This window comes from Adhaeribacter rhizoryzae, from assembly GCF_008629685.1.
Lineage (GTDB): Bacteria > Bacteroidota > Bacteroidia > Cytophagales > Hymenobacteraceae > Adhaeribacter > Adhaeribacter rhizoryzae.
In genome coordinates this window covers 1-113,090 of the sequence record NZ_VWSF01000021.1, presented here as the reverse complement: position 1 = coordinate 113,090, position 113,090 = coordinate 1, and the positions used below count along the sequence as shown (strand labels likewise).

Below are 113,090 nucleotides of genomic sequence, written 5' to 3'. Positions count from 1 at the left end.
CTATCCGAATGTTGCTAAATATTGCATCTGCCATTTACCCCCAACAGCTCCCCGCTCCATTTTGTGTCCTAATCGTAGCCCTAATTTAGGGAAGGTGCCCGGAGGGCGGAAGGGTTAAGCTACTCCAGTAGAAAAGCCGCGCTACACAAGCTAGAAAGGCCGCAGAAGTACCACTTAATACCAAAGAGCCCTGAATAGACAACAAAGAACTTATACTTTAAAATAATGCCTGTTCAGCCTTCCTAGAGAATAATATTATATGAATTGGTATAAGTTTCCAATAGTGACTGTAAATGAATCAGTCAAATAAATTCTTGCTGAATGACAGGTGGAAATTAAAATCTTCTAAAATCAATATCTGGTGATTAGGCTGTATTATTGATAATCAACAGAAAATAATAATCTTTTTAAGCTACTAAAGTCAGGGTTTTGGGAGTGGCGGCGGTTGCCAGCCGTTTGCGTATGCGGGAGAGCGAAACCGGGGTAATGCCCAGGTAATTGGCTACGTAATGCTGTGGTACACGCTGCAATAAATCGGGTTGTTTTTGCAGGAGTTCGCAGTAGCGTTCTTCGGGGCTTTGGGTAACAAAAGAAACTACTCTTTCTTCGTAGCAGCAAATCAGGTATTCGGCCACCAATCGCCCAAAACGTTCCATTTTAAGCGTCATGATGGGGTTTTGCACCAATGCTTGCAGCGATGTGTACGAAAAGCAAATGAGCGAAGCATCTTCCATGGCTTCGATGGTGGGGAAACTCGGGGCTTGTTTCAGAAAGCTTTGGTACGCGCTAATTAACTCGCCGGAGAAACAGAAATAATTACTAATTTCTACCCCGTTTTTTACGAAGAAAAAGCGGAATGAACCAGATAAAATAAAGCCAATCTCGTGGCAAACCTGACCTTGGGTTATTAACGCTTCCCGCTTCCGAATATTCCGCCGGTACAGGTGCTCCGCAAAAATATTCCATTCGGCATCGGTAAATATTACAAAGGCTTTCAGGCGCTGCCGGTAATGCGTTAGTTCTGCTGAAGTTAATGCTGCCATACCACAAACAAAATAATTAAACAGGCTTGAATATACCTTTTTTAGCGCGCTTATGCTTTAAATATTTTTACGGTGCCTTAATATTTAAACAGGCTGCTTCATTCCGCAATAGATATTCCGGATGCTGCAAGAAAAATATAACCAACTAGCGTAAGAATAGAAGATAGTTAAAACCGGAAACCCGAGGCAACCAGCTAAAAGTTAATAAACAAAACAACTGCGCGTTAGTTATTCTTTTTAATGAAGCTGTTTCGCATTTAGATAATTGGAGAAAACCGCTGCCCGTGCTGTGGAAGCACCAGCAAGAATTTTGGCAGTAGCTCAAGTATGGGCGGTGATAACACCACCCATGGCGCTAATGGCAGCTTATCCTGTTCCAAACAGAAATATTAAACAGCTTCTATGTAAAACCCTAAACAACAATTAATTTAAACTATGAAATTTATAAAGAAACAAGATGCCGCAACCGGCGAAGAAATACAGTTAGCCTATGCCGATTATGGGAAAGGACGCCCGGTAGTATTAATTCATGGCTGGCCGCTGAGTAAAGAAATGTGGGAATACCAGGTTAATGATTTGGTTAGCGCGGGTTTACGTGTAATTAAATACGACCGGCGGGGCTTTGGCCACTCGGCTAAACCCTGGGATTATTATGATTACGACACGCTTACCGATGATTTACATATCATACTGGAGCAACTGGATTTGCGGGATGCCGTTTTAGTGGGATTCTCGATGGGCGGGGGCGAAGCAGTCCGGTACTTGAGCCGATATGGCAATGACCGGGTTTCTAAGCTGGTTTTAATTAGTGCAGTTACCCCTTTTCTGGCTAAAACTCCCGACAACCCCGAGGGCGTAGACCAAAGTTTATTCGAAGAAATATTAGCTAACTTAAAAAAAGACCGGATCAGTTTTCTGGATGATTTTGGCAAAAAGTTCTTCGGAGTAAACTTAATCAGCCACCCGGTAAGTACGCCTTTACTCGAATATTACCGGATGCTGGCCTCAGTAGCTTCACCGCGCGCCACCGAACAATGTGCCATTGCTTTTGCCCAAACCGACTTCCGGAACGATGTGCAACAAATCAACGTGCCCACTTTAATTATTCACGGCGATGCCGACCAAACCGTACCCATTAAGGCCAGCGGCGACCGGACGGCTCAACTAATTTCGAATAGCCAATATTTGGTGTATGATGGGGCACCGCACGGGCTATTTTATACCCACAAAGAAAAACTGAACCAGGATTTAATTCAGTTTATTACCGCCTGAATATTCTGAAGTTAGAATTTGCACAATTATTGGATATACGATTAAATAAAATATTAAATTATTAAACCTTAGCCTTTTAGGTTCGTATAATAGGGTTGTAAGCTAACACAAAAACGTGGTAGCAAATAAAGAGAGGTTAGACTTAAAATGTTTAGCCTCTCTTTTTTGTGTCTGGCCTGATTAATATAGCGCAAGTAAATGCAGCCCCTTACAGGGGAGTAGGTGCTACCATAAGCTTTAGAGACTTGCAATGTAAATTGCCATGAAGGGGCATTATTTTCATGAAAGTTAAATTTTTTGTGGCTCTATTGCTATAATTAGTCTTAATGTTCCTGAATCTACTGCGTCATAATAGAAATGAGGATTGTTTAATGATGTTGTAATTACAGTTCTAATAACCTTTTTTCGAATTGATGTCATACATACAAATGATATGGGAATAACCACAAAAGGTAACCACCATATAGTAAAAAAAAGTAGGATGATAGATAATGGAATTGCTAATATTGATAACCAAGTTACTAAATCAAGTACAAGGTGCCATCCACTCATTGTTGAGTGAATTTTTAAAAGTGCATCAGCTTTTCTATAGTCTACTAAGGGTTTTATAAATTTATTATTGTAATATTTGACAAAATCTTCCCAGTTATGTTGTACAAAGTCCATTTAATATTTTCTGCTTTAATGATGTTAATAGATTTGTGGATATAAGAAGTAACTGCTTAATATATTTATTTTAAATTTTGTTCAATAGGAGTATTTTTGAATTCTTCTTTTAATGAGTTTGCTGATAGCAAATGGGACTGAATTGATATATTCCATTGTTTAGGTCTATTGATAAAATGCCCACAAACAACACAATCCCATGCTTCTTCTTTATCTTCTTTAGAGTGTATTGCGCACATTGAATGAAATGTACATTTCGGGCAAATTTTAGTTAGCCCATTAAATTTAGAATGAAACTCGGCAATCCATTTAATATCAGATTCGTAGTTACAAAAAATACATTTGACAGTGTTATTGTTTTTAAGAATAAATGCATCTTGCAGGCAATTATTACACTCAGAAAAGTAAAAGGTCTTTGGTTTATTAAATGTTTTATATTTTTCCTTTAATGTAAGAAGTCTGGTACTTACGTATTCTTTTACATATTTAAGTCTATTATCAATATCTTTTGTTCTGTCTTGATCTTCACAAAATGAAGAAAGAATATAGGTTCGGTAGAATTCAATAAAAATGTCAAGTCCAACAGATATTAAAGATACAAGTTCTTTTTTTTCTATATTTGAATGAAAATGGATTATTTTATTTCTTATTTTTCTTATTATTTCAATATCTCTTTTATGGCTAGGCTTAATGGGTGAAATGCTTTCAATTACTGCTAAACATTTTTCGAAGTTTAAACTCTTAAAATCTCCATTTAGCAATTTATTTGTATCAGCTTTGGAAGGTTCATAAAATAGTTTCTTCCAGTCAATAGAAGCAATTTTACTCTTTAACAATAATTCCACACTAGTTGTAATTGTAATAAGAGCAGCTTTTAATTCTTTATCATCAGCAATAATATACAAAGGATCTTCATTCCTTTTTAGAATTTCGATTGTTGGATGTAGAAGGTCAAACGCATTATCAAGTATATTCGCAGAAGTTTTAAAGTTTATTTCACAATTATCCATTTATATTTTAATTATTAAACTTGTACATAGCCCAAGTAGGTACCTCATTTCATTTAATTATATAGCCACGTACCTCCATTATATAAAATAATGCTAATATTTTATTGGGATTAATATAATTGTATTTGTTGGAATATCAAAATTATGAATAAATATTATACAATAGGTTGGTTGCATTCTTCGAGAAGGAACTATGGCACTTAAGGTGGTGGTAAATTATTCAACTAGCCATATTGGAGTTAATCTTCCTGGTTGCTATTATTCGCACCCAGCAACTCATCCACTATTCCCTGATAAAGATCTTCGTAAATAAGTTCGCCTTTTAGTAAGAATTTATGTGTATCCAGCAGTACCTCGTAAATGGGTAGGTTTATGTGTTTGGGTATTTTGTAAATGCGCGCGTCGCGCTTATCAAAGGGGGTGGGTACTTTGGAATTGAAGAAGTAAGGAATTAATATTTTAGAACAACTCAGGGCAATGCGGTGCACCTGGTGCTGGGCAAAATATTCCTGCAGGCGTTCGTTAATATTCTCGAAAAACTCTACGGTTTCGCCGAGCCGTACCCGGGAGCCGGCCCGGGATTTGCCTTTGGTTTTTAAGTGTTTTATCTGGCTTTTGCCTTGTTTCATGCGCACCATGTAGGCCCGGAGAACCTTGTGGTTTAAATTTACACCATTCTCGAAATAACCTACAGCACAACTCCCGGATTGAATAAGCAGAATAATATAATTTACTTTGGTTTGCGAGCCGGATAATAGCAGGTCGGGCGGCGGCATGGTAATGGGCAGCCGGAAATAAATTAATTCGTTTTGGTTTTGGTCCAGAATAATTAGCCGGTGCTTTTCGTAATCATATACCTGCGGGTAAGAACTTTGCAGTATGCGCTGTACTAACCCCAAAGAAGCTTCGCGCGAAAGAAAACGGTTCATTCGGTTTCCTCCTTTTCATTGCCCAGAATGTAGCCGTAGGGATGCAGTTGGGGTATTTCGTCGAAAATAACTTTTAAAATGGCAAATAAAGGCACAAACAATATCATGCCGGGTACGCCCCAAATTAAGTTACCCAATAATATTACCATAATGGTGGCCAAGGGGTTAAGCTTTACACGGGAGCCGGTAATGTAAGGCGTTAGCAGGTTAGCTTCCAGCAATTGGGTAACCATAAAAAATAATAAAATTACAACGGGGTACCACAACGAATCTTTTAACAAAAAAGCAAAAACAATAGGTAAAGCAATGCCCAAGAAAGAACCAAAATATGGTATTACACGCAGCAGCGCCGTAATTAAGGCAAAAAGTATGGCGTGTTCCAGGCCAATGGCCCAGAAACCCAGGGCATACACCACGGCCAGAATAGAAATAACCGTAAATGTGCCTTTAAGATAATCGTGCACAATGCGGGTAATCCGGAAAAGCACTTGTTTAGATTCTTTATAATCGTGAAACCAGTTTACTTTAATAAAGAAATTGCGGATGCGGTGCCGGTATACGAGCATGAAAAACGTGTAGGTGAGTATTATGAATATTACCAGCAGCAGGTAAAGGCTATCGATTAAAAAGTTTTTCAGGGCTTTGCCAATGGCTTTAAAAATATCGGGCTTTTTTTGTTCCAAAATAGCATTCTGCTCATATTCCGAAATATCGGTGGTTTCGTACAATAGCCATTGCAGCCGCGCTGTTTTTTCTTTTATTTTCAGCTCCATTTCGGGTAAATCGGTCCGGAGATATTCTATCCGGTTATAAACCACCAGGCTTACCAGCGCTAACACCACCAGCAATAGCAAAATAGCTGCCATGGCCGCCGTTGATTTTTTTAGTCCGTAATGTTGCAGCTTTTTGGCGAGCGGGTACAACAGCATGGCAAAAAAAATGGCCACGGCCACCGGAATCAGAAACAGCCGCCCCAGGTAAAGCATAAGCAATACCAGAAATATTGAAAGCAGAAATTTGTTAAGCTGGTTTAAATCTATCCGTTTGGTATTCATCTGTAAACAAAACTTAACGGAAAATACAAAGGGATGTTTTTACCGGAAAGCCCGGGAAAGAAATATTTGAAGCGGTAAAAAATTGCTTTAGCGCCTAGCAAACTGGTTTTACTGCTTTTTGCCGGGTAAAGTAGGCTTTTGCCGGATCTTCGAAGCGGCAGAACAAATAACCAATAGTCAGGCAAATAAGCAGGTTTAGCAGCAGGTAATCTTTTTGGTTAATTAAGCCAAAATATACAATCTGCACCAGAAAAATATGGTAAGACGATTTGCCCATTGCGGCCAGAAATTTCAGAAACCAGTTTTCGGAACGGTTAGGCAAGGCTTTAAACAACAAGAACGTCATAAAAGCGGCGTAGCTAAAAGTTAACACATTCTGGGTTTTCCATTCTTCTTTTATCTGCGGAATATCGAGGTAGCCGTACGTAATCTCCAGCAGGTAAACGCAGCTTATAAAGGCGGCACTGGTAATTAGTATTATTTTGGTGGCCCTGAATGGCCGGATAACTACCTTAGACAAAACCAAACCAAACGCAATAGCCGAAAAATAACGCGGAAAGGCCGCGCTGTACAAATAATTATTACGGGTAAATAAATGCAGATTAACACTAATGAGCAGAAATATTACCTCTAGCACCACCAGTAAAATTAACACGGTAAGCGGATGCCACTTAAACAAATATTTAAATAACGGCAGCAGCAGGATAGACTGGAAAGTAAGCGTAATAAAATAATTGCCCGGACCGGCTACCGGTAATATTCCCATTAAATTAGAAGCCCGGAACTCTATTTTGTATTGTCCGGTAAACCAATACCATACGTACCCCAGCACAATCGATAATACAAAAATGACCAGAAACGGAATGCCAATGCGCTCGAATTTCTTTTTAAAATACGTTTTGGTGTATAAATCGGCAAGCTGGGGTTGTTTATTGCCTATCGACATGCCGGCATTCAGGCCCATGATAATAATAAACAAAGGCACCGCCTGCCAAATGTGCAAAATAGAGTAAGTATCTAGCAGTACTTCTTCGTTTACCGAATGCAGAATTATTACCGCAATAATGGCAAAGCCTTTAATTACATCTATCTGCTGGTATTCTTTACGCATGGTGCTTAGGGGCGGTAATATTTACAGGCGTTGGCTAATTAAGGTTTTTAGGGTTTATTAGAAAAATGATATTGCTCAAATAAGGATAGTTTTGCTATTTTATGGTTATAATATTATTAGCCTTTTCCTTCTTTCCGGATACCGGATCGGCCTTAAGTTTTGATTTTATGGCGTTAAACAAGGTTTTTGGTTATTATTTAACTATAACCAGCAGCTAGCGTTTTTGTTGTTCGTTCAGCCACAATAGGGTAGGGTTATACACCAAATCGTGCACACCTTCGAACAACACCAGTTTTACGTTACCCGATTCTCGCACCAAATGCACTTTCGGATCAGCGGGACCAAAATAAGTTTCGGCGTTAGAACTTTTCAGGCTGGGCGGCACCGCTTGATTTTTTAAGATATAATTTATTTGTTCTTCGGTAAACCGATCGTCTTCGTTGGCCAGCAGGTTAAAAGCCCGTAAAGCATGGTCGGGGGGAACTAGAATATCTTTAATGCCGTGCGCAATGTAAATAGGTACGTTTATCTTTTGGCTTAAATGGGCAATTGGGCTGCGTTTTTTGGTTTCTTCCGCAGCTTTTTCGCTTTGGGTTGGGTCGCCGCCTGCCGCCGCTACAATTTGTTTGCGGTATTTTCGGCTCGGGAATTTAGCATTATATTTATACCAATCCAGAATATCCACCACGGGCACCCAAGCAGCTACGCCAGCCCAAATTTCGGGATGGTGACTGACCGCCAGCAACGAACCCATGCCGCCGCCCGAGGCCCCGGTAACATAAACCCGGCTGGCATCTACGTTGGCATTTTTCTTGGCATAATTTACCGCATCCACAATATCCTGAATAGCCAGTTCAGAGCCCATGGCTTCGGGGGTTTGGAATATGCCCCGGTAATTAGGTTGAATAAAGACCCAATCGTATTTTTTAGCCCATAAGCAAAACGGAATACTGGCTTGCTGTAAATATTCGTCGCTCCAGCTATGCAGCACTACCAGCAGCGGCTTCTTCTCGGCACTGCCCGAATTAAAAAACAAAGCGGGTTCCTGTTTGCCGTCTTTGGTAGAAGTAACCTTAATATTTTGGATTTCGGGTATTGCTTTTTGCCAGGCTTGCAAACTTTGGGCCGAGAAGGACACGTATTTGCGGGAAGTGGTATATTCCGGCATCCGGGCTACTTCTTTTCTGGCCGGACTAACCGTTTCGGTTGCGGTGGCGCTATCGGGAGCGGCCGTACCGGGCTTTCCCGGTTTTTCTTCGATTGTAGCAGAAGTCTCCGCCGCATTTTGTTCGGGTTTGTGCTCGTTGGAGCACGCGGCCCCCAAAAAAGTAAAAAAAGCACTTAAGCAAATTAAATATAATCGTGGCATACGAGCGGTCTTCTGTTTCATAGGTAACCAATGCTTGGTTTAATCTTTTGCCTCAAGTACGACTTAATCAATGTTTTAGATTTGGGTTTGGTTGCAATAAAATTTACTTTTAGAAAGGTTATGAGTTAAAATTAGACAAGGTTGTTTAGATTATTGTTCTGAAAATAATATCAAACCACCTCTGCCCCTCTTTAGCCAAGGAGTTGCGGCTAATGCAAAACTTAGGCCTATCAAAGCATTAGCCGCAACTCTTTCCCTAATTTAAGAAAGGTGCCCGGAGGGCGGAAGGGTTAATATTTTACAGAAGGAAAGTAAGCTTTACTGGTTAGGCAAAAGCTGGTTTTAAGAAAAGACTTTTAATTATTCCTGATAGCCGGGGCCGTATAGGAGACCGCCATTGCGAGCGCCGGTATGCTTGCCTTCGGCCAGGGTTAGTTGCCCGTTTACCAGTACATATTCTACGCCTTTGGTGTATGCGTGCGGTTTTTCGAAAGTACTTAAGTCTTTTATGGTATTGGGATCAAACACCACAATGTCGGCAATCAGGCCTTTCCGGAGCAAACCCCGCTCGGTTAAGCCAAACTTTTGTGCAGGCAACGAAGTCATTCGCCGGATGGCATCTTCCAGCATAATAATTTTGCGGTCGCGGACATAGTGGCTCAGTACCCGGGCGTTGGTGCCGTAACTGCGCGGGTGCGGTACGCCTACGCCAAATTCCCGCAAGCCCCCATCAGAAGTTACCATGGTAAAAGGATATTGCAGAATATATTCCACGTCGGCTTCGTTCATGCTGTGAAATACCATTTGGGCGCTTTCTTTTTCGGCTAAATCCAGGATGGTTTCAATCTCCGCCGGAATAGTTTTGGGCCGTTTCAGCAATTGGTTTATCTGCGAAATATTTTTGCCATTGTAAGCCGGGTTGGCTTTATAGCTGGCTACTACAGCATAACTAAAATCGGGGCGCTGGCGCCGTTTCATGTCGCCCACCATTTCGGCAATAATTTTTTTGCGGATAGCCGGTTTACGAAAATTGGAGCTAATATTATTTTGTCCGCCGGCTAAAGCCCACGACGGAATTAAGGTATAAATAGTAGTGCTGCTGGCGGTGTACGGGTATTGGTCGATGGTTACTTCCAGGCCTTCTTCCCGTGCTTTTTTTATCATGGCCAAGGTTTCATTCGAGCGGTTCCAGTTGGGTTTGCCTATTTTAAAGTGCGATACTTGCACGGGCATACCGGTTTTACGGCCAATATTCAGGGCTTCGTCGATGGCTTCGAATATTTTATTGGTTTCGTTGCGGATGTGCGAAGTGTAAACGCCCTGGTATTTGGCAGCAGCTTTGGCTAAAGCAACAACTTCGGGGGTGCCGGCATACGTGCCGGGTGTGTAAATCAGGCCGGTAGAAAAGCCCATAGCTCCATCCTGCATGGCTTTTTCCACCAGTAGTTCCATCTGGTTTAATTCTGTTGGAGTAGGTTGGCGGTTATCCATTTTCATTACGGCTTTCCGCACATCGTTGTGCCCAATAAAGCTACCAATGTTAATGGAAAGTTTGAGGCTATCTAAATACCGGTAATATTTACCAATATCGGTGTTGGAAATACCGCAGTTACCGGTAATAATAGAAGTTACGCCATCGTAAACAAAATTTTCCGCTTGGGGAGCGGCTTTTTCATCGCCTTCAATGTGGGTATGCACATCTATAAATCCGGGCGCGATGACCTTTTTATTTACATCAATAATTTTTTTGGCCGGAATATTCAAGGAGGTGCCAATGGCAATAATGCGGTCGCCTTGCACAGCTACATCGCCGTAATACCACGAGTTACCGGTGCCATCAATAATTTTGCCGTTCTTCAGCAATAGGTCGGACTCCGCTACCTGAATTTTGGGTTCAGGCGCATCCTGAACATCCTGAACAGTAAATAATGCCAGCAGGGCTGTAAAAAATAAATACAGTATGAACATCATCTTAGGGCTTACTACCAAACTATTATTTTTAGATAAAAGTTTGCGTGATTACCAGCACGAAGAACTATACCTCCGGGTATTACCTATTTTACTAAAAGTAAAACGGTTCTACGGCTATTACCTTAATAAGATATAATGTAAATACTTAATACAAATTGCAGCTTACCGGCTTTACTTTAAGTCAATAAGAATATACAGCCGCTGCTTAAACCCATCATCAGGAAAGAAGCTTAATTAGCGCATCTCAGAATCGGCATTTAGTAAAGCTTTGGCTTCTTTGGTGCGTTTGCTAATTTTTAATGTTCTTTTTACTTCCTGCAGGTCTTGGGTAATATCTATCAGGGAGCGCATCAGGCCTATCTGAATATTCTGCCGAAAATCTGGGTTAGAACACAACCGAATAGCACTTTCGGGACAAATGTCTAATTTATATTGGATAGTACCGGTTAACTCGCTTAGGTAAGGCAGCAAGGTTAAGTTACAGTAAGTAACTTTTTCTTCGTTTTCAAATAAAATACCAACGGCGTTCCGGTGGTTATGCTGCAAAATAAAATACTTGAACTGGCTAAGGGAAATGGTAGTGGTGTTTTTCATACCCTTAAAGTACTGGTAAAATTTTAATTGCAAATAATTTAACAAATATTCGATAATATTGAAATATTGGTAATTATATTGAAAATTATTAAATGTATTATTAGTATAAATTGATTTATTGTCTTTTTTTGAATGTATAGGGTTTTTATCTGAATTAATTTCAAAATTATCCAGTAATTATTATAGCGTATTAGCTATTCTGCTGTAGGTTAGCGCATAAAATTTAGATTACTTGCTGCTTTTAATGAGCCGTTAGTTAGCAGAGAACTAAGTAATTTCTTGAAAATTGAAGAGAGGATTTGTAAAAAAAGTCGTTAACCTGGTTAGAAACTAAAACAGAAATTAATGTACCAGCTTTTATTTGCTGTTAAATATTCAGGTTGCATACCAACTAACCTGAATACCATGACTACACCCGGTTTTTAGATTTTCCCAATCACGTTTTGAAATATTAATTACCTAAAACCTACTTGTGCCCGGTTAAGAAAAGCTACAACTGACTAATTCAATGGCTCAAAAAAATCAAATGCAGTGGGTACTTAACAAAAGCATAACATACATCTGGTTATCTTAACCTATTCATAATACCGGCTTAATTTTCAGGTAAAGTAGGGGTTCTAGTTTTGCACCGAGACTAAAACAGAACCTTTAATGAAATCTATTTTACTTTTACTCACCATCTTAACAGGTGCCATTTCTTCGTTTGCCCAGCAGGGTACCATTGCTGGCAAAGTAAAAGACAAAACCACAAACGAACCCATTATTGGCGCTACAGTGGCTATCACCAGCACTTCTCAGGGAGCAACCACCGATTTTGCCGGTAATTATACTATTTCGCTGGCCCCTGGTACCTATAAGGTGTCGGTTACTTATGTTTCTTACAAGCCCCAGGTTTTTGAAAATGTACAGGTAACTGCCGGTAACACCACCTCCCTAAATATTACCCTGGAAGAATCGGCCACCGCCTTAGAAGCCGTTACGGTTACGGCCGCGAGGCAAACCAATACTGAGGTAGCATTAATTAATGAGCTCAAAAGCAGCAACGTGGTGGTAAGTGGCATGTCGGCGGAGCAGATTGTGCGGGCCCAGGACCGAGATGCGGCCGAAGTAGTAAAACGCATACCCGGCATTACCATTATGGATAACCGCTTTATTGTGGTGCGCGGCTTAAGCGAGCGGTATAATTCCGTTATGCTGAACGATGCTTTAACGCCAAGTTCTGAGGTAGATGTGCGGGCATTTTCGTTCGATATTTTACCCACCAGCGTTATAGACCGGGTGTTAATTTATAAATCGCCGGCCCCGGAATTACCCGGTGATTTTGCAGGCGGCGCGATAAAAATATATACCAAAAATACGGTTAACGAAAATGCCGCATCGTTTGGTTTTTCTACATCTTACCGGGGTGGCACTACCTTCGAAAACTTTAACACCTATGCCGGCAGCAAAACAGATTTTCTAGGCTTTGATAACGGTACCCGAAAATTACCAGGCAATTTCCCTGCTACTTCGGCTTTTCAGGGAGATTTAACAAATGCGCAAAAGGCTGAATATGGTAAATTATTACCCAATATCTGGAAGTTTAACACCGCCACGGCCGCGCCAGATTTACGCTTAAATTTTGGTTTAAACCGCCAGTTTACTATTGGCGGTAAAAAACTAAGCAGCATTACGGCCCTTTCTTATACCAGCGCCCGCCAGCATTTATTTATTACGCGTAACAATTATACCCGCTACGTGCCCGAACGCGGTAAAGAATTAAACTGGTCGTACCAGGATGATTTATCGAGCCAGACTACCCGCGTGGGCTTGTTGCAGAACTTTTCGTTAAGCCTGAATCCTAAAAACAAGCTGGAATTCCGTAACCTGTTTAACCAGATTGGGATTGATGAGGCTACCGTACGGGAAGGCAGACAGCGCGATTATTTTGATGAAGAAGAAAAAAATTATTTTCTACGCTACGAAAGCCGCAGCATTTTTACGAGCCAGTTACAAGGCTCGCATACCTCTGGCAACGATAAAAATATATTTACCTGGAACGCCGGTTACAACTATATTGGCCGCCAGGAACCAGATTTACGGCGCGTAAGAACTACCCGCCAGGTTAGCAGCGAAGGCCCTTACGAGCCGGTTATTCCTACTGCTTCCAGCTCTGCCGCCAATGCCGGCCGCTTTTACTCCAACTTAACCGAGAAAGGATTTATTGCCGGCGGCCAGCTAGAGCATATTTTTGGCGCGCCTGATTCAACAGATGCCGAAAAGAATCTGCGCCTGAAAGTTGGGTTTTACACCGAAAGAAAAGACCGGCAGTTCGATAGCCGTTATTTTGGGTATATTTTCCCGTTTGGCAGTACCGCCGACCGCGATGCCATTACCCGCCAGCCCCTCGAAAATACTTTTGCTCCTGAAAACCTGGACGCTACCAACGGCATTATGCTGGATGAACTTACCCGCATAAACGACCGTTACAGCGCTTCGAATACCTTAAGAGCTGGTTACCTTTCCTTGGCCAAAACCCTAAATAAATTTACGTTGTACGGCGGCGTACGCGGCGAATACAATTACCGAAAATTAATTGCCGAAGATTTTTCGGGCAATGCCAACGTAGATGATCCGCAGTTTTACCTGTTGCCTTCGATTAACACCAGCTACAATTTTAACCAGCGCTCGTTGCTGCGCCTGGCCTACGGCATGACCATTAACCGCCCCGAATTCAGGGAACAGGCCAGCTTTAGTTACTACGATTTTATCGAGAACGCTTCTATTAGGGGAAACAGCGCTTTAAAAACGGCCACCGTACACAACCTGGATATGCGCTACGAGTTTTACCCCAGCCCTGCGGAATTATTATCGGTAGGCGTATTCTACAAAAAGTTCTTTAACCCCATCGAAACCATTATTCAGTCGGGTTCCGGTTCTACGCCCATCTACAACTTTGCCAATGCCAATAAAGCAACCAATGTGGGCGTAGAGGCCGAGGTAAGAAAATCGTTGCGCGATATTTCCCAATCCACGCTAATTCAAAATCATTCCCTGGTACTGAATGCTTCTTACATACATAGCCGCGTAGATTTGGGTACCAACGCCGATGTGGCCGTGCAGGATCGGGAAAGAGCCTTAATGGGGCAGTCGCCTTACATTATAAACGGCGGCTTGTATTACCAGAACGATGAAAAAGGCTGGCAGTACGCTTTACTCTACAACGTATTAGGCAAGCGCATTTACCGCGTAGGTTCCGCCGATACCAACCCCACCGTTTACGAAATGCCGCGCCAGGTAATGGATGTAAGTGTTACTAAAAACTTCAAGAACGGCATCCAGTTAAAAGCCGGCGTGCAGGATATTTTTAACCAAAGCTTCCGGTTTATTCAGGACACCGACCTAAACGGCAAAATAACCAGTTTCGATGATGCTATCCGCAACTATAACAAAGGAACTTATACCACTTTGGGCATTAATTATAATTTCTAAAACAACACCAAACAAACCTTTCTATTGAAAAACTAATTATGAAAAACTTATCTAAATTATTATTTGGGTTCCTGGCGATTATAGCTTTTAGCTGCGACGACGATAAAACGGAACCACAACCGGTAACCAAAACAGAGCAAGAACTAAAAGGCTCTATTACAACCAATACTACCTTAAAAGCCAGTACTGTTTATACCCTGAGCGGTTTTGTTTATGTAGAAGACGGCGCTACTTTAACCATTGAGCCCGGCACTATTATTAAAGGCGGACCGAAAGCCAGTAAAGGCACTCTCATTATTAAAAGAGGCGCCAAAATAATGGCCGAGGGCACGAAAGAAAAACCCATTGTTTTCACTTCTTCTCAGCCAAAAGGCAGCCGCGCCCCCGGCGATTGGGGTGGTTTGGTAATTACGGGTAAAGCCCGTCACAATCAAGCCTCCGATCCGGTTATTGAAGGTGGCCCGGATGCCCGCTACGGCGGTACCAACGACGATGATAATTCTGGAGTGTTAAAATACGTGCGCATTGAATTTGCCGGTGTGGCTTTAGAACAAGACAAAGAACTTAATGGCCTCACCATGGGTTCGGTGGGTTCCGGTACCCAAATAGATTACGTGCAGGTTTCTTACGGCGGCGATGATGCTTTTGAATGGTTTGGCGGTACCGTTAGCCCGAAACATTTAATTGCCTACAAAACCACCGATGATATGTTCGATACCGATTTCGGCTTTACCGGCAAGGTGCAATATGCCCTGGGTATTAGTGACCCGAATTTATCGGATTTGGCTGGTGCGTCTAACGGTTTTGAATCTGATAACGATGCGGCCGGTTCTACGAACCAACCTTTAACCACGGCCGCTTTCTCTAATGTTACCTTGGTAGGCCCCATTAATCCAGTGGCAGGGCAGAAATTTGGCCAAGGCGCACACCTGAAAAAAGGAACCAGCTTATCGATTTATAATGCTGTTATTACCGGCTGGGCCAAAGCTATTACCATTGATGGCGTTTCTTCGGAAGGCTATGCTAAAAGCGGCAGTTTAAATATTAAAAATACCGTGGTAGTTGGCACCGTTAGTAAAACCGGTACCTCTGAGTTCGACGCCAATGCCTGGTTTACCACGGCTGCTTTTAATAACCAAACTAAAACCCAAACGGAGTTAAGCTTAGGAACGGCCGCACCTTTTCTGCCGGCTAGCGGTTCAATGTTGTTAACCGGCGGTGCCAATGTGCCGGGCTTCGAAAATACCAACTTCCGGGGTGCTTTTGGTGGTACCAACTGGACAGAAGGCTGGGCAAACTGGGACCCGCAAAACACCGACTATTAATATTGACGATAATAAATTGCGCATCTGAAGGGTGAGAATAGGATGCTGCAATAACACAGCTTAGCAGCTTAGTCTCCTGCTTGGTCTGTGGAGCCTGCCAGTTTCTGGCAGGCTTTTGTTTTTTATACCATCAGTATTCTTGTGTAGTAATTTATCTCTGTTGGCCTGGTTGAATTTGAGTTTCCATAATTATGCCGGGAGGGTAAAGCGGGTATATTTTGGGACTTGCCTGAATTTTAGCCAACTATGAATTAGCGGGTACGTATTTATATTAAGCTAAGAATATATTCAATTCCTGTATTCACAATAAAAAGATAAAGTTATGGGCAAAGGAAAGAAAAAGAAAAATAAGAAAAACAAGAATAAATCTTTTTACAAATCGGTGAAACCATTTATTAAGGATAACCGGGTACTGTATTCTATTTTGGGGGCAGTAGGTGTTGGCGTGGCCTTGGCTTCTGCTTTTGGCACCGAAAAAGGCCGGTCTGTGGTCGATAAACTTACTTCGGCCGTAAAAGATTTAGTACCCGAGCAACTAACCGCCGATAATGCCGAACCGGAAGTTACCGTTCCGGAAAGAAAAATTAAATCAACCAAGCAGCAGTTTGCAGCCGAGTAAAAGGTTCGGCACTGAACGCTAATATATACGGCTATTATAAAACGAAACTTACGCTTAGGTGTTTACTACTGGGTCATCCTGAGCTTGTCGAAGGATCTATAACAGCATTATAAATTTTATTTAGATCCTTCGACAAGCTCAGGATGACCACGATAATGTAAGTGCAATACCCAAATAATACTGGTATAATATTTACGACTAGCTATAAAAGAATATTTCTGAATTTATCAGAAATAAAAAACCACTGCTCTGACTAGAGAGCAGTGGTTTTTTATTGGAAGCCTGTATTCTTAATTATTTTCCTGCAACGTAGCCAGGAAACTTACAACATCCCGGATTTCGCGCTTGGTAAGCAAATATTGCATATTGGGCATGCTCGATGGGGCATTGGTGCGTTTGGCTACCTGATCTTTCCGGACTACGGTGTTGGGCTGGTCGCCTACTTTTACGGTTAGTTCTGTATCGGTTTCGCCTTGCAATACCCCACTCACGGTTTTGCCATTTTTCAGCGTTAAATTAACCATACCAAAGCCGGGGGCTAACCGGGCACTGGGGTTTATCAGGGCTTCCAGTAATTGCTCGCGGCTTAGGCGGCTGGCTACGCCGTTTAACCGCGGACCGGCATTGCCGCCCAAATCGTCGTAAGAATGGCAGCGAATACATTGGGCAGTCTGGTGCCGGAAAAATATTCTGCGGCCTAAATCTGCTTCGCCGCCAAATAAAGTACCTTTAAAAGAAGCCGCCGAAGCATCCGGCGATAATTTAGCGGTAATGGCTTTATGCCGGGCGATTAATTGTGGGGAGCGCGTGCTGTCAATGGCTTCGGCTAACTCCAGATGTATTTCGGGGGCTAGTTTGCCGGTTTCCATTTGCTGCAATAATCCGGTAAAGACTTTCTGGGTGTTTGTAACCGGCAGTTTACCCAAGGTTACCAAAGCAGCTTGCTTTTCTTCGGCGGTGCGGGTATTTATAACATCGGTAAGCAAGCTAACCATTAAATCCTTCGACATGTTGGTTTTGGCTAACAAGTCTAAAGCCGCAACGCGCACACTTTTCTCCTGGTCCGATAAGGCTTGTTCAATGGCTTTGCCAATTTGTTTGTCTTCTAAAGCAGCCAGAGCCCGCAACGCTTCTACCCGTACTTTAGGGTCTTTATCTTCTTTCAACCGCGAGAATAAAGCCGTAGAAGCTTGTTCCAGACGCAGCTTGCTAATGGCTTTAATCGCGCTCATGCGTAAGGACTGTTGCTGGTGCGCTGCTAAGGTAATAAATGGTTCGGTAGTGGCTTTCCGCACGGCTTGCGCGTCGCGCTGAATTTCTCCGCGGTAGCGGCCATCTACCCGGTCTAATACCGATGGCTTGGCCCAGGTGCTTAGTGCGTCTATTGCTTCGGCGCGCATGGCAACCGGACTGCCTTCTTTCCGGGCGTAATTAATCAGGTTTTGCATGGCTTCGGGGGTACCTACGCGCAGGTTAGCGTTAATAGCCCGCCGCAGCAATGCTTCGTTCGTAAATTTCGTTTGCTGTAACACGTTGCCTAAAGCCGGTAAGGCTTCTTTAATCGATAAGTCGTCGTTAATGGCGCGGGCTGTTTCGGTTACAATATATTCATCCTGGTCCGAGAGGAAGTTGGCTACACCGGGGTGGCTCATCCGGCGCAGTGCCACCACGGCGGCAAGGCGCAAAGCCCGTGATGGATGATTGGATAACGCCACGATTGGTTCGGCTTTGTTAATACGGGCCAAGGCCAAACTACCCGCGTGCCGGATATAAGTATCTTCGTCGTTGTTGGCAATCAGCAGTTGAATGAGCGGGTTAATGGCTGGCTCGTAGGCTATGCGGCCTAAAGCCTCGGCAGCAAAGAAACAGGCCCGGCTATTATTGTCTTTTAATACCGGTAGTAAGGCTTTACCCGCCTCCGCGTAACGCACATCGCCAATCCACTTAGCAGCTTGCGCCCGAATTTCCGGATCTTTGTCTTTTAACAACGGCAGCAAAGTTTTGGCATAGCTTTTATCCTGGCGGGCCAATTGGCTGATACCCCAGATGCCGTGCACGCGGGCCAACTGGTTTTTCGTTTGTTTAATATTTTTCCGGAAAATAGCGGCTCCTTTGGAACCCCGCTTGGCAAGTTCAAACTGGGCTTTTTGCCGTACCCGCATGTCGGCGTTTGCCAGTAAATTGCTTAAATAATTCTCGTTCTGCTTGGTAAAATCTTCGGCCAGTAATTTTTTGGTTTGCTGCCGTTCGGCCCAGTTTTCGCCGGCTTTATCGTCGAGTTTCCAGATGCGGCCGTATTCTTTGGTGTCCCAGCCATCGATCCAGTCGGCCACGTACATAGCGCCATCCGGCCCAAAATCCATACCGGTAGCCAGCACGCCGCCCATTATTTTTTTCGTTTCGCCTAATTCAAAAGTAGCGCCTTTGGGCTTAAGCTTAAACGCATGAATACCCGAGCGCGCCGGGCTACCCACGAACTCGGCCACAAAAAAGGTGTTTTTATATTTAGGGCTAAGAGCCGTACCCGGATTATACAAAAAGCCGGAAGGGCCGCTCACGTAGTTGGTAATAGGTGGGGTAATATAAGCGGCTTGTCCTTCAAAACGAGGTTTAAACAACTGCTCGTCCATCCAGACTTTATAAATATTATTATTTGGGTCGCGGTATTTGCCGTACTGCCAGTTGCTGCGCCAGCCGGTATCGGAGCCGTTTACAATGTAAACCAGCCGCTCTTTTTCGCCGGGGTGGTCGCCGTCGTTGTCTTCGCTAATTAAGTTGCCGTATTCGTCGAAAGCAAACTCGTGGGTATTGCGTACGCCGTGCGCAAACACTTCAAAATCGCTGCCATCGGGGTTAGAACGCACAATAACGCCGCTGTTGGGGTATTCCCATTTCTGACCGTCGGGTCCTTTGCCGTTAAAACCAATATCGCCAATTTGCCAATAAATTTTGCCATCAGGCCCCATTTCTAGCCCCGACATGCCGTGGCCCCCAAAACCTACGTGAATGCCGTAACCGTGCGAAATAGAAGTTTTTTCATCGGCAATGCCGTCGCCGTTTTTATCTCTTAAGCGCCATAAATCCGGGGCAACTGCCACAAAAATATCGCCGTTGTAGGTCATTACGGAGCCCACCACATCGGTTACCTCTTCGTGAAAATCTTCTACTACCAACTGGCTTAAATCGGCCACGCCGTCGTTGTTCGTGTCTTCCAGGCGGTAAATGTGTTCTTTTTCTACGGTCATGTCGCGCCAGTCGTGCGAGCCGTCGCCGTTCAGGTCTTTCAGCCATTGGTTTTTCAGGCTGTTGGCTGGCGATAATACGCTGCGCAGAAAAGCCCGTTTTTCTTCTACGGTTTGCAGTTTTATAGAAGGAATTTCCCAATCCTGATGGCCCCGAATATCGAACTCCGAATTTTTTTGCCGGTTGGTGCGGGTATAATACAAATGGCCCACATCATTCATGTGAATCCCAATCGGGTCGGCCACGAGCGAATCTACGCCCCAAAGTTTCAGGGTAAGGCCTTCGGCGAGTTCGGGTGTAACTAACGCTTCAATAGATTTGGCCAGGGCAACCGCTTCTGCGGGCACCATACGCTTGATGCGCTTGCCTACAGGATCGTCGTTGGTGAAGCCAGCCAGTAAAAGCGCGGGCAACAGCGCCGCTGCCCAGTAACGTTTTTTATTCTTAGTGAAAATGGTTAAACCTTTTTTCATTTTTATGGTGGATATGGTAATTATTGGCTATTGTGGTATTAATTAAATATTAGGGTTATTCAGGAGTAAATATTGGTTATTGGTTAGTTGCACGCCAGAATATTTCTTCAAACTAAAGATTAGATTTTAATTATATCAAAAATAAACGGTTAAATATTTAAAACAATAAGGATTGTTTGCCAATAGTGGTTTGGGTATAATGGTTTAAGGCTGTTAAGTTATTGCTGTTATGTGTTTTATGCTTTTTGAGCTATAAACAGTAGCCAATCGAAAACCAAATTTGTAAATCTAAGTAGCCTTTAAGGTAGGTATTGGGGTCAGAAGTATTAATATTCAGGTAGCGGCCATAGCCTAAACTACTTTGTCCATCCAGCATAAATTTGTTTTTGGTAAAATAAGCAAGTCCTAAAGACCCACCGCTCCGGATAGAATTTGCAGAAAAATTCCTGTCAGGGTAACCTAAAAAACCAGTATTATCTACCTGGCCAGTTGTTTGAATATTTCGCTTTAAATTCCCGACATAAACTGCGGCATAGGAGCTCAGGGCTCCGTAGTCAAGGCCAACGAAATATTTTTTTGCTCTTACCAATAACCCGTGGTATTTGTATTGGTCAGTTAGTAATAAATTATCAAATTGTCCTTGTACAAAAGATACTTCGGTGCTAAAAGTTTTGCTAAAGGCTTTTTCAACAGAAAAGGTGGGGCGCTTAGCGAGTAGGCTTAATAGGTTTGTTTTTACAAATAAGCTTTTGGTTAACGGTTTGGCTGGCTCTTGGGCACTTGCAGCACTTGTTACCAGCATAAACAGGAGTAAAGTAAAGGATTGCTGTAAAATGCGCATAATAGCAGAATAAGCAGCTGAATATTAATAGGTTTCTCTTTACAAGTTAATCATTATTAGCCAATATTTAACTGCAGGAAGAATTTAAAAGCTTCCGGAAATTAATTTTTACAGCGCATCTTACCCGAAAAAGCATTCGCAAACTAAAGCCCGAAACAAACGCTTTATTAAATATTGCCCAGTTTTTAGGATTGAAAAGTGTACTTTCTTTTAAAATGGGTAACGCTTAAAATTCTGGTAAACAAAAATTCCGGTTTCGTCGATTGAATTAGCCGTTCCGTCGATTGAGCTGTTTTTTTTAAGCTTTCCTGGGGTTTTAAAAGGTTTTCGGCACTTGGTTTGAACTAAAGAGCACAACCAGGTTAAGTAACCCGGCTAGCAAAAGAAAAATTAAAACCATAAAACTAAAGAAGATGAAAAAGTACGTAGCCATGATTGCCTTAGGTTTAGCCACCATAGCTGGCACCACTTATGCCCAGAATGCTCCCCAAAGAGAAAACCGGAATAATTACGAAAACCGTAACGACCAGAATAGGGGCGACAGAAAACAAAAAGGGGAGTTCCGCCGGAACGCCGACCGTCGGGCTAATATTTCGCCGGAAGAAAGAGCTAACCGCCGCACCGAAAAATTAAGTCAGCGCCTGGATTTAAGCAAAAAGCAGCAAAAACAATTACAGGCCTTAAACCTGAAACAAGCCCGCGAAATGGAAAGCTTCCGCGGCCAGCGTAACCAGCCGGGTACCCGTAACCAAAATAACCGGGAAGAAATGAAACGCCAGCACGCCAGCTACGAAAAAGAACTGAAAAGCATTCTGAACAAAAAGCAATACGCTAAATACCAGGAAGACCGCAAGCAAATGCAGGCCCAGCGCGAAAACCGCAATAACCTCAACGGCGATAACAACGGCCGGTTCAGAAGACAAAATAACGGTTAAGGCAATATATTAATAAGATTGGGTAGCTCTGGGTTAAGATAGGTAGCATATAGCTTCTTCCCTGAAATAAGAAAAAAGCCGCCCAAACCAAGTAAACATTTATTGCTGTTATGCCGGAAGAATCGGCTGCTTAAATAAGGCAACTGATTCTTTCGGCATAACTTTTTTAATAATATTATTACTGGAAATAATATTTTTGGCAGCCGATTTAGAGCGCAAAGGTGGTTAGCGCCAATAGTAAATTCTTTATTACATTTACTTAACCGAAATATTTTGTAAACCTCTATTCTGCAAAAAGATGAGCACCGATAAGAAATATTACTTTTTAAAGTTAAATCCGCCCCGGGCTAGTTTTGTAAGCGATATGAACGACGAAGAAAGAAATATTATGCAAGCGCACATTGCTTACTGGACACCCTTTGTTAACGACGGGACAGCATTGGTACTTGGGCCAGTGATGGACCCAAAAGGTGCTTACGGGGCAGCGGTGGTCCGGGTAGATAGCGAAGATATGCTGAACGAAATAATTGAGAACGACCCAGCCAACGGACTTAATACTTATGAAGTTCATCCGATGGTGGCGGTAACTAAATATTAATTGCCCAGATTACTTTAAACTAAAAATTAGAAAAAGATTAACCAACTGCTTAACCTAATTCAGGGCCGGCAATAGCATATTGAAAATCCGGATTTCCTGGGTAAAGCAATTGGCCGCGGTACATGCGGAGGAAAGTGCGCTGCGGCGTAAACCCTAATTTTTCCAGTATTGCCAGCCAGGTTTTGTTATGAGTACCTGTATCGAGTATAAAAGACTTACCCGGTGCAGTGCCCAGCGCGGCCAGCAGTAACGAGTGGGCATCTTCGGGATTTTGGGCCACTATAGGACCAAGCTGTTCAAAATAATGGCCGTGCCGACCCAAACAATAGCCGGTAATTTCCTGGCTTTTTTTTGTATACCAGGCATATTCCGGCGCGTTAAGGCTTAAGTAGTTTAAAATGGCCTGGCGGTCAGCTCCAAAAACGGGCGCATCCAGCAAAGCTAAGCGGTTAAGCACAGATGGCGTTACGGGTTCAGGTTTTAACAATGGTAGGGGTATTGGACTTAAGTTTGTTCGTTGCATGCGGATTATTTCCCGTTCGGCTACAAACCCTAGCTTTTCGTACAATTGGCGGCCCTGCGGCGTAGCATCCAACCGGATTGTGCCTTTGTTTTCGGCTTGTTTAATGGCGGCCGTTAGTAAGGCCTGGCCAATTCCCAAACCACGAAATTGGGGATCTACCAGCACCATGCCTATCCAGCTAAACCGTTCCGGGTAAAATAAGGTGGTTAGCGTTCCTGCGTCTTTTCCGCCGTAAGAAGCAGCAAAATTTCCTCCTTCCCCGGATTTGATCAAAAATTCCCAGTCTTTTTCCAGTTGGTTCCAGTGAGCCAGTTCTTTCAGCCGCATTCCCAGGGGAATGTCGGCTAGTGTTAAAGACCGGAGCTTAATTTCAGGGGCGGGCAGTGGCATGAATGAAATATTCTAGGTTATATTAACGACGAACTTTCAGGTGCCCGGTAACTAATTCCGGTAGGCTTATTACCCTCCTGGTGAATATAATTAAAAGGGTCCTGTTTGGTACATAAAGATTTCTCATTGCTCCGGAATAAGAAAACGATACATCTGTCCATAAAAATACTGATTTAATTCAAATGCCCTCAATCAGTTTTCGAGATCGTTCCCGGTAACGATTGCACAAAAAAATCCTGGCATTCAGTTTTTTCCCGGTTAAAAACTATGTACACTTGTTTATTAGACGAGGTGTACCTTGCGGTTTAATTAAAAATGTGGAAGCTTTACAACTTCTTTCATCACCTAAAATTTAAAAATGAATATTCAGGATTTATTTAATCTGAGTGGAAAAATAGCCTTGGTAACCGGGTGCAACAAAGGAATTGGCAAAGGTATGGCGCTGGCTTTAGCCCAGGCCGGGGCCGATATTATTGGGGTTTCGGCTTCTATGCCGGCCACGGGCAGCGAAGTAGAGCAAGCAATAACTGCCTTGGGCCGGAGTTTTCGGGCTTATACCTGCGACTTAAGCAACCGGGCAGCCGTGGAATCTTTTTTAGTACAACTCTTAACTGAAAATCCGCGCATTGATATTTTAATAAATAATGCCGGTATGATTTTAAGAAAACCCGCCGCCGAACACGACGATGAACTCTGGGATAAAGTGCTGGCCGTTAATTTGGATGCACCTTTTATTATTTCCAGGGAAGTAGGCCGCCAAATGATTCAGAATGGTTCGGGTAAAATAATATTTACCGCTTCGCTGCTTACTTTTCAGGGAGGTATTAATGTGCCGGGTTATGCCGCCAGCAAAGGCGCTATTGGTAGTTTGGTAAAAGCCCTTTCTAACGAGTGGGCCGGTAAAGGAATAAATGTAAATGCCATTGCTCCCGGTTATATTGCCACCGACAACACCGAAGCCCTCCGCAACGACCCCGAGCGGAGCAAATCTATTCTGGATCGGATTCCGGCCGGTCGCTGGGGCACCCCCGACGATTTTGCCGGTGCTACCATCTTCCTGGCTTCCCGCGCTTCCGATTACGTGAATGGTACCATCTTAACCGTAGACGGCGGCTGGATGGGCCGTTAAGAATTTAATTATTTATACATTTAATAATTGCCGGTCGTTAAAACTTAAAGTTTAGCCAATATTTAGAATAAATCCTTTATCTAAATACCAACTACTAACCACCAGCAACTAACAACTAACAACTAAATAATGGAACAACGATATCATAACAGCCCCAAAGAAGTAAGCCAGATGAATACCGACGCGTTGCGTACCAATTTCTTGATTGAAAGTGTGATGCAGCCCGGCCAAATTAGTTTAACCTACAGCCACTACGACCGCATTATTATTGGCGGGGTGGTGCCGCAGGGAGCCGCCGTTTCTTTGGGCAACTACGAAAATTTAAAAGCCGAATTTTTTCTGGAAAGACGCGAATTAGGCGTAATTAACGTAGGCGGCGACGGCGAAATTGAAGTAGACGGTAAAAATTATTCACTTTCAAAACTCGATTGCTTGTACGTAGGCCGCAGCAGCCGCACCGTAAACTTTAAATCAGATAACCCCGATCAGCCGGCTCAATTTTATTTATTATCGGCTCCGGCCCACGCCGATTATCCGACCGCTTTAATGAAAAAAGAAGCGGCTACGCCCACCAGCATCGGGGCTTTAGAAACCTCGAACGAGCGCACCATTTACAAATATATTCACAAAGACGGTTTACAAAGCTGCCAACTGGTAATGGGCCTTACCACTTTAAATACCGGCAGCGTCTGGAATACCATGCCCGCCCACACCCACGACCGCCGCATGGAAGCTTACTTTTATTTCGATGTAAACCCCGACCAGGCCGTGGTGCATTTTATGGGACAGCCAAAGGAAACCCGGCATTTATTGGTACATAACCACCAGGCTATTATTTCGCCGCCCTGGTCTATTCACGCTGGTTGCGGTACCCGCAATTATTCGTTTATCTGGGGCATGGGCGGCGAAAACAAAGATTACAGCGACATGGACGCCGTGAAAATTACCGAACTTAGGTAATTAAGTGGTTAGTAATAAGATTATTATGGTGTCAGGACGTATAATAAAATAAACAGAAGAGTGTGATGAATAAAAATTATGCAGGCATCTGGCTGCTGGCTTTAGTTATGTTGGGTTGGGTTAATGCCCAGGCGCAAACCAAGCCCGCTAACCTTTCGGAGCGGATGGCCGCCACCGTTATGACCATCTGGAAAGACTCGCTGGTAATGCAAGCTGGCAAACCCGTAAAATGGGCTTACGACGAAGGCGTAGTGCTGGAAGGGCTTACCAATATTTGGAAGCGGAATGCCGACGGCCGGTATTTTAAGTTCATTCAGAAAAGCATGGACCATTTTGTACAGAAAGATGGCACCATCCGGAAGTACCGGCCCGATGAATATAATATTGATCACATTAAAAATGGCCGTACTCTGCTGACGCTTTATAAAGTAACCGGTCAGGAGAAATATTACAAAGCGGCTACTATGTTGCGCGAACAGTTAAAAACACATCCGCGCACGAAAGAAGGCGGCTTTTGGCACAAAAAAATATACCCTTACCAAATGTGGCTCGATGGCCTGTACATGGGCCAGCCTTTCTACGCCGAGTACGCCACCACCTTTAACGAACCAACTGCTTTCGACGACATAGCCAACCAGTTTATATACATGGAAAAGCACGCCCGCGACTCCAAAACGGGTTTGCTTTACCACGGCTGGGACGAATCGAAACAACAGAAATGGGCCGATAAAAATACTGGTTTATCGCCGCATTTCTGGGGCCGGGCCATGGGCTGGTACGGCATGGGTTTGGTAGATGTGCTGGATAACTTCCCGGAAAACCACCCAAAGCGGGCTGAATTGTTAAAAATATTAAGCCGGTTTGCGGCGGCTGTAGAATCGGTGCAGGATAAAAAGAGCGGGGTTTGGTACCAGATATTAGACAAACCAACTGGCAAAGGCAATTATTTAGAAGCTTCGGCCTCTAACATGTTTGTGTATGCGCTGGCCAAAGGCGCACGCCTGGGTTATTTGCCGGCCAAATACGAGGCGGTGGCCAAAAGAGGGTACGAAGGCATTCAGAAAGAATTTATTAAAGTAGACGAACAGGGCCTAACCAATTTACACGGTACCGTAAGCGTGGCTGGTTTGGGCGGCAACCCGTACCGTGATGGCTCCTACGAATATTACCTGAGCGAGAAAGTTGTGGTAAACGACCCCAAAGGTGTAGGGGCTTTTTTACTTGCTGCCAATGAAATGGAACTGCGCCAGATTCCGCAAATTGGTAAAGGCAAAACTATTTTGCTCGATGGTTATTTCAACAACGAGTTTATGAAAAATGCGGCCGGCCAAACCATTCCATTCCACTATAAATGGGAAGAAATGGATAACAACGGTTTTTCGTTGTTAGGCGAGAACGCCCGCTACATGGGTGCCAAAACCCAGGAACTGAAAGCTGCCCCTACGGCTGCCAACCTGCAAAAAGCCAGCGTTTACATTATCGTAGACCCTGATACCGAAAAAGAAACCGCCAAACCAAATTATGTACAACCGGAACACGTAGCCGCCATTAGCCAGTGGGTTAAAAACGGCGGGGTGCTGCTGCTCATGGCCAACGACCAGAATAATACCGAACTCGATAAATTTAATACTCTGGCCAAAGCCTTTGGTATTGAGTTTAAAAAAGAACTAAAAAATACTGTAACCGGCAACCAGTACGACATGGGTAAAATTATGGTGCCGGCCAATCATCAAATATTCAAAAAAGGCCGCCAGTTGTACCTGAAAGAAATCAGTACTTTAGATGTGAAAGCGCCGGCCAAATCTACCCTCGACCATAAAGGCGATGTGGTAATGGCTACGGCTAAAGTGGGCAAAGGAACGGTGTTTGCCGTGGGCGACCCTTGGTTATACAACGAATATACCGATGGCCGCAAGTTACCCGCCGACTACCAGAATTTTGAAGCCGGCAATGATTTAATTGCGTGGTTACTACAGCAAGCGGCCACCAAATAATAAATTAACGGGCAGGTTACTACAGGATAAAGGTGCCACAAGGCAGTTGTATTTTTGGGTAACAGTTCGGAAATGTTGAAAGTGATTAAATACGTAATTAATTCACTTCTGTCATTCAGGAGGAAACTTGTTAGTGATTTGCCAACAAGTTTCCTCCTGAATGACATGAATGGGTTACTTAAACTTTTAATTCTACTAATTTTCATTAAAAACAGGAGGAGGATTTCATAACCTTCTCTAAATCAAAAAATATTATCCACTACAATTAATTAAAATATTTACAATGATTCTGAACCGGGAAAATTTAGGAAAAATAGAAGCAAGTGTGGCGCTGCAAAAGCCCGAACCGGAAATGCTGCATTTACCCGAAAAAGTATTGCAGTTTGGCACCGGTGTTTTACTGCGCGGCTTACCCGATTATTTTATAGATAAAGCAAACCGGAACGGAATATTTAATGGTCGGGTGGTAGTAGTAAAATCAACCGATAAAGGAGGAACTTCGGAATTCGACGACCAGGATGGGCTGTATACCATTTGTGTGCGGGGCATCGAAGACGGACAGAAAGTAGAAGAAAATATTATTAGTGCTGCCATTAGCCGGGTGCTTACCGCTTCTAAAGATTGGGCAGAAATTTTAAAATTGGCGGCTAACCCCGCAATTGAAATTGTAATTTCCAATACTACCGAAGTAGGCATTCAATTAACCGAAGATAATATTTTGCTGGAGCCGCCGGTTTCGTTTCCGGGTAAATTATTGGCCGTACTGCTGGCCCGTTTCCGGGCTTTCGACGGCGACAAAACAAAAGGTTTAATAATTGTACCCACCGAGCTGATTCCGGATAACGGCACCAAACTGAAAAATATTGTAAAGGAACAGGCAACCCGGCATCATCTGGATGTGGATGCTGAATTTATGCAATGGCTGGAAGAAAGTAATATTTTCTGCAATACCCTGGTCGATCGCATTGTACCGGGCAAGCCCGATGCCCAAACATTAGCCCGCCTGGAGCAGGAACTGGGCTACCACGACGAATTATTAACCATGTCGGAAGTATACCGGTTGTGGGCCATTGAAGGCGATGAGCAGGTAAAACAAGCGCTTTCTTTTGCCGAAGTAGATAATGGTGTGGTTATTACGCCTGATATTAATATTCACCGGGAACTGAAACTGCGCCTGCTGAACGGTACGCATACCTTAAGCTGCGGCGTGGCTGTGCTGGCCGGTATTAAAACAGTAAAAGAAGCCATGGATAACCCCGATATGGCCAATTTTATTTCGGCGCTGATGCAGGACGATATTGCCCCGGCAATTCCGTACCCGGTAGCACCCGAAGCTTCTGCTGATTTTGCCCGCAAAGTACTGGACCGGTTCCGCAACCCCCATATCGAGCACCAGTGGCTAAGCATTACCATGAATTACACCGCCAAGCTTAAGATGCGGGTAATTCCGGTTTTATCCCGATATTACGAAACGGCCAGTCAGGCGCCCGAAAATATTGCTTTTGGTTTTGCGGCTTATTTGTTGTTTATGCGGGCCACCGAAACGCAGAATGGTAAATATTTTGGTACCCTCAACGGCGAACAATACCCGATAAATGATGAATCGGCAGCGTATTTTTACCAGGTTTGGCAACAGCAAGAAGGCGATGAACTGGTAGATGCAGTACTCCGGAACCAGGAACTGTGGGGCATTGATTTAACAGCCTTGCCGGGTTTTGCGGCCGCGGTAAAAAAACAAATGAATAGCATACAAACCCTGGGAATCTCAGCGGTAATAAAAAATTTAGATGTAAAGCAGGTATCTGCTTAAAGTGAAAATGAAACAGAATGTATTAAAAGTACACCCGGCCGATAATGTGCTGGTAGCTTTAACTAATTTAAAAAAAGGCCAGGTAGTAACCTACGAGGGCGAAGAATATACCCTGCTGGACGATGTGCAGGTGAAGCATAAATTTGCCGCTACGTTTATTCCGGTGAACGGCGAAATAATTATGTACGGGGTGCTGGTAGGCAAAGCCCAAACCGATTTGTATACCGGCAATGTATTAACTACCCGCAATATTAAGCATGCTGCCAGCGACTTTGTAACCGGCGAGCGCAAAACAGATTGGCAAAAGCCAGATGTAGCTAAATTCGCGGGCCGTACTTTCAACGGTTTCCACCGGACAGATGGGAGCGTGGGCACCGCTAATTATTGGTTGGTAGTACCCATGGTGTTTTGCGAAAACCGTAACCTGGAAGTATTGCAGGAAGCGTTGGTAGCGCCGCTGGGTTACGGCCGCAAACGGGCTTACCAGAACCAGGCCCATAAATTAATTGATATATATAAATCGGGCGGCGATGTAAATGCCTTGCTGCAAGCCGATATTTTTATCGAAACCAAAGTAGAAAAATCGGAGCAGTTATTCCCAAACGTAGACGGTATTAAATTTTTAACCCACGATGGTGGCTGCGGCGGTACCCGCCAGGATGCCATTGCGCTGTGCGGTTTACTGGCCGGTTATATTACACATCCCAACGTAGCCGGCGCTACCGTATTAAGTTTAGGTTGCCAGAACGCCCAGGTTAGTATTCTGGAAGAAGAAATTCGCAAGCGGATTCCGAATTTTGACAAGCCTTTGTATATTCTGGATCAGCAAAAAGTAGGCACCGAAGCTGATCTACTGGCGCTGGCTATTAAACAAACGTTCGCCGGTTTGGTGCAGGCCAACCAGAACGTACGGCAACCGGCCCCACTAAGTAAAATTTGCATTGGCCTGGAGTGCGGCGGTTCCGATGGTTTTTCCGGTATTTCGGCAAACCCGGCTATTGGCTATACTTCTGATTTATTGGTGGCTATGGGTGGTTCGGTTATTCTGGCCGAGTTTCCGGAGTTGTGCGGTGTAGAACAAAACCTAAGCGACCGCTGCGAGGTGGTAGAACAGGCCGAACGTTTTTCGTCGCTGATGCGCACTTACAACGACCGCGCCATGGCCGTAGGTTCCGGTTTCGATATGAACCCCTCGCCGGGCAATATTAAAGACGGCTTGATAACCGATGCGATCAAATCAGCGGGAGCGGCCAAAAAAGGCGGTACTTCGCCGGTAGTAGAAGTTTTGGATTACCCCGAGAAAGTAACCAAACCCGGTTTAACCTTGCTTTGTACGCCCGGCAACGACGTAGAATCTACGACGGCGGAGGTCGCTTCGGGCGCTAACGTGGTATTATTTACGACTGGTTTGGGTACGCCCACTGGTAACCCGATTGCCCCGGTAGTAAAAATATCGAGCAATACGGCGTTGTTTAATCGCATGAGCGATATTATTGATATTAATACCGGCACCATTATAGAAGGCGAAGAAACCATTGAACAAGCCGGCGAGCGCATTCTGGAATACGTAATTGGCGTAGCCAGCGGCGAAATAGAAGTAAGTGCCGTGCGCCACGGTCAGGACGATTTTATTCCCTGGAAACGCGGCGTTTCTTTATAACCAAATTCACCATAAACCTGAAATCCAAACTTAAACCCAAAACCGGAAAAAATGCTTTTAGATAGCCAGGTAAACGTTAGAAGTGACAAAAAACAATTTCTGGACGAGAACTTTTTATTGCAGTCGTCAACGGCCCAGCAGCTTTACCACGAGTTTGCGAAAGCCATGCCCATTATAGATTACCACAACCATTTGCCGCCCGACCAGATTGCCCAGAACAAGCAATTTGAGAATATTACGCAGGCGTGGTTGTACGGCGATCATTACAAATGGCGGGCCATGCGCACCAACGGGGTAGACGAAGCATTTATTACTGGGGGCAAAAGTGATTACGAGAAGTTTGAGAAATGGGCAGCTACCGTGCCGTATACCATGCGCAACCCCTTGTACCACTGGACGCATTTGGAACTGCAGCGGTATTTCGATGTGAACGAAGTATTGTCGGAGAAAAATGCCCGGGAAGTGTACGAAACCTGCTCGGCTAAACTGCGCACGCCCGAATATACTACCCAGAATTTGTTACGAAAAATGAACGTGGTAACCGTTTGCACCACCGACGACCCGCTCGATACCCTGGAATATCATCAGCAAATAAAAAAAGACGGTTTCGACATAAAAGTATTACCGGCTTTCCGGCCCGATAAAGCCATGAACGCCGACGATATTGAAGCGCTGAATGCTTACATCCAAAGGCTGGAAGAAGTAGCCGGCGTATCCATCGATAATTTTGATACTTATTTAACCGCCCTGAAAAAGCGACACGATTACTTCGCTGAAAATGGCTGTTCCGTTTCGGACCACGGCTTAGAAGAAATATACGCCGAAGATTATACCGACGATGAAATAAAGCAGATTTTTGATAAAATCAGAACCCGGAAATCACTTTCGCCCGAGGAAGCCTTAAAGTTTAAATCGGCGATGCTGTACCAATTTGCTATTTGGGATCACGAAAAAGGCTGGGTGCAGCAATACCATTTGGGTGCGCTGCGCAATAATAATTCCCGGATGTTGCGGCAACTGGGCCCTGATACCGGTTGGGATTCTATCGGCGACTTTAGCCAGGCCCGCGCACTTTCTAAATTTTTGCGCCGCTTGGATAATACCGACCAGTTAACCAAAACCATTATTTACAACCTGAACCCGGCCGATAACGAGTTAATGGCTACGATGGTGGGTAACTTCAACGATGGTTCGGTGGCCGGTAAAATACAGTGGGGCTCCGGTTGGTGGTTCCTAGACCAAAAAGATGGCATGATTAAGCAAATGAACACGCTTTCGAACATGGGCTTGCTGAGCCGGTTTGTAGGCATGCTCACCGATTCGCGCAGCTTTTTGTCGTTCCCGCGCCACGAATATTTCCGCAGAATATTATGCAACATGTTTGGCGAAGATGTAGAAAACGGCGAACTGCCCAACGATATTGGATGGATTGGCAAAGTGGTACAGGATATTTGCTACCACAACGCTAAAAACTATTTTAACTTCTAAGGCATGACGGGTAAAGTTTTATCCTTCGGGGAGTTACTATTACGCATTTGTCCGGACGTAGACGGGCAGTGGCTGGAAGAAAATAATTTGCCGTTTTACGTGGGCGGTGCCGAAGCCAATGTGGCTACCGCGCTGGCCCTCTGGGACGTGCCCACCGGCTATGTTACCGCTTTGCCGGACCATTTTCTGGCCCAACAGTTAGTAGATTATTTAAAAAGCCGCAAAGTACAAACTGATGCGATTTATTACCACGGTGATAGGGTAGGGCTCTATTTTTTGCCAAAAGGCAAAGACCTGAAAAACGCCGGCGTTATTTACGATCGGGCCCACTCTGCCTACGCCGATTTAAAACCTGGTATGATTGATTGGGATGCGGTGTTTGAAGGCGTAAGCTGGTTTCATTTCAGTGCCATTTGCCCGGCCATTAACCAAGCGGTAGCTTATGTTTGTTTGGAGGCGCTGGAAGTTGCTGCCCAAAAGAATATTTTTATTTCGCTGGATTTGAATTACCGGGCCAAGCTCTGGAAATACGGCAAAGAACCCGTAGAAATAATGCCGGCCCTGGCGCATCATTGCAACTTAATTATGGGCAATATTTGGGCGGCCAACAAAATGCTCGGTATTTCTTTAGACGAAGAATTAATTGCCAATTTAAACAAAGAAAGCTTACTTGAACAGGCTACCCTTACCTCGCAGGAAATATTACAAAAGTTTCCGAAGTGTTCAATTGTGGCCAATACCTTCCGGTTCGATTACGAGCAAGGCATCCGGTATTTTACCACTTTGTACAACCAGAACGAATTGTTGGTGTCGCATGAATATTTAGCGCCCAAAATTCTGGATAAGGTTGGCAGCGGCGATTGCTTTATGGCCGGTTTAATCTACGGTTATTATAACGAACTTGATCCATCGGAAACTTTGGAATTTGCCACCGCCGCCGCTTTTAATAAATTATTTATCCCCAGCGATGCCACTACCAGCACGGTAGCCGACATCAGTAAAACTGTAGAAGCCAATGTCTGATAAAGCACAAGTACTCAAGACCATCGTGGACCAGGGCATGTTGCCTTTGTTTTTTTACGAGAGTCCGGAAGTAAGTTTAGAAATAGTAAAAACCCTTTACCGCGCCGGTATCCGCACGTTAGAGTACACCAACCGCGGACCTGCCGCCCTAGCTAATTTTACTTTCCTTAAAAAAGAATTAGCCGCGGAATTTCCGGATATGCAGTTGGGTATCGGCACCATTAAAACACCCGCCGATGCTGAAGCCTTTATTAAAGCCGGGGCCGATTATATTATTGCGCCCATTGTAAATCCGGCCGTAGCGCGGGTTACCAACGAAGCCGGTTTGTTGTGGGTACCGGGCTGCATGACGCCTACCGAAATATTCCTGGCTCAGGAAAACCAGGCTGGTTTAATTAAAATATTCCCGGCCAATATTGTTGGTCCAAATTTTATTTCCTCCATTAAAGAGTTGTTTCCCGGTCAGTTGTTTATGCCAACCGGCGGCGTGGAAATAGACCCGGAAAACCTCCGGAGCTGGTTTAAAGCCGGGGTATGTGCCGTGGGGATGGGTAGCAAACTGATTAGCAAAGATGTTTTGGCTAATCAGCAATACGATGCGCTATATTCCGAAACAGTGCGGGCCCTCGAATTAGTAAAAGCCTCTAAATAATTACTTATGCAACGCGTTACCACCACTCCCCAAACTAACAGGCCCCCCGAAACTCCCCAGGAAAGGATAGGCCGCTACCGCTGGACAATTTGTTCGCTGGTATTTTTTGCCACCACCATTAACTACCTCGACCGGGCGGTAATTTCTTTACTAAAGCCTTACCTGACCGAGGAATTTAACTGGACTTCGGGCGATTACGCCGATATTGAGATAGCCTTTAAAGTGGCGTATGCCTTGGGTATGCTGGGCGTGGGCCGCCTGATTGATAAACTGGGTACCAAAATTGGCTATGCCTTATCTACTTTTTTGTGGAGTTTGGCCGCCGTGGGGCACGCTTTTGTAAACAGTACTTTTGGTTTTGGGGTAGCCCGCGCCTTTTTAGGCGTAACTGAAGCCGGTAACTTCCCGGCCGCCATTAAGGCCACCGCCGAGTGGTTCCCGAAAAAAGAAAGAGCCCTGGCTACCGGTATATTTAACTCCGGGTCTAACGTAGGCGCTATTATTGCCCCTTTAACGGTGCCTTTAATTGCCGAAACCATGGGCTGGAAATGGGCCTTTATTTTAACCGGGGCTATTGGTTTTATCTGGATAATAGCCTGGTTTTATTATTACGAGGTGCCGGCCAAACAAGCACGCCTTACCAAAGCCGAGTTCGATTACATTCACTCCGACGTTGACGATATGGCAGCCGCAGCCATTACCACCGAGCCCAAAGTGCCTTGGCTACGGCTATTAGGCTTCCGGCAAACCTGGGCTTTTGTGTTAGGTAAATTTTTAACCGACCCGGTTTGGTGGTTTTATTTATTCTGGTTACCCGATTTCCTGGATAAACAATACGGCATTCGCGGTTTAGATATTATGTGGCCGGTGGCGCTGGTGTATACCATTTCGAGTGTGGGTAGCGTTGGCGGTGGCTGGGTACCTTTAAAATTTATTCAGAACGGCTGGCCGGTTTTCCGGGCACGTAAAACTTCGATGCTGTTGTATGCTATTGCAGTATTACCCATTGTATTTGCGCAGGTATTGGGCAGTGTAAACATGTGGCTGGCGGTATTGGTAATTGGTTTGGCGGCGGCGGCTCACCAGGCCTGGAGTGCCAATATTTTTACTACCGTATCGGATATGTTTCCCAAAAGAGCCGTGGGTTCGGTTACCGGTATGGGCGGTATGGCCGGCGGTTTAGGCGGTATTTTATTATCGGCTTTGGTGCAAAAACGCATGTTTGTGTATTACGAAAGCATTAACCAACTCGAAACCGCTTATTTTATTATGTTCCTGATTTGCGGCGGCGCTTATTTGCTGGCCTGGCTGATTATGCATGTGCTGGTTCCGCGAATGAAGCCTGTAAATATTTAATATTACTTATAAACCCTTTATGACCCTTACCGATTCAATTTTTGTGGAGGAAAGCCAGATTCCCTCCGAATTTTTGCTGGGCGAAGAAATAAACCAGCAGGAATATTTATCTAACGGCGAGATGAAACCCTGGACTGGCGCCTCCCATCCGGTTTTATCGCCGGTTTATATTAAAACAGCGGCTGGCCTGGAGCGCAAGAAAATTGGATCGTACCCGGTTTGTACTGAGCAGGAAGCCATGGAAGCTTTAGACGCCGCCGTAGTTGCTTACGACAATGGTCGCGGCGAATGGCCCAGCATGAGCATTCAGGAACGGATAGATTGCGTGGAGCAGTTTACCCGCCGCATGATTGACAAGCGCGACGAAGTTGCCAAATTAATTATGTGGGAAATTGGTAAAACCTATGCTGATTCTTTAAAAGAATTTGACCGTACCGTAGAATATATTTACGCCACCATCGATGCCCTGAAAGATTTGGATCGGCAATCGTCCAGGTTCGAAATTGTGCAGGGTATTATTGCCCAAATTCGCCGGTCGCCGCTGGGCGTAGTGTTGTGTATGGGGCCGTTTAACTACCCGCTAAACGAAACCTTTACTACGCTTATTCCGGCCCTGATTATGGGAAACACTATTTTATTTAAACCCCCGAAGCACGGTACGTTACTGCACTACCCATTGCTGGAAGCCTTCAAAGATTGTTTCCCGAAAGGCGTTGTTAATACCATTTACGGTCGCGGCCATGCCATTGTGCCGGCTTTAATGCAATCGGGCAAAATAAACGTGCTTACCTTAATCGGCTCCAGTAAAGTAGCCAACGAACTGAAAAAGCTGCACCCGAAAGTAAACCGCTTACGCGCTGTATTGGGTTTAGATGCGAAAAACGCCGCTATTATTACCGCCAATGCCGATTTAAAAGTAGCCGTGGAAGAAACTGTTTTGGGCGCTTTATCTTTTAACGGCCAGCGCTGCACTGCTATTAAAATTGTGTTTGTGCACCAGGACGTAGTAGATGAGTTTCTGGAATTATTATCGGCTGCCGTGGCAAAATTGAAGTTTGGAATGCCTTGGGAAAAAGGTGTTTCGCTAACCCCGCTGCCAGAGCCGCATAAACCGGCTTACTTAAAAGAGTGCATCGACGAAGCTATTGCGCACGGAGCGCGCGTGGTAAACGAAGGCGGTGGCCAGATAGAAGAATCGTTTGTGTACCCCGCCATTGTGTACCCGGTAAACGAAAAAATGAAGCTTTACCGCGAAGAGCAATTCGGCCCGATTATTCCGGTATTAGCTTTCCAGGATTTAGAAGAACCGATTCAATATTTAATTGAGGCAACGCACGGCCAGCAGGTAAGTTTATTCAGCAACGATACCGACGAAATATCATCGTTAATCGATCCGCTCGTAAACCAGGTAAACCGCGTAAATATTAACTGCCAGTGCCAGCGCGGGCCCGATGTTTTTCCGTTTGGTGGTCGTAAAGACAGCGCCGAAGGTACGTTATCGGTGGTAGATGCCTTGCGTTCTTTCTCAATTCGCTCAACGGTAGCTACCAAAATGAACGAGCGCAACAAAAAGCTGGTAAACGAAATTGTCAGTGAGAATAACTCTGCGTTTTTGAGTACTAAATTTATATTTTAAATTAAGTTTAAGGCAGTTGGGTGTGAATCGTTCGGGTTTATATCCAACTGTAAATTAATAGACTAGATACTATTTCTTCCTAATTAATAAGCTTTGATAGTTGGTTAATAGCAACTGTTATGCAAATGTTTATAAAAGAAGTTTAAGTAACTCACCCGTGTCATTCAGGAGGAACCTATTTAGCAGGCAGCCAAAAAGTTTCCTCCTGAATGACAAGAGTGGACTCCAAAGACTAGTCGAAAGTATATAGTTTAATGTTTCGTAAAACAATTAATCGTTAACCCGAATATTTTTAATTATCCACCCCAAAAATTTAAAACCATCTTCTTATGAAAAGCTTATTACTTGCATGCTTGTTATTTTTAACCGTTACCGTGGCCAGCGTTGCTCAAACCGCCGACGAAAAAGCGGTGGCCGTCGCCGTTACAAAACTTAAAAGTGCCATGCTTGATCCTACTAAAAGTAACCTGAATGCAATTGCCATGGCCGAACTGACCTACGGGCATTCGAATGGGCTGATTGAAGATAAAGCGGCTTTTATGGAAAATTTATTAAGCGGCAAATCGGATTTTGTGAAGATAGACCTGACTGATCAAACTGTGAAAGTAGCTGGCAATTCGGCTTGGGTACGTCACACGCTTTCGGCCGATACCAAAAACAGCGGCGTTCCGGGCACCACCAAACTATCGGTTTTACTGGTTTGGCAAAAAGTGCAAGGCCAGTGGAAATTGCTGGCCCGCCAGGCGGTTAAAGTATAATTTCCCAAACCAGCTCTACTTAGTAGTTTGGTTCTAAGCTCCTGCAAGGGAGCTTAGAACTAATATTTAAATATTTTGTAAAATTTCGTTTAATATAACTATTAAATGATTGCTGTGCTTATAAATTGAACAAAATCATTCCTCTCCAATTTAATAATTCCGAAATATTCTTATCAGCAGCTAGCTGAGGATATTTTTTCACAACGTTTATAATAATTTCTTCTGTTTTGATAAATATTAGTATTTAAGCAAAGTCCGAGTTTTATTTAATAATCTAATAAATTCTTTAAGTAAATAATTGCATCCTTTTCTGGTAAACCACCCCCTTGTACCAGACTAAATTGGATAATCCGCAGCAGGTAAATTCCTTCTACTAATAAAAATACAATACCATGGAGTCTAAATTAGCATTACAGGTGGGTACTACCCTCGACCGGTTTATTATGCGCAAGCAGGAAGATTTTCCGTTTGCCACCGGTGAATTATCACAATTACTACGCGACATAGCTTTGGCCGCCAAAATTGTAAACCGCGAGGTTAATCATGCAGGATTAATCGGGATTGGCGGGGCGTATGGCGCCCAGAATGTGCAGGGCGAAGACCAGCAAAAGTTGGACGTAATCGCAAATATCCGGTTTATTCGGGCTTTGCGCAACGGCGGCGAAGTTTGTACCATTATTTCGGAAGAAGACGACGAAATGATTCAGACGGGCAACTGCAAAGGTAAATATATTGTAGCCATGGACCCGCTCGATGGTTCTTCCAATATTGATGTGAATGTTTCAATTGGTACCATTTTTTCTATTTACCGGCGGCTGTCGGCGTTTGGCGAAGATGGCGTAATGAACGATTGTTTGCAACCGGGTACCCAGCAAGTGGCCGCCGGTTACGTAATATATGGCCCTTCTACCATGATGGTGTATACTACTGGCAACGGCGTAAATGGCTTTACTTACGAAGCTTCTTTGGGTGAATTTTATTTGTCGCACCAGAATATTCGAATTCCGGAAAATGGCAATATTTATTCCTGCAACGACGGCAATTACTGGCAGTTCGACGAAGGCACCCGCGCTTACCTCGATTATTGCCGAAAGGCCAGCATGACGGCCCGCTATACGGGTTCTTTGGTAGGCGATTTTCACCGGAGTTTGTTAAAAGGCGGCATATATTTATACCCCGCTACAGGAAAAGCGCCTAATGGTAAACTACGTTTATTATACGAGTGCAACGCGCTCGCTTTTATTGCCGAGCAGGCCGGCGGCATCGCTACCGATGGCAAAAAAAGGGTGTTAGAAATCCAGCCCACCGAATTACACCAGCGGCTGCCTTTTATTATTGGTTCTAAAAATATGGTCGAGAAAGCTCACACTATTATTCAGGGGCAAGCTGTTGCGGTATAAGTAAAAATATTCAAATTTTAATCAAAAAGGTCAGCCGGTAATTAACATGGCTGACCTTTTTGGTTTAATAACCTGTGCCTTAGTTTTTGAAAACAGCAAAGTGGTTTTTCTATTGTACTGATTGCAAATAGATAAATATTATTTAATATTTTATCAATTGGATTAAGTATTATATGCATAATACAGATAACCATAATAACTCTGTATTACCAGTAATTGACAGTAAGCAAAAATAAAAAAGATGACTTTTTGGAAGAGATTAGGAAAAGAGCCAGGACATAATGACTATCTGAAATTTTTATACGAAAATCCAGATTCATTAATAGAAATTGAGTTTTACAATAGAACAGATAAAGTTAAAACACTTTGGATTGAGCCGAGTTGTGAAGAAATATTTTTAGAATCTCATACCGAATTTAAAATAGTTTCCCATGATAAATTTTTACGGTTCGAGTATGATTCTGATGGCTTTATAATTCTTTACCTTCAATATAGCTTTGGATTTAAGCTGTTTAAAAGAAAACACTCATCAGACTTACAAAATAAAGCTGAATGGGAATTAGTCTTTGATAATACAGATATTAATTAAGTTATTAGTTATTAATAAGAATGCTTTTCGCCAAGGTTCAGTATAAAAATCATGCTTCGGCTAACAACCTCGCAAGTTGTTTATATTAAACATTAGCCATTACCTAAGTCATGAAAAATACATTTCTATTAGTTGTTGGAATACTTCTTATAATATCCTGTGAGCGGCGAAGTATGCTTGAAAAGGAAGCGGTTGCATCAGGTACGAAAATACCGAGAGAGATACTTTTTAAGATTACTGATTTAGATAGAGAAGATTTTGTAATTGCTGAGCGGAACGACTCAACCTACTATCTGCAACAACTGCAGGAAGGGCTTGGAGGAAAGAAAATTCAATTTGACCAGTTGGTTGTATCTGATCTTGTTGCTAAAATTAGATTTGACTTTGGTTTTTTGCAATACACAACTGATGGCAATCCACCAATATTTTTAGGTTATACTAAGCAGAGTAAATGGTCAAACTTGCAGATAAATGATGGCACTATCAGGATTCCAGACTTTTATGGAAACTCAAATTATCTTAAAGTATATGAAGTGTTTGGATTTGAAGATAAAGACCAATTATTAGAGTGGATTGTAAGGGAGGATTTAGAAGAAATTAGAAGAGAGTCTATTCGAGAACAAACAAAATTTTATAAGGCTATTCTTAAAGAAAAAAGTAGATATGAAAGCTGTTGTGCAGAATATATTCAGCAAGCTAAAGCTTTCTTAAACTTACAGGGGAATAACAATAAAACTATAAATGAGTTGGGGCTGGAACTTACTTATAAGTCATTAATCATTGATATAGCAGGCCAGCTTAAAAATGGAGAGAAATTTCATCAAGTAATTGTAGAAAAATAAAAGAGAGGCAAGTGCTAATAAGGTATAGAAGCGTGTGTCTTGTTCGTATTTTATACAAGACGCAATACCGATAATCCTATCTAAAATCTGAAAATTGCCGCAATTGCTTCATTTAAAGGTACATTAATAACCTATTACTAATATTATCATCAACTAAAAATTGAAACTGCAGGTACAACTAACCTATTTTGCTTGCTATGTTACAAGCGTTATAAAACTAACATGATCTCGCGGGCTTTAATTTTTAACCTGAATATTTTCCAGTTCTATCCGCGATAATTCTTTTAATTTACCAGCCTCGAAAAGTTTATCCAAATCCGTTAAGGGTACTTCTTTTTGCAGAGGCTCGAAGTTAATATATTGCTGAAAACGGATACCGCCTACTGTGCTGGGGTTATAGGCCTGCCGGAAACGCATACCGCCACCTTCTGTTTGGTAGCTGTACGCAAAATAATCGACCAGGAACGTTTTCTGATGAATGTAATAAATAAACTCATCTTCATGATCTACGCCGCCACCTTCCGGCGCAAACGTAATTTTTATTTTGTGGTAAGGCTGGTCGCGTAAAGTTACTTCGCCTAAATAGGTTTTCTGCACGGCCGGGTCGTTCAGGCCAAACGGTAGCAAAGCAAAATAAATAACCGAGTTTACCGAATTAGTGAATGCTTGTTTTCTTTCGGCGGGCAAGTATACCGGCTGACCGTTTATTTCGCGCCGGAAGCCTTCGTTGCTTAAAAAATCCTGTACCTGGCCCGTAGAATCGGTAAAGGCGCGGGTATACGTGTAGAGGCCCTCTTTCCGGGTGGCGGTATAATGCCGATTCCGGAAGTCGAAAACCACGTTTAAGTTCTCGAATTTTTTGCCGCCGTGCGCCAGAATGGCTTTATCTACTAATTCCTGCGCTTTAGAATCCGGGGCGGATTGCTGCGAGGTTGTTTTATCGGAGGAACAACCCAGTAACCATAAAGTAATGAAAGAGCAGATATATAAGTAGCGCATTTCCGGAATAATTAGCGCTTAAAGATAGGCAAAAATATTATTGCTCTAATTCGCGAACTGTAACTCCTTAGTATTCTTTCTGAAACAGAAATAGGAAATATGCGGCTTGCAAATTATTGGTATACAGCAGCAGTAGCAAGTTTAGGCAATTGCACCAAAGCAGGTTTAATTAAAGTGCTTGCCAGCATATTTAAGAAAAAAGTAACCTTTAAGTCTGAACGGCAGATTTAAACATTATAAAATTTATACCGGCACCGGAACAGACTGAATTTCTTCTTTTATAAAAACACGCACCGACGATAAATCTACTTCGCCGGTTTGCTTTACCGGATAACAGGTAAATTTCTCTGATTGCTTGGCATTGTCGAAGTCAGCGTTAGTAGCTACCTCAAACACAAAACACTGGTCGTTACTTTTTAAAATTATGGGGCAGTAAGTATTAAAATCTACCCATCCTAACTGAAACATTTATAAATATTTGTTTTTACTTCCGCAGAAAAGGCTAGGCAAAGTTGTATGTACAAACAAATGCCGCCTTTAATAGTGGAGTTATACCCCCAATCGGGCCGAGATGTTATGGTAATAAAAAGGCAAAATATTGGCTGAAAACAACTTGTTTTACCAGCAGTACCCATGCTGTTTAAAGCATTTTTATACTATAAGCCTAATTTATAGCAGGTAAATAAGTTATTAATAGAACTTAAAATTAAGGCAACCAGGAATTAGCAAGAAGATAGGTATACCTAAATACGCTGTTTGGGAACAGTTTTAGTAATTATAAAAGCTATAGGCGAAAAAAATTTTACTCAATGTAATTCAGGTAATAATTTAAATCCAGCAACTCCCGGTCTTCGGCCAGGGCTTCTACATCTTTGTTAAAATTATAATGCAGGTGCCGCACAATATAAGTATGGCTATTATCTTTTAACAGTTGGCAAATTTTTTCTAAATGGTTTAAAAACGGATTGGGTTGCGTTCGGTCTATAGGAATATTAATTATTTTATCTTGCAAGTGCTGCAACTCCGGAAACTTACCTTGGTTTACAATAATGGTTCTTTGCAACTTACCGGCTATATGAATATACCTGGCAATGGTTTCCACACTCTTGGGACGCATAAATAACCTTAAAAGGTTTAAGAATTAGTTTTTGGTAAAATTAAATAATTTACGCCATCATACGTATTTACTTTGCAGGCTTGCCCCTTAATTATTTTTAAATAATATTCATAATCGCGCAGTACCTGGTCCGGAATAAACAACTTTTTAGATTCACGCAAATCCATAACCACAATAAAGGCCCTTGTTTCTACCACCTTTATTACCTGTTTTAAAAACAAGTGCGATGGCTGAATTAAATAATTATATACCTGTTCTTTCGTCTTCATTTCTTATCCAATCTACTACCTAACAGAAAATAATTATTATATCTGATTTTTAGTTAAATATTCATTGCTTTTATTTTATACTTTAAATATAATTTTTGGTTTATGAATCAGTGATTATTATTTATCAATTAATTGTTAATAAGCTTATTATATAATGCTTTATATGTTAATAAAGAATATAATGCAATTTTAACAGTTATAATTTAAATCTGGTTTTCTATATTTTATACCAAATCATAAAAAATAACCAACTTCAGCATAAAATTGCTGCGAGTGCCCGCATATTCCGGAATAGTTTAGCATGTGCGCGTAGCGAATAGCGGTTGATTTTTACCCATACACGGCTGGTATTTAGGTATTTTGTTCAGCGTAAACTATTATAAATTAATGAAGAATGAGTATACTTATAATATTATAAAACGCTCTAAACTTTACCGGATAGTTGAAATCTACCACTACTATGCCTAAAAAAGGATTGCAACACGATTTAGGGGCGCTTTTAGCGCGGGCCGATGTAACTATTAATGGACACAAGCCCTGGGATTTGCAGGTGCATAACCAACAGTTTTACGCCAGGGTACTTACCCAGGGCACCCTGGGTTTGGGCGAGTCTTACATGGAGGGTTGGTGGGATTGCGACAGCATTGATGAATTTGTATTCCGGGCTTTACGGGCCGACTTGTACAAACAAGCCCGGTTAGGCTGGCAATCGTGGGCCGAAATGTTGCTGAGCCGAATTTTTAACCGGCAAACCCAAAAACAGGCCGCGCACAATGCCCGGCAACATTACGATATTGGCAACCAACTTTACCAGTTAATGCTGGATAAACGCCTGGCTTACAGTTGTGGCTACTGGAAAAATGCCGACGACCTGGACACGGCGCAGGAAAATAAACTGGATTTGATTTGCCGGAAATTAAACCTGCAACCCGGCCAGCAGGTACTGGATATTGGTTGTGGTTGGGGCAGCTTTGCCCGGTTTGCCGCGGAACAATATGGCGTAACGGTAGTGGGCATTACAGTAGCCCGGGAGCAGGTAGAACTGGGCCGCGAAATGTGTAAAGGCTTGCCCGTAGAAATAAGATTGCAGGATTACCGCGACGTAAACGAAACCTTCGACCACGTGGTATCGGTAGGAATGGCCGAGCACGTGGGCTTGCACAACTTTCGTACCTACATGCAAACTGCCGCCCGCTGCCTCAAAAGCAATGGCTTATTTTTGCTGCACACCATTGGCTTAGGCTTTTCCAAAACTGCCCCCGATCCGTTCATCAACAAATATATTTTTCCTAACTGCTTAATACCTTCTTTAAAACAATTAAGCACCGCCATGGAAAATATTTTTGTGGTGGAAGATGTGCATAATTTTGGGCCTTATTACGACCTAACCTTAATGGCCTGGTTCCGCAACTTTAACCAAAACTGGCCGCTGTTGCAAAACCAATACGGCGATCGCTTTTACCGGATGTGGAAATATTACCTGCTTTCCAGCGCCGGCTCTTTCCGGGCCCGCAATAATCAACTTTGGCAACTGGTGCTCTCTAAAAACGGTGTATTAGGTGGTTATGAAGCGGTGCGGTAAAATATTAAGGTAAATATTAGTTAATGGTTTAAACCTCGGCTACCCGGAAAGGCTTAACTTCTATTTTATCCCAAACCTTTTGGGTTACGTAGGGCTCTTCACCTAGCCATTGCTGCAATTCTTCTTCGTTCTGAAACTGCATGTACAACGACGAACCAATCATTTTACCTTCGGGGCTCAGAATAGCGCCGCCCATTAAAAAATTGCCACTTTCTTTTAGTTTCCGGGCGCCTGCAAAGTGGGCCGGCCGGGCTGCCATCCGGCGTTCTAAGGCTTCGGCATCGGTAAAATCGTAGGCGGTAATAAAATATTGCTTAAGCATAGTGGCTGTTGTATAAAGGTAAATTAAGTTGCGTTTGCGATGCTACAAAGTTTAAAACTATCTGTTTTAAGCAGATTTAAAAACCCCACAAAAATAATTTATTCAAACCAAACTAGTTATGGTAAAATCATTAATTAGATTATTTTTACATCTGGTTATACAATATTATTTTCATGTACCATAAGTATACGCGGCTCAGTTTTTTAATATTTTTTTTAACCAGCTTTGTGTCGTGTATAACTAACCCGTATGCCGTTACCAACCGGTCGTATAAAAAGCAGGTAAAAGCTTTGGCCCGCACGATAAAAAATACGCCGGTTCAACCGCCCGGGGCCGATAGTTTATCCATGGGCGACTATTGGGTAGGTACTACTAATTTTAATTTGCGCAAACCCAACTTTGTAATTATTCACCATACGGCCCAGGACTCCACGGCCCAAACCCTGAAAACTTTTACCCGACCGCAAACCCAGGTAAGTGCCCATTATGTAATTGGCCGCGACGGCAAAATTTACCACATGCTAAACGATTATTTGCGGGCCTGGCACGGGGGAGCCGCCAAATGGGGCAACACCACCGATATTAATTCTACATCTATAGGCATTGAACTGGATAATAATGGTTTGGAGCCTTTTGCCGAAGCTCAGATTAACAGCTTGCTGCTGGTATTAGCCCGCTTGAAAAAAACTTATAATATACCCACCGCCAATTTTATTGGCCACTCCGATATTGCGCCTACCCGCAAAAACGATCCCAGCCCTATTTTCCCCTGGAAAAAACTGGCTGAAAAAGGCTACGGATTCTGGTACGACGAAGCTATTCTGGAAAATTTATTAATTGATTCTTTAACTGCCGATAGCACTATTAATTTGCCTAATTTGCCGCAATCGGGTATGCAGCCGCTTATTACCAGTACGCTAACGTCAGATAGCTTGGCCTTAACCAACGGCGTTCCTTTAAATTTTAATCCCAAAGAAGCGCTCCGCATTATTGGCTATGACACTTCAAATCTGGATGCGGCTATTCGCGCTTTTAAGCACCATTTTATTCAGACCGATATTAATGCCGTTTTAACCCGCCGGGATTTATTAGTGCTGTATAATCTGTACCAGAAATATTTCTAACTAATTTTAAACCGATTTAGCTAAACAATATTTCTCACTTAATTGCATAAATATTCTGAATAGCCTGGCTTAATGGCTGTCAGCCTCGAAAATTGGATCAATTTCCGATACGTTTAAATTACGCAGCATTGAAGCTTTTTTGTGCTGGTGTTCTTGCATCCGTTTTAAAATACCATCGAGCATCCGGATAGCCTCCACTACATACGGGCCTTTGTTCAGCATAACACAATCGGCGCGCTGGGCCATGGCGGCATCGGTAATTTCGGCGCGCGATGGCCGGCCTTTTTTCGCCAGCGTTTCTAGTACCTGGGTTGCCCAAACTACCGGTAAATGCGCGGCCTCACACAACCATAATATTTCTTCCTGTACTTCGGCCAGCCGTTGCCAGCCACATTCTACGGCCAAATCGCCGCGGGCAATCATTACGCCGGCCGGGTTAGTGCGCATTACCGCCAGTAACAAATGCGGCAAATTCCGGAATCCTTCTTTGGTCTCGATTTTAAGCATAATGCCCACGTGTTCGGCGTGGTGTTTTCGCAGTTCTTCCTGCAGGGCCGTTACCATATTGGGCGTGTTGGCAAACGAAAGATTAATAATATCGGCGTATTTTACCACAAAAGCCAGGTCTTGCTTGTCTTTGTCGGTAAGCTTGTTTAGGCCCAGGTTACTATCGGGCAAGTTAATGCCTTTGTCGGCGCGCAGGGTGCTGCCGTTTTTACCCGCCGAGGTAATTTTTACCACCAGCGAGTTTTTAGTTACTTCCGTAATTTCGGATTCTATTTTGCCATCGTCGAATAAAACCGGTTGCCCCACCTTAACCTGCGCAAATACTTCGGGTAAAGTACACGAAATAAAAGCCGGCTGCACTACCTGTCCTTCGGCATCTGTTTGGGCCGGCTCGCCCGGAACCGGTTCTTTCCGCAGCACCAGTAAATCGTCCTGGTTCAGCAGGAGCGGCATTTCTATCTCGGGTAAATCGCCTACTTCGGAGGTAAGTTGGGCAATATTTCGGTTTTTAAGGGCTAAACGGGTGCCAGTACTAATGTAAGAAGTTTTAAATAAATGGGCTACTACGCCTGATGCTGCCCGCTCGGCTACATACAAGGTTCGTTTTCGCTTGCGGCTATCTTTTAATTGCAACTGATCGCCTTCGGTTAACTGCGCTAGCCAGGCGGTTTCCAGCGGCAGCACTGCATCTACTTTTACCGTTGGTGCTACGCCTGCTGGTGCCAGCCAAACCTTAGCGGGGGCAGTTACCTGGCCTAATTCGTTGCGGTACGGATGCACCACTACCAGTTTAGGTCCTGGCTTTAATGGTCCGGTGCGCAGCTTGGGTCCCATTAAATCGAACAGCACTTTACACTGTACGCCCAGTTCTTGTTCGGCCCGCCGGATGTTTTCCACCATTTTCACCCAAACTTCTTTATGGTCGTGGGCACAATTAATGCGGGCGCAATTCATGCCGGCTTCCATCATACGGCGTACCAGTTCGTAATCGGTGGCCATTTCGGTGGCGAAAGTAACCATAATGCGGGTACTGCGCCCCGGTGCCGGCGCGCCCAACAAATCGTGGGTGTGCGTTTTAAGCAGCGCCGAACTCTCGTCGAAAGATAGAACGGCTTTATTTTCAACTGTATTATTCAGGAGACAGTTTAACTGCTCCTGCACCGCCTGCAGGTTCGCCAGCACGTGGCTTTCGGCCCGGCCCAGCGAGGATAATCCCAAACGGGCCAGTTGTTCCTGCAATTCCCGGATGTCGTGTTGGCGCAGCGCTAAATAATGCAGCAGGTTTACCGTACTCGCCCGAAAAGCCGGCTGCACTTGCTGTACCTGGAGTGTAAAATTTTTTTCTAACTGCCGGGCCTCTTTTTCGAGAACATCTAACTGAGAAGCAATATTTTGTAACTGCTCTTTATTTTTTTGCATAGCATTTGCGCCTGTTACCATGGCTTAACTAAAAAGTAAGCGTTTTCGTTACTGTTAAGCAGCTAACAGCAAGTTAATTTACTGCTGATCCGGGCTAACGACTTTTACTTTCAGCTTATACAAAACCAGTACTTTATGCCACCCGGCTTTTCCAGGGACCGGTAATGGCCATAGTAAGGCCCGGCGATTGAATATTAATGAACAAGGTACGGCCGGACGGCGAAAATACCGGACCCGCAAATTCAGAACCCGGAAACCCGGTATTTTGCGCCAGCGCATAGGTTTCGCCTTGCGGCGTAATGCCAATAACGCGCGGGTTGGCCGTATCTTCGCAAATAATTACATCGCCCCAGGGGGCAATGGTCAGGTTATCGCATTTCTGGAATATTTCGGTGTTGTTGGGTTCTAAAAATAATTCCAGTTTAGCGGGTGCTTCTTTTTCGCGTTCCTGGCCTTCGTAGGGGCTGGGCACATACCGGAATATTTGCCCTTTAGAAATAGTACCACCAGAAGTACAGGCAAAAAACAGTTCATCTTTACCGTACCAGATGCCTTCGGTATTCGCAAAGCGCGCCGCTCCCTGGCTAAACCCACGTAAGCGCAGCGGGCTGCCCTGGGCTTCCACATCATCCAAATCCAGCCACTCTACGGTGTAAGCTTGTTTTACCGGAAATTTATCAGTAGTCAGGTTAGACCAATTGCGGGTGTCGGCGCTTTTCCACTCTTTTAACGAAAGGCACTGCAATTTGCCGCCTTTTTGCAGCTTACCGTATTTATTTGGCAGAAAGCGGTAAAAAATACTATCGGCGCTGTCTTCGGTTTGGTAAACAATGCCGGTGGTGGGGTGCACCGCTACCGCTTCGTGCACAAAACGGCCCATCGCTTTTAAAGGCACGGGTTTGTTCAGCCGGATTTTATCGGTAGCTTTTACTTCAAAATTATAGCCGTGGTCTTGCTCCAGCGCTCCTTCTAAATCGGCTTGCCTAAGCGGCGATTCTTCGCAGGTAAGCCAGGAGTTCCAGGGAGTAATGCCGCCGGCGCAGTTTCGTACCGTTCCGGTCAGGCTTAAATATTCCAGTTCTACCTGCTGGTGTTGCTCATCAAACAACAACGTAGTGGTACCGCCCAAACAGGTTTGCGCACCTTTGCCAAAATCGTATATTCTGGCTTTATCAACTTTATTTAATAAAGCTTTATCGGCACCGTAGGGGCCTCGTTCAAAATTTCCCGGCGATAATTCGTGGTTCCGAATCAGCATAACCTGGTTGTTTTTCCAGGCAAAAGATCCCATGCCGTCGTGGGCACCCGGCGATAGCAGGCCATCGTTCATTTTATCGCCCCGCCGGGAAATAATTTTACAGGAAAACCCTTTGGGTAAGCTTAGCGGGCTACCGTCTTGGGTTGCTAGCGGGCCATAACCAATGGCAGCCGGCTTTTCGGGGTTAAAAACGGTAAGGGCTGCTTTGGCAGCCAAATTATCTAATCCTAAAAAGCCTAAACTAACCAAGCCAGAGGTACGAATAAAATCACGTCTTGAAACTGCCATAGATTATTGTTTTTTAATTCCGGTTCAAAATAATCACTAATCAGCCAGAATATTAGCTTAAGCTGAATAAGTTAACCATAATTTAACAATAGCGGAACTTGCTTCTAAAATAATAAAAATTAACTAAGCAACCGGCCTATTATTTAAAACCAGTTTTACTTTTTTTTGGATTTTAGTTTTATTAGTGAATTGAAAAAAAGTAGTATGCGGCTTTACTGAAGTACCGGCTTTATAAATAATTTATCGGGCAGTTAATTTTATTTTTAACTTACTACGGGTAGATAATTACCTGCAGATAAAACTAACCACACATGCGCCACACAAACTTACTGGGTACCACTTTAATTTTAGCCTGTTTATTAGCAGGAGCATGCCGCCAGAAAGATTCCAAACAAACCAACATGACCGAAAAAGAAAGCACAACTGCCCCCACTGTTTACAAAACAACCGGCACCATCGAGCGGCTAGATGCCGCCTTGGACAACATAATAGCGCCGGACGCCAAAATAGAAATATTAGCCACTGGTTTCGATTGGTCAGAAGGGCCGCTATGGCTACCGGAACAAAACAAATTGCTGTTTTCAGATATTCCGCCGAATAAAATATATGAATGGAGCGAAGAAGGCGGCCTTAAATTATATCTGACCCCCTCGGGTTATACCAGTGAGGTACCCCGGGGCGGCGAAGTGGGCTCGAATGCTTTGATTCTGGATAAACAAGGGCGACTGGTACTTTGCCAGCACGGCGACCGGCGCATGGCTCGGATGGATGCCCCCTTAAACCAACCTAAACCAAATTATATTACGCTGGCCGATAAATTTGAAGGTAAACGCTTAAACAGCCCCAACGATGCCGTTTACAAAAGCAACGGCGATTTATATTTTACCGATCCGCCGTACGGCCTGGAAAAGAATGCCGACGATCCGGCCAAAGAAATTCCGTTTCAGGGTGTTTACCGGTTAACTGCCGATGGTGCTATTCATTTATTAACCAAAGAACTTAGCCGGCCCAATGGTCTGGCCTTTTCGCCGGATGAAAAAACTTTTTACGTAGCTAACTCCGACCCCGATAAAGCTATCTGGATGGCTTACGATGTGCAACCCGACGGCAATATTACCAATGGCCGGCTATTTTACGATGCTACGTCGCAGGCAAAAACCGAAAAAGGATTACCCGATGGATTAAAAATAAACCGGCAAGGCTATTTATTTGCAACCGGTCCGGGCGGCGTACTAATTTTTGATAAAAACGCTAAACACCTGGGTACCATCCGCACCGGCGAAGCTACCTCTAACTGCGCCTTTAACGCCGACGAAAGCGTTTTATACCTGACCGCCGATGATTATATTATGCGGGTAAAATTAAAATAAGGCCGGTATAGGTATAAATTTTCTAAAAAACAGAATGTTAATAAGGGTTTTATTGCAGAAAGCTTAAACCAAGGGCTAAAAAAATCGTATACTTTTCTTATCCCCAACAATATTGAAGCGCTATGGAATATTACTATTATAACCGTCAGGATGATCTGTTTGAAGGACAGGAACTAAGAACCCACGGCAACTGGAACGAACTAAAAACTAAAGCGCGGCAGCAATACAGCCATTTAACCAACGATGACCTGGAATATTCATCTGGCCGCCAGGAAGAATGGTTTAACCGGTTATCTACTAAGTTAGGCCGTTCCGTGGACGATGTAAAAGACTGGTTCCGGCACTTGTAATTAGAAATTTGCTTTAATGCAGCCCCGAGGTTGTAACTCCGTAAATCTACTTAAAACAGGAAAAGCCTGGTTCGTTTTAAACTGACCAGGCTTTTTCTGTTTTATTCTTATATTTTTTTATTCCTCTTCTTCGGCGTTGGCTTGCATGGCCAGGAGGTTATGCGCACCTTTTATCGCAATTTTGGTGGAGTTCTCTAATTCGGCCGGCAAAGTAACTTGTATCATGTCGCCGTTTTTAATGCCGGTGGTTACCGGCACCCGCCGGAACTGGTTATTAGGCGATTCTACAAAAACAAAAGACTGCCCTTCGAACTGCACTACGGCGGTTTCGGGCAAGGCTGTTACTTCTGTATTTTCGGTTTTAATGGCGGCCGTTACAAACATGCCGGGCACTAAGCCAGATTCCGGATTTATTATATGGGCATGTACCGGAATGGTTTTATCCTGTTCCACGGTACGGCCAATAATGGCAATTTCGGCGGTTCGTTCGGTGGGGTCATTCGCTAATTTAAAGTTTACTTTTTGCCCTTTGCGTAAATGGGTTATATCTTTTTCGAAAATATTTAATTTCAGGTGCAAGTCTTCGGTATTTACCAGCTCAAACAAAATATCGGAGGTGTTAATCATGGTGCCTAAGTTGGCATTTACGCTTTTCACGTAGCCATTTATCGGCGATAAAATATTCACATACCGCGTAATGCCACCATTACTTAGTTTAGCGGGGTCAATATTTATCATGAGCAGCTTTTGCCGTAAACCGGCGCGGTTATTTTTCAACAACTGCAACTCGGCCCGTGCTTGCTGAAAATTCTTTAAAGCTGCTACTTTTTCCTGGGTTAGTTCCTGCTGGCGGGCATATTCCAGTTCGGCCAGTTGAATTTTGGTTTGGGTATCGAGGTAATCCTGCTGCAACTGCACATAATCGGGGTGTTCCAGCACCGCCAGCACTTGTCCTTTCCGGATGCGGGTGCCAGGCATCAGGCTGGTTTTACGCAAAAAGCCCCCGTAAGGTACCGCCACATTTACCAGCCCGGAAGGCGGCACATCTATTTCGCCGGAAAGTTGCAGCGTAGCGCCCATTTTAACTTTTTGCGGACTACCCAATGCCACGCCAATATTCTGAAATTGCTTTTGGGTTAAGGTTAAGTTTTCCGTTGCGGTGGGAGGTGCTTCGGCGGCGGCCACTTCGGCGCTTTCTTTTTTTCCGCAACTACCCAGTAGTAAGCCGGCCGCTAAAACGTATATATTTAAGACTGATTTCATGATTAATTCCCTTTTAAATATTCTAATTCGTATAAATTAAGCCGCTGCTCCAGCAACAACTGTAAATAATTTTGCCGGATGCGGAGCACCTGGTCGGCAGCCTGCAAATAATTCAGATAGCCGGTTTCGCCGTTACGGTAAGCTTTGTCGGCTTGGCGCAAAGCCAGGTTAGCATTAACCAGCACCTGGGTCTGGTAAAAATCCAGGCTTTGGCTTAAGCGTTGCTGATTTTCCTGGGCTGCTTTCAGGTTGTTTTGCAGTTGAATTTCCTGGTTTTTTAATGTTGCCTGCGCTATTTGTTTATTCAGGCCGGCGGCTTTTACGCGAGCCGCCTGAGAGCCAAAAAACAAGGGCAACGCAATACCGGCTTCCACTCCCTGAAAGCGGTCGCCGCGCCCATAATATTGAGAACCGCCGTCTACCTCGTAAGTACCGGCCAGCGATTGGTTAAAATAACCCAGCGTAATATCCGGACTGAATTTGCTTTTTTCGGCCCGCTGTTCCCGCTCGGCTACGGTAACCTGCTGCTGATACACGCCCAGTAAGGGATGGTTTGGCTCCGACGAAGCTGCAGGATTTATTATTTCCTCCCGGCGGAGTTTATCCGGAACAATATTTAGCGGTTCGGGTGCCTGCACCAACGCATTTAAGCCAGCCATTTGCACGTTTATCTCGGTTTCGTTTTGCCGGAGACGGTCGGTAAGTTCCAGGCGCTGGGTAGTGGCCGTAGTTTTCTCCAGCAGGCCACTTTCGCCGGTCCGGAATTTAACATCTGCCGCATGTTCCAATATTTTAAAAATACTGTCCTGGCGTAGTAGCAAGGTGTTTTGCTCGAATAAATAAGCCAGGCGGGCGTACACACTTTTTACCTGGTAGTTCAGTTCGTGTTGCTGGGTTTGCAGTTGTTTTTGGCTGAGTAGTTTTTGCTCGTTCAGCAAATGCTTCTGCGCTTTCCAGGCCCCCGGATTAGGTAAAGTTTGCGTAATTCCTACCCGGTTATCTACAAATGGGCTGTTTAGTTTGCCTTCGGAATAATTAATATTGGTTTTGGGCAAGTCTACGGCGGTCTTTTTTAAAGCCGAGCGCATTTCTACTTCCAATCCTGCTTTCCGGACTAAACCATTATTTTCCTGGGCCAGTTGCAGCACCTGCGCCAGCGGCATGGGCTGACGTTGCTGCGCCGACGCTGCTAAGGGCCCAAGTACCACCATAGATGCCACCAGAACCTTTTTCACCCGCAATCCTCTTTCGGAGAAATAATAAATAACCGGCAGCACCACCAGGGTTAGTAAAGTAGCCGATATCAGTCCGCCAATTACCACCGTAGCCAGCGGCTTCTGCACTTCGGCCCCGGCCGAATTGGAAAGCGCCATCGGCAAAAAGCCCAACGAAGCTACCGTGGCCGTCATAATAATAGGGCGGAGGCGGGCAGCAGTTCCTTTCCGGATTATTTCTTCTAAATCGGTCAGGCCGCTTTCTTTTAATTGGTTAAAGTAGCCAATCATTACAATGCCGTTGAGTACTGCTACCCCGAACAGCGCAATAAAGCCAACCCCCGCCGAAATACTAAAAGGCATGTCGCGGAGCAGCAAAGCAAAAATGCCCCCAATGGCCGAAAGCGGAATGGCCGTAAATATTAATATTGATTGCTTAATGGATTTAAAAGCGAAGAACAATAACAAGAAAATTAGGAGCAGCGCCAACGGCACCGCCACCGACAACCGGTTTTTGGCTTCGATTAAATTCTGGAACTGACCGCCGTAGGTGACTGCGTAACCCACCGGCAGCTTTAATTTAGATTCAACCTTGCCTTGAATTTCGTCTACAATGCTTTGCACATCGCGGTTCCGGACGTTAAAGCCCACCGATATCCGGCGCTTGGTGCCATCCCGCTGAATCTGGTTAGGACCTTCTTTCATTTCTACCGTAGCGAGTTGGTGCAACGGAATCTGGAAGCCGGCGGCGTTGCTCACAAATAAATTCTGCACATCCGAAATATCCTTCCGATCCTGTTCATCCAGGCGCACTACCAAATCGAACCGTTTTTCGCCTTCGTATACCTGGCCGGCCGCTTCGCCGGCGAAAGCCGCCGTTACGGTACGGTTTACCTCCTTAATACTTAACCCGTACTTGGCTAAGTTTTCGCGGTTGTAGCCTACCATAATTTGGGGCAGGCCGGTCATTTTCTCGATGTATAAATCCTGGGCGCCGGCTACCGGACTGATTAATTTACCCAACTTTTCGGCGTAAACAGCCAGCGTATCCAGGTCCTCGCCGTATATTTTTACCACCACGTCCTGGCGGGCACCGGTCATTAATTCGTTAAAACGCATTTGTATGGGCTGCTGCACGCCAAAAGAAGCCTGGGGCAAATTCTCCGACAGGGTTTCGGATATTTTATTCGCCAGTTCTTCGCGGTTCTTGGCGCTCGTCCACTCGCTTTGTTCTTTCAATACCACAATCATATCGCCTAATTCTACCGGGTTAGGTTCTGTGGGCACTTCAGCCGAGCCAATCTTCGTAACTACTTTTTCTACTTCCGGAAAGGTTTTCTTCAGCAGGGCCGACGCTTTTTGCACCACTTCAATGGTCTCGTTCAGAGAACTGCCCGTGAGTACCCGCGTTTCAATGGCAAAATCACCCTCATCTAAAGAAGGAATAAATTCGCCACCCATCCGGGTAAATAAAAACAAGGAAATGGCAAAAAGGCCGATGGCTACCAAAAGTACCGCTCCTTTCAGGCGCATGGCCAGGTTGAGTAATGGTTGGTAAGCCCGGTTAATGGCCCGCATTATTTTGTCCGAAATATTTTCTTTGTGGTCGGTGCGGCGACTCAGCACCAGCGAAGCCATCATGGGCACGTACGTTAGCGACAGCAAAAACGCCCCCAGAATAGCAAAAGCGACGGTCTGGGCCATCGGTTTAAACATTTTACCCTCAATGCCTACTAACGCCAGAATCGGCAAATACACAATCAGAATAATAATTTGTCCGAAGGAAGCAAAGCCCATCATACGGCTGGCCGAATCGTACACCTCCGCATCCATCTGTTCCTGGTTTAAGCGGGTAATACCCAGGTGGTGATGTTTGCTTAACTGGAGCCGGTGTATCACGCTTTCCACAATTATTACGGCCCCGTCTACAATCAAACCAAAATCCAGCGCCCCTAAACTCATGAGGTTACCCGATACGCCAAACACGTTCATGAGCGAAATAGCAAACAGCATGGCCAGCGGAATAACCGAAGCTACCAGAAAGCCGGCCCGCAGATTACCCAATAATAAAACCAGCACAAAAACCACAATTAACGCGCCTTCGGCCAGGTTTTTCTCGACGGTACTAATGGCCCGGTTTACGAGTTTGGTTCGGTCCAGAAACGGTTCAATTTTTACACCTTCGGGTAAGGTTTTTTGGATTTCGGCAATTTTTGCTTTTACTGCTTTTATTACTTTCGAGGAGTTTTCGCCTTTCAGCATCATCACAATACCGCCGGCCACTTCACCCTGATCGTCTTTTACCATCGCCCCGTACCGGATGGCCGAACCTTCGCGCACGGTGGCAATATCGCGGATGAGCACCGGCACGCCAGCCGATGTTTCTTTTACCACAATCCGGCCAATATCTTCTTTGCTTTTTACCAGCCCTTCCGTCCGGATAAAATAAGCATTCGGGTCTTTTTCGATGTAAGCGCCCCCGGCATTGGCGTTGTTGTTTTCCAGGGCATCAAAAACTTCAGTAATCGTAATATTCATCGAACGCAGTTTCGGGGAGTTAATGGCTACCTCATACTGCTTCAGTTTACCACCAAAACTGCTTACTTCGGCCACACCGGGCGTACCCAATAATTGCCGCCGCACCAGCCAATCCTGAATAGTGCGCAGTTCTGTAGCCGAATATTTACTTTCGTAGCCTTTGGTGGGGTGAATTTCATACTGGTAAATTTCGCCCAGACCAGTGGTAACTGGGGCAAGGGTGGGGGTTCCCACACCGGGCGGAATTTGTTCTTCAGCTTCTTTCAGCTTTTCGGTTATTTGCTGGCGGGCCCAATAAATATCGGTTTCTTCCTCAAAAACCACCGTTACCAGTGACAAACCAAAGCGGGAGAAAGAGCGAATCTCGATAATACCCGGTACACTGGCCACCGATAGTTCTACCGGAAAGGAAATAAGCCGCTCTACTTCCTGCGCCCCCAACGACGGCGACACAGTAATTACCTGCACCTGGTTATTTGTGATATCGGGCACAGCATCTATCGGGAGCCGGCTCAGGTTATAAATGCCCCAACCCACCAGGGCCAGGGTCATCAACCCGATAATTAATTTATTTTTTATAGAAAAGAGGATAATCTTATTCAGCATCGAAATAAGGATTTTGACCTGCCGGGCAGGTGCTAAAAAAATATAAGAACAGGCAGAAACGGCTCCGGCCGGAACCAATCTGAATGGCGGGAAAAGCAAGTTTACAGCCAGGAGGCTATAACCAATTAGGTTACAGCCTTAATGCGGCAGGGCTTTACTTTTGGCCCGAAATGATGCTAAGCTATTTTGGGAGGCTGCCAGATGGTACCGGCATAGGTATATTTTACCCGGGAAATGGGTTGCGGAAAATGTATTATTTCGGAAAATTCGGGTACCTCAGCGGAATAATGGAAGCGAATGGAATTTACAAAATAATCGTAGGGCGAGTTGCCCATCTTCTTAAAAGGCAGCGCTTCGTGGTTTTCGGATTGCATGTGCTTTGCATCCTTATAGTGCATTTTCAGGAAATCGAGCAAACTTAAATTGCCCCCGGCAGTATCCTGGTGGCGCTGGAAATGTTGAATAAGGGAGCTTATTTTGGAAATTTCGTGCAGATCGGAGTTGGGCAGCAAGGAGCCGATAAAAATATATACCGCAAAAAATATTGCTCTTAACCTCAAGTCAATCCTGATTTTCCGGCCAAAATTACAGATTTAATCCAATAAATAAAAGCATACCGGCTAATTCAGCAATCTCCTGAATAAACCTATGCTTTTTTATCTGCCCAGGCAACCATTTGGGTTAACCTTCCGTGGTGGCTGCACACTTTAGAATTTTAACAAAGTAATAATCTTTAATTTTTGCTTTTACCCGCTTTAACACCAATAAAATAAAACCGGAAGCTTCGGCTAAAAACGCGACGCAGGCTTTATAGCCTGTCCAGAGGATCTTACTTGATTGGCATACAACATAGCAGTCTATTTATTTTTCATCTTAAAAAATTAAAAATTATGGAAAGAAAGACGAACACCGCCAGTACCTTTTTACCCTTAGTGTCCCGACAGCGCAGCACTGCTCCGGCTAAAACTACTTTTAACCATTTATTCTTTAAGTTTGGGTTAGCCTTGCTCCTGAGTACATTTTTACTGCAGAGTTGTCAGGAAGAAATAAAAGAAGCCGCACCCACCAATTCCCAAACCAGCGAACAATTATCGGTTTCGCACTTTAACATGAAACCGGTAGATATAAAGCCAATTGCCAGCGGCCTGGTTTCGCCAATTGGCCTGGTACCAGTGCCCGACGGCAGCAAACGATTGTTTATTATTGACCAGATTGGTAAAATCTGGATAGTAGATGAAGCCGGTAACCAGTTAGCTACTCCTTTTTTAGATGTAACCAGCAAAATGGTGCCCTTGAGCCCGGGCTACGACGAACGGGGTTTATTAGGCTTGGCCTTTCACCCGGATTATAAAAATAATGGCCGCTTCTTTATTTATTACACTTTGCCGCCCCGCCCGGGCGGACCAACCCCTGCTACTACCTGGAACAACCTGAGCCGGGTATCGGAGTACCGGGTTTCCGGAGGTAATAAGAATATGGCCGATTTAAGTACCGAAAAAGTAATATTAGAAATGGACGATCCGCAATCGAACCATAATGGCGGTACCATTGCGTTTGGCCCGGACGGCTACCTGTATATTGCCATTGGCGATGGCGGTGGGGCCAATGATGTTAGTCCCGGCCACGTAGAAGACTGGTATCCGGTTAATGCCGGCGGTAATGGTCAGAATATTGAAGCCAACCTGTTTGGCAATATTTTGCGTTTAGATGTAAACAGCGGCGCACCTTATAGTATTCCGGCCGATAATCCGTTTGTGGGTAAACCAGGCCGCGACGAAATCTGGGCCTATGGTTTTCGCAACCCATTCCGGTTCTCGTTTGATATGAGCGGCTCCCGCCGCTTATTTGCCGGCGATGCCGGCCAATTACTGTACGAAGAAATTGACGTGGTGGAAAAAGGCCAGAATTACGGCTGGAATGTAAAAGAAGGCACCTCTTGCTTTAATGCTGCCAGTCCGTTGCAACCCTTGGCCTCCTGCCCTAATGTAGATATTTACGGTAATAAGCTCATCGATCCCGTAATTCAAGTAAATAATTACCGCAATCCGGCAAATGGCCGGGCTACTACCATTATTGGGGGCAACGTTTACCGCGGCAACGATATACCGGGTTTCCAAGGTAAATATATTTTTGGCACTTTCTCGCAAAATCCGGGCACACCAAACGCTGAATTATTTATGGCGCAACCTTCCGGCCCTGGTTTATGGGATTACCAGGAAATTAATTTAGTAAACCGGCCCAACGATATTGGCTATTACCTCAAAGGCTTTGGCCAGGATTTAGAAGGCGAAATTTACCTGACCGTTTCCAATCTTTTAGGTCCATCGGGCAATACGGGCCAGGTGTTTAAGCTGGTTTTAGCCGATAAAGAAAAGGGAAATGATGACAATAAAGGACACGGCAAAGGAAAAGATCACGCCAACGATAATAGCGGCAAAGGCAATAACAACGGTAAAGGAAAAGGTAAATAATTAGGCCTTGGATAATTACAGTGTTAAAAAAAATATTTGCCATTGCAGTCTATTCGTATCATTCAGGAGGAAACTATTTAGCAGATAGCCAAATAGTTTCCTCCTGAATAACATTGGTGAATTGCTTAGGCTTGTTGCCTGATTTTTTTACTTCTGGTTAAGGGGGAAATTATCCCTTTTTCAACTTTTGTAATTGCTGTTGCAGGTAAGTTTTGGGCAGCCAACGATTGCCGAGCATGACGCCTTCTATCCGGCGGGTTTGGGTAATATCTTGCAGCGGGTTACCGGCCAGCAATATTAAATCCGAAACAGCTCCAACCTTAATAATTCCTGCATTGCCTGTCTGATTTAAATATTTAGCTACGTTAACGGTGCCGGTTTGCAGGGCTTGGTAGGGCGTTAAGCCCGCATCTACCAAATATTTAAGTTCCTGGTGCGTAGAAAAACCGGGTACGTTAAATATTTGCGGCGCATCACAGCCTAATAATAACCCAACGCCGTTGCGCTGACAAGCCAATATTAATTTTCGCCGCAATTGAATATATGCTTTCATTTTAGCAGCATTGTACTGCGGATTAGCCTGCAAGCTTTTTTTACTATTAGCCCAATTGCGTCTTACTTCCGGCGCCATGTAAACCATTTCGGGGGCTTTACTAAACTGCTCTACGGTTACGGGCGCAAACCACCGTTCGGCCAGGGCTTGCGTAGGCACTACCCAAATATTTTTAGCTTTTAATCCTTGCATTAATTTGGTTATGCGGGTAGTATCTACTTTATCGGCCACAAACATGCCAAATAAACCCACCTGTTCCTGTTTCATACTATCGATCCCCGGTACCAAACCTTCAATAAAACCATCCAAGTGATCGATAGAAGAATAACCGGCATTAATGGCCCGCCAGATACCCACATCAAAAGAAACGTGCCCCACAAACGGAATATTTACTTCTTTGGCCGTTTGGGCCATGGCATCAAACGTTTCGAGGGTAAGGCCGGGATGCAGTTTTAAATAATTATAGCCGGCTGCTTTCTGCTGCCGCACCATACTGGTGGCTTGCTCCGGGGTTTTCACGCTTTGCCCGCTAAACGACGGACCGGTGGTATAAAAATGAGGGCCTAATATTTCGCCGCTGTTAATTTTACTGCGCAGTTCCAGGTGGCGCGGGTGCCCCAGCATGCCCCGAATGGTGGTAATGCCGTTGGCCGCAAACAACATTAAAACTTCTTTCATGGGTTCCAGGTTATCTACGGGCGGTACGTGGGCGTGCATTTCGGCTAAACCTGGCATTAAATATTTGCCTTTGGCTTCTACCAGGGTGGCCGCTTTGCCGTATTTCGCGTTTTTGGCCTCGCCCACATAAGTAATTTTGCCATCTTTTACCACTACGGTCTGGTTAGCTAACACCCGTTCCTGATCCATGGGTATTACGTTTACGTTCCGGAAAACTACTTCGCCTTGCTTTACCGAAGCTGTTCCCTGACCATTTACCTGGAATTGAATCAGGCAAAATATTAAAATGCAACAATATCTCATAACTGGTTATTTTGGGTTAGGTAAAAAAATAACAGCTAATCAGCTTATTAAATGTAATAGTATTTAGCCGGATATTAAAATTATGTAGCCGCAGGTGGTTTAGGTTATACCGAAACTAATTATTCTTTATCTTTAGTAAAACAGCAACCATGAACCGAAGAAATTTTCTAAAAAATAGCTCCCTGGCTGGTTTAACGTTATCAACCCTTACTGTAGGAGCCTGTAATCCGGGGGCAACCAGCCAAAAGCAGGCCGAAAAAACCGCCAGCAACGATGCTGATAACTTCCAGTTAAACGAAGCCACCATTGCGGATTTGCAGGGAAAAATGCAAAACGGCGAATATTCTTCCCGGTCTATTACGCAACTGTACCTGGACCGGATTGAAGCCATCGATAAAAACGGACCCAAGCTAAACTCGGTAATTGAAATAAATCCGGATGCTTTAAATATTGCCGATGCTCTGGATCAGGAAAGGAAAAACGGCAAAGTACGCGGCCCGCTGCACGGCATTCCGGTGCTGATAAAAGATAATATTGATACAGCCGATAAAATGTCTACTTCGGCGGGCTCGATTGCGCTGGCCGATAACAAAGCTACCTACGATGCTTTTATTGTAAAAAAACTGCGCGAGGCTGGTGCCGTTATTTTGGGTAAAACCAACTTGAGCGAGTGGGCGAATTTCCGGTCAACGCGGTCTACGAGCGGCTGGAGCAGCCGGGGTGGGCAAACGCGCAACCCGTACGTGTTGGACCGTACGCCTTGCGGGTCTAGTTCGGGCTCGGGCGTGGTGGTAGCGGCTAATTTGTGCGTAGTGGCGGTTGGTACCGAAACCGACGGCTCGGTGGTTTGTCCGGCTTCGGTAAATGGTATAGTAGGCCTGAAACCAACCGTAGGTTTAGTGAGCCGTTCGGGTATTATTCCTATTTCGCAAACGCAAGATACGGCCGGGCCTATGACCAGAACCGTACGCGATACCGCCATTTTACTCAGCTTCTTAACCGGCCTCGACCCCGCCGATGCCGTTACGCAAGAAAGCGAAGGCAAAATACAACCGGATTACACGCAATTCCTGGACGCCAACGGCTTACAAGGCAAAAGAATCGGGGTAGAAAAATCTTTTTTGCAAGGTCATCCGGGCATTGATACCTTGTTGCAGAAAGCGCTTGACTTGTTAAAAAGCAAAGGCGCTACGGTGGTGGAAGTAGAAATAATGAAAAAAATGCGCGAACTAGGCGAAACTGAATTTGAAGTGCTGCAATACGAATTTAAAGATGGCCTGAATAAATATTTGGCGAAAGCCAACGGCAAGGTAAAATCGCTGGCGCAACTGATTGCGTTTAACAAAGAAAACGAGGCCAAAGCCATGCCTTATTTTAAGCAGGAAATTCTCGAAAGCTCCGAAAAACTCGGGGACCTAACCAGCCCCAAATACCAAGAAGCCTTACAGAAAAACCTGACGATTTCCCGTAAAACCATCGACAACCTGTTGCGGGAACATAAATTAGATGCAATTTCGGGTCCTACGTACGGTCCGCCTTGGTGCATAGATTTAATAAACGGCGATTATTCTACCGGCTATGGCTTTACCTCGCCGGCGGCTATTTCGGGTTATCCGCACATTACCGTACCGCTGGGCTTGGTACAGGGCTTACCTATTGGCCTTTCTTTTTTTAGCACCGCTTACACCGAAGGCGAATTATTAAAACTGGCTTATGCCTACGAACAAGCTTCTAAAAACCGGGTATTGCCCACCTTTAAGGCTTCTGCGGCATTATCTTAAAGCAACGCCTAGCACCAGGCATCTTTCTTTTTTTAATTATTCTTAAGTAATGAGCCCGACGGATTTACAACTCCGCAGGGCTTTTTATTTTGCTTCCCGGAACAGTAATCTGCCCTTTTTATCATTCCGGCCGGAAATTAGTGCTCCACCAAATTAATGTTTAGAAAACTTATCTATCAATAAGATATTATTGGCCGAGTTGATGATAATTCACAATTCATAATTTCTAATTTTTAATTTGACGGAGCACTAGCAGCAACCTGCCCAAAACAGAACAGGTATACAGCATATTAGAAATAGGCGGTGTAAAATATTGGCTGCTGTTATTTCTTGAAACTTTATTTTATTTCCGGGGTAATCTCATAATAAATAGGATTACTATATTTTAATATTATTTTTTATAACCTGATTTAACTGCTGCTACACAATATATAATTGGGCTTTAGATCCCAAGTCTGTCATTCCAGAGGAACCTATTGGGTTACTTGCTAAATAGTTTCCTTCTGAATGACAAGTGTGGACTCCAACGATAACGCGTAATAACAGTAATCAATAATTAATTGGGCGATAAAATCAATTAAAAATAAACAAAACAGGTTTTTACCCAGAAGAATACAAAATATTCCCTAACGGCAACTAAATATTTAATATTTACCTAACAGCTCCCAACAGTACACATACTTATGCTCAGACTGGAAGAATTATCGCTTAACATACCCGATACCACCAAGCCCCGGGTAGTTATTATTGGCGGCGGCTTTGGCGGCATTAACCTGGCCCGTAAATTATCGGGTAAAGATTTTCAGGTGGTATTATTTAACAAACAAAATTACCACGGCTTCTGGCCGCTTTTATACCAGGTGGCTACCGCTGGCCTGGAGCCCGATGCCATTGCCGAGCCTTTGCGCAAAATGTTCGACGAAGATTATGAGGATTTTCATTTCCGGCCCATTCGGGTAACCCGCATTAACTCCGAAAGCAAAACCATAACTACTTTAATTGGCGATTTGCGGTACGATTACCTGGTTATTGCTACTGGTACCAAGTCAAATTTCTTCGGCAACGAGCAAATCAAAAAATATTCTTTTCCGCTGAAACAAATTCCGGATGCGCTTAACCTGCGGAGCCAATTGCTGCAATCGTTTGAAATGGCCAACATGACCAAAGACCCGGAAAAGCGGCAAAGTTTACTAAATATTGTAATTGTGGGCGGCGGGCCAACGGGCGTAGAAATGGCCGGCTCGCTGGCCGAAATGCGAAAACATATTTTGCCCGGCGATTACCCCGGTATGGATTTCAGCCAGATGAATATTTACCTGGTAGAGGGTTTAGACCGCGTTTTGCCGCCTATGTCGCCGGAATCGAGCCATAAAACACACAAATACCTGGAAGAAATGGGCATTATTATCAAGCTCAAAACTTTGGTAGAATCCTACGACGGCGAAGTGGTTACGCTGAAAGGCGGTGAACAAATCCGGACTCAGACTTTGGTGTGGGCCGCTGGGGTAGCGGGTGCTACCATCGAAGGCATGCCACCCGAAACTGTAGAACGCGGTAAATATATTGTTAACCGGTTTAACCAGGTACAAGGCTTTACTGATATTTTTGCCATTGGCGATATTGCCAAAATGACGACCGATTTATTTCCGAATGGGCACCCGGGCGTGGCGCAACCCGCCATTCAGCAAGGCCAGCACTTAGCCAAAAACTTTAAACGGTTGCTCCGCGGCGAAACCTACGAACCCTTTGAATATTTTGATAAAGGTTCGCTGGCCATTATTGGCCGGAACCGAGCCGTAGCCGACTTGCCGAAAAATGTGCATTTAGGCGGTTTCATTGCCTGGATGGCTTGGTTGTTTGTGCACATTTATTACCTCATCGGGTTCCGGAACAAACTGGTGGTACTTATTAACTGGGTTTACCGGTTCTTTACCTACGAACGCGGCACTCGCCTGATTATCCGGGCTTTTGTGCGCAAAGACGATAAACAAGGGCAGGAATTTATTAAACTCCAACGAATGGATTAGCCAGATTGGGCTAAGAAGGCTCGTGTAAATACGTTATATCTTTAAAGTAAAAAAGAAAAGCTCGGCTGGGTAAAATACCTGCAGCCGGGCTTTTCTTTTTCTGAATTTTATAATATTTATATTATCGGCAGTTATTTAAAGCTGTCAATGAGTTAACGTGCTTAAATTACTGTTTCTGATTAAACATGTTGAAATAGCTAAATTTAATATTATAGATTGTAATGAACTCTTCAACCAGCTCAAGAGGACAGGAGTGGGCTCACCGGAATAAAAATTTATAAATTATAATTTAAAGTAAAACGGCTTCTGAATAGAATATTTTTGCTCTTGTACCATTTTCCTCCTCTTAAATTTTATCGTTATTAAAAACGAAACCCGTCTTAACTAGCAGCTAAGACGGGGTTTACTTTACTGTTCCGGAAATAATTTCTTTTTTATTTACTAGCAGTTTTTTCCGGGCCAGTGGGTATGTTGTTCATGGTATACCAGGCTTCCGTAGACCAAAGGTTTAGTCCGGTGTTGCTGGTTAAGGTTTTGCGGTTTAGCCGGATATAAACTACGTGCTTGGCTTTCATGCCGGGTAATTCCAGTAGTACTCGTTTGCGGTCGGAAGATACATTTACAGATTTAATGGTCAGGTCTTTTTCATCTAGTTTAGGGCCACCGTATTCGCCGGTTGGTTTATACCACCATTGCTTAATGGTATAATCGGAGGCGTTAACGCCGGTTCCTTCTTTTAAAGGTTGGGTAAATTCTATTTCTACGCCGTTTGGTTTGGCTCTAACGGCCAGCATCTCGAAAGTAGGCTTGTTGTTGAAGGTAAGTCGCTGCAAACCGTATTTTAGTTTGCCGGTGTGCCCCCAGTTACCCGTAGAACCCACACCGCCTATGTAAAGCGCATTATCTGGTCCCCAAACCAAGCGGTTAACGCCGGCTTCCAAACCTTGGGTAAACCTAAATACTACGCCTTGGTAAGCGTCATTTACTTTTTCGGCGTAAACCCGCTTAATACCGCCGTGGGTTACTTCGCCGTGAATCATCTGATTTTTATAAGGCCCTACATTAAGTTTAGTAGGCTGGCTCGGCGAATTGCCAATTTCATCCTGGGGCAACCAAACTACCGGGGGCATTTCGGTTTTACTGGCGGTGCCTTCAAAATCTACGGAACGGGAACCGTACCATTTGCCTTCCTGGAAGTGTACGATTTTGCTGGCGGGTAACCAATCGCCCTGGTTGTCGGCAATAAATATTTCGTTGTCTACGCCAAAACCGATGCCGTTGGGCGTTCGGAGCCCACTGGAAACCAGCTCGAATGTGCCGTCTTTTTTCGATATTTTTACCACTTTGCCCCGGTCCGGAATTTGCGGCTTGGTGCTGGCCCCGCCCGGGTTAATAGCCGTGGCTAACGTGCCGTAGAAATAACCGTCTTTGTAAACCAGGCCAAACGCAAACTCGTGGAAGTTAGCCGATACTTTCCAGCCGTTACACACCGTTTGGTACTCGTCGATAATATCGTCTTTGTTCGTGTCAACCAGGCGGGTGAGTTCCTGTTTCTGCATCACGTAAATATCGCCGTCTACTACTTTAATGCCCAAAGGCTCGGCCAGGCCAAAAGCAATCCGTTTTACTTTAATAGCTTCGGGGTTTTTTCCCTGTACGCCATCCAGCACAAACACCGAACCCAGCGAATCCCAGGTGCTTACCACCAAACGGCCATCCGGCAGAAAATCCATACCGCCTACTTTGGGTTTAAAATCTTTGGGGCGGGCTTGGGCTAACGTAAAGCTTGGGTGCACCGCTTCCAACGGATGCGTATCGCCGGGCGTAGCATCTTTGTTTACCACTACTGGCGAAGCCTGGGTTTTCTTGATGTCGGAACCTTTGAAAGACAAGGCGGTTGGCGGAACAACGGTAAATTCTTTGGCGCCGTACGGCCGCCACTGCAGCGATAAGCCTTTGCCACCACCACCCTGGTAATAATCGATCCGGAAAGGTGTTTTGCCGGCTTTCAATATTATTTCGCCGTCTACGGCTTCCATGGGGTGGGCGCCGCTGTTATCAATAATTAATTTGTCCTGGATGTAAAGCCGCGCGCCGTCGTCGGAAACCAGGCGCAGCACCACATTGGTAGTTTTATCCATTTGAATTGAACCCGTAGCCCGGATGATGAAATTATCTTTTAAATCGCCAAAGTCGTTTTCATCTAGGTGCAGGGCATTAATAGAACCGGAAAATACCGGCAACATTTCGTCGGTTAGTTCCGGAAAATCTTTTACGGGTTCTACAAACTGGTAAGCATTTAAAGCTACGCCGGGCTTTTCGGCGGTTGTCGCCATTTTACTGGGATTCAGGGTGTCCCGTTGTACCTGAAAATCAATTTTGGGCATTAGGTTGGTGGTTACTTTCTTAACCTCTGTGCCCGAATCCAGAGCCAGAATATAAGAAACCATGGTAGCGGCATCTTCGCGGGGCAAGTTAGGGTGGGGTGTCATCGGGATTTCGCCCCAATTACCCGCACCGCCTAATATTACTTTTGTTACCAAGGCATCCAGGTTTTGCTTGTTGTTCTCGTATTTTTCCGCAATAGATTTATAGGCTGGTCCCACGGTTTTTACGTCGCGGTTATGGCAGGTATTACAATCGCTTTTGGCCATTAAAGCCGCCACGGCTTCTTCGCCCTGTAATTTTTCCTGGGTAGGTGCCTCCACGGCTGGTTTGGGCGTCAGGTTTAAGGTGATTTTGGTTTCGGCGTTATTATTTAAAACCAGGTCGCCGGAAATTAGCTGAAATTGTTTTTGCCCCACCGTTTCAATTTCTTTTCGGCCGGGATTAAATTTGCCGTTGGTTTCGAAATCGTTTTCGGAAGCAAGCGAAGCAAAACGCGTTTTCAGGATTATTTGCGAACCAGCAGGAACGCCTTCCGTAGTAAATATCCGTTCAAAGCCAATTTTACCGTTATCCTGCTTTACAAATTCCGGCTTTTCGGTTACCGTAATATTTTTACCGTTAGCGGTTAAAGTGTAAGTTAAGGTAACTTTATTATCATCAATAGCATGGCCTTTGTAAGTTACTTCCGGAATAACAGCGGTTCCGTTCGTAACAACCCGCCACGGAATACTGTCGGGCTCCTGTAAATAAGCTACCCCAACAGAAGTAGGCTGCGGACCGTGGGCCGAAGTGTAAACCGGGCCGTCGAAATTAATCCCGCCCTTCCAGGCTTTGTACAAACCGGCGGTTTGGGTGTTGTAAGCAATCCATAAATTAGTGTCGAGCGCAACGCTCAGCATACGGGGTTTCAGGTCCAGCACCGACCGAATTACCCAGGCTTCCTGCGGCCTTTCGGTTTTCCCCAGCGGCGACCGGTTACAGGCCAATAGCAGGATGAAACAACCCAGCGTGGGCAGCAATAATTTTTTTAATTGTTTCATTAACGATTAATTAAGATGTATTAAAAGGTTGAACTGTAAACTAAGAACCTAATTATAAAAGAGAAATACTTAGTCTGGGTACTGAGGAAAATAGCAATGAAATTAGGCTAAAAGTAATATGCTTACTTGCTGCTATTTACTTGATAAAAGGAATTAAATCGCCATTCTGGGGCGCAAGTTAGCTAAGGATTAGATTTAGGCAAATTTTTAAACGCCTAAATTTAAGTAAAACAATACTTTATCTATTAATTATAGTATCAGTGAGGTTATGCTGAATATTTATATTCAGTTTACTTACGAATAGTTAATGGACTTCTAAATAAATTAATTATTGTACAAAATACATAAACCCTCAATTGCACTTACCTTACCAGATTATAATTCTAAGCTTTAAAATTAGGCTTTGTTGCTATCGTTAAACTTAAATAATTAAGCAAGATTAGCAGTACACAGCACACAAGTACTTACTTTTAATTATTGCTGTTTTACAGATTAGCCGTTTTCTGTTTTAAAGCTTCATATTCTGTTCCTATGATTTACGGCGGTGCTGCTTAATATTATACGCTCACGTTAAAAAATGTAAATGTTGTTATCCGAAAAATCTTTATTCTTGTAATTAATCTTGCTGCTATTTATAAAGAGAGTTCTAACGAATCTTGAGTTAAAAGACTTTCTTATGTGTGTAATAAACCGGCGCTAAGCTATGATAAAGCATCTATCTGCATCCACCAGTCAAATATTAGTCAAAAGTTTCGGGATTAAAGCCTTTGCTTACGGTTTCGGGCTGCTGCTATTAACCAACAGTTGTGCCTCATCGGGCAATACAGCGGCGCAACAACGAGGCCCTATACCTGCCGGCGAGATAACTTTTACGAAACAAATATTACACGATGAATTTATTGCCGAAGGCGTAGCCGTAGGCGATGTAAACCGCGACGGGAAAACTGATGTATTGGCCGGGGCTTACTGGTTTGAGGCCCCCAACTGGCAGAAACACGAAATTACCCAACCGCAAAAATTTTACTACGATAAAGGTTACAGCAATGCTTTTGTAAGCCTAGGCATGGATGTAAACCTGGATGGCTGGGTAGATTTTGTGCGGGTTGGTTTTCCGGGCAAAGAAGCGGTTTGGTACGAAAATCCGCAGAAAAAAGAAGTACATTGGCAAGAACATGTTATCCACGAGGCTCTAGGCAACGAATCGGCGGGCTTTTTTGATGTAGACGGCGACGGTAAACTGGATTTGCTCGGCGGCAACTCCACTAACGGCCAGATGACCTGGTTTAAGCCGCCCGTTTCTAAGAATAATTTAACCTGGCAAAAATTTACCATTAGCAAAGAAAAAAGTCCCGGCTCCGAGCCTTTTTCACACGGTTTAGGTTTAGGCGATATAAACAAAGACGGCCGCAACGATATTATTATAAAAGAAGGCTGGTGGGAAGCGCCGCAGAACCGGCAGCAGCCTGAGTGGACCTTTCACCCGGCTAATTTGGGTGAAGCTTGCGCCCAGATGTACGCGTACGATTTCGACCAGGACGGCGACCAGGATGTGGTTTCGTCATCGGCGCATAATTTGGGTATTTGGTGGTACGAGCAAACCCAGAACGAGCAAGGCGCGGCGCAGTGGACCCGGCATTTAATTTCCGATAAATTTACCCAAACTCATGGTTTGGCTTTCCTGGATTTAAACAACGATAAGCACCCCGATTTAATAACCGGTAAGCGTTATTTCGCGCACATGGGCAAAGACCCGGGCGAATATGAGCCCCCGGTACTTTACTGGTTCGAGTTTAAACCAGGCAAAACGCCCACCTGGGAACCCCACCTGATCGATGATAATTCGGGCTTAGGGGTGCATGTGGTAACCGAAGATATTACCCGCGATGGCTTAACCGATATTATTGTAGCGAACAAGAAAGGGGTTTTCGTTTTTACACAAGGCAGAAAATAAAATATTGCCTAACCACGCTTTTGTTAGTTTTGCCGCTGAATTAAAATATTATACTCATTAAATTATTTATTGGCTTAACCAACGCGTAAACAAAAGCATTATTTACAAAACCAACAGCAGGAGCGGGGTGGAGATTTAATAACGTAAGCCACTAGTGCCAACAGTGCCCAGGTAGTAAATTGCAGTGATTATTTGATTAAGGCTGGCAAAGCTATCTTTTGCTTCTATACCAGTAAGCGGATGAATAAAATAGATATTAAAACCTTAGCGAAAGAACTTAACGTATCGCCGGCCACAATTACCAGGGCTTTCCGGGGTTATTCTGATATTAATCCCGAAACAAAAGAGCGCATTCTGGCCCTAGCTAAAAAACTGAACTACCATCCTAATTATTACGCCAGCAACCTTCGCGAAACCAAAAGCAAAACCATTGCGGTTATTATTCCCCAACTACGCGATATTTTCTTTTCGCTGGCCATCGATGGTTTAGAAAGCCTGGCTAACCAGAAAGGCTATCATATATTAATTTACCGCACCGAAAATCAATACGAAAAAGAAGTTTCTTTTATTAATTACCTGCAAAACGGACGCGTAGACGGTATTATCATGTCGGGTTGTGCCGAAGCTCAGGACCATAAATATTTACACCAGTTACAAAAAAGGAATATTCCCGTTGTTTTCTTCGACCGGATTTACGACGATGTAAAGGCGCCTAAAGTAAGCACCGACGACTACGAAAGTAGTTACAAAGCCACCAAATTACTGGCCGAGCGGGGGTGTAAAAAAATAGCGCATTTGGGTTACAAAAATGCCCGCTCCATTGGTAAAACCCGCATGGAAGGTTACCAGGATGCCTTGAAAGATTTTGGCTTGCCCGTAGATGAGCAACTAATAATAAATTGCCTGGATGATAACGAGCAGAATTATGCCTGCATTAGTTTGGCAATAAAATCGCTTAAACCAGACGGCATTTTTGCCGCCGGCGAAAACTTAGCGTTTATCAGTTATAAAATATGCCACGAACTGCAAATTAAAATTCCGGATGCCCTTAAAATAATAAGTTATTCCAGTTCCGAAGTAGCCGATTTGTTAAATCCTTCCTTAACTACTATTACCCAGCCCGCCTTAGAAATTGGGAATAAAGCCGCCATGCTGTTGTTTCAGATACTGGAAGGAGAGAGCCAAGCCGTGGAAAACCAGATTATTTTGCAATCAGAACTAATTGAGCGTGAATCTACCCGGATGCGGTAGAAAACTAAATTGGTTTAGGTTATGCACGTGAGCCTTTTAGAATAAATATTATCCTTGATTTCTATTTAGTGTTCAAGGCCATGAATAAGCTGCATGGCAAAAGGAGTTAAACCTAGATTCTATTTATTTCGCATCTATCTGCAATTATCTAACCCAATAAATTAATTCTTATAGTGTTTAGGTGGGTACCGCTAGCTTAAAGTTTCATTCTTTTGGGTGGGGAATCATGTAAATAATACAATAAGTCCGAAAGGCTGTGCCTAAATAATTGGCGTTAATTTAGTGTATAAAAAAAATAATATTTTAATGACTTTTGTACTAATAGCTGTTTAAAATTTATTAAAAAACATAAGCATTTTAGAGCTTTTATATTTTTATAACTTTATCCTTTTGTAAAATTTAAAATATCATCGCTAATGTTAAAATTTATTCAACTAAGTTGCGGGTAAGTTGCTAATTTTATTTTCCGAAAACGATTACGATGCATTCCGGTATCGTTTTCGGAACTCGGTTTAGGTTAATATTTATATCTTTTCTCAATTAATTATTTTATAACCGGGTTAACAGCATTGTTATCCCAAAAAGCCTGTTTTTAGCGCTTGAAGCAATATTTTTGAAACATAAAATAACCTTATTGGTTTCTACTTTAGGCGTAAAGAGTAATTGCCGAAGAATTTTAGATATTTTTTTGCAAAAATTTTAAAGGAAATATTTTGAAATTCCTTTCTAATCAGCCAGATTCAACATTAAGGTTATAAAGAAATATTTTTCTAATTAGGGTTTTGTGAGAAAAGTACAAAAAAGTAAATGCTCTGAAATATGCTCTGGTAGAATTATATAATTAAATCTTTCCAACAACAAACAAACAACAAAGCCTAAATGAAAAAATTTACGCACCGATGGCAGCCAAAAACCTGCCTGCTTCTTTTTTTGTTATCGGCGGGTACCGGCAGTTTTGCCGCCCCCCACTTACGGACCGAAAACGGTTTCGTTAAACCAGTCGCCTGGACTATTACGGGTAAGGTTACCGACCGCACAGGCAATGGCTTGCCGGGCGTAACGGTAGTAGTAAAAGGAACCACCAACGGTACAGCCACGAGCGTTGATGGCAGTTACAGCTTAAGCGTACCGGAAACAGCCGGCGTGCTGGTATTCTCATTTATTGGCTACAGTTCGCAGGAGAAATCTTTTACCGGTCCGGGCGCCATAAATATTAACTTACTCGAAGATGCCAAAGCGCTGGAAGAAGTAGTGGTGGTGGGTTATGGCACGCAGCAACGGAAAGACGTTACGGGTTCGGTTACCCAGGTTAGTTCTAAAGAATTTAATTCGGGCGTAAACCCTAATCCGTTACAAGCCATTCAAGGCAAAGTAGCTGGTTTGGTAATTACCCAACCCAACGGCGATCCCAACCAAAACCCAACCATTCGTTTGCGGGGCTATACCTCGCTGGCCGGTGGCAGCGATCCGCTTTACGTGGTAGATGGTATTATTGGCGTACCTATTAACAGCATTTCGCCATCGGATATTGAAACCATGGATGTGCTGAAAGATGCTTCGGCCTCCGCTATTTACGGCTCGCGGGCAGCTAACGGGGTAATTATTATTACCACTAAAAGAGGCAAGGCCGGTACTACCAGCGTTAGTTTTAATAATTACGTAGCTACCGATGTTATTTCTAACCGCCTCGATTTATTAGATGCAAACGAGTACCGCGCGCAGGTGGCTAAAATTAAAGGCGATGCCTCGTTAAACGATAATCTCCGGTTCCCGAAAGGTGCAGACGGACAAGGTTACAACACCGATTGGTTTGACCAGATTAGCCGGTCTGGTTTAACCAACAACCACGATTTATCTATTATGGGTGGGAGCGAAGCCTTTACTTACCGTGGCTCACTTAATTATATTAAACGCGAAGGTGTAATCAAAAACACGGGTTTCGACCGGCTTACCGGCCGCATTAACCTGGACCAGAAAGCGCTGAATAACCGCTTAAATGTGCAGTACAGTTTGTCTTACACCCAAACTAACCAGGATAACCGCAACGATGCGGTAATTGCCCGGGCTACTTTGTTTTTACCTACTTTGCCCATCAAGAATGCCGATGGCAGTTATTACGAGATACCTGGCACCCAGGACTTGTATAACCCCGTGGCCATGCTGAATAATTATAAGAACGAAGATTTAAAACGGGTATTAATTGGCGGCATGAACGTAAAATACGAACTCTTTAACGGGTTTGTATTAGGCGTTAACGGGGCTCTCAAAAACGATAATACCGTAAACAGCCAGGCGTATAATGGCACGGTGCTGGCATATACCTCTAACCAGGGCCGTACCTCACGTAATTTATACCAAACCAATAATAAATTATTAGAAGTTACCGGCTCTTATACCCATCAGTTTGGCGGCCCTAATAATTTAAATTTGTTGGGTGGCTACTCTTACCAGGATAATGTGGACGATGGTTTTGGCGCCTACAACAACAACTACATAAACGGCCTGTACGAGCAGTTTGGCTATAATAACTTATCGGGTGGCCGGGGTACCTTATTATCGGGTCGGCAAGATTATGCTTCGTCATACCGCAACCGCACCACACTGGTATCGTTCTTTGCCCGCGGTACTTTAAACTTACAAGATAAATATAACTTAACAGCCACTGTACGCCAGGATGGTAGCTCTAAATTTGGGGCGAACAACAAGTGGGCTATCTTCCCTTCTTTTGCCGCCGGCTGGACGGTATCGAACGAAAGCTTCCTGCAAGGCAATAAAGCGCTGAGCTACCTGAAACTGCGGGCTGGCTGGGGACAAACCGGTAATTCCGAAGGCATTAACCCGTATCAGTCTTTATTCTTGTATGGCCGCCAGGGCACTTACTACGATGGCAGCATCGGCGATTTTGTACCAGGTTATGCGGTTATTCAGAACAGCAACCCCGATTTAAAATGGGAAATTATTCAGCAGGCCAACGTTGGTTTCGACTTTACTTTGTTTGAGAAGGTAAACGGTACCATTGATGTGTACGATAAGCGCACCAAAGACATGTTGTATAACTACAACGTGCCTTCTAATGGTCAGTACTTTGTAAATACCATTACCGCTAACGTAGGCGAAATGAGCAACAAAGGCATTGAATTATCATTAAATACCGATATTATCAATAATGATAAGTTAACCTGGAATACCCGTTTGGTTGGTACCGCTTATAAAAATAACATTGAAAGCCTGCAAAACGACATGTTCGACGTTGGGGTAATCCGGTACAACGAATTTGGTGGCCGTGGTTTATCCGATGTATTTGCTTCGCAGTTGCGCGAAGGCCATCCGCTCGGCGAATTCTTTATTCCGCGTTTTGCCGGTTTCAGCAGCGATGGTAAAGTATTATTGGAAGGTGAAGACGGAAATACCACCACTGACTATACCAAAGCTAAATTATACGAAGCCGGTATTGCCCAGCCACGGTTATCTGCTTCTTTTATCAACAGCTTTAATTATGGTAACTTCGATTTAAACTTTCAGTTACGCGGGGTGTTTGGTAATAAAATATTAAATAACCTGCGTTCTAACTTAACCATTCCCGGCAGTATTTTGGAAAGTAACCAGCTTACCGAAATATCGGATTACCAGACAAACTACAGCACCAACCAATTATCTGATTTGTGGCTGGAAGACGCTTCTTTTGTAAGGTTAGATAACTGGCAAATCGGGTACAATGTGCCGGTAGGAGAAGGTGCATTTAAAGGTGCCCGCATTTATTTAGGCGGTAATAATTTGTTCGTATTAACCAAATACAAAGGTATCGATCCGGAATTGGAAGTACGCGGCGACTTACGCGATAATGGCCGTAGCCAGCGCCCCAACACCCTTGGACTCGATAATACCGGTATCTACCCTAAAACCCGGTCGTTTCAGTTAGGCGTAAATTTAACCTTCTAATAAACAGTAAATTAGTACCGGTATAAAGCTGATAAACAGATATATCTAGTAGATTAACAGGATTTAATAAAAACTAAAATGAATAAATATATAAAATCTTTTCTCTTAGCGGGCTCGGCGGCTGGACTCCTTTTTGTCCAATCCTGTACCGATCTGGAAGAAGAAGTAAGCGATCAATTATCGCAGGATGCTTTTGGCAATAACCCGGAGCAGTTAAGCGCGCTCATCGGGCCGCTTTACGGCGAATTAGGCGGCTATTTTGAGCGTTACCAGCAGCTTAATGCTACTACCGATGAACAAATTGTGCCTACCCGGGGCGGCGACTGGAAAGATGGTGATGCCTGGAAACGCTTGTACCAGCATACCTGGAACCCATCGCAGGATGATGGTCCGTTTAATGGGCTCTGGACGTGGGTATACAATAATTCTACCGCCATAAACCGGCAGTTGGCTAATCCGGCTATTACCGATAAAGCTACCATTGCCGAGCTGAAAACCCTACGGGCCTTTTACCATTATATTGCCATGGACAACTTTGGTAATGTAATTATTGCCGAAACCGTTGGTGCCGAGAGCCCCGAACAGAAAACCAGGGCCGAGGTATATGCCTGGGTAGAAAAAGAGTTGCTGGCCGCCCTACCTGATTTGCCTAGCACTGTGGGTGGCGTGCAATACGGCCGGATGAATAAATACGTGGCGCACATGATTCTGGCTAAAATGTACCTGAACGCGCAGGTGTATACCGGCACACCGCAGTGGGCCAAAGCCATTGAGCAAGCTGATTTAATTATTAACTCTAACAAGTATACGTTAGCCACTGATTTCTTGTCTAACTTCAGCATCAGCAATCAAACCTCACCCGAAATTATTCTGGCTACGCCCTTCGATAAAAGCAAGCGCGGCGGTATGAATATTCAGATGCGCACGCTGCATTATTTAAACCAGCAAACCTACAATATTGGTACCGCGCCCTGGAACGGTTATGCTACTTTAGCCGAGTTCTACAATTCATTCGAAGATAAAGATGTACGGAAAAAAATGTGGATTGTGGGCCAGCAGTACAAAGCCGATGGTACACCGCTGCTGGACGATGGTCAGCCGTTAATCTTTAAACCCGAAATACCGTCCTTCGAGATGCCGGCTGGTCCGGCGGCTCGTGCTGCGGGGGTAAGAAGCCAGAAATACGAAATTCAGAAAAACAACCCAAATACCGACCAGGATAACGACTTTGTTATTTTCCGGTTAGGCGATGTGTACCTGATGCGGGGCGAAGCGCATTTCCGGAATGGCAACCAGGCCAAAGCCCTGGAAGATATTAATTTTATTCGGGCGCAGCGGAGCGTAGATCCTTTTACAACCCTAACGCTGGATAATATTCTGGCCGAACGGGGTCGTGAAATGGCTTGGGAATATCACCGCCGGCAAGATTTAATCCGGTTTGGAAAATATACCGCCCCCCGCGCGTTTAAAGACCAATCCGGCGATTTTAGAATTTTATTCCCGATACCAACCAGCCAGATTTCTTTAAATCCAAAGCTGAAACAAAACCCCGGTTATTAATTTTAATGAAAGTATTAAAAAAGCAAGTCCAATTTGGGCTTGCTTTTTTATCAGTATTTGTAGTCTGTATCCATAAATTTTACGCCCGCCTAAACTTAAAAAGCTGCTTCAGATTAGGTAAGTTTTAGTAAATTTATAAGCTGTATCAAATCCGCTTATGCGCAAGCTTTTCTTTTTTATTTTCCTGTTACACTTTGGTTGCCAACAAAACAAGAGTCCGCTTTCAGAAAAACAGCGCCCGGAAAATACCCTGTTCCAAGCCCTTTCTCCCCAGGAAACCAATATTCAGTTTACCAACCAGGTAGTAGACGATAAAGAATTTAATATTTTTAATTATCGTAATTTTTACAACGGCGGCGGCGTAGCTCTGGGCGATGTAAACAACGATGGCTTACCCGATATTTTCCTGATTTCGAACATGCAGGAAAACAAATTATACCTGAACAAAGGAGATTTTAAGTTCAAGGATATTACCCAAAAAGCGGGCGTTGCCGGCAAGCGGGCCTGGAGCACCGGCGCCACTTTTGCTGATGTAAACGGCGATGGCCTGCTGGATATTTACGTGTGCAACGCTGGTAACCGCTCCAACGACGACCGCGCCAACGAGTTTTATATTTGCCAGGGCCTGGATAAAAATGGCGTACCCATTTACGCCGAAAAAGCCGCCGAATTTAAACTGAACGACCACGGCTTTTCTACCCACGCCGCCTTTTTCGATTATGACCGGGACAACGACCTGGATATGTTTCTGCTGAACAACAGTTTTATTCCGGTAGGTAAGTTGCAATACAGCAACCTCCGCGACCAGCGCGATTCTTTGGGTGGGCATAAATTCTTCCGGAACGACGGCGAATATTTTACCGATATCAGCGCGGAAGCTGGTATTTACGGCAGCATTATTGGCTTTGGCCTAGGCATTACAATAGGCGATGTAAACAACGATAACTGGTCGGATATTTATATTTCGAACGATTTTTACGAGCGCGATTACCTTTACATCAACAATAAAAACGGGTCTTTTACCGAATCTTCCAAAGATTGGATGCAGCACCAAAGTTTGTCTTCGATGGGCGCCGATATTGCCGACATCAACAACGATGGCAACCTGGATATTTATGTAACCGATATGCTGCCGGGCCAGGACAAACGGCTTAAAACCACCGGCTCTTACGAGGGTTATGATTTATTTCAGCTAAAACTCGACCGCGACTTTCATTACCAGTACATGCAAAACATGCTGCACCTGAACAACGGCGACGGCACGTTCAGCGAAGTGGCCCGGCTCTCGGGGGTGCATGCCACGGATTGGAGTTGGGGAGCGTTGCTTTTCGACATGGACAACGACGGCCTGAAAGATATTTTTGTAGCTAACGGTATTGCCAAAAGCCTCACCGATTTAGATTTTGTAAACTTCCTGGCCGACGAAGATAACATGCGCCAGATGGCTGCTGGTAAAAAGTTCGATTTTAAAGAATTTTTAGATAAAGTGCCTTCTGAACCTATTGCCAATTACGCCTTTAAAAACTATGGCAATCTTCAATTTAAAAATACGGCTGTTGATTGGGGTTTAGACGCGCCTACCTTTTCGAGCGGGGCCGCTTACGGCGATTTAGACAACGACGGCGACCTGGACCTGGTAATAAATAATGTAAATTCGCCGGTCTCTGTTTTTCAGAATAAAACTACCCAAAGCCTGAAGAACAATTACCTGCGGGTAAAACTAAAAGGTCCGGGTAAAAACAGCTACGGCGTGGGCGCCAAAGTGTATGTGCACCAACCCGATAAAAATATTTACCAGCAGCAAATTCCTAACCGGGGTTTTGAATCATCAGTAGATTTAACATTAGTTTTTGGGTTAGGCAAGCAGGCCAATATTGATTCGGTGAGCGTGGTATGGCCCGACGATAAAATGCAGGTGATAAAGCCGGTTAAAGCTAACCAGGAAATATTATTGGATTATAAACAAGCAAACCGCACTTATAAACCTAAGAAAGAAACTTCAGTTAAACCTTTCACTGACGTAACCAAGCAGATAAAGCTAAATTATAAGCATACCGAAAGCCATTTTGTGGATTTTAACCGCGATGGCCTGTTAAAACAAATGTTTTCGACGCAGGGGCCGGCGCTGGCTACCGGCGATGTTAACAACGATGGCCTGGAAGATGTGTATTTGGGCGGAGCCGCTGGGTCAGGTAAAAAAATATTTATTCAGCAAAAAAACGGCACTTTTATAGATAAATCGCCGCTGGCTTTTAAAGCCGATAGTGTTTACGAAGATGTAGATGCAATATTTTTTGATGCCGATAACGACCAAGATCTGGATTTGTACGTGGTAACCGGCAGCAACGAATTTCAGCCTAACGCCCCGGAATTATTGGACCGCTTTTACCTGAACGATGGCAAAGGCAATTTTACGCGCGATAACCGTTTGCCCAATATTGCCGAAAACGGTTCCTGCGTAGCTGCCGCCGATTTTGATTTGGATGGCGATATAGATTTATTTATTGGCAGCCGCATGATTCCGGGCAAATACGGCTACGATCCGCCCAGCTATTTATACATTAACGATGGTACCGGCAATTTTAAGAATTACACCAAACGGTATTTGCCCAAAAGTGAATTGGGTATGATTACCGACGCCGTCTGGGCCGACCTGAACAACGATAAATATCCCGAATTGCTTTTAACCGGCGATTGGATGCCCGTTACGGTCTTTAAAAATAATAACGGCCGCAACTTTACCCAGAGTCCGGTTCTTTCTAAAGCCGCCGATGCTGCCAACTTAGCGGGCTGGTGGAATACAATTGCTGCCGCCGATGTGGACGGCGACGGCGACCAGGATTTTATTTTGGGCAACCAGGGGCAAAACAGCCGCATTTTGGCCAGCACCAGTCAACCAGCCGAATTATACGTGGGCGATTTCGACAAGAATGGCACCGTAGAGCAAATTATTTCGTGCTACACCGAAGAAGGCAAAAGCTACCCCATGGTGCTGAAACAGGAACTCCAGAAACAAGTGCCCAGCATTAAAAAGAAATATTTGCGGTTTGCTGATTTTGCCAACAAGCAGGTTACCGATATTTTCTCGCCGGAAGATTTGCAGGGCGCAATTATTAAAAAAGCCGTGAACCCGCATACTTCTTTATTGCTCAACCAGGGCAATTTTAAATTTACGTTGCAAGCTTTGCCTTTGGAGGCACAGTTTTCGCCGGTGCACAGCATTCAAACCTTCGATTACAACCACGATGGCGTGCTGGATTTATTGCTGACCGGTAATTTCTTTGATGTTTTACCCGAAATAGGCCGCTACGATGCCAATTATGGATTGGTGTTACAAGGAAAAGGGCAAGGCAAATTTGAGGCAATTCCTTCCCGCGAATCCGGGTTTTTTACGAAAGGGCAAGTGCGGCAATCGCGGCAAATTACGGGTGCCAACGGGCAGCCACTTATTATTTTAGCTAAGAACAATGAGCAAGTACAAATATTTAGTTACAAAAAGTAATATCCTGTTTTATTTTTCCGGCTTGCTGTTAATTTTAGTTGGCTTAGCTTCCGCTTGTTCGGGTAAAAAGGCAACCAACGCAGCAGAAAAACCACTTTTTGTACTAACCGATTCTACGCAGACCAACATAAATTTTGTTAATAAATTAAAGCCCACCGAAAAGTTAAACATCCTGGATTACCTCTATTTTTATAATGGCGCGGGCGTAGCTGCCGGCGATGTAAACAACGATGGCTTGGTAGACTTGTTCTTTGTTTCGAACCAAGGCAAAAACAAATTATACCTGAATAAAGGCCAGATGCAATTCCAGGATATTTCGGAAATTGCCGGTGTGCAGGGCTTTGCCGATTGGAAAACGGGGGTAACCATGGCCGATGTAAACGGCGATGGCTTACTGGATATTTACGTGTGTGCAGTTGGTAATTTCCGGGGCTTGGAAGGCTCGAATGAATTATACATTAACAACGGTTTAGGGCCAGATGGCAATATTTCCTTCACCGAAAAAGCCGCTGATTATGGTCTGGACTTTACGGGTTTTGCCACCCAAGCCGCTTTCTTTGACTACGATCGCGACGGGGACCTGGATGTGTACCTGCTCAACCACGCTGTGCATACTTCGCGCAGCTACGATCGGGTCTCGACGCGCCACCTGCAAAACAACGAAGCCGGCGATTATTTACTCGAAAACCAAATGATTACGGCTAAAGGCCAAGCTCCAAAAGGTACAGTTGTGAAGTTTAAAGATGTAAGCAAGCAGGCCAAAATATACCAGGCAGCCATGGGCTATGGTTTGGGTATTGCTATCTCAGATTTAAATAACGATGGCTGGGACGATATTTACGTGTCGAATGACTTTCATGAGGACGATTATTATTACCTGAACAATGGCAACGGCACTTTTACCGAAAGCGTGAAAGAGCATTTCCGGCACCTGAGCCGCTTCTCGATGGGCAACGACGCTGCCGACATGAACAACGACGGCTACCCCGATATTATGACGCTGGATATGTATCCGGAAGATGAAACCATTGAAAAAGCATCTTTGGGTGAAGACCCCTTCGATATTTACCAGTATAAACTGGCTTACGGTTATTTTAACCAGTACAGCCGCAACTGTTTGCAGCTAAATGTAGGCGGTCAGAAATTCTCGGATATTGGGTTAATGGCCGGCGTAGCTGCCACCGACTGGAGTTGGGCGCCTTTACTAGCCGATTATGACAACGATGGCATCAAAGATATTTTTATATCCAACGGCATTGCGCATCGGCCCAACAACCTGGATTACGTGAAATTTGCCGCCGACGATTCCTTGCGCTACGCCATGGAAACCTCGAACCACCTCGACAACAAAGCCATTGGCATGATGCCCGAAGGCAAAGTGCATAATTATTTGTACCGCGGCACCAGCAATTTAAAGTTTCAGGATAAATCGGAAGCCTGGGGCTTTAAAGAAGCCAATATTTCGAATGGGGCTGCTTACGCCGATTTAGACAACGATGGCGACTTGGATTTAATTACCAACAATATAAACGAAGCCGCCGGTATTTACCGCAACAACAGCAACCAACTAACCAAAAACAATTATTTAAAAATTAAATTGGTCGGCGATAACCTGAATAAATTTGGTTTAGGGGCTAAGGTATATTTAAAAAGCAAAGGTCAACTGCAAACCCAACAGTTACATCCTACGCGGGGCTTTTTATCGAGTGTAGAGCCAACGCTTACTTTTGGTTTAGGTAAACTTACCAGCGTTGATACCTTAATTGTAATTTGGGGAAATCAAAAAGCGGAGGTAAAAGCTAATGTAAAAGTTAATTCTACTTTAATTTTAAAACAAGTTGATGCACAGGCGGAAGGGCAGACTTTCTATGCCCAATTATTCCCTAAAACCCAGCCGTTATTTACCGAAGCAACCCAAACCTTCGCGGTAAATTACAAACACGCCGAGAACAATTATTTAGATTATTACCGCGAAAGCCTGATGCCATTTCAGGTATCTACCGAAGGGCCCAAGTTAGCGGTAGGCGATGTAAACAACGATGGCCTGGAAGATTTTTACGTGGGCGGCGCCAAATGGCAGGCCGGCGCATTATTTGTACAAAGCACAAACGGCAAATTTACTTCTACCAACCAATCGCTTTTCCAAACAGACTCTACTTACGAAGATGTAGATGCGGTTTTCTTTGATGCCGATAACGATAAAGATTTAGACTTGTACGTGGTATCTGGCGGCAACGAGTTTTACGATAAAATGCCGGAGCTATTCGACCGGCTGTACCTGAACGACGGCAAAGGTAATTTTAGTCGCAGCCAAAACCTGCCGGCCATGTACGACAATAAAAGCTGTGTGCGGCCCGCCGATTTTGATAAAGACGGCGACCTGGATTTATTTGTGGGTGGGCGCGTGCTTGGCTACCAATACGGCATGAGTCCTAAATCATATTTATTACTAAACGATGGGCAGGGGCGTTTTACGGATGCCACAGCCAAAATAGCCCCTGCGCTGCAAAAAGCCGGTATGGTAACCGATGGCCAGTGGGCCGACTATGACCAGGACGGCGATTTGGATTTAGTAGTAGTCGGTGATTGGATGCCCGTGCAGGTGTACGAAAACCAGAAAGGTAAATTTATTTTGAATAATGCTACCGGCTTAGCCGCTGCTACCGGTTTCTGGCAAGTCATTAAAACTGCCGATTTCGACAAAGACGGAGACCTTGATTTTGTAGTGGGCAACCTGGGTACCAATACCAAATTGCGCAAGCAGGAAAAGGGTGCCCTGAAGCTGTACCTGAAAGATATAGACGGCAACCAAACTTTAGATCACCTGCTGGCTTACCAAATAGACCAGAACTGGTACCCGGTAGCTTCTAAAGACGAGTTGGGCAAGCAAATGCCGCTGGTAAATAAAAAGTTTACCAACTACCGCGATTTTGCCGGCAAAACCATCGACCAAATATTTGATAAAGACCAGTTAGCAGCTGCTAAAGTTTTAGAAGTAAATACGTTCGAATCGGTTTACCTCGAAAATTTAGGGAATAAAAAATTTAAGCTATACGCTTTGCCGCGCGAGGCGCAAGTATCTAAAATATTTGCGTTGCACCTAACCGATATGAATAACGATGGCAACCTGGATATTTTAATGGGCGGTAATTTTTACGGCGTAAGCCCGTACCAGGGACGTTACGATGCCAGTTACGGCTTACTATTACAGGGCAACGGTCACGGAAAATTTAAAGCTATATTGCCCACCCAAGGCGGTTTGGTGTTAGAAGGCCAGGTGCGGGATATTAAGCCGCTGCAAACCTCAAACGGCGAATTATTATTAGTAGCCCGCAACGATTTGCCGCTGCAAATATTCCGGAGAACGAAGAACCCGCGCGAAAACCTGGTTGTTAAAACAAAAAGTGAGGAAATAAAAAAGGCACAATTATAACACTGGGATAGGGGTTGTAAAAAGAATAAATTATATTGTTAAGAAGAATTAGTTTAAGCAAAAGTGAAAAGGTATTTTAAAGGTTGTTTCTGGCTGTTGCTTTGGTGTTGTACATGGGGCTGTCAGCAACCAACTAAAGATTATAAAGCAGCCGCGGCTAACCCGGAGTTTTTTCGGCAATCGGTAAATAAATTAACGGCGGTTATTGTGCACGATATTTTTTCGCCGCCGGTAGCCAGTCGCATTTACGCGTACCCCCATATTGCGGCTTACGAAATATTAGTGCATGATTATCCGGGGTACCAATCGCTGGCGGGACAACTCAATGGTTTTAAAGGTATTCCGCAACCCGCAAAAGATTCTGCATATTGTTATCCGCTGGCCAGTTTAAACGCTTTTTTAACCGTTGGGCGTAACCTTACTTTTTCAGGCGATAAACTAGATAAATATGAAGCCGATGTTTACGCCAAATATTTAGAAATGGGTGTACCGCAGGAAGTATACGCCCGCTCAATACGTTACGGACAAACGGTAGCAAAAGCAATTATGGCTTATGCCAACGAAGACGGCTACAAACAAACCCGGGGCTTCCGGCACCAGGTAACCAAAAAGCCCGGTCATTGGGTACCCACCCCGCCTGCTTACATGGATGCCATTGAACCCAATTGGTTTAAAATACGGCCGTTTGTAATAGACTCGTGCAACCAGTTTTCCCCGGCCGTGCCCGTTGCGTTTAATCCGGCTAAAAACAGTGGCTTTTACCAGGAAATGGTACAGGTTTACGAAACCACCAATAAATTAACCGAGGAGCAGCGAAAAATTGCCAGTTTCTGGGATTGCAACCCGTTTGTGATGCACGTTACTGGCCACGTGATGTACGCCACAAAAAAAATAACGCCCGGCGGTCATTGGCTGGGCATTACCGGTATTGCTACCCGCCAGGCCAAAGCCGATTTAATGCAAACCCTGGAAGCTTATACCCGCGTAACGCTTTCGCTGGCCGATGGTTTTATTAGTTGCTGGGACGAAAAATACCGCAGCGACCGGATTCGGCCCGAAACTGCTATAAACGAACATTTAGATAAAAACTGGGTGCCTCTGCTGCAAACGCCGCCCTTTCCGGAATATCCTAGTGGCCACAGCGTAATATCTAATGCCGCCGCTGTCGTCCTGACCGATTTATTCGGGCCTTCTTTTGAATATATTGATTCTACGGAAGTAGCTTATGGTTTGCCACCGCGTTCCTTTAAATCGTTTAAAGCGGCTGCCGACGAGGCAGCCATTAGCCGGCTTTACGGAGGCATTCACTTTATGTCGGCGATAGAAAATGGTGCGGTAGAAGGAACCCAGGTAGGCAATTATTTAGTAGCAAAATTGAAAACCCGCAAGCCAAATAAGGCAGTAGCTACAGTTGCGCAAACGCCGGTAAAGTAGTTCTGGTTTAGGTAAATATTTGATTTATAATATTTACCTTGCAATAGCACTAGCATAATGCCTGGTTTTAATAGTAGATCCGAAATAAATTAATAAATCAAATTAAGATCAATTAATTAGTAATTGCCATTTTTACAAAATATTAAACTAACCAACTTTAAATATTAATAACACCCATGCAAAATTCTTCTTTTAATTTTAAGAAAACTGCTTTCGCCGTTTTTGCCCTCGGATGTTTAAGTTTCACCACGGCAGTAGCCCAGGATGTGCCTAAGCCGCCTAAAATGGAGCCGGCCATGACCGAGTTTTGGGAGCCTGAAGTAAAAGCTATTACTCCGGTAACCGGCACTACTGCCCCTTCCGATGCCATTGTGTTGTTCGACGGGAAGAATCTGGACCAGTGGGTATCGGTGAACGACCCTGCCAAACCTGCCGGCTGGACCGTGAATAAAGGTGTTTTTACCGTTAAAAAAGGAACCGGTAATATTCAAACCAAACAAGCTTTTCAGGATTACCAATTGCACATAGAATGGCAGATTCCGGAAAAAATTAATGGCAAAGGCCAGGGCCGCGGCAACAGCGGTTTATTTTTAGCTTCTACTGGCAGAGGCGATGACGGTTACGAGTTGCAGATTCTAGACTCTTATAACAACCGCACTTATGCCAACGGACAGGCCGCCAGTATTTACAAGCAAACGCCGCCCCTGGTAAATGCCACCCGCAAGCCCGGCGAATGGAACGTGTACGATATTGTTTTTACCGCGCCTAGGTTTAAAGAAAATGGCACGTTGTTTTCTCCGGCCCGGGTAACCGTTATGCACAACGGCATTATTGTACAAAATAATACTGAATTAAAAGGACCAACGGTGTACATTGGTTTGCCCCAGTACAAAGTACACGGTAAAGCGCCTATTAAATTACAAGACCACGGCGACCCCAGCGAGCCTATCAGCTACCGTAATATCTGGATTAGAGAATTATAGTATTCGGGATTACTCGGCTATAAGTCGTCGATATAAATAAAATAGTCCCGGCTACTAAAGTAACCGGGACTATTTTATTTATATATTTTGCCAGGAGTTTGCCTCAAGCTACTTAAACGCCAGGTGCCCCCCAAGCTGTTCTACATATTTTAGTTTTAACCTGCATGATTACCTATCACAAACGCTTTTTAATTTTTAGCTTATTTTTAGCTTGCTGCCTGGTTTTGCCCGGTTACGCGGCCGATGCCGTGGGCATTTGGGCTAAATTTGAACAACCCTTTACCAGTACGAAAGAGTACGCTAATCCGCTTTATGAGGTAAAAAAGTTCACTGTTAAGTTTACTTCGCCAACGGGCCGGGTAAAAAATATTAATGGTTTCTGGGATGGGGGCCGCAACTGGAAAGTACGGTTTGCCCCCGACGAAAAAGGCACCTGGACCTGGGAATCTGATTGTTCAGACACCGGAAATACCGGCCTGAAAGGGGTAAAAGGCAGCTTTAACTGTACCAGTAATAAAAGCAAACTGGCTATTTACCAGCACGGCGAAATTATTCACCCCAAAGGTACTTACCACTTAACCCACGCCAATGGCACCCCCTTTTTTTGGACCGGTTGTACCGCCTGGAATGGCACCCTTAAGTCTACGGAAACCGAATGGGATACATACCTGACGCACCGGGCGCAAAACGGTTATAATGTTATTCAGTTTGTAACCACGCAATGGCGCGGCGGCGATAAAAACAGTTTGGGCCAGGTAGCTTTTGAGGGCAGCGGTAAAATAAAAATTAACCCCGCATTTTTTCAGCACCTCGATGGCAAAATAGACAAGATTAACGAACACGGGTTAGTAGCCGCCCCAGTACTTTTATGGGCTTTGGGTGCTGCACAAGGCCGTGAGTTAAGCCCTGGCTATTATTTACCCGAAGAAGAAGCCATTTTGCTGGCGCGGTATATGGTGGCCCGTTACAGCGGTAACCAGGTAATCTGGGTTTTGGGCGGTGATGGTAAATATACCGACGAAAATGAACAGCGCTGGAAAAATATTGGCCGGACCGTTTTTAAAGACGAGCATCCGGGTTTGGTAGCTTTGCATCCGGGCGGCGGCTCCTGGATAGGAGAAGCTTATGCCCACGAAAACTGGCTCGATATTATTGGCTATCAATCGGGCCACAACAGCAATCCCCGCACCATTAATTTTATGAACAAAGGCCCGGTGGCAACTACCTGGAGTCAATTGCCGCCGCGTCCGCTCATAAACATGGAACCGGTTTACGAAGAAATTGGCCCTAATATTACGGCTACCGATGTCCGCAACGCCAGCTATTGGAGTGTGTTAAGTGCCCCTGTTGCCGGTATTACCTACGGCGCTAACGGCATTTGGCCCTGGCTGCGCGAAGGCGAAGAAATATTAAACCACGCCGGCAAAGGCGAAGATGCGAGCCGGTGGCACCAGGGCATAAAATTGCCCGGCAGTATGCAGGTGGGATATTTAGCCAACTTTATGCGCACCTTAGATTGGTGGAATTTAAAGCCAAGCCCCGAATTATTAATGGCGCAGCCCGGCGATCAGCAACCCGCCGCGTTTGTTTCGGTTTCGCGGAGCACCGACGGCAAAACTATTGTGGTTTATCTGCCCAAGGCCACTCCGGTAAAGTTGTATAACCTGCATAGTATTACTTACGAGGCGCAGTGGTTTAACCCGGTGGCGAATAAAACAACCAAAGGTAAAGTTACCGCCACTAACGGAACGCTGGAGATTATGCCACCGGCCGGTGACAACGATTATGTATTGGTCTTGAAAAAGAAAAATTAACACTGCTGTTCCGAGGCAAACCACCATATATTTAAGGAATAGCCTAATGAAACAGCACGTAACAAGTACTATGACGCACGCAAAAATATTAGTGGTAGGCAGTTCCAATACCGATATGGTTATTAAGGCTGATAAACTTCCTGCACCCGGCGAAACGGTATTGGGCGGAACTTTTTTCATGAACCCCGGCGGCAAAGGGGCCAACCAAGCAGTGGCGGCAGCTCGTTTAGGGGGTAATGTTACGTTTGTTGCTAAGGTTGGCAACGATATTTTTGGGCAGCAAGCTTTGGCGCAATTTCAGCAAGAAGGAATAAATATTAATTATATAACTGTAGATGCAGAACAGCCATCGGGAGTAGCGCTGATAAATGTAAACGCAAAAGGAGAAAACTGCATTGCCGTTGCCCCCGGCGCAAATGGCCAGCTAATGCCCACCGACCTAGCAGCAGCGCTGGATTCAGTTGCTGCCGATACTATTGTTTTGCTACAGTTAGAAATTCCGTTAACAACCGTCGAATACGTTATCCGGAAAAGCTACGAAAAAAACGTACGGGTTATCTTAAATCCGGCCCCGGCCCAAATATTGCCGCCGGCATTATTCCCGCTGTTGTATTTAATTACCCCCAACGAAACCGAAGCCGAATTATTAACGGGTATTCGGGTAACTGATCCGGCTACTGCCCAGAAAGCAGCAAATAAATTACAAAGTTTAGGCGTGGCCAATATAATTATTACGTTGGGCGCTAAGGGCGCATGGTTGCACACCAGTTCATGGTTGGGGTTAATACCGGCACCGCAGGTTACAGCTACCGATACCACGGCGGCCGGCGATTGTTTTAATGGAGCATTGGCGGTGGCCTTAGCCGAAAATCAGTATTTAGCAGAAGCCGTAGCTTTTGCCTGCAAAGCCGCCGCTGTTTCGGTTACGCGATTGGGCGCGCAGGCTTCGCTGCCTAAGCGCGCGGAGGTGTAAACCCTAGCTACGGGCAACTTTACTTAAATTTATTGGCTGCGTTCAGGTTTTTGGCGTTTATCTTTAAAACCTGCTGTAATTATTTAGAGGAATTAAACGAGCCGGAATATTGATTTAAATTTTCTAGTACATGAAGAAATATATGTTCTTTTTATTCTGGCTGTTGTTTCTGAGCAAGGTAAGTTTAGCGCAATACCGGGTTATTCTGGATGCCGATATTGATTCGGATGTGGATGATGTGGAAGCCCTGGCCATGGTACATGCCTTAGCCGACCAGCAGAAAATAGATTTTTTGGGCGTAATTGTTACCAGCGACGACCCGTATGCCGCCGAATGTACATCGGCAATAAATAAATATTATGGCCGCCCACGGTTGCCAATTGGTGTACTCAAGCAGCAGGCAAACTTAAAAAATCATTCCCGTTATACCCGCCAAATAGCCACCGAATTTCCGCACCGGTTAAAATCGCAAGCTAAAGCCGAAGATGCCACCACGCTTTACCGCAAATTATTGAGTAAAAGTCCGGATGCATCGGTGGTAATTATTACCATCGGGCATTTAACTAATCTGCAAAATTTATTAACCTCCGGAGCCGATAAATATTCCGGGTTAAGCGGCAAAGAACTGGTTAATAAAAAAGTAGCCAAATGGTTGTGTATGGGCGGGCAATTTCCGGCGGGCAAAGAAGCTAACTTTTACCGCCCCGATCCGGGTTCTACGGTTTATTGCCTGCAAAACTGGGAGAAGCCGGTAATATTTGCGGGTTGGGAAGTAGGCGAGAAAATTAAAACCGGCGGCGAATATTTAAAAAGTAAACTTACGCCGGGCAGTCCGGTGTACCGGGCTTACGAATTATACAATAATTTTAAAGGCCGGGCCAGTTGGGATCAGGTAGCGGTATTTTTATTAACCGAAGCATCCGGAAAATATTTCGAAATGGTGAATAATGGCTATTGCCAGGTAAATGCCGATGGCAGCAATAAATGGGTGCCGGGCGAAAAGAGCAACCAGGCTTATGTGCAGTTTAAACCGGACGTTAACTACGAAGAAATTGGCCGCCTGATGGATGATATGATTATAAAATAAGCTACTTTAAAGTGCTATGGTGGGTGTTCCGCTGAAATTTTGAACGCAAACTAAAACTAGTTTATATGCCGATGAAAAAGTATTTACTGCTAATATTTAGTTTAACCTTGCTAACATTATCGGCCCAGGCCCAAACCAAAACTATGGCCAAAAAAGAATCAGCTAAACCGGCGGCTGGCAAAACCATAACTTTATCTAAAGCCACTTTAAAAGATAAAATAAAAGGCGGCTGGGCCGGCCAAACCATTGGCGTTACGTTTGGCGGTCCTACCGAATTCCGGTTTAACGGCACCATGATTAACGATTACGTGCCCATTCCCTGGTACGATGGCTACCTGGAAAAAACCATGCGCAATAACCCTGGGTTCTACGACGATATTTACATGGACCTGACTTTTGTAGATATTTTCGAGAAGAAAGGATTGGATGCGCCCGTAAAGGATTTTGCCGATGCGTACGCCAATGCCGGTTACATGCTTTGGCACGCCAACCAGGTGGGCCGCTATAATATTCAGCACGGCCTGGCTGCTCCGCAATCGGGGCACTGGCTCAACAACCCGCACGCCGACTGCATTGATTACCAGATTGAAGCCGATTTTGCGGGTTTAATGTCGCCGGGGATGCCCAACACGGCTTCGGAAATTAGCGATAAAATTGGCCACATTATGAATTACGGCGATGGTTGGTACGGCGGCGTGTATGTGGGCGCCATGTATGCGCTGGCTTTTGCTTCTAATAATATTCCTTACATCGTTACCGAAGCCCTTAAAACCATTCCGGCGCAAAGCGAATTTTACCAGTGTATGAACGATGTAATAAAATGGCATAAGCAATACCCCGACGATTGGAAAAGGACCTGGTTTGAAGTGCAGCGCAAATGGACCGATGAAGTGGGTTGCCCTGATGGTGTTTTTGTGCCTTTTAATATTGATGCTAAAGTAAATGCGGCTTACGTAATTATGGGTTTGCTGTACGGCAACGGCGATTTTACCAAAACCATGGAAATCAGCACCCGCACCGGGCAAGATTCCGACTGCAACCCATCATCGGCAGGTGGTATTCTGGGTACTATATTGGGCTACGATAAAATTCCGGCTTACTGGAAAATGGGTTTAGCGGCCGCCGAACCCATCGATTTTAAGTATACCACCATGTCGTTGCAGGATGTATACGAGATAGGCTACAAACACGCGTTACAAAATATTAAACGCCACAACGGCCGCGAAACCCAAGATGGCGTGCAAATAATGACGCAGGTGCCCCAGCCGGTCCGGTTCGAAAAAAGTTTTGCCGGGCATTACCCCACCGAGAAAAGAGGCATTTGGAAAAGTTTACAGGATGAATTTGTTTTTGATTTTGACGGCATTGGTTTTGTGCTGCGCGGCGAAGCCAAACAGGTAAACAATAATTTACCCGAAAATGCAATATTTAAAGTAGAAGTTTACCTGAATAACAAGTTAGCCGAAACAGTAGATTTACCGGTAAGTTTTACTGCTCGCCGCTACGATTTGGCCTGGAAATACCAAATGCCCAAGCAAAAACATACCGTCCGGCTAAAGCTGCTTAACCCGCTGGAAGGCTATAACCTGAATTTAAGTGATGTCATTATTTACAATGATCAGCCAGCCAAAACTGCGCTTAAGTAAACCAGAAATGTCTTGTAAGGCGGTATATTTCCGTTTCTGTTAGTAATACCAAATAGTAAATATTGTATTCCATAGTAGCGCAGCAAACAGCTTCTCTAACCAGTCATTCTGTAGAATTCGCAGAATTCCAAAAGAATCTTCTGCATAACTTGGATAACAGGAAATAAACCTAGTCTGGCATTTACCTGTAACGCCTTTTAGGCAGAAGATTCCTCCGGAATGACAGGTTGGGAGGAATGAATTTATATTATCAGCTATGGAAGGTATTTTATACTACTTGGTATTATTTCTAAATTATTTCACCATTTCAAGATTTAAAATTTACTGAGTACCAGCTCTTCCGACATATTCGAAGCTCTTCCCAATAATACTCGATAAGAACGGACCACAACTAAAGAGCATTTTGATCCTTTTTTCTGTTGTTTGCGGAAGTCATATTTTTAATTAATTCCAGAGCAAGACTGATTATAACAATACAAAAGATAACGGTGATCAAACTTGAAAAAATAATAAAACCAATAATTAAATTTCCTGAAAATATTAGAATTATGTTTTGAATCGCGAAGAATAAGCTTACCCCTAAGAACCCCAAAGAGAGCAACCATATAGCCACTTTTAATTTTCTTCGATATGAGGATACTCTAGGGTAAATAATTAAACTTAAGATAGATAAAAGGACAAAAAATGTAATTAACACATCCTTCAATGAAAAATTATACCTGTGCCCACTTGCACCAAACAAGGCAAACATAAATAGGATGGCAGCAATAAGAATAAAGCTGTAAATTGTTAAGCTTACCTTATATTTTTTATTCATTTTACAATGATTTCCTAACTACTACTAATATTTTCTCATACTCCAAATTATGCTGTTTATTACTCCCGGAATTTTATGCGGGAGATACCACTTTTCAGCATAATTTCTTTATCCTGCCACACAAAGGTGCCGGTTACATTTAAGGGTAAAATTACTTCGGCGTACATGCCGGTTTTGCCTTTTCGCTGCAGACTTACTTTAATTTCGCCGGCCGGGTGGGGCATGGTGGCTTGGGCTTCGGTTAGCTCGCCTAAGGCTGGCGCTACGCGCACGGTGGCAAAACCAGGTTTATCGGGCATAATGCCACAAATAGTAGCCAGAAAATCGTAATTGGGGCTGGCACTCCAGGCGTGGCAGTCGGAGCGGGCAGGTTCTGGCTTTTCGGCAAAAGTAGTTAAGTTAATAGCCAGCATGTTGCGCCACGGCGTAAGCTGCGAATAATATAAATCGGCCATGCCGGCTTTTTTTAAGGCTTGCGTCAGGTAAAAACGGTAATAGAAAGTGGCTTGCCCTAAGCTGGGGTCCTGTAATATTTTTTCCATAACCTCTTTGGTTTCGGTAGCCGGGATGGTATTGGTCAGGATGCCCAGAATATTGGCGTGCTGGCTGTATTTGTTTTTGTCGGGCGTATTCGCCATTAAGGTTTTCTCGTGGTCGAAACACTGGCGGTAAGTATTTTGGCTTAATTCCTGGGCAAGTTGTTTATAATGCGCCGCTTCTTCTTTCTGGTTAAAATAATTAAACAATTCGGCGGCCTGCTGCAAGGTGTAAATGTATTGCAAAGTAATAATAGCCGAATTGCCGTCATCGGCCCCTTCGGGTACGCCTTCGGTAAAAGCATCGGTGTAGTCCACAAAATTCCACCACTTCATGGGGCCCAGCATTTTTTTATTCGGGTCTATTTTTTGCTCGTACCAATCCAGCACCCCGCGGGCGGCAATTAAATACTGCTTTACAAAGGCGGCATCAGGGCGGTGCAGCCAGTAATCGTACAGCATCGATACCCAGAACAAAGAAAAAGTAGGAATTACCTGCATGCGGTTGCTGGGGTAGCGGCCCTGGGTTAATCCTTCGGGTACCCGCGAGTTGTAAAAATCGGTAATGGCTTTGCGCATTAGCCGGTCGTCGCCGGCAACGTACAACGAAATTAACGCCTGAATGCGGGTATCAGCTTCGTACTGCAACTGCTCGTAATAAGGGCAATCGTAATACGTTTCGCCGGCGCACAAGCGGGCGGTGCGCCAGCCTACCTGCCAAATGTCTTTTAGAGAATTATCGTTGCTGGTAAAACTGGCTTTGGCCTGAAAAGGATAGCCGGTATACTGGCCGTATAAATCCGAAATAATTAAAGGCTGGGCTTTGGTTTGAATATCGAGCTGTAAGTACCGGAACGTGCGCAGCCACAAAGGCCGAAACAAGCGGTTGGTGCCGCCATCGGGCAAAAAGCGGTCGTAGTTGCCTATAATTTCTTTGCCTTCAATGTCGTCGCGGTCACCTTTCTGGCCGTTTTTAAACAAAGCTTCGGCATACGTAAGCGTTATAGCAGCACCTTTGCCGCCGGTAGTAATTAATTCGGGGTAAGCTACCGTGTTATGGCCTTGGTCGAGCAAAATACTGACTTTAGTGTTAGCCGGAATGACTAAGGGGCTGTTGCCGGCCAGAAATTTGTCTTTAACGCCGCTGATGCCGGTGGTACGCCGTACTTCTTTTAACCGTTGTTTTGTTTCTTCCATCAGCGGAATACTGCGGGGCACCAAAGTCCAGAGGTTATCGGTGCCGTAGCCCAGCGGCGCCGGGTTTACGAGTTGCCGCGCCGCCAGCCAGTTTTTATCGTTAAATTCCAGGTTTTCCCAGCCCCAAGGATAAGCCGCAGCATTTACTTCGTCGCCGGGGCCAATGACCATGTAGCTTTTCAGGCGGGTGCCGTTATCGGTAGAACAAGGGGTATAAGCTGTATTTTTAATTACTTTCCAGGTGTTATCGGTATTTATTATTCTTTCTGCTTCCGAATCGCCTTGCACCACAAAAGCCGTTTGGTTAGAGATTTGGGCTACCGGGGCATGCTCGCCCATATTCCAGACCACGGCACTAATAATATTCTGTCCGCTTTTTAAAAACGGAGCAATATCTACCGTTTCGAAATTCCAGTTATATAAATCGCTGCGGGCGGGGCCGCTGCAAACAGCTTTATTATTTACCAATATGCGGTAACGGTTGTCGCCGGATACGTGAATAATAAATTTGGTGGGGGCGATTTTTAAATCGATAATTTTCCGGAAATGGTAAACGCCGTAATCCCGCTGGGACACATTGGGGCAGGTAATCCAGTAAGCCGACCAGTGGCCGTTGAGCAATTTGGGGTTTATGGGTAAGTTTTGGGCATTACTTAAAGTATGGCAGCTTACAAAAAGCACTAACAATAATATAGCTTTATTCATATAAAATATTGGCAAAAGAAAAAGGCAAACCGGTTAAAAGTAAGCAGAAAGGTTGAAACCCCGAAGTTTTATTTTAGATAAGGCCAGGTAAATTTAGCTTTTGAGCTTGCAACTAACGCAGCATTGCAATTAAAGGCTTCTAAGCTTAAGCATCGGAAGATTACGGGAATAAATGCCTAAATAGCTTATTCCTAAAATATCTAAAAAATATTTTAAAAATTATTTCTTTTCTGCTGTTGACCTTTCTTATACCCGGCAATCAACAAGTGAAAACCAGCTTGTAAAAGTATTTTAATATAAAGTTGCTTTACAGTAAACAGGTAAAAACAGATGCTCGGTAGCTACAGCGTTGGTTTTTGCCGGATAGTTGAATAAGCCGGTTTCTTCTGAAAAATTTTGCACCAGAAATTTAATTATTCCGGGCGCGTCCATAATTAATGGCCGGTGCAAAGCACGTGTACATTCTTTTCACTCGGTAAAAAATAATGCAACAATCATGAAAAATCAAAAGCTTAAACTCGACCAATTAAAAGTCCAGAGCTTTGTAACGGACTTTGATAAAGAACAAAACCAAACCCAGGAAATAAACGGCGGTACCGGCCGCGCCTATTGTATCGATGCCTCCCAGCTTATTATTTGCATGGGGCCGCGGCTTACTGTAACCCGCAATATTTCTTGCTTTGCGGCTACCTGTAATTATGCCCTTTGCAACCCCGACCAAATTCCGACCAGAATACCCACCGATTTCCCGATTCCTACCACTTCTATAGGCACGGGTAATTTAAGTTTCTAAGGTGCTCTATCTGTTTGATTTATACTTAATAGTCCAATCTCTCCAATTATTTTCTTTTTTCTTAACCTTTAAATTTTAACAATCATGAAAAACCAAAAATTAAACCTCGATGAATTAAAAGTGCAAAGTTTTGTTACCGACTTCGATAAGGAGCAGGAGCAAACCCAGGATGTAAATGGTGGTGGCTCTTACCAAATTTACTGTGTGTCGCAAAGAACCTTGCAAAAAGATTGCTTTTTTGTGCCGGTAACTACTACCAAATTTACCGATATCTGGTCGTTGGGATGCTCTTACGGCTGCCCAAATACCATAGATATTTCGGATGTAATCGACAATCCGGTGGTAAGATTCTAACCTGTATGCTGCCTGCTGCTTGCAATTAATGCGGGCAGCAGGTATTTTTTACCTCCCGCCTGGGCTAAAAACTGGTTCGGCTATTATCTGGTAATTAAAATATAAAGGTTGAATAGTTTACAAAAGGTAAAAGTATTTTACAAAAGCCTGCTCCTCCATTTTACAAAAGCAAATTCCTGCTAACTCTTCCTGTAAATAATTCCCTTCAAATATCATCATGAAACAGTTTCCTTTTTACCGGCAACTAGATGCCATGGATTGCGGCCCTACCTGTTTGCGCATGGTGGCTAAGCACTACGGTAAAATTTATTCGCTGCAAGCCCTGCGGCAGAAAAGTTATTTTACCCGCGAGGGCGTGTCGCTGCTGGGAATTAGCGATGCCGCCGAGTCCATTGGTTTCCGGACGCTGATGGCTAAAATTCCTTTCAAAAAATTAAAAGAAGAAGCGCCTACACCTTTTATTGCGCATTGGCGGCAGCGGCATTTTGTGGTGGTGTATGGGTTTAAAAAAGATATTGTATACGTAGCCGATCCTAGTCATGGATTAATTCAATATACCCGGCAGGAGTTTCTGGATGGTTGGTTATACGGCCAGCCCAAAGAAGCTGAAGCGGGAATTGTACTGTTCCTGGAAACTACTCCGGCTTTTTATACCCAAGACGATGAAGTAAGTGCCAATAAACTAAGTTTTGGATTTTTGCTGGCTTACCTGAAGCCTTATAAACGGTTTTTGGTGCAGCTTTTTGTGGGCATGCTGGTGGGCAGTTTGCTGCAATTAATATTTCCGTTGCTTACCCAATCTATTGTGGATGTGGGTATTAATACCCAGAATATAAATTTTGTAAACCTGGTGCTGGCGGGGCAATTAATGCTGTTTTTCAGCCGGACGGCCGTGGAAATGATTCGGAGCTGGATTTTGCTGCACATTGGTACCCGCATTAATATTTCCATTCTGTCGGATTTTTTAATTAAGCTGATGAAGCTGCCGCTCGGCTTCTTCGATACCAAAATGATTGGGGATTTATTGCAGCGCATCGGCGACCACAAACGCATCGAAAGCTTCCTGACTTCTTCTACGTTAAGCGTAGTTTTTTCCTTTGTCAACCTGCTCATTTTTGGGGTGGTGCTGGCTTATTACGACCTTAAAATATTCGGCATATTTCTGCTGGGCAGTTTGCTCTACGCCACTTGGGTGCTGGTTTTTATGAAACGCCGCCGCGATTTAGATTATAAGCTCTTCGACCAAATGGCCGCCAACCAAAGTAATTTAATTCAACTCATTAGCGGCATGCAGGAAATTAAACTCCAGAACTGCGAACGGCAAAAGCGTTGGGAGTGGGAGCGCATACAAGCTTCCTTATTTAAAGTAAGCATTAAAACCCTGGCCCTGAACCAGTACCAGGAAAGCGGCTCGATATTTATTAACGAAGCCAAGAATATTTTTATCACGTACATGGCGGCCAAAGCTGTAATCAGCGGCGAAATTACCTTGGGAATGATGCTGGCCGTGCAATCCATTATCGGGCAGTTAAATGCCCCCATTAACGAGATGATTAGCTTTATCCGGTCTTTGCAGGATGCTAAAATCAGCCTGGAGCGGTTGGGCGAAATTCACCAGAAAAAGAACGAGGAAGACGATAAAGAACCCAAAGTAGTGCTGTTTCCGGAAGATGGTTCGCTTACCCTGCACAATATTGGTTTTAAATACGAAGGCGCACACGCCGAAAAAGTCCTTAAAAATATATCGCTTACCATTCCGCAAGGTAAAACCACTGCCATTGTGGGGGCCAGCGGCAGCGGCAAAACCACTTTAATTAAACTGCTCTTAAAATTTTACGAGCCTACCCACGGCGAAATAAAGTTGGGTGGCATGGGCTTTTCGCACTTTAGTAACCGGCACTGGCGGGAACGCTGCGGCGCTGTAATGCAGGATGGCTATATTTTTAACGACACTATTGCCCGCAACATTGCCGTCGGCGACGATGACATAGACCGCGAACGCCTGCTCTACGCCGTAAAAGTGGCTAATATTCAGGAATATATTGAGTCGCTGGCGCTAAACTACAACACCAAAATTGGCGGCGACGGCCACGGGTTAAGCCAGGGTCAACGGCAACGTATTTTAATTGCCCGGGCCGTGTACAAAAACCCTGATTATATCTTTTTCGACGAAGCCACTAATGCGTTGGATGCCAACAACGAACGCGCCATTATGGGTAACCTGAACAGTTTCCTGGAAGGAAAAACCGTGGTAGTAGTGGCGCACCGCTTAAGTACCGTTGTAAACGCCGACCAGATTATTGTGCTCGACAAAGGCCAGATTATTGAACACGGAACCCACGCGGAATTAGCCGGACAGCGCGGCGCTTATTTTCAATTGGTCCGCAACCAGTTAGAACTCGGCACCTGATAAAGATATCTCTTTTTCACCCAATATTTACCTCTCTATGGAAACAAAACTAAGTAAGCTGATTCTGAACGAAGCCGTTCGGATAGGGGATGAGTTGCTGGCCAAAGCCGAAAAAGAGCCCCAGGGTATGAGCTGGAAAACCATTCACCAGCAAGGCAATAATATACAATGGCATAAATCCGAAAGCATTTACAATGGGGTTTGCGGTATTGTACTTTTCTTCGCCGAACTCTATAAACAAACCCAACAAGAAAAATATTTGCAAGCGGCCCAGGAAGGCGGCCGTTGGGTGGAATATTACTGCCATGAACACCCGGCTACCAATTACGCCTTTCTTACTGGCCGCATGTCGGTGCCATATACTCTTTTGCAATTACACCGGCTTACCCAAAATCCCGAATATTTAACCAAGGCGTTGGCTATAACCAAAACTGGTTTAAAAGATTGGCAACCTGGTGCCATGGAATATATAAATGGCCTGGCCGGAACCTTGTTGTGCCTGGTTCATCTGCACGCCGCTACTCAGGAAGGCTGGCTGCTGGAATATATTAATATTTACACCGAGAAATTATTGGCCCAGACGCATATCAGCAAAAAAGGAATTTACTGGGATCGCGCGCCGATAAATATTCACGGCTTATGCAGTTTCTCGCACGGAGCATCGGGCGTGGGCTATGTGCTGCTGGAACTAGGCCAATATTTGCAGAACCCCGCTTTTTTCTGGTTAGCTGAGCAAGCTTTTAATTACGAGGCGCAATACTACAACGCAGAATTAAATAATTGGCCCGATTTCCGGAAAATGGCATTAACCCCAACCGATGAACGGGCGCAACAGCAAGCCTACGAAACCGGCGCTTATAATTATTTTACCATCGGGGCCAGCATGAATGCCTGGTGCCACGGCGCAGCCGGTATTGGTTTAGCGCGTTTACGTGCGGTTAAGTTCTTGCAAAATCCCGAGTACGCCACGGAAGCCCAACAAGCCCTGGCGCACACCTTAGAAAATATTGGGGAAATTGGCGGTACGGCTTCTTATACACTTTGCCACGGGGCGGGCGGCAATGCCGAAATATTTTTACAAGCCTTTGAGGTATTCGGAGATGCGGCTTACCTCGAAATGGCCGAATCAGTAGCCATTGCGGCTATACAATCGCGGGTAGAAAATGGTGGTTATCGTTCCGGAACTAAATATTCCGGCGCAGATACCAGCTTGTTTATGGGTAACGCGGGTATTGGTTATTTTTACTTAAGGCTGCTGCAACCCCGGCAGGTTCCTTCAGTTTTACTCCCCAGCCTGGAAAATAATGTTAAAACCAATATTGCGCCTTATTCTAATTTAAGCCTTTCGGTAGGGAACATGCAGCGCAAATTAATTGGCAAAATATTCCCCCGCACCCTGCACTTACTCGAAAATTTGCTGCCAAAGGCCGTAGAAAATTACTTCCAGAAGCAAGTTGCTGCAATTGCTCAATCCGATTCTTTCCTGGATGATTTTGTGCAATGGGCAAAAGACCAAATGGCTTTGCTGCCCTTAGCTAAAAGCCATTTGCTGTACGAAGGGCTGCTGGTTGAGTGGCTAAAACTACAAATGAACGAGGATATTACGAGCGATGCTCTGTTAACCTACAAAAACCAAAAGAAGAGCCAACGGATTGCTGTGCTAACCGCTTTATCGGATGCGGCTTTAGCCGGAACTATTTTGGTAGTAGATCACGATATGCAATTGCTCAATATTCAATATAAATATTACCCCCATAATCTGGCAGAATCGCCATCGAATATTGCCATATCAGCTGACGAACATACGTTATTGTTGATGCCCGCGCTCACTTATACCCAGGAACAGGAATTGGCCGATTTTACGGCTACGGTATTGGCTGTTTTCTCCGAAGAAAAAACCGTAGCCGCCGGTATGCAGGACATCTTAAATCAATTTGAGGAGTTAGCGCCCGCCCAAACCACTAGGCTGCAAAAAATGGTTTTGGCGCAAATCCGGCAAGCTATTCGGGCAGGAATTTTACTGGAACACGAACAGCATCCTTTACCGGTTATCGCCAAACCCGTTCTGGCGGCGCATTAAAGCAATGCCTTTCGATATTTCATTATTTCCTAAATATTAAAACTATGCCTACTTATAAATATTCTTTAAACGGACAGGCCGCAGCAGAAAGCCAAGCTATTGAATTACGGACCGAAGAAGTGCAGGAGTTATTGGGGCAAATGCCGGGCTGGCTGATTCGGTGGGGAATTACGGTGGTGTTTTCTATTGTGGGCTTACTAATTTTAGCGAGCTGGCTCGTAAAATATCCCGATGTGCTCACGTCCAGGGTTGTACTTACTACCAAAACGCCCCCCGTTAGCGTGGTTGCCCGCACCCAAGGCCGTATTCAGTTTTGGGTAAAAGATAAAGAACGTGTACAAAAAGGCACTTACCTGGCTGTTATCGAAAGTCCGGCGGCCATAAACGATGTGCGCAACTTAACCGGGTATCTCCGGCAACTAAAACACCAATTAAAGCAGGCAAAAGCAACCGCTATTACCAATGTAGCTTTGCCCGAAAATTTGCGTTTGGGTGAATTGCAGGAGTCGTACCTGGCGTTGCTGAACAGTTTGCAGGAGTACCAGCGCAACCACCGCACAAACTTACCGGCCAAACAAATTCAGGGGATAGAACAACGAATTAAGGGCTACGAAGCGCTAAACGCTCAACTGGAAAACCAGCAGCAATTATTATTGGAAGAACTGCAACTGGCGCAAAAACGCTATACCGTGGATGCTAAGCTGCTGGAAGAAAAAGTAATTGCGGATATTGATTTGGACCGCACCAAAAATGCTTACCTGCAAGCAAAACGGGCTTTTGAATCGGCCCAGGGCCAAATAATTAATAACCAACTGGTAATAGCCCAACTCCAAAGCCAGGTTACCGAATACCAAACCAACGCCGCGGATCAGGAAGGCCGGCTGCGCCTTAACATCGAAACCGCCTTAAAACAACTCGAAAGCCGGCTGGATGCCTGGGAGGAGCAATACGTGTTTAAAGCCCCTATTGCCGGCGAGATAGCTTTTGTAAAATATTGGAGCAACAACCAGTTTATAAACGCCGGCGAAGGGGTATTCACCATTGTGCCACCGTCCGAGGACTTGTTTGCCCAGGTACAACTACCCATAACCGGTTCGGGTAAAGTAGAGCCCGGGCAGCGGGTAAATATTAAGTTCGATAATTACCCTTCACCCGAATACGGTATGGTAAAAGGCACGGTGCAGGCTATTTCTGTAATTCCACAAAATAACATGTACACCATCCAGATTGCGCTGCCCCAGGGTTTAACTACCAGTTATCGCCGGAAATTGCCGTTCCGGCAGGAAATGCCGGGTACTGCCGAAATTATTACCAAAGATTTACGCCTCAGCGAACGCATTTTTCATCAGTTCCGGGCTTTGCTCGATAACCCCAGGAGCTAGCCAATTATTCTAAATATTCTCAACCAGGCACCTTTCAGCCCTTTAAAGTTAACATATTATGAAGCTTTTTCCTTACATCCTGACCCGCATTGGCGGCGGCTCTTACGAGAATTTAGCCCAGGTAGATTACAGCGCGTTAAACCACCAGGTAGAACAACTGATCGCCCGGCAACAAGAAAAAATGCGGTTGAAAGCGCAACTGTGCACCCATTTGTTAGAGGTACTCAAAAATTTACCGGATCAGAAAATCCAAAACCAGGTGCTGAACCTTAGGCGCGATATTTTTAACCAACGAACGGTAAAACCGCAGCTTTTAGTCGTAGCCAAACAATATTTACCCAAAGATTTAAACACCGATTTAGAAGCTTACTTCACTTTTGCGGCGAACCTAAAAGCTGAAGAAGAAAAAACAGCCGCCACATACGCACAGTTACTTTACGCCAGCCGCCAGCATTTACAACAATTAGCGCACGACGAATCTTTACAAAAAGGTTTGGTGCTTTCGAGTCAGTCGTTGCTTAATGCCTTAAAAGATTATACGCAGCAGGAGCCCAATACTTTCCGGAAAAAAGAATTTCAGACCGAACAAAGTTTGCTGAAATATTTAACCCGCATGTATACCAAAACTTCGCCCTTTAGCACTTTTAATAATTTGGCGTTGGGCACCCTTGCTGCTTTGCCCAACGAAGTTATCCGGGTAAAAACTAACCCGGAGGCAGAAAAATCAGTGGTGAGCCATATCCGGTTAAACAACAATTTATTTAAATATTTAAAAGATTTATTTACCGTTAGTAAAGCAATTTACCCCCATTTGCGGTTGCGCGCCAACCCCACCATCGAGCAGAAAGCACACCACTATGTGTACCTCACCAACCACAATAATGTAGATGCTTTTCAGCGGATTCCGCTATCGCCGGTGTTGGGGTTAATATTACAAGTAGTGCAAGCCAACCAGGCTGGTATTCGTTTTGCCCAACTGGTGAGCGAAATTTGCGAATTTGTAGATGCCCCGGCCGATAATATTCAGGCTTATCTCCGGCAATTAATCAGTTACGGCTTTCTGGAGTTCGACCTGGGTGTATCGGGCACCGACCCGGATTGGGATTTAAAATTAATTTCGCAGTTAACCTACTTAGAGCAACAGGAAGTTAGCCACATAGCAGAGTTAAGCGAAACGCTACAATATATTCGCCAACAGGCCAACCAATATGGTCAGGCTGCGGTAACGGAGCGCCAGCAAATATTAAATCAGGTTTACGCGCGGTTCCGGAATATTTGTATGAACCTGCACGAAGCAGCCAGCTTACCCGAAACAGAACGGAAAACACCCGAAGAACTGCAAACCGAGTGGCTGGTTGCCCAGAAAGAAGTGGAACGCCAGAAAAAAGAAAACGGCCATCCGGTAGCAGCAGCCGTGTTGGTGGCGGAGGAAGCCGCCGCTGCTACACCGCAAGAAAAAGTTTTTGAGCATAAATCATCTACTTACTTTGGCTTTAAACCCGAACAGCTATTTTACGAAGATACGTTACGGGAAATAGACGTGCAGCTTGATGAAGCACAATTAAACGGATTGGTAGAAAATTTATCTAGCCTGCTACAAGAAATGCACTTGTTCCGGGGTATGGCCGATGACCAGGATTTAATGCGGCAATATTTTAAGCAAAAGTACGGTACTGGTGGCCAAATAAACTTGCTCAATTTTTACGAAGATTTCTACCGCGAAATAAAAAAGCCGGAAGCTGAATGGTTAGCCCGCAAGCAACAAGAAAACAACCAGCAAGATAAAGCACCGCGCCAAACTAACCCGGAAGAAAATATTGCTGGAACAGAGGCGCAGGAACAAAACCGGGATAAGGAGCAAACACCGGCTTTAAATCGAAATACCTTAATAGAATCGCACACCGAAAAAACTAAAGGCTGGCTGCAAAATTTTGTCGCGGCGATGCAGCCTTTGGTAGTTACTCCAGCGCAACAAGTTGATATATCGTTAGGGCTTATCCGGCAAATTACGGGTACAGCAACTGAATCCGAAAATAATGAGAAGCTATTTGGAAATTCCTACGGCGCTTTTGTGCAGTTATACCAAGAAAAAGATGCCGCCGGTAAATGGCAGTTAAAAGGCGTATTGAATGCTTCGCTGCTTGGTTATAGCAAAATGATTAGCCGGTTTCTGCATATTTTACCCGATGCGGTAACCCAAACCGCCAAAGAATGGAATACTGCTTTGCAACCGCCCGATAGCTTATTTATAGAAAATTGCGATGCTTCTTATTTTAACGCCAACCTGCACCCGCCACTGATGCCTTACGAAATCCGGATGCCCGGTGGGCACAACAGTTTGCCTGTAGAGAACCAATTGCCCATTTCGGATTTTGAAGTAAGCCTGAATGAACCGGCCGATGAGTTGCAATTAGTGCATAAACCTACGGGTAAACGAAGCTATGTATTCGATTTGGGTTTTCAGGCCCACGGCGGGCGTTCGCAGCTTTTTCAGCTCCTCGATAAATTTACCCGGGCCGAATATTTATTTACTTACCCGGTCGTTTCGGCAGTAAACGCCGCCGTAGAAAAGAACCTAACCGAAACAGCCGCCACAGAAACCGAACCGCGCATTTTGGTGCGGCCCCGCATTGTATATCAAAACCAATTAACCATTCAGCGCAAAGGCTGGTATGTGCCAAAAGCCTTGATTCCGCAGCGGCAACCCGATTGGTCTGATTGGCATTATTTCCTGGCCTTGAATGCCTGGCGCCAGGCCCATGATATTGTGGATGAAGTTTACGTGACCATTGCGCCCAACCGGCAGCAAACCGGCTTAAATCCGGAGCAAACCAAAAAGCTGGGCCGCGATGATTACAAACCCCAGTACATTAATTTTAACGATCCGCTTTTTGTGCTCTTGTTTGAGAAGCTCCTCGCCAAAGTGCCCGATAGTCTGAAAATAGAAGAAATGTTACCCAACTCAAAACACTTACTGCAGCTAGATAAGCAGCGGTTTGTAACAGAATGTGTGGTACAATGGCAACAGTAATAGGTTAAGAGGTTTCCGGCTGCCTGGTATAATAACTTCGCTTTGTAACTGGTTTTTGTCATCCTGAGCGCTATAACAGCATATATGAAGTAGCTAATTAGCTATTTCAACAAGCTCAACCTGACAATAATAATGTAAGCGCTTTAATCAATTGATTATATTTTAAGTTCAGCATTAAATAACATTACGATGAAATCAAATTTGCACCCCCAATCCGGTTGGCTATCCGCGCATTTGTTTTATAACGAGCCCTGGGAAGAATTTCTTAAGAAGGGAGTAATGCCCTTCGTGCAGCAAATATTAACTAACAGGCAGGCCGAACAATTTTTCTTTATACGGTATTGGGAAAAAGGGCCACATATCCGGTTGCGTTTTAAAGGAAACCCTGAGGTGCTGGAAAATCAGGTTAAACCAAAGCTGGTGCCATATTTTTCGGATTATTTTCAGGCAAATCCTTCTCAGCGTACCGACCCGGCCCGGCTCTCAGAAATCCCAGCCGCTTACCAATGGTATCCGAATAATTCCATCCAGTTTATTCCGTACGAACCCGAAACGGAACGCTACGGCGGCGAAGCCGGAATATTAATTGCCGAGCGCCAGTTTCAAGCGTCTTCGGAGGCGGTATTGGCCGTACTACAGGAGAAAAATAACTGGGATTACGATCAGGCGTTGGGTACCGCTATTCAACTGCACTTAGGCTTTGCTTTTGCCGCCGGCATGGACTTTGCCGAAACCGTTTCCTTTTTTGCGAGTATCTTCCGGAACTGGCTGCCGCGCGCTTGCTTCTCTTACCCGCAGCAGCTAACGCCCGCCAAGATAAAAGTTCGTCAAGAAACCGTGTTAAAAGCATTCCGGAATACGTACCAAAAGCAAAAAGCTTTTTTGTTGCCGCTTTTTACCCAACTATGGCAGGCTCTGGAAAACCAGAACGAGTTTGAGCAGGCCTGGTTTAATAAATGGTTAAGCCAAATGCGGGCGGTAAACGCAGCTTTAAGGCAGGCGCAGGCCACTGGGCAGTTACATACCCCCGCCGGGTACGCAAATTTGTTCCCCGAAACTGCTCTTCAGGAGCCGCAACAGCGCTGGGCCATTTACGACAGCTATATTCACATGACGAATAACCGTTTAGGTATTCTGAACCGCGATGAAGGCTATTTGGGTTACCTGATAAAAGAAGGCTTAACCGAAATGGCTTTACAAACGGCCTAAGGTACTTTTTTAACTCCTAAAGCAATACTACCGCCATATTTACCTTCCCGGAAATACTAGTAAATAGGTATTGCTTTAAACACCAGAATAAGTTACTTTTATACTGGTAAGGTCAAAATTTTACTTGCCAAAATTACAAAAATCGCTTGTTTTAGTTAGGTATTTGGCACTGCTGTTACAAACGATTGTTACTCGAAAAATTATGAAGTAGTTGGGTGCTCTTTTTTGCACTTTACGGCTAAGTCCCCGGTTTTCTTTCCGGCCAAAAGGAAAGAAATGATTCGCAGCGCTAATAATTAAGGCTCCTTTGGGCGTTTGGGGCTAAACAGGCAAATTGTAAACAGGCTGTTATGCGGAATAAGAATTTACCTCAGTTTTTTGTCCTGACCTTGGTGGCTTTACTCACAAAGGGCTTAGTTGCTAAAATTTTAGGAAGAGTTGGGTCTTATTCTAAGCAACATTCGCCGGCGAATGGAAAAGCAAATGCGTCGCAGGTTCGTTACAGCCGCAAGAGTGAGCGTTTGTGGGAAGAAAGCCCGGAGTGTTCTAGGTCTAAAGTCAGGTTTAAATTTACTTACCGGAGCAAATACCAGAATGCCTACGGCGAACCAGTTTTTTATATAAACAAAACAGAACAGAATTGGGCACGCCCGGTAATTAGCGGCAACGTGCCCGGTTTTTATTATGCCTACCCGGGGGGGTTAAATATTGATGCCCAAACCGGCGAAATTAATATTAACGAAAGCGATGCCGGCGTAAGGTATACCGTAGAGTTTACACCCTTTAACAGCGATTGCGTGGTACGCACCCAAGTGGTGATTAGCGGCGTTGGTTACGAAGGCGGTATTTTTTCTTTATCTGCTCCCGGCGACCTAACCTTACAACCTTTTTACTTTGGCAGTACCAGCCCCGACGAAGAAGTGCCATCCAGAGAAGTGCCGGCCCGGCGAGCGCCTGCCGGTGAGTTTGGCCTTTACCCCCAACCCAACCAAAAACCAACTGCCGATTTACTGGGGTTAGCGTTAAACCGCGAAACAGCAATTATTGATTTAAGAAAAACCATTGAAAGTGGGGCCTTGGGGTTCCGGCGAAACCCCGATGGAAGCTGCGATAATTTTCCTGAGAACGGTACCAGCAAAGATTTTACTATTTATTACCGGTTAAAGTCAGGCCCGGCAGCGGGTGTTTTAAATAAAACCAAAATCCGGATTCATTTTTTTGATACCGAAGAAGATATGCCGGATGATTTAAAAGTGCGGATTCGGCAACAGCATCATTCTATTTTCCGGCGCACGTTACCACTAGCCCTGTTGCCCGGCTTGTCCGGGGCTTTTTTATCGGATTCGCCTTGGGAAATATTAGCGCCTGTGTTTGCCGCCCTTACCTCGTTGTTTTTCCTGATGTCGAAGGCCAAAGAAAGCAGCAGCCCCATGATTCCGCCAGAAGTATGTGTGCGGAGGTAATTCAAAATACCCGGAATACCCGGAATATTTAGGTGCAAAAAGTAAGGAATTATTAAGGGCTTTGCTTATTTGTTTGCGCGCAGCTATTCCGAAAGCTACATTACCAGATTACTGCTGTAGTTATTATGAGCCAATGTGGGCTAAAAATATGGAGTAAATGTATTTTAATAACCTTACTTTGCGGTTGGGTAAATAATGGTTTTGCGCAACAGCCCACTTATCAGCAACAAGCCAAACAGTTATGCGAACAGGCGTATGCGTTATTATTTGAGCAAGGTAACGATAGCCTGGCTTTACAAAAATACCACGCAGCAAAAGCTATTTATACTGGCAAAATCCCAAGCGATTTAAATTTGGTAGATGCTTGTTTTGGCTTAGGCATTATTTACCAGATGCGCGGCAACTACCGCCAGGCCATTAAAAATTATCAGGAATCGGTGGCGTACGAGCAAAATATTAACCCACAGGCAGATTCCAGTTCTTTTTACCCGCTCGTTTTAATTTCCGAAAGTTATATTCACCTGAATCATTACGACTCGGCTTATACTGCTTACGAAAAGGCCGCCCGCGTACTGGCAAAATACCCGCATATTCCTTCGGCTTATGCCATGCGGTTCTACAATGGCTTAGGTAGTTTGTATTATTTATTTGGTAACTACGCCCAGAGCACCAATTACTACGAAAAAGTATTAAAAATATTAACGCCGGATGGCAATGCGCCGCCTCCCGCTAACACCGATCAGGTTACGCGGTACGTCATGTACAGCAACAATATTGCCAGCGCCTATCGTAAACTTGGTCTTTATCAGCCCGCTATAAATAAAATTAAAGGTTTAATCCGGTATAATATTATCAGCAATCTATTGTATCAGAATATTGCTACCGCTTATCTGCAATTAAATAAACCCGACAGCGCTAAAACGTACCTGCAAAAAGTTAAATTAAAGAATATTCCGGACGGGGCCAGTTTAGATGCTACCGCCGAAGAAATAGATTATTACAATAGTTTTGGCGCAGTTTACTTAAAAACCAAAAATTATAGCCAGGCTTTAAAGAACTATAACCAGGCACAGGAAATTTGCCTGGCCCGCTTAAATGCCAAAAACGATGGCTTAGCTATGGCTTTTGCCGGCAAAGGACAAGTATACGCCGCCCAGAAGCAATATTTACCGGCTTTAAAACAATACCAAGGAGCGCTTCAGGCGTTGCATTTTACTGCTAATAGCACCAATATTTACCAAAATCCTAAGGATTTCCGGAATGTAATTGCCCCGCTGCTCTATTTCGAAATATTAATTTCTAAAGCAGAAGCGTTCCGGCAATATTTTGCGCAAACCCACCACCTAACCGATTTGGAGGCAGCGCTTAAAACCTACCAGGCAGCCTTTGAGCTGGCCGCCCATATTCGCAAGGGTTTCGATTCTGACGAAGCTAAATTGTTTTTAACGAATACCGTGGCACCTGCTTACGAAGAGGCAATTGCCACTGGTTTTGCACTTTTTAACCGAACCAACCAAACCCGTTACCTTCAGGTTGCTTTTGCTTTAGCCGAAGAAAATAAAGCCGCTGTGCTGGCCGAAAGTTTACGCGATTTAGAAATAAAGAAAATTCCGGGTATCAGTCAGGTTTTGCTGCGCCAGGAAGCAAATTTAAAACGTAGTAATGCCGCATTGCTGGTTAAGTTGGCCGAAGATACCGTTAGCAGCGCCCGCAGAGAAATGTACCGCACTTATATCCGCGATAACGAAATTAAACTAGCTAAAATTTACAAAGACTTTGAAAAGAACAAGCGCTATTACGCCCTTAAGTACGATACCAAACCGTTAAATATTAGCCAGGTTCAGGCAGAACTCGATGGCAAAACGGCGGTAGTGGAATATTTTATCGGTAAAAAACACTTGTATGCTTTTGTTATTTCGCAAGATAACTTTACCGCCAAAATAATTAGCAATACTGCCGATTTTACGCGCAATTGGCAAAAATTATATGCGGCATTGTACCAGGCTAAACCGGGCTACCGTTACCAGGGCAATGATGCGGCGCACCAATTATACCAACAACTGCTGGCACCACTTACCCCCGCAATAGCTCAAAAAGAACGTTTACTCATAATACCCGATAAAGCACTTTGTTATTTGCCTTTCGAAGCACTGGTTCCGGATGTAAATAATTCCCGTTACTTAATTCAGGATTATACGGTAAGTTATGCTTACTCGGCCAAGCTGTTGCATCCGGTTTCCAGAAGTAGTGTAAACAAGCGAGCCGTTTCGGTGCTGGCGATGGCCCCTTTTGGCGAAATTAGCCGGCAGGAAAATAAAACTACGCGGGCCAATTTGCTGGCACCTTTGCTGGCCTCGGCGGGGGAAGTAGAAAATATTGGCGGCCAGGTTTATATTGGGAAAGCAGCTACAAAAGAGCGACTGCAACAACTGGTTCGTAAATTTGATATTGTGCATTTGGCTACGCATGCCAAAGCTGATAACCAGGACCCATTGCAATCGTACATTGCTTTTTACCAGCATAATTTGCAAAATAGTTCGCGGCTCTATGCTTCGGAAATTTATAATTTGCCTTTAAGCAAGCTTAAACTGGTGGTTTTAAGTGCCTGCGAAACCGGTAATGGCAAACTCATAAATGGAGAGGGCATTATGAGTCTGGCCCGGGCCTTTGCTTACGCGGGCTGCGCCAGTATTATAACTACTTTGTGGCAAGCCGAAGATAATGCTACTGCCTTTATTACTACCCGCCTGCACAACTACTTAAAAAGAGGTAAACCTAAAGATGAGGCGTTGCGTCTGGCCAAGCTCGATTACCTTCAATCGCAAACTAATTCCCGGCAGCAATCGCCGGTATATTGGGCCAATTTTATCTTTATCGGCGATGAGGCTCCTGTTTATCCTGATAATATTCCTCTGGGCTGGGTTTTCGGGACAACTGCTATTAGTATTCTGGCCATTTGGCTGCTTTACAAACGTAGGCAACGAAGTAAGCGGGTAGTAGTAAATGCTTAGGTTTTATTGTAATCCTGCTATTAGAATAAGCAAAAGTGTATTGGTGGTTGTAAATAATTAATCCTACTATCAAATAGAATCTCGACTTAAAAACGAGATTTTGTCATCCTAAGCTTGTCGAAACATCTATAACAGCATTGTAAGTAATTATTAGATGTTTCGACAAGCTCAACATCACCGCAATAATGTAAGCTTAGTAACCAATTGATTAAGATTTTAGCTATTTTGACAAGCTCAGAATAACCACAATATTTTAAGGACTTTAATTATTCTGCAGCCTCTTTAAACTTATATTTCTTCAAAATCTCTTGTGCTTTGTCTGAATATTCGTTCTCTGGGTTAGCGGCCAACTCTTTAAATATTGCTTTGGCTTTGCTGTCCTGGCCTGCTTTAATATAACTTAAGCCCAGGTACCATTTAGCTTCAGGGGCAAATTCCTGGTATTGCTGCAAATAAGTTTCATAGGTGCTGATTGCTTGCTGGGTTAAACCGGCCGAGAGGTAAGCATTGCCTAAGTAGAACAAGGCTTGTTCATCGGCAGCTGTTGCTAATAGTTGCTTATATAAACTAATGCTGTGCTGGTAATCGCCGGCATTGTACGCAACTGCGGCTTCTGTAGCTAACGCATTCTCATTAGGCGCACTTCTAAAGGTTTCTATGGGGTAAGGCGTATAATAAGCGGTGTAAATTTCTGCAGAAGAGGTTTGGGTATTGAAAAATATTAGGGTGCTGGTAATTATTAAAATAATAGTAGCGGCCGCCATTGCCCAGTAAGGTTTTGCGTTGAGCCAGGCTAATTTATCGTTTATAAATTCTTTTATTTTATCTGCCCACGATGGCTCGGCTTGGGTAGGGGCGTAGCGGTAGCTTTCCTGGCTTATTTCCTGGTGATAATTTTCGAATTGCAGCCGCATGGCGTTGCGGCCGGCTGCTTTTAAATTCCGCACAATGGCCTGTTCCAGGGCTACATCGTTTCTGAATGCTGCATCGGCCGCTAGCTTGTTTTTAAATTCAGCTAACACGTTTCCGCTTAGCTTGCCCTGTACATATTGCTCTATCAGCTCGTTTTTATTTGCATCGTCAATCATAACTTTAAATTCTTAGGGCTAATGAGTAATCGCATTTTTCAGACGGTCTTTACACCGGAATTTTTGCTGCTTGGCTACGTTTATGCTTTTATAATTAAGTTTTTGGGCAAGTTGCTCCATGTTTAATTTTTCGTAATAAAACCCGATTAGTAAACTCTTGCAAGGTTCGCCCAATTGGTTTATGGCAAGCATTATTTGATTATCGTCGGGCAAATCTGCTGTTTCTTCCGGCGTATCAACTGGTATTTCGGTTACTTCGGTGTAGGTTTCTATATCAATAAATTTAACCCTGCCTCTTAAGCGGTACAACCATTTCCGACGACAGATAGAATAAATAAAAGTTTTAATCTTGCAGGTGAGTACAAAATGTTCATCCCAAACTTTTTCCAGAAAATCCAGCATGCTATCCTGGTATAAATCTTTTGCTTCGGCTTCGTTGCCATTATTTACCTTAACCATTTGTAAAATCATGGGCCAATTAGCCTGGTAAACGGTGCGTATAGTGTTTTCATCTCGGCTCTTTAAGGCATGCAGAATTTTTTCCTCGGTCATCGGGTAAAATGCTTTAAATACCCACCCTTTCTTTTTCGCTCCAGAATAGGTTTAAGTCGGGTATTTTAGTGGGTGTACACTTACTACGGAAGGTATCTAGCGCTTAATTTAATATTAATAGCAGAATCCTGATTAAGTTAACCAATAAATTAGCAATTTATTTAATTAAATAGTGTCTTAATCATTTGGCTTTTTGGAAGATACAATACGATAGAAATTAATGGCAAAGCAATTGCGGCTTCCCTGTTTAATAATTTGCCAGATACAATAGTGTTCGTTTCGGATAATCTTGATGATATAAAATAATGGGAGGCATAAATAAATAAATAAATAAATAATCTGCCTAAGCTTAAAAAGCAGCACCCCGGCTACATTCAGCCGGGGTGCTGCTTTTTTACAAGTTAACCCAGTAAAGTTAACCCAGTAAAGCTGATGTGGTTTTATCTACCCACCAGCAAGCGTTTAGCAGCTACTTGTTTATCCGTGACTAACTTGAGCAGGTACACGCCTTTGGCATAGCTGGCCACGTTCACAGCTACTTCCAGGTTCTGGTTAGCTTTAGCGGTACCACTGGCTAAGGTTTTTACTTTTGCTCCCCGCAGGTCGTAGAGTTCCAAGGAATATTTACCGGCTTGTGGCAAGCTAAAGTTAATAGTGGCTTGTTCAACAGCCGGGTTGGGGTAAGCG

Annotated in this window: 79 protein-coding genes; 49 read left to right on the top strand and 30 right to left on the bottom strand. The window is 44.3% G+C overall.

The genetic code is table 11. From position 1 onward, the window contains the following. Positions 1 to 407 precede the first annotated feature (407 nt). Positions 408 to 1,043, bottom strand: a complete 636-nt coding sequence (locus F0145_RS20775; protein ID WP_150091560.1) for a Crp/Fnr family transcriptional regulator — start codon at positions 1,041 to 1,043, stop codon at positions 408 to 410. 435 nt (positions 1,044 to 1,478) lie between these two features. On the opposite strand from F0145_RS20775, the gene F0145_RS20770 reads away from it, so the two are divergent. Further along, complete coding sequence (locus tag F0145_RS20770) at positions 1,479 to 2,315, top strand: alpha/beta fold hydrolase (protein WP_150091558.1); 837 nt, start codon at positions 1,479 to 1,481, stop codon at positions 2,313 to 2,315. A 288-nt stretch (positions 2,316 to 2,603) separates the two neighbouring features. On the opposite strand, the gene F0145_RS20765 is transcribed toward F0145_RS20770, so the two are convergent. From F0145_RS20765 to F0145_RS20735, 7 genes are all read right to left on the bottom strand, one after another. Further along, complete coding sequence (locus F0145_RS20765; protein WP_150091556.1) at positions 2,604 to 2,981, bottom strand: hypothetical protein; 378 nt, start codon at positions 2,979 to 2,981, stop codon at positions 2,604 to 2,606. Positions 2,982 to 3,046: 65 nt separating this feature from the next. Further along, positions 3,047 to 3,991, bottom strand: a complete 945-nt coding sequence (locus F0145_RS20760; protein ID WP_150091554.1) for a DUF3644 domain-containing protein — start codon at positions 3,989 to 3,991, stop codon at positions 3,047 to 3,049. A 239-nt stretch (positions 3,992 to 4,230) separates the two neighbouring features. Continuing rightward, on the bottom strand, positions 4,231 to 4,920 hold the full coding sequence (locus F0145_RS20755) for a hypothetical protein (RefSeq protein WP_150091552.1): 690 nt from the start codon (positions 4,918 to 4,920) through the stop codon (positions 4,231 to 4,233). Further along, on the bottom strand, positions 4,917 to 5,975 hold the full coding sequence (locus F0145_RS20750; RefSeq protein WP_150091550.1) for an AI-2E family transporter: 1,059 nt from the start codon (positions 5,973 to 5,975) through the stop codon (positions 4,917 to 4,919). The genes F0145_RS20755 and F0145_RS20750 overlap by 4 nt, the downstream gene beginning before the upstream one ends. Positions 5,976 to 6,069: 94 nt before the next feature. Then, a complete protein-coding gene (locus tag F0145_RS20745; protein ID WP_150091548.1) occupies positions 6,070 to 7,086 on the bottom strand; it encodes an acyltransferase family protein in 1,017 nt (338 codons plus the stop codon). 214 nt (positions 7,087 to 7,300) lie between these two features. Then, positions 7,301 to 8,476 carry an alpha/beta hydrolase family protein gene (locus tag F0145_RS20740; RefSeq protein WP_150091546.1) on the bottom strand — a complete coding sequence of 392 codons (1,176 nt, stop codon included), beginning with the start codon at positions 8,474 to 8,476 and terminating at the stop codon, positions 7,301 to 7,303. A 339-nt stretch (positions 8,477 to 8,815) separates the two neighbouring features. Next, positions 8,816 to 10,426, bottom strand: coding sequence for an N-acyl-D-amino-acid deacylase family protein (locus F0145_RS20735; RefSeq protein ID WP_223816182.1), 1,611 nt, complete (start codon positions 10,424 to 10,426; stop codon positions 8,816 to 8,818). Here F0145_RS20735 and F0145_RS26310 point away from each other — a divergent pair. After that, positions 10,416 to 10,562, top strand: coding sequence for a hypothetical protein (locus F0145_RS26310; RefSeq protein ID WP_190277608.1), 147 nt, complete (start codon positions 10,416 to 10,418; stop codon positions 10,560 to 10,562). The genes F0145_RS20735 and F0145_RS26310 overlap by 11 nt on opposite strands. A gap of 98 nt (positions 10,563 to 10,660) precedes the next feature. Here F0145_RS26310 and F0145_RS20730 read toward each other — a convergent pair whose 3' ends face one another. Next, positions 10,661 to 11,020, bottom strand: a complete 360-nt coding sequence (locus F0145_RS20730) for a hypothetical protein (protein ID WP_150091544.1) — start codon at positions 11,018 to 11,020, stop codon at positions 10,661 to 10,663. A gap of 651 nt (positions 11,021 to 11,671) precedes the next feature. On the opposite strand from F0145_RS20730, the gene F0145_RS20725 reads away from it, so the two are divergent. From F0145_RS20725 to F0145_RS20715, 3 genes are all read left to right on the top strand, one after another. Beyond that, complete coding sequence (locus tag F0145_RS20725) at positions 11,672 to 14,491, top strand: TonB-dependent receptor (RefSeq protein WP_150091542.1); 2,820 nt, start codon at positions 11,672 to 11,674, stop codon at positions 14,489 to 14,491. 38 nt (positions 14,492 to 14,529) lie between these two features. Beyond that, positions 14,530 to 15,816, top strand: a complete 1,287-nt coding sequence (locus F0145_RS20720) for a T9SS C-terminal target domain-containing protein (protein ID WP_150091540.1) — start codon at positions 14,530 to 14,532, stop codon at positions 15,814 to 15,816. 322 nt (positions 15,817 to 16,138) lie between these two features. Continuing rightward, positions 16,139 to 16,435 (top strand): hypothetical protein, encoded by a 297-nt coding sequence (locus F0145_RS20715; protein ID WP_150091538.1) that lies wholly within the window; start codon positions 16,139 to 16,141, stop codon positions 16,433 to 16,435. Positions 16,436 to 16,725: 290 nt separating this feature from the next. Here the strand turns inward: F0145_RS20715 and F0145_RS20710 are convergent, their stop codons facing one another. Together F0145_RS20710 and F0145_RS20705 are read right to left on the bottom strand one after the other, a co-directional pair. Beyond that, complete coding sequence (locus F0145_RS20710) at positions 16,726 to 20,151, bottom strand: HEAT repeat domain-containing protein (protein WP_150091536.1); 3,426 nt, start codon at positions 20,149 to 20,151, stop codon at positions 16,726 to 16,728. A gap of 250 nt (positions 20,152 to 20,401) precedes the next feature. Continuing rightward, a complete protein-coding gene (locus F0145_RS20705; RefSeq protein ID WP_150091534.1) occupies positions 20,402 to 20,992 on the bottom strand; it encodes a DUF3575 domain-containing protein in 591 nt (196 codons plus the stop codon). A gap of 413 nt (positions 20,993 to 21,405) precedes the next feature. Between F0145_RS20705 and F0145_RS20700 the strand changes: the two genes are divergently transcribed. Continuing rightward, positions 21,406 to 21,927 (top strand): DUF4890 domain-containing protein, encoded by a 522-nt coding sequence (locus tag F0145_RS20700; protein WP_150091532.1) that lies wholly within the window; start codon positions 21,406 to 21,408, stop codon positions 21,925 to 21,927. A gap of 298 nt (positions 21,928 to 22,225) precedes the next feature. Next, positions 22,226 to 22,525, top strand: coding sequence for a YciI family protein (locus F0145_RS20695; protein ID WP_150091530.1), 300 nt, complete (start codon positions 22,226 to 22,228; stop codon positions 22,523 to 22,525). A 49-nt stretch (positions 22,526 to 22,574) separates the two neighbouring features. On the opposite strand, the gene F0145_RS20690 is transcribed toward F0145_RS20695, so the two are convergent. Both F0145_RS20690 and F0145_RS26305 read right to left on the bottom strand, forming a co-directional pair. Further along, positions 22,575 to 23,438, bottom strand: a complete 864-nt coding sequence (locus F0145_RS20690) for a GNAT family N-acetyltransferase (RefSeq protein ID WP_150091528.1) — start codon at positions 23,436 to 23,438, stop codon at positions 22,575 to 22,577. Between the two features lie 17 nt (positions 23,439 to 23,455). Beyond that, a complete protein-coding gene (locus tag F0145_RS26305; RefSeq protein WP_190277607.1) occupies positions 23,456 to 23,599 on the bottom strand; it encodes a hypothetical protein in 144 nt (47 codons plus the stop codon). A 197-nt stretch (positions 23,600 to 23,796) separates the two neighbouring features. On the opposite strand from F0145_RS26305, the gene F0145_RS20685 reads away from it, so the two are divergent. The 14 genes from F0145_RS20685 to F0145_RS20620 all read left to right on the top strand — a co-directional run bounded on the left by F0145_RS20685 (position 23,797) and on the right by F0145_RS20620 (position 40,735). Then, positions 23,797 to 24,567, top strand: coding sequence for an SDR family oxidoreductase (locus F0145_RS20685; protein ID WP_317133198.1), 771 nt, complete (start codon positions 23,797 to 23,799; stop codon positions 24,565 to 24,567). A 129-nt stretch (positions 24,568 to 24,696) separates the two neighbouring features. After that, positions 24,697 to 25,527, top strand: coding sequence for a 5-dehydro-4-deoxy-D-glucuronate isomerase (kduI, locus tag F0145_RS20680; protein ID WP_150091526.1), 831 nt, complete (start codon positions 24,697 to 24,699; stop codon positions 25,525 to 25,527). Positions 25,528 to 25,592: 65 nt separating this feature from the next. Then, positions 25,593 to 27,521 (top strand): glycoside hydrolase family 88 protein, encoded by a 1,929-nt coding sequence (locus F0145_RS20675; RefSeq protein WP_150091524.1) that lies wholly within the window; start codon positions 25,593 to 25,595, stop codon positions 27,519 to 27,521. Positions 27,522 to 27,804: 283 nt separating this feature from the next. After that, positions 27,805 to 29,331 (top strand): tagaturonate reductase, encoded by a 1,527-nt coding sequence (locus F0145_RS20670; protein ID WP_150091522.1) that lies wholly within the window; start codon positions 27,805 to 27,807, stop codon positions 29,329 to 29,331. 7 nt (positions 29,332 to 29,338) lie between these two features. Next, a complete protein-coding gene (locus F0145_RS20665) occupies positions 29,339 to 30,991 on the top strand; it encodes a UxaA family hydrolase (protein ID WP_150091520.1) in 1,653 nt (550 codons plus the stop codon). 51 nt (positions 30,992 to 31,042) lie between these two features. Further along, positions 31,043 to 32,479 carry a glucuronate isomerase gene (uxaC, locus tag F0145_RS20660; protein WP_150091519.1) on the top strand — a complete coding sequence of 479 codons (1,437 nt, stop codon included), beginning with the start codon at positions 31,043 to 31,045 and terminating at the stop codon, positions 32,477 to 32,479. 3 nt (positions 32,480 to 32,482) lie between these two features. Continuing rightward, on the top strand, positions 32,483 to 33,502 hold the full coding sequence (locus F0145_RS20655) for a sugar kinase (RefSeq protein WP_150091516.1): 1,020 nt from the start codon (positions 32,483 to 32,485) through the stop codon (positions 33,500 to 33,502). Next, positions 33,495 to 34,154, top strand: coding sequence for a beta/alpha barrel domain-containing protein (locus F0145_RS20650; protein ID WP_150091514.1), 660 nt, complete (start codon positions 33,495 to 33,497; stop codon positions 34,152 to 34,154). Before F0145_RS20655 ends, F0145_RS20650 begins: the two co-directional genes overlap by 8 nt. Before the next feature lie 6 nt (positions 34,155 to 34,160). After that, a complete protein-coding gene (locus F0145_RS20645; protein ID WP_150091512.1) occupies positions 34,161 to 35,510 on the top strand; it encodes an MFS transporter in 1,350 nt (449 codons plus the stop codon). A 19-nt stretch (positions 35,511 to 35,529) separates the two neighbouring features. Beyond that, positions 35,530 to 37,146 carry an NADP-dependent glyceraldehyde-3-phosphate dehydrogenase gene (locus tag F0145_RS20640; protein WP_150091510.1) on the top strand — a complete coding sequence of 539 codons (1,617 nt, stop codon included), beginning with the start codon at positions 35,530 to 35,532 and terminating at the stop codon, positions 37,144 to 37,146. A 329-nt stretch (positions 37,147 to 37,475) separates the two neighbouring features. Next, complete coding sequence (locus tag F0145_RS20635; protein ID WP_150091508.1) at positions 37,476 to 37,904, top strand: nuclear transport factor 2 family protein; 429 nt, start codon at positions 37,476 to 37,478, stop codon at positions 37,902 to 37,904. A gap of 392 nt (positions 37,905 to 38,296) precedes the next feature. After that, positions 38,297 to 39,304: a class 1 fructose-bisphosphatase gene (gene fbp, locus F0145_RS20630; RefSeq protein WP_150091506.1), complete on the top strand. Its 1,008-nt coding sequence runs from the start codon at positions 38,297 to 38,299 to the stop codon at positions 39,302 to 39,304. 241 nt (positions 39,305 to 39,545) lie between these two features. After that, complete coding sequence (locus F0145_RS20625) at positions 39,546 to 39,893, top strand: hypothetical protein (RefSeq protein ID WP_150091504.1); 348 nt, start codon at positions 39,546 to 39,548, stop codon at positions 39,891 to 39,893. Between the two features lie 110 nt (positions 39,894 to 40,003). Continuing rightward, positions 40,004 to 40,735, top strand: coding sequence for a hypothetical protein (locus tag F0145_RS20620; protein ID WP_150091502.1), 732 nt, complete (start codon positions 40,004 to 40,006; stop codon positions 40,733 to 40,735). A 237-nt stretch (positions 40,736 to 40,972) separates the two neighbouring features. On the opposite strand, the gene F0145_RS20615 is transcribed toward F0145_RS20620, so the two are convergent. The 4 genes from F0145_RS20615 to F0145_RS20600 form a co-directional block, all read right to left on the bottom strand. Further along, positions 40,973 to 41,734: a DUF6503 family protein gene (locus F0145_RS20615; RefSeq protein ID WP_223816181.1), complete on the bottom strand. Its 762-nt coding sequence runs from the start codon at positions 41,732 to 41,734 to the stop codon at positions 40,973 to 40,975. A 243-nt stretch (positions 41,735 to 41,977) separates the two neighbouring features. Beyond that, on the bottom strand, positions 41,978 to 42,202 hold the full coding sequence (locus F0145_RS20610; protein ID WP_150091500.1) for a hypothetical protein: 225 nt from the start codon (positions 42,200 to 42,202) through the stop codon (positions 41,978 to 41,980). A 334-nt stretch (positions 42,203 to 42,536) separates the two neighbouring features. Then, positions 42,537 to 42,851: a hypothetical protein gene (locus F0145_RS20605; RefSeq protein ID WP_150091498.1), complete on the bottom strand. Its 315-nt coding sequence runs from the start codon at positions 42,849 to 42,851 to the stop codon at positions 42,537 to 42,539. A gap of 17 nt (positions 42,852 to 42,868) precedes the next feature. Then, a complete protein-coding gene (locus F0145_RS20600) occupies positions 42,869 to 43,120 on the bottom strand; it encodes a hypothetical protein (protein WP_150091496.1) in 252 nt (83 codons plus the stop codon). 460 nt (positions 43,121 to 43,580) lie between these two features. On the opposite strand from F0145_RS20600, the gene cfa reads away from it, so the two are divergent. After that, the gene (gene cfa / locus F0145_RS20595; protein WP_150091494.1) at positions 43,581 to 44,702 is read left to right on the top strand and encodes a cyclopropane fatty acyl phospholipid synthase; all 1,122 of its coding nucleotides are present in this window, start codon (positions 43,581 to 43,583) and stop codon (positions 44,700 to 44,702) included. Positions 44,703 to 44,730: 28 nt separating this feature from the next. Here the strand turns inward: cfa and F0145_RS20590 are convergent, their stop codons facing one another. Continuing rightward, positions 44,731 to 45,024 carry a YciI family protein gene (locus F0145_RS20590; RefSeq protein WP_150091492.1) on the bottom strand — a complete coding sequence of 98 codons (294 nt, stop codon included), beginning with the start codon at positions 45,022 to 45,024 and terminating at the stop codon, positions 44,731 to 44,733. 173 nt (positions 45,025 to 45,197) lie between these two features. Here F0145_RS20590 and F0145_RS20585 point away from each other — a divergent pair, with 173 nt between their 5' ends. Continuing rightward, complete coding sequence (locus F0145_RS20585; protein ID WP_150091490.1) at positions 45,198 to 46,148, top strand: N-acetylmuramoyl-L-alanine amidase; 951 nt, start codon at positions 45,198 to 45,200, stop codon at positions 46,146 to 46,148. Positions 46,149 to 46,217: 69 nt separating this feature from the next. Here F0145_RS20585 and F0145_RS20580 read toward each other — a convergent pair whose 3' ends face one another. Further along, positions 46,218 to 48,074, bottom strand: coding sequence for a pyruvate kinase (locus F0145_RS20580; protein WP_190277606.1), 1,857 nt, complete (start codon positions 48,072 to 48,074; stop codon positions 46,218 to 46,220). A gap of 133 nt (positions 48,075 to 48,207) precedes the next feature. Next, entirely contained in the window at positions 48,208 to 49,620 is a 1,413-nt protein-coding gene (locus F0145_RS20575) for an alkaline phosphatase PhoX (RefSeq protein ID WP_150091486.1), read from the bottom strand. A 311-nt stretch (positions 49,621 to 49,931) separates the two neighbouring features. On the opposite strand from F0145_RS20575, the gene F0145_RS20570 reads away from it, so the two are divergent. Both F0145_RS20570 and F0145_RS20565 read left to right on the top strand, forming a co-directional pair. Continuing rightward, on the top strand, positions 49,932 to 50,990 hold the full coding sequence (locus tag F0145_RS20570; RefSeq protein WP_150091484.1) for an SMP-30/gluconolactonase/LRE family protein: 1,059 nt from the start codon (positions 49,932 to 49,934) through the stop codon (positions 50,988 to 50,990). A 122-nt stretch (positions 50,991 to 51,112) separates the two neighbouring features. Continuing rightward, complete coding sequence (locus tag F0145_RS20565; protein ID WP_223816180.1) at positions 51,113 to 51,340, top strand: CsbD family protein; 228 nt, start codon at positions 51,113 to 51,115, stop codon at positions 51,338 to 51,340. A gap of 117 nt (positions 51,341 to 51,457) precedes the next feature. Here F0145_RS20565 and F0145_RS20560 read toward each other — a convergent pair whose 3' ends face one another. The 3 genes from F0145_RS20560 to F0145_RS20550 all read right to left on the bottom strand — a co-directional run bounded on the left by F0145_RS20560 (position 51,458) and on the right by F0145_RS20550 (position 57,521). After that, positions 51,458 to 52,603 carry an efflux RND transporter periplasmic adaptor subunit gene (locus F0145_RS20560; RefSeq protein WP_150091482.1) on the bottom strand — a complete coding sequence of 382 codons (1,146 nt, stop codon included), beginning with the start codon at positions 52,601 to 52,603 and terminating at the stop codon, positions 51,458 to 51,460. A 2-nt stretch (positions 52,604 to 52,605) separates the two neighbouring features. Then, positions 52,606 to 56,961 (bottom strand): CusA/CzcA family heavy metal efflux RND transporter, encoded by a 4,356-nt coding sequence (locus tag F0145_RS20555; protein ID WP_150091480.1) that lies wholly within the window; start codon positions 56,959 to 56,961, stop codon positions 52,606 to 52,608. Positions 56,962 to 57,137: 176 nt separating this feature from the next. Beyond that, positions 57,138 to 57,521 (bottom strand): hypothetical protein, encoded by a 384-nt coding sequence (locus F0145_RS20550; protein ID WP_150091478.1) that lies wholly within the window; start codon positions 57,519 to 57,521, stop codon positions 57,138 to 57,140. 330 nt (positions 57,522 to 57,851) lie between these two features. On the opposite strand from F0145_RS20550, the gene F0145_RS20545 reads away from it, so the two are divergent. Continuing rightward, the gene (locus F0145_RS20545) at positions 57,852 to 59,432 is read left to right on the top strand and encodes a PQQ-dependent sugar dehydrogenase (RefSeq protein WP_150091476.1); all 1,581 of its coding nucleotides are present in this window, start codon (positions 57,852 to 57,854) and stop codon (positions 59,430 to 59,432) included. Positions 59,433 to 59,601: 169 nt separating this feature from the next. On the opposite strand, the gene F0145_RS20540 is transcribed toward F0145_RS20545, so the two are convergent. Continuing rightward, the gene (locus F0145_RS20540; RefSeq protein WP_150091474.1) at positions 59,602 to 60,966 is read right to left on the bottom strand and encodes an amidohydrolase family protein; all 1,365 of its coding nucleotides are present in this window, start codon (positions 60,964 to 60,966) and stop codon (positions 59,602 to 59,604) included. A gap of 149 nt (positions 60,967 to 61,115) precedes the next feature. On the opposite strand from F0145_RS20540, the gene F0145_RS20535 reads away from it, so the two are divergent. Together F0145_RS20535 and F0145_RS20530 are read left to right on the top strand one after the other, a co-directional pair. After that, complete coding sequence (locus tag F0145_RS20535) at positions 61,116 to 62,747, top strand: amidase (protein WP_150091472.1); 1,632 nt, start codon at positions 61,116 to 61,118, stop codon at positions 62,745 to 62,747. 683 nt (positions 62,748 to 63,430) lie between these two features. Continuing rightward, entirely contained in the window at positions 63,431 to 64,774 is a 1,344-nt protein-coding gene (locus F0145_RS20530; protein WP_150091470.1) for an NAD(P)/FAD-dependent oxidoreductase, read from the top strand. Positions 64,775 to 65,208: 434 nt separating this feature from the next. Here the strand turns inward: F0145_RS20530 and F0145_RS20525 are convergent, their stop codons facing one another. Then, on the bottom strand, positions 65,209 to 68,202 hold the full coding sequence (locus F0145_RS20525) for a PA14 domain-containing protein (RefSeq protein WP_150091468.1): 2,994 nt from the start codon (positions 68,200 to 68,202) through the stop codon (positions 65,209 to 65,211). A gap of 703 nt (positions 68,203 to 68,905) precedes the next feature. Between F0145_RS20525 and F0145_RS20520 the strand changes: the two genes are divergently transcribed. The 12 genes from F0145_RS20520 (at position 68,906) to F0145_RS20465 (ending at position 91,775) form a co-directional block, all read left to right on the top strand. Further along, positions 68,906 to 70,153: an FG-GAP-like repeat-containing protein gene (locus tag F0145_RS20520; protein WP_150091466.1), complete on the top strand. Its 1,248-nt coding sequence runs from the start codon at positions 68,906 to 68,908 to the stop codon at positions 70,151 to 70,153. 240 nt (positions 70,154 to 70,393) lie between these two features. Then, a complete protein-coding gene (locus tag F0145_RS20515; protein WP_150091463.1) occupies positions 70,394 to 71,404 on the top strand; it encodes a LacI family DNA-binding transcriptional regulator in 1,011 nt (336 codons plus the stop codon). Between the two features lie 879 nt (positions 71,405 to 72,283). Further along, positions 72,284 to 75,343: a SusC/RagA family TonB-linked outer membrane protein gene (locus F0145_RS20510; protein ID WP_150091461.1), complete on the top strand. Its 3,060-nt coding sequence runs from the start codon at positions 72,284 to 72,286 to the stop codon at positions 75,341 to 75,343. 78 nt (positions 75,344 to 75,421) lie between these two features. Next, entirely contained in the window at positions 75,422 to 76,903 is a 1,482-nt protein-coding gene (locus F0145_RS20505) for a RagB/SusD family nutrient uptake outer membrane protein (protein WP_150091459.1), read from the top strand. A gap of 157 nt (positions 76,904 to 77,060) precedes the next feature. Beyond that, positions 77,061 to 80,405, top strand: a complete 3,345-nt coding sequence (locus F0145_RS20500; RefSeq protein ID WP_150091457.1) for a VCBS repeat-containing protein — start codon at positions 77,061 to 77,063, stop codon at positions 80,403 to 80,405. After that, a complete protein-coding gene (locus F0145_RS20495) occupies positions 80,371 to 83,838 on the top strand; it encodes a VCBS repeat-containing protein (protein ID WP_150091455.1) in 3,468 nt (1,155 codons plus the stop codon). Before F0145_RS20500 ends, F0145_RS20495 begins: the two co-directional genes overlap by 35 nt. A 63-nt stretch (positions 83,839 to 83,901) precedes the next feature. Next, the gene (locus F0145_RS20490) at positions 83,902 to 85,272 is read left to right on the top strand and encodes a vanadium-dependent haloperoxidase (RefSeq protein ID WP_223816179.1); all 1,371 of its coding nucleotides are present in this window, start codon (positions 83,902 to 83,904) and stop codon (positions 85,270 to 85,272) included. A 176-nt stretch (positions 85,273 to 85,448) separates the two neighbouring features. Continuing rightward, positions 85,449 to 86,255 carry a 3-keto-disaccharide hydrolase gene (locus tag F0145_RS20485; protein WP_150091453.1) on the top strand — a complete coding sequence of 269 codons (807 nt, stop codon included), beginning with the start codon at positions 85,449 to 85,451 and terminating at the stop codon, positions 86,253 to 86,255. Between the two features lie 164 nt (positions 86,256 to 86,419). After that, a complete protein-coding gene (locus F0145_RS20480) occupies positions 86,420 to 88,069 on the top strand; it encodes an apiosidase-like domain-containing protein (protein WP_150091451.1) in 1,650 nt (549 codons plus the stop codon). Between the two features lie 70 nt (positions 88,070 to 88,139). Then, positions 88,140 to 89,042, top strand: coding sequence for a ribokinase (gene rbsK / locus F0145_RS20475; protein ID WP_150091449.1), 903 nt, complete (start codon positions 88,140 to 88,142; stop codon positions 89,040 to 89,042). Positions 89,043 to 89,172: 130 nt separating this feature from the next. Then, positions 89,173 to 90,129: a nucleoside hydrolase gene (locus tag F0145_RS20470; RefSeq protein WP_223816178.1), complete on the top strand. Its 957-nt coding sequence runs from the start codon at positions 89,173 to 89,175 to the stop codon at positions 90,127 to 90,129. Between the two features lie 71 nt (positions 90,130 to 90,200). Continuing rightward, positions 90,201 to 91,775, top strand: a complete 1,575-nt coding sequence (locus tag F0145_RS20465) for an ADP-ribosylglycohydrolase family protein (RefSeq protein WP_150091447.1) — start codon at positions 90,201 to 90,203, stop codon at positions 91,773 to 91,775. Positions 91,776 to 92,166: 391 nt separating this feature from the next. Here F0145_RS20465 and F0145_RS20460 read toward each other — a convergent pair whose 3' ends face one another. Both F0145_RS20460 and F0145_RS20455 read right to left on the bottom strand, forming a co-directional pair. Continuing rightward, a complete protein-coding gene (locus F0145_RS20460; RefSeq protein ID WP_150091445.1) occupies positions 92,167 to 92,592 on the bottom strand; it encodes a hypothetical protein in 426 nt (141 codons plus the stop codon). A gap of 59 nt (positions 92,593 to 92,651) precedes the next feature. Beyond that, positions 92,652 to 95,030, bottom strand: a complete 2,379-nt coding sequence (locus tag F0145_RS20455) for an alpha-L-rhamnosidase-related protein (protein ID WP_150091443.1) — start codon at positions 95,028 to 95,030, stop codon at positions 92,652 to 92,654. A gap of 496 nt (positions 95,031 to 95,526) precedes the next feature. Between F0145_RS20455 and F0145_RS20450 the strand changes: the two genes are divergently transcribed. From F0145_RS20450 to F0145_RS20410, 9 genes are all read left to right on the top strand, one after another. Continuing rightward, entirely contained in the window at positions 95,527 to 95,823 is a 297-nt protein-coding gene (locus tag F0145_RS20450; protein ID WP_150091441.1) for a pinensin family lanthipeptide, read from the top strand. A gap of 84 nt (positions 95,824 to 95,907) precedes the next feature. After that, on the top strand, positions 95,908 to 96,177 hold the full coding sequence (locus tag F0145_RS20445; RefSeq protein ID WP_150091438.1) for a pinensin family lanthipeptide: 270 nt from the start codon (positions 95,908 to 95,910) through the stop codon (positions 96,175 to 96,177). A gap of 217 nt (positions 96,178 to 96,394) precedes the next feature. Beyond that, positions 96,395 to 98,587 carry a peptidase domain-containing ABC transporter gene (locus F0145_RS20440; protein ID WP_223816177.1) on the top strand — a complete coding sequence of 731 codons (2,193 nt, stop codon included), beginning with the start codon at positions 96,395 to 96,397 and terminating at the stop codon, positions 98,585 to 98,587. Positions 98,588 to 98,624: 37 nt separating this feature from the next. Then, a complete protein-coding gene (locus F0145_RS20435) occupies positions 98,625 to 100,667 on the top strand; it encodes a lanthionine synthetase LanC family protein (RefSeq protein WP_150091434.1) in 2,043 nt (680 codons plus the stop codon). A gap of 44 nt (positions 100,668 to 100,711) precedes the next feature. Beyond that, positions 100,712 to 102,049 carry an HlyD family secretion protein gene (locus F0145_RS20430; protein WP_150091432.1) on the top strand — a complete coding sequence of 446 codons (1,338 nt, stop codon included), beginning with the start codon at positions 100,712 to 100,714 and terminating at the stop codon, positions 102,047 to 102,049. Positions 102,050 to 102,107: 58 nt separating this feature from the next. After that, on the top strand, positions 102,108 to 105,080 hold the full coding sequence (locus tag F0145_RS20425; RefSeq protein ID WP_150091430.1) for a lantibiotic dehydratase: 2,973 nt from the start codon (positions 102,108 to 102,110) through the stop codon (positions 105,078 to 105,080). A gap of 189 nt (positions 105,081 to 105,269) precedes the next feature. Next, positions 105,270 to 106,289, top strand: coding sequence for a thiopeptide-type bacteriocin biosynthesis protein (locus F0145_RS20420; protein ID WP_150091428.1), 1,020 nt, complete (start codon positions 105,270 to 105,272; stop codon positions 106,287 to 106,289). Positions 106,290 to 106,639: 350 nt separating this feature from the next. Further along, on the top strand, positions 106,640 to 107,752 hold the full coding sequence (locus tag F0145_RS20415) for a hypothetical protein (protein WP_150091426.1): 1,113 nt from the start codon (positions 106,640 to 106,642) through the stop codon (positions 107,750 to 107,752). Between the two features lie 125 nt (positions 107,753 to 107,877). After that, positions 107,878 to 110,763, top strand: coding sequence for a CHAT domain-containing protein (locus F0145_RS20410; RefSeq protein WP_150091424.1), 2,886 nt, complete (start codon positions 107,878 to 107,880; stop codon positions 110,761 to 110,763). Between the two features lie 266 nt (positions 110,764 to 111,029). Here F0145_RS20410 and F0145_RS20405 read toward each other — a convergent pair whose 3' ends face one another. The 3 genes from F0145_RS20405 to F0145_RS20395 form a co-directional block, all read right to left on the bottom strand. Continuing rightward, on the bottom strand, positions 111,030 to 111,851 hold the full coding sequence (locus F0145_RS20405; protein ID WP_150091422.1) for a tetratricopeptide repeat protein: 822 nt from the start codon (positions 111,849 to 111,851) through the stop codon (positions 111,030 to 111,032). An 18-nt stretch (positions 111,852 to 111,869) separates the two neighbouring features. Then, positions 111,870 to 112,403: an RNA polymerase sigma factor gene (locus F0145_RS20400; RefSeq protein WP_150091420.1), complete on the bottom strand. Its 534-nt coding sequence runs from the start codon at positions 112,401 to 112,403 to the stop codon at positions 111,870 to 111,872. Between the two features lie 440 nt (positions 112,404 to 112,843). Then, positions 112,844 to 113,090, bottom strand: a 247-nt coding sequence (locus F0145_RS20395; RefSeq protein ID WP_150091418.1) for a T9SS type A sorting domain-containing protein, incomplete at its 5' end; no start/stop codon positions are given.

What these genes read in the sequence shown, in the direction of transcription:
- F0145_RS20635 (WP_150091508.1), top strand. Translation starts at nt 37,476, where the DNA reads ATGAAAAGCTTATTACTTGCATGCTTGTTATTTTTAACCGTTACCGTG.
- F0145_RS20720 (WP_150091540.1), top strand. Translation starts at nt 14,530, where the DNA reads ATGAAAAACTTATCTAAATTATTATTTGGGTTCCTGGCGATTATAGCT.
- rbsK (WP_150091449.1), top strand. Translation starts at nt 88,140, where the DNA reads ATGACGCACGCAAAAATATTAGTGGTAGGCAGTTCCAATACCGATATG.
- F0145_RS20770 (WP_150091558.1), top strand. Translation starts at nt 1,479, where the DNA reads ATGAAATTTATAAAGAAACAAGATGCCGCAACCGGCGAAGAAATACAG.
- F0145_RS20605 (WP_150091498.1), bottom strand. Translation starts at nt 42,851, where the DNA reads ATGCGTCCCAAGAGTGTGGAAACCATTGCCAGGTATATTCATATAGCC.
- F0145_RS20645 (WP_150091512.1), top strand. Translation starts at nt 34,161, where the DNA reads ATGCAACGCGTTACCACCACTCCCCAAACTAACAGGCCCCCCGAAACT.
- F0145_RS20575 (WP_150091486.1), bottom strand. Translation starts at nt 49,620, where the DNA reads ATGGCAGTTTCAAGACGTGATTTTATTCGTACCTCTGGCTTGGTTAGT.
- F0145_RS20745 (WP_150091548.1), bottom strand. Translation starts at nt 7,086, where the DNA reads ATGCGTAAAGAATACCAGCAGATAGATGTAATTAAAGGCTTTGCCATT.
- F0145_RS20495 (WP_150091455.1), top strand. Translation starts at nt 80,371, where the DNA reads ATGAGCAAGTACAAATATTTAGTTACAAAAAGTAATATCCTGTTTTAT.
- F0145_RS20540 (WP_150091474.1), bottom strand. Translation starts at nt 60,966, where the DNA reads ATGAGATATTGTTGCATTTTAATATTTTGCCTGATTCAATTCCAGGTA.
- F0145_RS20705 (WP_150091534.1), bottom strand. Translation starts at nt 20,992, where the DNA reads ATGCGCATTTTACAGCAATCCTTTACTTTACTCCTGTTTATGCTGGTA.
- F0145_RS20600 (WP_150091496.1), bottom strand. Translation starts at nt 43,120, where the DNA reads ATGAAGACGAAAGAACAGGTATATAATTATTTAATTCAGCCATCGCAC.
- F0145_RS20700 (WP_150091532.1), top strand. Translation starts at nt 21,406, where the DNA reads ATGAAAAAGTACGTAGCCATGATTGCCTTAGGTTTAGCCACCATAGCT.
- F0145_RS20570 (WP_150091484.1), top strand. Translation starts at nt 49,932, where the DNA reads ATGCGCCACACAAACTTACTGGGTACCACTTTAATTTTAGCCTGTTTA.
- F0145_RS20585 (WP_150091490.1), top strand. Translation starts at nt 45,198, where the DNA reads ATGTACCATAAGTATACGCGGCTCAGTTTTTTAATATTTTTTTTAACC.
- F0145_RS20530 (WP_150091470.1), top strand. Translation starts at nt 63,431, where the DNA reads ATGCTCAGACTGGAAGAATTATCGCTTAACATACCCGATACCACCAAG.
- F0145_RS20670 (WP_150091522.1), top strand. Translation starts at nt 27,805, where the DNA reads ATGATTCTGAACCGGGAAAATTTAGGAAAAATAGAAGCAAGTGTGGCG.
- F0145_RS20535 (WP_150091472.1), top strand. Translation starts at nt 61,116, where the DNA reads ATGAACCGAAGAAATTTTCTAAAAAATAGCTCCCTGGCTGGTTTAACG.
- F0145_RS20725 (WP_150091542.1), top strand. Translation starts at nt 11,672, where the DNA reads ATGAAATCTATTTTACTTTTACTCACCATCTTAACAGGTGCCATTTCT.
- F0145_RS20665 (WP_150091520.1), top strand. Translation starts at nt 29,339, where the DNA reads ATGAAACAGAATGTATTAAAAGTACACCCGGCCGATAATGTGCTGGTA.
- F0145_RS20655 (WP_150091516.1), top strand. Translation starts at nt 32,483, where the DNA reads ATGACGGGTAAAGTTTTATCCTTCGGGGAGTTACTATTACGCATTTGT.
- F0145_RS20460 (WP_150091445.1), bottom strand. Translation starts at nt 92,592, where the DNA reads ATGAATAAAAAATATAAGGTAAGCTTAACAATTTACAGCTTTATTCTT.
- F0145_RS20420 (WP_150091428.1), top strand. Translation starts at nt 105,270, where the DNA reads ATGAAATCAAATTTGCACCCCCAATCCGGTTGGCTATCCGCGCATTTG.
- F0145_RS20425 (WP_150091430.1), top strand. Translation starts at nt 102,108, where the DNA reads ATGAAGCTTTTTCCTTACATCCTGACCCGCATTGGCGGCGGCTCTTAC.
- F0145_RS20695 (WP_150091530.1), top strand. Translation starts at nt 22,226, where the DNA reads ATGAGCACCGATAAGAAATATTACTTTTTAAAGTTAAATCCGCCCCGG.
- F0145_RS26305 (WP_190277607.1), bottom strand. Translation starts at nt 23,599, where the DNA reads ATGGACAGATGTATCGTTTTCTTATTCCGGAGCAATGAGAAATCTTTA.
- F0145_RS20730 (WP_150091544.1), bottom strand. Translation starts at nt 11,020, where the DNA reads ATGAAAAACACCACTACCATTTCCCTTAGCCAGTTCAAGTATTTTATT.
- F0145_RS20620 (WP_150091502.1), top strand. Translation starts at nt 40,004, where the DNA reads ATGAAAAATACATTTCTATTAGTTGTTGGAATACTTCTTATAATATCC.
- cfa (WP_150091494.1), top strand. Translation starts at nt 43,581, where the DNA reads ATGCCTAAAAAAGGATTGCAACACGATTTAGGGGCGCTTTTAGCGCGG.
- F0145_RS20675 (WP_150091524.1), top strand. Translation starts at nt 25,593, where the DNA reads ATGAATAAAAATTATGCAGGCATCTGGCTGCTGGCTTTAGTTATGTTG.
- F0145_RS20445 (WP_150091438.1), top strand. Translation starts at nt 95,908, where the DNA reads ATGAAAAACCAAAAATTAAACCTCGATGAATTAAAAGTGCAAAGTTTT.
- F0145_RS20740 (WP_150091546.1), bottom strand. Translation starts at nt 8,476, where the DNA reads ATGAAACAGAAGACCGCTCGTATGCCACGATTATATTTAATTTGCTTA.
- F0145_RS20485 (WP_150091453.1), top strand. Translation starts at nt 85,449, where the DNA reads ATGCAAAATTCTTCTTTTAATTTTAAGAAAACTGCTTTCGCCGTTTTT.
- F0145_RS20765 (WP_150091556.1), bottom strand. Translation starts at nt 2,981, where the DNA reads ATGGACTTTGTACAACATAACTGGGAAGATTTTGTCAAATATTACAAT.
- F0145_RS20470 (WP_223816178.1), top strand. Translation starts at nt 89,173, where the DNA reads ATGAAGAAATATATGTTCTTTTTATTCTGGCTGTTGTTTCTGAGCAAG.
- F0145_RS20515 (WP_150091463.1), top strand. Translation starts at nt 70,394, where the DNA reads ATGAATAAAATAGATATTAAAACCTTAGCGAAAGAACTTAACGTATCG.
- F0145_RS20755 (WP_150091552.1), bottom strand. Translation starts at nt 4,920, where the DNA reads ATGAACCGTTTTCTTTCGCGCGAAGCTTCTTTGGGGTTAGTACAGCGC.
- F0145_RS20690 (WP_150091528.1), bottom strand. Translation starts at nt 23,438, where the DNA reads ATGCCACTGCCCGCCCCTGAAATTAAGCTCCGGTCTTTAACACTAGCC.
- F0145_RS20610 (WP_150091500.1), bottom strand. Translation starts at nt 42,202, where the DNA reads ATGTTTCAGTTAGGATGGGTAGATTTTAATACTTACTGCCCCATAATT.
- F0145_RS20580 (WP_190277606.1), bottom strand. Translation starts at nt 48,074, where the DNA reads ATGCAAAAAAATAAAGAGCAGTTACAAAATATTGCTTCTCAGTTAGAT.
- F0145_RS20545 (WP_150091476.1), top strand. Translation starts at nt 57,852, where the DNA reads ATGGAAAGAAAGACGAACACCGCCAGTACCTTTTTACCCTTAGTGTCC.
- F0145_RS20775 (WP_150091560.1), bottom strand. Translation starts at nt 1,043, where the DNA reads ATGGCAGCATTAACTTCAGCAGAACTAACGCATTACCGGCAGCGCCTG.
- F0145_RS20400 (WP_150091420.1), bottom strand. Translation starts at nt 112,403, where the DNA reads ATGACCGAGGAAAAAATTCTGCATGCCTTAAAGAGCCGAGATGAAAAC.
- F0145_RS20555 (WP_150091480.1), bottom strand. Translation starts at nt 56,961, where the DNA reads ATGCTGAATAAGATTATCCTCTTTTCTATAAAAAATAAATTAATTATC.
- F0145_RS20685 (WP_317133198.1), top strand. Translation starts at nt 23,797, where the DNA reads ATGAATATTCAGGATTTATTTAATCTGAGTGGAAAAATAGCCTTGGTA.
- F0145_RS20410 (WP_150091424.1), top strand. Translation starts at nt 107,878, where the DNA reads ATGAGCCAATGTGGGCTAAAAATATGGAGTAAATGTATTTTAATAACC.
- F0145_RS20710 (WP_150091536.1), bottom strand. Translation starts at nt 20,151, where the DNA reads ATGAAAAAAGGTTTAACCATTTTCACTAAGAATAAAAAACGTTACTGG.
- F0145_RS20405 (WP_150091422.1), bottom strand. Translation starts at nt 111,851, where the DNA reads ATGATTGACGATGCAAATAAAAACGAGCTGATAGAGCAATATGTACAG.
- F0145_RS20440 (WP_223816177.1), top strand. Translation starts at nt 96,395, where the DNA reads ATGAAACAGTTTCCTTTTTACCGGCAACTAGATGCCATGGATTGCGGC.
- F0145_RS20640 (WP_150091510.1), top strand. Translation starts at nt 35,530, where the DNA reads ATGACCCTTACCGATTCAATTTTTGTGGAGGAAAGCCAGATTCCCTCC.
- F0145_RS20590 (WP_150091492.1), bottom strand. Translation starts at nt 45,024, where the DNA reads ATGCTTAAGCAATATTTTATTACCGCCTACGATTTTACCGATGCCGAA.
- kduI (WP_150091526.1), top strand. Translation starts at nt 24,697, where the DNA reads ATGGAACAACGATATCATAACAGCCCCAAAGAAGTAAGCCAGATGAAT.
- fbp (WP_150091506.1), top strand. Translation starts at nt 38,297, where the DNA reads ATGGAGTCTAAATTAGCATTACAGGTGGGTACTACCCTCGACCGGTTT.
- uxaC (WP_150091519.1), top strand. Translation starts at nt 31,043, where the DNA reads ATGCTTTTAGATAGCCAGGTAAACGTTAGAAGTGACAAAAAACAATTT.
- F0145_RS20760 (WP_150091554.1), bottom strand. Translation starts at nt 3,991, where the DNA reads ATGGATAATTGTGAAATAAACTTTAAAACTTCTGCGAATATACTTGAT.
- F0145_RS20510 (WP_150091461.1), top strand. Translation starts at nt 72,284, where the DNA reads ATGAAAAAATTTACGCACCGATGGCAGCCAAAAACCTGCCTGCTTCTT.
- F0145_RS20430 (WP_150091432.1), top strand. Translation starts at nt 100,712, where the DNA reads ATGCCTACTTATAAATATTCTTTAAACGGACAGGCCGCAGCAGAAAGC.
- F0145_RS20735 (WP_223816182.1), bottom strand. Translation starts at nt 10,426, where the DNA reads ATGATGTTCATACTGTATTTATTTTTTACAGCCCTGCTGGCATTATTT.
- F0145_RS20500 (WP_150091457.1), top strand. Translation starts at nt 77,061, where the DNA reads ATGCGCAAGCTTTTCTTTTTTATTTTCCTGTTACACTTTGGTTGCCAA.
- F0145_RS20715 (WP_150091538.1), top strand. Translation starts at nt 16,139, where the DNA reads ATGGGCAAAGGAAAGAAAAAGAAAAATAAGAAAAACAAGAATAAATCT.
- F0145_RS20450 (WP_150091441.1), top strand. Translation starts at nt 95,527, where the DNA reads ATGAAAAATCAAAAGCTTAAACTCGACCAATTAAAAGTCCAGAGCTTT.
- F0145_RS20565 (WP_223816180.1), top strand. Translation starts at nt 51,113, where the DNA reads ATGGAATATTACTATTATAACCGTCAGGATGATCTGTTTGAAGGACAG.
- F0145_RS20455 (WP_150091443.1), bottom strand. Translation starts at nt 95,030, where the DNA reads ATGAATAAAGCTATATTATTGTTAGTGCTTTTTGTAAGCTGCCATACT.
- F0145_RS20480 (WP_150091451.1), top strand. Translation starts at nt 86,420, where the DNA reads ATGATTACCTATCACAAACGCTTTTTAATTTTTAGCTTATTTTTAGCT.
- F0145_RS20625 (WP_150091504.1), top strand. Translation starts at nt 39,546, where the DNA reads ATGACTTTTTGGAAGAGATTAGGAAAAGAGCCAGGACATAATGACTAT.
- F0145_RS20525 (WP_150091468.1), bottom strand. Translation starts at nt 68,202, where the DNA reads ATGAAACAATTAAAAAAATTATTGCTGCCCACGCTGGGTTGTTTCATC.
- F0145_RS20505 (WP_150091459.1), top strand. Translation starts at nt 75,422, where the DNA reads ATGAATAAATATATAAAATCTTTTCTCTTAGCGGGCTCGGCGGCTGGA.
- F0145_RS20615 (WP_223816181.1), bottom strand. Translation starts at nt 41,734, where the DNA reads ATGCGCTACTTATATATCTGCTCTTTCATTACTTTATGGTTACTGGGT.
- F0145_RS20435 (WP_150091434.1), top strand. Translation starts at nt 98,625, where the DNA reads ATGGAAACAAAACTAAGTAAGCTGATTCTGAACGAAGCCGTTCGGATA.
- F0145_RS20750 (WP_150091550.1), bottom strand. Translation starts at nt 5,975, where the DNA reads ATGAATACCAAACGGATAGATTTAAACCAGCTTAACAAATTTCTGCTT.
- F0145_RS20650 (WP_150091514.1), top strand. Translation starts at nt 33,495, where the DNA reads ATGTCTGATAAAGCACAAGTACTCAAGACCATCGTGGACCAGGGCATG.
- F0145_RS20560 (WP_150091482.1), bottom strand. Translation starts at nt 52,603, where the DNA reads ATGAAATCAGTCTTAAATATATACGTTTTAGCGGCCGGCTTACTACTG.
- F0145_RS20415 (WP_150091426.1), top strand. Translation starts at nt 106,640, where the DNA reads ATGCGGAATAAGAATTTACCTCAGTTTTTTGTCCTGACCTTGGTGGCT.
- F0145_RS20520 (WP_150091466.1), top strand. Translation starts at nt 68,906, where the DNA reads ATGATAAAGCATCTATCTGCATCCACCAGTCAAATATTAGTCAAAAGT.
- F0145_RS20465 (WP_150091447.1), top strand. Translation starts at nt 90,201, where the DNA reads ATGAAAAAGTATTTACTGCTAATATTTAGTTTAACCTTGCTAACATTA.
- F0145_RS26310 (WP_190277608.1), top strand. Translation starts at nt 10,416, where the DNA reads ATGAACATCATCTTAGGGCTTACTACCAAACTATTATTTTTAGATAAA.